Origin of the sequence: Amycolatopsis sp. WQ 127309, assembly GCF_023023025.1 — a bacterium.
Classification (GTDB): Bacteria; Actinomycetota; Actinomycetes; order Mycobacteriales; family Pseudonocardiaceae; genus Amycolatopsis.
Genome location: NZ_CP095481.1, coordinates 2,148,835 through 2,260,485, shown reverse-complemented (window position 1 = coordinate 2,260,485; position 111,651 = coordinate 2,148,835). Strand labels below are relative to the sequence as shown.

General features: G+C 70.9%; 115 protein-coding genes, 2 tRNA genes and 1 other RNA gene (2 of these 118 cut by a window edge). 71 read left to right on the top strand and 47 right to left on the bottom strand.

Going from position 1 to position 111,651, the window contains the following annotated elements; all coding sequences use genetic code 11:
- The 7 genes in view from MUY22_RS10220 to MUY22_RS10190 are tightly spaced (at most 32 nt apart) and all read right to left on the bottom strand, a layout consistent with a single transcriptional unit that may run on beyond the window.
- Window positions 1-2,716 carry the 5' portion of an NACHT domain-containing NTPase gene (locus MUY22_RS10220; protein WP_247059094.1) on the bottom strand. 455 nt of this gene lie to the left of the window's left edge, so 2,716 of the gene's 3,171 nt are visible here — the first part of the coding sequence; its start codon is at window positions 2,714-2,716; the stop codon falls past the left edge of the window.
- Between the two features lie 9 nt (window positions 2,717-2,725).
- Window positions 2,726-3,253 (bottom strand): cysteine hydrolase family protein, encoded by a 528-nt coding sequence (locus tag MUY22_RS10215; RefSeq protein WP_247059092.1) that lies wholly within the window; start codon window positions 3,251-3,253, stop codon window positions 2,726-2,728.
- Window positions 3,250-4,686 (bottom strand): cytosine permease, encoded by a 1,437-nt coding sequence (locus MUY22_RS10210; RefSeq protein ID WP_247059090.1) that lies wholly within the window; start codon window positions 4,684-4,686, stop codon window positions 3,250-3,252. The genes MUY22_RS10215 and MUY22_RS10210 overlap by 4 nt, the downstream gene beginning before the upstream one ends.
- The gene (locus MUY22_RS10205; RefSeq protein WP_247059088.1) at window positions 4,683-5,561 is read right to left on the bottom strand and encodes a PfkB family carbohydrate kinase; all 879 of its coding nucleotides are present in this window, start codon (window positions 5,559-5,561) and stop codon (window positions 4,683-4,685) included. The genes MUY22_RS10210 and MUY22_RS10205 overlap by 4 nt, the downstream gene beginning before the upstream one ends.
- Window positions 5,558-6,559 carry an ADP-ribosylglycohydrolase family protein gene (locus MUY22_RS10200; protein WP_247059086.1) on the bottom strand — a complete coding sequence of 334 codons (1,002 nt, stop codon included), beginning with the start codon at window positions 6,557-6,559 and terminating at the stop codon, window positions 5,558-5,560. The genes MUY22_RS10205 and MUY22_RS10200 overlap by 4 nt, the downstream gene beginning before the upstream one ends.
- Complete coding sequence (locus MUY22_RS10195; protein ID WP_247059084.1) at window positions 6,556-7,248, bottom strand: GntR family transcriptional regulator; 693 nt, start codon at window positions 7,246-7,248, stop codon at window positions 6,556-6,558. Before MUY22_RS10195 ends, MUY22_RS10200 begins: the two co-directional genes overlap by 4 nt.
- A 32-nt stretch (window positions 7,249-7,280) precedes the next feature.
- The gene (locus MUY22_RS10190) at window positions 7,281-7,940 is read right to left on the bottom strand and encodes a VC0807 family protein (RefSeq protein WP_247059082.1); all 660 of its coding nucleotides are present in this window, start codon (window positions 7,938-7,940) and stop codon (window positions 7,281-7,283) included.
- Between the two features lie 143 nt (window positions 7,941-8,083).
- Here MUY22_RS10190 and MUY22_RS10185 point away from each other — a divergent pair, with 143 nt between their 5' ends.
- A complete protein-coding gene (locus MUY22_RS10185) occupies window positions 8,084-8,416 on the top strand; it encodes a hypothetical protein (protein WP_247059080.1) in 333 nt (110 codons plus the stop codon).
- A gap of 5 nt (window positions 8,417-8,421) precedes the next feature.
- On the top strand, window positions 8,422-9,117 hold the full coding sequence (locus MUY22_RS10180) for a hypothetical protein (protein WP_247059079.1): 696 nt from the start codon (window positions 8,422-8,424) through the stop codon (window positions 9,115-9,117).
- Window positions 9,118-9,128: 11 nt separating this feature from the next.
- Here the strand turns inward: MUY22_RS10180 and dusB are convergent, their stop codons facing one another.
- On the bottom strand, window positions 9,129-10,268 hold the full coding sequence (gene dusB / locus MUY22_RS10175) for a tRNA dihydrouridine synthase DusB (RefSeq protein WP_247059076.1): 1,140 nt from the start codon (window positions 10,266-10,268) through the stop codon (window positions 9,129-9,131).
- A 111-nt stretch (window positions 10,269-10,379) separates the two neighbouring features.
- Here dusB and MUY22_RS10170 point away from each other — a divergent pair, with 111 nt between their 5' ends.
- A complete protein-coding gene (locus MUY22_RS10170; RefSeq protein WP_256475820.1) occupies window positions 10,380-11,210 on the top strand; it encodes an SAM-dependent methyltransferase in 831 nt (276 codons plus the stop codon).
- A 6-nt stretch (window positions 11,211-11,216) separates the two neighbouring features.
- Here the strand turns inward: MUY22_RS10170 and MUY22_RS10165 are convergent, their stop codons facing one another.
- Window positions 11,217-11,630, bottom strand: a complete 414-nt coding sequence (locus tag MUY22_RS10165) for a MarR family winged helix-turn-helix transcriptional regulator (RefSeq protein ID WP_247059072.1) — start codon at window positions 11,628-11,630, stop codon at window positions 11,217-11,219.
- Window positions 11,631-11,682: 52 nt separating this feature from the next.
- Here MUY22_RS10165 and MUY22_RS10160 point away from each other — a divergent pair, with 52 nt between their 5' ends.
- From MUY22_RS10160 to MUY22_RS10145, 4 genes are all read left to right on the top strand, one after another.
- Window positions 11,683-12,279: a TIGR03086 family metal-binding protein gene (locus tag MUY22_RS10160; protein WP_247059070.1), complete on the top strand. Its 597-nt coding sequence runs from the start codon at window positions 11,683-11,685 to the stop codon at window positions 12,277-12,279.
- Entirely contained in the window at window positions 12,276-13,241 is a 966-nt protein-coding gene (locus tag MUY22_RS10155) for a Gfo/Idh/MocA family protein (RefSeq protein ID WP_247059068.1), read from the top strand. Before MUY22_RS10160 ends, MUY22_RS10155 begins: the two co-directional genes overlap by 4 nt.
- 60 nt (window positions 13,242-13,301) lie before the next feature.
- Window positions 13,302-15,224, top strand: a complete 1,923-nt coding sequence (locus MUY22_RS10150) for a DUF2339 domain-containing protein (protein WP_247059065.1) — start codon at window positions 13,302-13,304, stop codon at window positions 15,222-15,224.
- A 73-nt stretch (window positions 15,225-15,297) separates the two neighbouring features.
- Window positions 15,298-15,690, top strand: a complete 393-nt coding sequence (locus MUY22_RS10145) for a TIGR03667 family PPOX class F420-dependent oxidoreductase (protein WP_247059063.1) — start codon at window positions 15,298-15,300, stop codon at window positions 15,688-15,690.
- 7 nt (window positions 15,691-15,697) lie between these two features.
- Here MUY22_RS10145 and MUY22_RS10140 read toward each other — a convergent pair whose 3' ends face one another.
- On the bottom strand, window positions 15,698-16,255 hold the full coding sequence (locus MUY22_RS10140; protein WP_247059061.1) for a superoxide dismutase: 558 nt from the start codon (window positions 16,253-16,255) through the stop codon (window positions 15,698-15,700).
- 106 nt (window positions 16,256-16,361) lie between these two features.
- Here MUY22_RS10140 and MUY22_RS10135 point away from each other — a divergent pair, with 106 nt between their 5' ends.
- Window positions 16,362-16,865, top strand: coding sequence for a DUF6328 family protein (locus tag MUY22_RS10135; RefSeq protein ID WP_247059059.1), 504 nt, complete (start codon window positions 16,362-16,364; stop codon window positions 16,863-16,865).
- On the opposite strand, the gene MUY22_RS10130 is transcribed toward MUY22_RS10135, so the two are convergent.
- Window positions 16,841-17,233 (bottom strand): glyoxalase/bleomycin resistance/extradiol dioxygenase family protein, encoded by a 393-nt coding sequence (locus tag MUY22_RS10130; protein ID WP_247059057.1) that lies wholly within the window; start codon window positions 17,231-17,233, stop codon window positions 16,841-16,843. The two genes, MUY22_RS10135 and MUY22_RS10130, sit on opposite strands and share 25 nt — an antisense overlap.
- Window positions 17,234-17,374: 141 nt before the next feature.
- Here MUY22_RS10130 and helR point away from each other — a divergent pair, with 141 nt between their 5' ends.
- Window positions 17,375-19,579, top strand: a complete 2,205-nt coding sequence (gene helR / locus MUY22_RS10125) for an RNA polymerase recycling motor ATPase HelR (RefSeq protein WP_247059055.1) — start codon at window positions 17,375-17,377, stop codon at window positions 19,577-19,579.
- 46 nt (window positions 19,580-19,625) lie between these two features.
- On the opposite strand, the gene MUY22_RS10120 is transcribed toward helR, so the two are convergent.
- The 6 genes from MUY22_RS10120 to MUY22_RS10095 form a co-directional block, all read right to left on the bottom strand.
- A complete protein-coding gene (locus MUY22_RS10120) occupies window positions 19,626-20,102 on the bottom strand; it encodes an Lrp/AsnC family transcriptional regulator (protein ID WP_247059053.1) in 477 nt (158 codons plus the stop codon).
- A gap of 291 nt (window positions 20,103-20,393) precedes the next feature.
- Complete coding sequence (gene lysA, locus MUY22_RS10115) at window positions 20,394-21,737, bottom strand: diaminopimelate decarboxylase (RefSeq protein WP_247059051.1); 1,344 nt, start codon at window positions 21,735-21,737, stop codon at window positions 20,394-20,396.
- Window positions 21,738-22,062: 325 nt separating this feature from the next.
- A complete protein-coding gene (locus tag MUY22_RS10110; RefSeq protein WP_247059049.1) occupies window positions 22,063-22,221 on the bottom strand; it encodes a DUF6307 family protein in 159 nt (52 codons plus the stop codon).
- Window positions 22,218-22,424: an RGCVC family protein gene (locus tag MUY22_RS10105; protein WP_247059047.1), complete on the bottom strand. Its 207-nt coding sequence runs from the start codon at window positions 22,422-22,424 to the stop codon at window positions 22,218-22,220. Before MUY22_RS10105 ends, MUY22_RS10110 begins: the two co-directional genes overlap by 4 nt.
- Window positions 22,421-23,458 carry an acyl-CoA desaturase gene (locus tag MUY22_RS10100; RefSeq protein ID WP_247059044.1) on the bottom strand — a complete coding sequence of 346 codons (1,038 nt, stop codon included), beginning with the start codon at window positions 23,456-23,458 and terminating at the stop codon, window positions 22,421-22,423. The genes MUY22_RS10105 and MUY22_RS10100 overlap by 4 nt, the downstream gene beginning before the upstream one ends.
- Before the next feature lie 479 nt (window positions 23,459-23,937).
- The gene (locus tag MUY22_RS10095; protein WP_247059042.1) at window positions 23,938-24,843 is read right to left on the bottom strand and encodes a dihydrodipicolinate synthase family protein; all 906 of its coding nucleotides are present in this window, start codon (window positions 24,841-24,843) and stop codon (window positions 23,938-23,940) included.
- A 130-nt stretch (window positions 24,844-24,973) separates the two neighbouring features.
- Between MUY22_RS10095 and MUY22_RS10090 the strand changes: the two genes are divergently transcribed.
- From MUY22_RS10090 to MUY22_RS10065, 6 genes are all read left to right on the top strand, one after another.
- A complete protein-coding gene (locus MUY22_RS10090; protein ID WP_247059040.1) occupies window positions 24,974-26,200 on the top strand; it encodes an extracellular solute-binding protein in 1,227 nt (408 codons plus the stop codon).
- Window positions 26,197-27,330 carry an ABC transporter ATP-binding protein gene (locus MUY22_RS10085; protein ID WP_247059039.1) on the top strand — a complete coding sequence of 378 codons (1,134 nt, stop codon included), beginning with the start codon at window positions 26,197-26,199 and terminating at the stop codon, window positions 27,328-27,330. The genes MUY22_RS10090 and MUY22_RS10085 overlap by 4 nt, the downstream gene beginning before the upstream one ends.
- Window positions 27,327-28,247 (top strand): ABC transporter permease, encoded by a 921-nt coding sequence (locus MUY22_RS10080; RefSeq protein ID WP_247059037.1) that lies wholly within the window; start codon window positions 27,327-27,329, stop codon window positions 28,245-28,247. The genes MUY22_RS10085 and MUY22_RS10080 overlap by 4 nt, the downstream gene beginning before the upstream one ends.
- Window positions 28,244-29,071 carry an ABC transporter permease gene (locus MUY22_RS10075; protein ID WP_247059035.1) on the top strand — a complete coding sequence of 276 codons (828 nt, stop codon included), beginning with the start codon at window positions 28,244-28,246 and terminating at the stop codon, window positions 29,069-29,071. Before MUY22_RS10080 ends, MUY22_RS10075 begins: the two co-directional genes overlap by 4 nt.
- Window positions 29,072-29,085: 14 nt before the next feature.
- Window positions 29,086-29,862, top strand: a complete 777-nt coding sequence (locus MUY22_RS10070; protein WP_247059033.1) for a tyrosine-protein phosphatase — start codon at window positions 29,086-29,088, stop codon at window positions 29,860-29,862.
- Between the two features lie 111 nt (window positions 29,863-29,973).
- Entirely contained in the window at window positions 29,974-30,813 is an 840-nt protein-coding gene (locus tag MUY22_RS10065) for a MerR family transcriptional regulator (protein WP_247059031.1), read from the top strand.
- Here the strand turns inward: MUY22_RS10065 and thrS are convergent.
- The 4 genes from thrS to MUY22_RS10045 all read right to left on the bottom strand — a co-directional run bounded on the left by thrS (window position 30,746) and on the right by MUY22_RS10045 (window position 33,724).
- A complete protein-coding gene (gene thrS, locus MUY22_RS10060) occupies window positions 30,746-32,020 on the bottom strand; it encodes a threonine--tRNA ligase (protein WP_256475816.1) in 1,275 nt (424 codons plus the stop codon). The two genes, MUY22_RS10065 and thrS, sit on opposite strands and share 68 nt — an antisense overlap.
- Before the next feature lie 130 nt (window positions 32,021-32,150).
- Window positions 32,151-32,774, bottom strand: a complete 624-nt coding sequence (locus tag MUY22_RS10055; RefSeq protein ID WP_247059026.1) for a dihydrofolate reductase family protein — start codon at window positions 32,772-32,774, stop codon at window positions 32,151-32,153.
- A 79-nt stretch (window positions 32,775-32,853) separates the two neighbouring features.
- Window positions 32,854-33,321, bottom strand: coding sequence for a heme-degrading domain-containing protein (locus tag MUY22_RS10050; RefSeq protein WP_247059024.1), 468 nt, complete (start codon window positions 33,319-33,321; stop codon window positions 32,854-32,856).
- A 25-nt stretch (window positions 33,322-33,346) separates the two neighbouring features.
- Window positions 33,347-33,724, bottom strand: coding sequence for a VOC family protein (locus tag MUY22_RS10045; RefSeq protein WP_247059022.1), 378 nt, complete (start codon window positions 33,722-33,724; stop codon window positions 33,347-33,349).
- A gap of 81 nt (window positions 33,725-33,805) precedes the next feature.
- Between MUY22_RS10045 and MUY22_RS10040 the strand changes: the two genes are divergently transcribed.
- Complete coding sequence (locus tag MUY22_RS10040) at window positions 33,806-35,764, top strand: phosphocholine-specific phospholipase C (protein ID WP_247059020.1); 1,959 nt, start codon at window positions 33,806-33,808, stop codon at window positions 35,762-35,764.
- Here the strand turns inward: MUY22_RS10040 and MUY22_RS10035 are convergent.
- Window positions 35,761-36,990: a M20 family metallopeptidase gene (locus MUY22_RS10035; protein WP_247059018.1), complete on the bottom strand. Its 1,230-nt coding sequence runs from the start codon at window positions 36,988-36,990 to the stop codon at window positions 35,761-35,763. The genes MUY22_RS10040 and MUY22_RS10035 overlap by 4 nt on opposite strands.
- A 77-nt stretch (window positions 36,991-37,067) precedes the next feature.
- Here MUY22_RS10035 and MUY22_RS10030 point away from each other — a divergent pair, with 77 nt between their 5' ends.
- The 8 genes from MUY22_RS10030 to MUY22_RS09995 all read left to right on the top strand — a co-directional run bounded on the left by MUY22_RS10030 (window position 37,068) and on the right by MUY22_RS09995 (window position 41,330).
- Complete coding sequence (locus MUY22_RS10030; protein WP_247059016.1) at window positions 37,068-37,550, top strand: tRNA adenosine deaminase-associated protein; 483 nt, start codon at window positions 37,068-37,070, stop codon at window positions 37,548-37,550.
- 23 nt (window positions 37,551-37,573) lie between these two features.
- Window positions 37,574-38,002, top strand: coding sequence for a nucleoside deaminase (locus MUY22_RS10025; protein ID WP_247059014.1), 429 nt, complete (start codon window positions 37,574-37,576; stop codon window positions 38,000-38,002).
- A gap of 57 nt (window positions 38,003-38,059) precedes the next feature.
- Entirely contained in the window at window positions 38,060-38,269 is a 210-nt protein-coding gene (locus MUY22_RS10020) for a CsbD family protein (RefSeq protein WP_247063786.1), read from the top strand.
- Window positions 38,270-38,302: 33 nt separating this feature from the next.
- Window positions 38,303-38,390 (top strand) — tRNA-Ser (locus MUY22_RS10015).
- Between the two features lie 163 nt (window positions 38,391-38,553).
- Window positions 38,554-38,874: a hypothetical protein gene (locus tag MUY22_RS10010; RefSeq protein WP_247059012.1), complete on the top strand. Its 321-nt coding sequence runs from the start codon at window positions 38,554-38,556 to the stop codon at window positions 38,872-38,874.
- Window positions 38,867-40,033, top strand: a complete 1,167-nt coding sequence (locus MUY22_RS10005; RefSeq protein WP_247059010.1) for a putative T7SS-secreted protein — start codon at window positions 38,867-38,869, stop codon at window positions 40,031-40,033. The genes MUY22_RS10010 and MUY22_RS10005 overlap by 8 nt, the downstream gene beginning before the upstream one ends.
- Window positions 40,034-40,073: 40 nt before the next feature.
- A complete protein-coding gene (locus tag MUY22_RS10000; protein ID WP_247059009.1) occupies window positions 40,074-40,490 on the top strand; it encodes a contact-dependent growth inhibition system immunity protein in 417 nt (138 codons plus the stop codon).
- A gap of 57 nt (window positions 40,491-40,547) precedes the next feature.
- A complete protein-coding gene (locus MUY22_RS09995) occupies window positions 40,548-41,330 on the top strand; it encodes an SDR family oxidoreductase (protein ID WP_247059007.1) in 783 nt (260 codons plus the stop codon).
- Here the strand turns inward: MUY22_RS09995 and MUY22_RS09990 are convergent.
- On the bottom strand, window positions 41,323-41,895 hold the full coding sequence (locus tag MUY22_RS09990; protein ID WP_247059005.1) for a hypothetical protein: 573 nt from the start codon (window positions 41,893-41,895) through the stop codon (window positions 41,323-41,325). The genes MUY22_RS09995 and MUY22_RS09990 overlap by 8 nt on opposite strands.
- Complete coding sequence (locus MUY22_RS09985; RefSeq protein ID WP_247059003.1) at window positions 41,892-42,293, bottom strand: hypothetical protein; 402 nt, start codon at window positions 42,291-42,293, stop codon at window positions 41,892-41,894. Before MUY22_RS09985 ends, MUY22_RS09990 begins: the two co-directional genes overlap by 4 nt.
- Before the next feature lie 324 nt (window positions 42,294-42,617).
- Between MUY22_RS09985 and MUY22_RS09980 the strand changes: the two genes are divergently transcribed.
- Window positions 42,618-43,538: a TauD/TfdA family dioxygenase gene (locus MUY22_RS09980; protein WP_247059001.1), complete on the top strand. Its 921-nt coding sequence runs from the start codon at window positions 42,618-42,620 to the stop codon at window positions 43,536-43,538.
- A gap of 16 nt (window positions 43,539-43,554) precedes the next feature.
- Window positions 43,555-44,001 (top strand): limonene-1,2-epoxide hydrolase family protein, encoded by a 447-nt coding sequence (locus MUY22_RS09975; protein ID WP_247058999.1) that lies wholly within the window; start codon window positions 43,555-43,557, stop codon window positions 43,999-44,001.
- A gap of 290 nt (window positions 44,002-44,291) precedes the next feature.
- Here the strand turns inward: MUY22_RS09975 and MUY22_RS09970 are convergent, their stop codons facing one another.
- Complete coding sequence (locus MUY22_RS09970) at window positions 44,292-45,326, bottom strand: CapA family protein (RefSeq protein WP_247058997.1); 1,035 nt, start codon at window positions 45,324-45,326, stop codon at window positions 44,292-44,294.
- 126 nt (window positions 45,327-45,452) lie between these two features.
- Between MUY22_RS09970 and MUY22_RS09965 the strand changes: the two genes are divergently transcribed.
- The 6 genes from MUY22_RS09965 to MUY22_RS09940 all read left to right on the top strand — a co-directional run bounded on the left by MUY22_RS09965 (window position 45,453) and on the right by MUY22_RS09940 (window position 51,044).
- The gene (locus MUY22_RS09965; RefSeq protein ID WP_247058995.1) at window positions 45,453-47,939 is read left to right on the top strand and encodes an endonuclease/exonuclease/phosphatase family protein; all 2,487 of its coding nucleotides are present in this window, start codon (window positions 45,453-45,455) and stop codon (window positions 47,937-47,939) included.
- A gap of 142 nt (window positions 47,940-48,081) precedes the next feature.
- Window positions 48,082-48,600 (top strand): hypothetical protein, encoded by a 519-nt coding sequence (locus MUY22_RS09960; RefSeq protein WP_247058992.1) that lies wholly within the window; start codon window positions 48,082-48,084, stop codon window positions 48,598-48,600.
- Entirely contained in the window at window positions 48,597-49,787 is a 1,191-nt protein-coding gene (locus MUY22_RS09955; protein ID WP_247058990.1) for a putative T7SS-secreted protein, read from the top strand. Before MUY22_RS09960 ends, MUY22_RS09955 begins: the two co-directional genes overlap by 4 nt.
- Complete coding sequence (locus MUY22_RS09950) at window positions 49,787-50,362, top strand: hypothetical protein (protein ID WP_247058988.1); 576 nt, start codon at window positions 49,787-49,789, stop codon at window positions 50,360-50,362. Before MUY22_RS09955 ends, MUY22_RS09950 begins: the two co-directional genes overlap by 1 nt.
- Window positions 50,359-50,679: a hypothetical protein gene (locus MUY22_RS09945; RefSeq protein ID WP_247058986.1), complete on the top strand. Its 321-nt coding sequence runs from the start codon at window positions 50,359-50,361 to the stop codon at window positions 50,677-50,679. The genes MUY22_RS09950 and MUY22_RS09945 overlap by 4 nt, the downstream gene beginning before the upstream one ends.
- Window positions 50,676-51,044, top strand: coding sequence for a YbaB/EbfC family DNA-binding protein (locus MUY22_RS09940; RefSeq protein ID WP_247058984.1), 369 nt, complete (start codon window positions 50,676-50,678; stop codon window positions 51,042-51,044). Before MUY22_RS09945 ends, MUY22_RS09940 begins: the two co-directional genes overlap by 4 nt.
- A 24-nt stretch (window positions 51,045-51,068) precedes the next feature.
- On the opposite strand, the gene MUY22_RS09935 is transcribed toward MUY22_RS09940, so the two are convergent.
- From MUY22_RS09935 to MUY22_RS09910, 6 genes are all read right to left on the bottom strand, one after another.
- Window positions 51,069-51,476: a hypothetical protein gene (locus MUY22_RS09935; protein WP_247058982.1), complete on the bottom strand. Its 408-nt coding sequence runs from the start codon at window positions 51,474-51,476 to the stop codon at window positions 51,069-51,071.
- The gene (locus tag MUY22_RS09930; RefSeq protein WP_247058980.1) at window positions 51,473-54,202 is read right to left on the bottom strand and encodes an FtsK/SpoIIIE domain-containing protein; all 2,730 of its coding nucleotides are present in this window, start codon (window positions 54,200-54,202) and stop codon (window positions 51,473-51,475) included. The genes MUY22_RS09935 and MUY22_RS09930 overlap by 4 nt, the downstream gene beginning before the upstream one ends.
- A gap of 35 nt (window positions 54,203-54,237) precedes the next feature.
- Window positions 54,238-54,483 (bottom strand): hypothetical protein, encoded by a 246-nt coding sequence (locus MUY22_RS09925; RefSeq protein ID WP_247058978.1) that lies wholly within the window; start codon window positions 54,481-54,483, stop codon window positions 54,238-54,240.
- 4 nt (window positions 54,484-54,487) lie between these two features.
- A complete protein-coding gene (locus MUY22_RS09920) occupies window positions 54,488-54,748 on the bottom strand; it encodes a hypothetical protein (protein WP_247058976.1) in 261 nt (86 codons plus the stop codon).
- 489 nt (window positions 54,749-55,237) lie between these two features.
- A tRNA-Ser gene (locus MUY22_RS09915) sits at window positions 55,238-55,322 on the bottom strand.
- A gap of 58 nt (window positions 55,323-55,380) precedes the next feature.
- Window positions 55,381-56,124 (bottom strand): PP2C family serine/threonine-protein phosphatase, encoded by a 744-nt coding sequence (locus MUY22_RS09910; RefSeq protein WP_247058975.1) that lies wholly within the window; start codon window positions 56,122-56,124, stop codon window positions 55,381-55,383.
- A gap of 77 nt (window positions 56,125-56,201) precedes the next feature.
- Here MUY22_RS09910 and MUY22_RS09905 point away from each other — a divergent pair, with 77 nt between their 5' ends.
- Window positions 56,202-57,896, top strand: a complete 1,695-nt coding sequence (locus tag MUY22_RS09905) for a class I SAM-dependent DNA methyltransferase (protein WP_247058974.1) — start codon at window positions 56,202-56,204, stop codon at window positions 57,894-57,896.
- A gap of 14 nt (window positions 57,897-57,910) precedes the next feature.
- Window positions 57,911-58,801 (top strand): serine/threonine-protein kinase, encoded by an 891-nt coding sequence (locus MUY22_RS09900; RefSeq protein WP_247058973.1) that lies wholly within the window; start codon window positions 57,911-57,913, stop codon window positions 58,799-58,801.
- Here the strand turns inward: MUY22_RS09900 and MUY22_RS09895 are convergent.
- Together MUY22_RS09895 and MUY22_RS09890 are read right to left on the bottom strand one after the other, a co-directional pair.
- Window positions 58,791-59,300, bottom strand: a complete 510-nt coding sequence (locus tag MUY22_RS09895) for a hypothetical protein (protein WP_247058972.1) — start codon at window positions 59,298-59,300, stop codon at window positions 58,791-58,793. The genes MUY22_RS09900 and MUY22_RS09895 overlap by 11 nt on opposite strands.
- A 112-nt stretch (window positions 59,301-59,412) precedes the next feature.
- Window positions 59,413-59,934 (bottom strand): GrpB family protein, encoded by a 522-nt coding sequence (locus MUY22_RS09890; protein WP_247058971.1) that lies wholly within the window; start codon window positions 59,932-59,934, stop codon window positions 59,413-59,415.
- 107 nt (window positions 59,935-60,041) lie between these two features.
- Between MUY22_RS09890 and MUY22_RS09885 the strand changes: the two genes are divergently transcribed.
- Entirely contained in the window at window positions 60,042-60,698 is a 657-nt protein-coding gene (locus MUY22_RS09885) for a L,D-transpeptidase (RefSeq protein ID WP_247058970.1), read from the top strand.
- A gap of 111 nt (window positions 60,699-60,809) precedes the next feature.
- Window positions 60,810-63,635, top strand: coding sequence for a PQQ-dependent sugar dehydrogenase (locus MUY22_RS09880; protein ID WP_247058969.1), 2,826 nt, complete (start codon window positions 60,810-60,812; stop codon window positions 63,633-63,635).
- A 171-nt stretch (window positions 63,636-63,806) separates the two neighbouring features.
- Here MUY22_RS09880 and MUY22_RS09875 read toward each other — a convergent pair whose 3' ends face one another.
- Complete coding sequence (locus tag MUY22_RS09875; RefSeq protein ID WP_247058968.1) at window positions 63,807-65,327, bottom strand: 3-hydroxyacyl-CoA dehydrogenase; 1,521 nt, start codon at window positions 65,325-65,327, stop codon at window positions 63,807-63,809.
- A 52-nt stretch (window positions 65,328-65,379) separates the two neighbouring features.
- Here MUY22_RS09875 and MUY22_RS09870 point away from each other — a divergent pair, with 52 nt between their 5' ends.
- On the top strand, window positions 65,380-65,970 hold the full coding sequence (locus tag MUY22_RS09870) for a TetR/AcrR family transcriptional regulator (protein WP_247058967.1): 591 nt from the start codon (window positions 65,380-65,382) through the stop codon (window positions 65,968-65,970).
- Here the strand turns inward: MUY22_RS09870 and MUY22_RS09865 are convergent.
- On the bottom strand, window positions 65,967-66,638 hold the full coding sequence (locus tag MUY22_RS09865) for a TetR/AcrR family transcriptional regulator (RefSeq protein WP_247058966.1): 672 nt from the start codon (window positions 66,636-66,638) through the stop codon (window positions 65,967-65,969). The genes MUY22_RS09870 and MUY22_RS09865 overlap by 4 nt on opposite strands.
- 127 nt (window positions 66,639-66,765) lie before the next feature.
- On the opposite strand from MUY22_RS09865, the gene MUY22_RS09860 reads away from it, so the two are divergent.
- Entirely contained in the window at window positions 66,766-67,212 is a 447-nt protein-coding gene (locus MUY22_RS09860) for a nitroreductase family deazaflavin-dependent oxidoreductase (protein ID WP_247058965.1), read from the top strand.
- On the opposite strand, the gene MUY22_RS09855 is transcribed toward MUY22_RS09860, so the two are convergent.
- From MUY22_RS09855 to MUY22_RS09840, 4 genes are all read right to left on the bottom strand, one after another.
- Window positions 67,202-67,402, bottom strand: a complete 201-nt coding sequence (locus MUY22_RS09855; RefSeq protein WP_247058964.1) for a hypothetical protein — start codon at window positions 67,400-67,402, stop codon at window positions 67,202-67,204. The two genes, MUY22_RS09860 and MUY22_RS09855, sit on opposite strands and share 11 nt — an antisense overlap.
- Before the next feature lie 24 nt (window positions 67,403-67,426).
- A complete protein-coding gene (locus MUY22_RS09850) occupies window positions 67,427-68,083 on the bottom strand; it encodes a response regulator transcription factor (protein ID WP_247058963.1) in 657 nt (218 codons plus the stop codon).
- Window positions 68,080-69,234: a sensor histidine kinase gene (locus MUY22_RS09845; RefSeq protein ID WP_247058962.1), complete on the bottom strand. Its 1,155-nt coding sequence runs from the start codon at window positions 69,232-69,234 to the stop codon at window positions 68,080-68,082. The genes MUY22_RS09850 and MUY22_RS09845 overlap by 4 nt, the downstream gene beginning before the upstream one ends.
- Window positions 69,235-69,353: 119 nt before the next feature.
- Window positions 69,354-70,001, bottom strand: coding sequence for a hypothetical protein (locus MUY22_RS09840; protein WP_247058961.1), 648 nt, complete (start codon window positions 69,999-70,001; stop codon window positions 69,354-69,356).
- Window positions 70,002-70,184: 183 nt separating this feature from the next.
- Between MUY22_RS09840 and MUY22_RS09835 the strand changes: the two genes are divergently transcribed.
- The 11 genes from MUY22_RS09835 (at window position 70,185) to ffs (ending at window position 82,182) form a co-directional block, all read left to right on the top strand.
- Window positions 70,185-70,925, top strand: coding sequence for a response regulator transcription factor (locus MUY22_RS09835; RefSeq protein WP_371827598.1), 741 nt, complete (start codon window positions 70,185-70,187; stop codon window positions 70,923-70,925).
- Window positions 70,903-72,414 carry a cell wall metabolism sensor histidine kinase WalK gene (locus MUY22_RS09830; protein WP_247058960.1) on the top strand — a complete coding sequence of 504 codons (1,512 nt, stop codon included), beginning with the start codon at window positions 70,903-70,905 and terminating at the stop codon, window positions 72,412-72,414. Before MUY22_RS09835 ends, MUY22_RS09830 begins: the two co-directional genes overlap by 23 nt.
- 189 nt (window positions 72,415-72,603) lie before the next feature.
- Entirely contained in the window at window positions 72,604-74,502 is a 1,899-nt protein-coding gene (locus MUY22_RS09825; RefSeq protein WP_247058959.1) for a glycosyltransferase family 39 protein, read from the top strand.
- Window positions 74,503-75,134: 632 nt separating this feature from the next.
- Entirely contained in the window at window positions 75,135-76,145 is a 1,011-nt protein-coding gene (locus MUY22_RS09820; RefSeq protein ID WP_247058958.1) for an ABC transporter substrate-binding protein, read from the top strand.
- Window positions 76,142-77,092, top strand: coding sequence for an ABC transporter permease (locus tag MUY22_RS09815; RefSeq protein WP_247058957.1), 951 nt, complete (start codon window positions 76,142-76,144; stop codon window positions 77,090-77,092). The genes MUY22_RS09820 and MUY22_RS09815 overlap by 4 nt, the downstream gene beginning before the upstream one ends.
- The gene (locus MUY22_RS09810) at window positions 77,089-77,877 is read left to right on the top strand and encodes an ABC transporter ATP-binding protein (RefSeq protein ID WP_247058956.1); all 789 of its coding nucleotides are present in this window, start codon (window positions 77,089-77,091) and stop codon (window positions 77,875-77,877) included. Before MUY22_RS09815 ends, MUY22_RS09810 begins: the two co-directional genes overlap by 4 nt.
- A 26-nt stretch (window positions 77,878-77,903) precedes the next feature.
- On the top strand, window positions 77,904-80,702 hold the full coding sequence (locus MUY22_RS09805; RefSeq protein ID WP_247058955.1) for a nitrate- and nitrite sensing domain-containing protein: 2,799 nt from the start codon (window positions 77,904-77,906) through the stop codon (window positions 80,700-80,702).
- Complete coding sequence (locus tag MUY22_RS09800; protein WP_247058954.1) at window positions 80,699-81,133, top strand: roadblock/LC7 domain-containing protein; 435 nt, start codon at window positions 80,699-80,701, stop codon at window positions 81,131-81,133. Before MUY22_RS09805 ends, MUY22_RS09800 begins: the two co-directional genes overlap by 4 nt.
- A complete protein-coding gene (locus MUY22_RS09795) occupies window positions 81,133-81,489 on the top strand; it encodes a DUF742 domain-containing protein (RefSeq protein ID WP_247063784.1) in 357 nt (118 codons plus the stop codon). The genes MUY22_RS09800 and MUY22_RS09795 overlap by 1 nt, the downstream gene beginning before the upstream one ends.
- The gene (locus MUY22_RS09790; protein ID WP_247058953.1) at window positions 81,467-82,066 is read left to right on the top strand and encodes an ATP/GTP-binding protein; all 600 of its coding nucleotides are present in this window, start codon (window positions 81,467-81,469) and stop codon (window positions 82,064-82,066) included. The genes MUY22_RS09795 and MUY22_RS09790 overlap by 23 nt, the downstream gene beginning before the upstream one ends.
- A 21-nt stretch (window positions 82,067-82,087) precedes the next feature.
- Window positions 82,088-82,182: signal recognition particle sRNA small type (gene ffs / locus MUY22_RS09785), an RNA gene on the top strand.
- A gap of 576 nt (window positions 82,183-82,758) precedes the next feature.
- On the opposite strand, the gene MUY22_RS09780 is transcribed toward ffs, so the two are convergent.
- On the bottom strand, window positions 82,759-83,610 hold the full coding sequence (locus MUY22_RS09780) for a spermidine synthase (protein WP_247058952.1): 852 nt from the start codon (window positions 83,608-83,610) through the stop codon (window positions 82,759-82,761).
- Between the two features lie 93 nt (window positions 83,611-83,703).
- On the opposite strand from MUY22_RS09780, the gene MUY22_RS09775 reads away from it, so the two are divergent.
- Window positions 83,704-85,257 carry an ALF repeat-containing protein gene (locus tag MUY22_RS09775; protein ID WP_247058951.1) on the top strand — a complete coding sequence of 518 codons (1,554 nt, stop codon included), beginning with the start codon at window positions 83,704-83,706 and terminating at the stop codon, window positions 85,255-85,257.
- Between the two features lie 44 nt (window positions 85,258-85,301).
- Window positions 85,302-87,650, top strand: coding sequence for a DNA polymerase III subunit gamma and tau (locus tag MUY22_RS09770; RefSeq protein ID WP_247058950.1), 2,349 nt, complete (start codon window positions 85,302-85,304; stop codon window positions 87,648-87,650).
- A gap of 82 nt (window positions 87,651-87,732) precedes the next feature.
- Here the strand turns inward: MUY22_RS09770 and MUY22_RS09765 are convergent, their stop codons facing one another.
- Entirely contained in the window at window positions 87,733-88,164 is a 432-nt protein-coding gene (locus MUY22_RS09765; RefSeq protein ID WP_247058949.1) for a TIGR03618 family F420-dependent PPOX class oxidoreductase, read from the bottom strand.
- Between the two features lie 49 nt (window positions 88,165-88,213).
- Here MUY22_RS09765 and MUY22_RS09760 point away from each other — a divergent pair, with 49 nt between their 5' ends.
- The gene (locus MUY22_RS09760; RefSeq protein ID WP_247058948.1) at window positions 88,214-88,567 is read left to right on the top strand and encodes a helix-turn-helix domain-containing protein; all 354 of its coding nucleotides are present in this window, start codon (window positions 88,214-88,216) and stop codon (window positions 88,565-88,567) included.
- Here MUY22_RS09760 and MUY22_RS09755 read toward each other — a convergent pair.
- Window positions 88,552-89,412 carry an N-acetylmuramoyl-L-alanine amidase gene (locus tag MUY22_RS09755; RefSeq protein ID WP_247058947.1) on the bottom strand — a complete coding sequence of 287 codons (861 nt, stop codon included), beginning with the start codon at window positions 89,410-89,412 and terminating at the stop codon, window positions 88,552-88,554. The two genes, MUY22_RS09760 and MUY22_RS09755, sit on opposite strands and share 16 nt — an antisense overlap.
- Window positions 89,413-89,490: 78 nt before the next feature.
- On the opposite strand from MUY22_RS09755, the gene MUY22_RS09750 reads away from it, so the two are divergent.
- Window positions 89,491-89,853, top strand: a complete 363-nt coding sequence (locus MUY22_RS09750; protein ID WP_247058946.1) for a YbaB/EbfC family nucleoid-associated protein — start codon at window positions 89,491-89,493, stop codon at window positions 89,851-89,853.
- A gap of 5 nt (window positions 89,854-89,858) precedes the next feature.
- Window positions 89,859-90,455 (top strand): recombination mediator RecR, encoded by a 597-nt coding sequence (recR, locus tag MUY22_RS09745; protein ID WP_247058945.1) that lies wholly within the window; start codon window positions 89,859-89,861, stop codon window positions 90,453-90,455.
- On the opposite strand, the gene MUY22_RS09740 is transcribed toward recR, so the two are convergent.
- A complete protein-coding gene (locus MUY22_RS09740) occupies window positions 90,452-91,009 on the bottom strand; it encodes a glucosaminidase domain-containing protein (RefSeq protein ID WP_247058944.1) in 558 nt (185 codons plus the stop codon). The two genes, recR and MUY22_RS09740, sit on opposite strands and share 4 nt — an antisense overlap.
- Before the next feature lie 57 nt (window positions 91,010-91,066).
- The gene (locus MUY22_RS09735; RefSeq protein WP_247058943.1) at window positions 91,067-92,164 is read right to left on the bottom strand and encodes a UDP-N-acetyl glucosamine 2-epimerase; all 1,098 of its coding nucleotides are present in this window, start codon (window positions 92,162-92,164) and stop codon (window positions 91,067-91,069) included.
- An 84-nt stretch (window positions 92,165-92,248) separates the two neighbouring features.
- Between MUY22_RS09735 and MUY22_RS09730 the strand changes: the two genes are divergently transcribed.
- The 11 genes from MUY22_RS09730 (at window position 92,249) to MUY22_RS09680 (ending at window position 104,497) form a co-directional block, all read left to right on the top strand.
- The gene (locus tag MUY22_RS09730) at window positions 92,249-93,268 is read left to right on the top strand and encodes a glycosyltransferase family 2 protein (protein WP_247058942.1); all 1,020 of its coding nucleotides are present in this window, start codon (window positions 92,249-92,251) and stop codon (window positions 93,266-93,268) included.
- Window positions 93,265-94,569 (top strand): hypothetical protein, encoded by a 1,305-nt coding sequence (locus MUY22_RS09725; RefSeq protein WP_247058941.1) that lies wholly within the window; start codon window positions 93,265-93,267, stop codon window positions 94,567-94,569. Before MUY22_RS09730 ends, MUY22_RS09725 begins: the two co-directional genes overlap by 4 nt.
- A gap of 81 nt (window positions 94,570-94,650) precedes the next feature.
- Window positions 94,651-96,618, top strand: coding sequence for a DUF6541 family protein (locus tag MUY22_RS09720; RefSeq protein WP_247058940.1), 1,968 nt, complete (start codon window positions 94,651-94,653; stop codon window positions 96,616-96,618).
- A 68-nt stretch (window positions 96,619-96,686) separates the two neighbouring features.
- A complete protein-coding gene (locus MUY22_RS09715) occupies window positions 96,687-97,388 on the top strand; it encodes a glycosyltransferase family 2 protein (protein ID WP_247063782.1) in 702 nt (233 codons plus the stop codon).
- A 13-nt stretch (window positions 97,389-97,401) separates the two neighbouring features.
- Window positions 97,402-97,836: a DUF2304 domain-containing protein gene (locus MUY22_RS09710; protein ID WP_247058939.1), complete on the top strand. Its 435-nt coding sequence runs from the start codon at window positions 97,402-97,404 to the stop codon at window positions 97,834-97,836.
- 4 nt (window positions 97,837-97,840) lie between these two features.
- Complete coding sequence (locus MUY22_RS09705) at window positions 97,841-98,431, top strand: uridine kinase (RefSeq protein ID WP_371827664.1); 591 nt, start codon at window positions 97,841-97,843, stop codon at window positions 98,429-98,431.
- Between the two features lie 274 nt (window positions 98,432-98,705).
- Window positions 98,706-100,376, top strand: a complete 1,671-nt coding sequence (locus MUY22_RS09700) for an ABC transporter substrate-binding protein (RefSeq protein WP_247058938.1) — start codon at window positions 98,706-98,708, stop codon at window positions 100,374-100,376.
- An 82-nt stretch (window positions 100,377-100,458) separates the two neighbouring features.
- Window positions 100,459-101,460: an ABC transporter permease gene (locus MUY22_RS09695; protein WP_247058937.1), complete on the top strand. Its 1,002-nt coding sequence runs from the start codon at window positions 100,459-100,461 to the stop codon at window positions 101,458-101,460.
- On the top strand, window positions 101,457-102,386 hold the full coding sequence (locus MUY22_RS09690; RefSeq protein WP_247058936.1) for an ABC transporter permease: 930 nt from the start codon (window positions 101,457-101,459) through the stop codon (window positions 102,384-102,386). Before MUY22_RS09695 ends, MUY22_RS09690 begins: the two co-directional genes overlap by 4 nt.
- A 6-nt stretch (window positions 102,387-102,392) precedes the next feature.
- A complete protein-coding gene (locus MUY22_RS09685; RefSeq protein WP_247058935.1) occupies window positions 102,393-103,388 on the top strand; it encodes an ABC transporter ATP-binding protein in 996 nt (331 codons plus the stop codon).
- Window positions 103,385-104,497, top strand: a complete 1,113-nt coding sequence (locus MUY22_RS09680; protein WP_247058934.1) for an ABC transporter ATP-binding protein — start codon at window positions 103,385-103,387, stop codon at window positions 104,495-104,497. The genes MUY22_RS09685 and MUY22_RS09680 overlap by 4 nt, the downstream gene beginning before the upstream one ends.
- Window positions 104,498-104,909: 412 nt before the next feature.
- On the opposite strand, the gene MUY22_RS09675 is transcribed toward MUY22_RS09680, so the two are convergent.
- The gene (locus MUY22_RS09675; RefSeq protein WP_247058933.1) at window positions 104,910-105,350 is read right to left on the bottom strand and encodes a nuclear transport factor 2 family protein; all 441 of its coding nucleotides are present in this window, start codon (window positions 105,348-105,350) and stop codon (window positions 104,910-104,912) included.
- An 84-nt stretch (window positions 105,351-105,434) separates the two neighbouring features.
- Between MUY22_RS09675 and MUY22_RS09670 the strand changes: the two genes are divergently transcribed.
- From MUY22_RS09670 to MUY22_RS09655, 4 genes are all read left to right on the top strand, one after another.
- Complete coding sequence (locus MUY22_RS09670; RefSeq protein WP_247058932.1) at window positions 105,435-105,806, top strand: YciI family protein; 372 nt, start codon at window positions 105,435-105,437, stop codon at window positions 105,804-105,806.
- Complete coding sequence (locus MUY22_RS09665; protein WP_247058931.1) at window positions 105,803-106,966, top strand: RNA polymerase sigma factor; 1,164 nt, start codon at window positions 105,803-105,805, stop codon at window positions 106,964-106,966. The genes MUY22_RS09670 and MUY22_RS09665 overlap by 4 nt, the downstream gene beginning before the upstream one ends.
- 80 nt (window positions 106,967-107,046) lie before the next feature.
- A complete protein-coding gene (locus MUY22_RS09660) occupies window positions 107,047-107,688 on the top strand; it encodes an SDR family oxidoreductase (protein ID WP_247058930.1) in 642 nt (213 codons plus the stop codon).
- Window positions 107,689-107,797: 109 nt separating this feature from the next.
- Entirely contained in the window at window positions 107,798-108,442 is a 645-nt protein-coding gene (locus tag MUY22_RS09655; protein WP_247058929.1) for a DedA family protein, read from the top strand.
- Here MUY22_RS09655 and MUY22_RS09650 read toward each other — a convergent pair.
- Window positions 108,439-109,347 carry an EamA family transporter gene (locus tag MUY22_RS09650; RefSeq protein ID WP_247058928.1) on the bottom strand — a complete coding sequence of 303 codons (909 nt, stop codon included), beginning with the start codon at window positions 109,345-109,347 and terminating at the stop codon, window positions 108,439-108,441. The two genes, MUY22_RS09655 and MUY22_RS09650, sit on opposite strands and share 4 nt — an antisense overlap.
- Before the next feature lie 86 nt (window positions 109,348-109,433).
- Between MUY22_RS09650 and MUY22_RS09645 the strand changes: the two genes are divergently transcribed.
- Entirely contained in the window at window positions 109,434-110,342 is a 909-nt protein-coding gene (locus tag MUY22_RS09645; RefSeq protein WP_247058927.1) for a LysR family transcriptional regulator, read from the top strand.
- A gap of 32 nt (window positions 110,343-110,374) precedes the next feature.
- On the opposite strand, the gene MUY22_RS09640 is transcribed toward MUY22_RS09645, so the two are convergent.
- The gene (locus MUY22_RS09640) at window positions 110,375-110,983 is read right to left on the bottom strand and encodes a TetR/AcrR family transcriptional regulator (RefSeq protein WP_247058926.1); all 609 of its coding nucleotides are present in this window, start codon (window positions 110,981-110,983) and stop codon (window positions 110,375-110,377) included.
- 58 nt (window positions 110,984-111,041) lie between these two features.
- Between MUY22_RS09640 and MUY22_RS09635 the strand changes: the two genes are divergently transcribed.
- Window positions 111,042-111,651 carry the 5' portion of a peroxiredoxin-like family protein gene (locus MUY22_RS09635; RefSeq protein WP_247058925.1) on the top strand. It continues 35 nt past the right edge of the window, so the window shows 610 of its 645 coding nt (coding positions 1-610); its start codon is at window positions 111,042-111,044; its stop codon lies off the right edge, out of view.

Sequence of the window (111,651 nt, the reverse complement as noted above, 5' to 3'; positions counted from 1 at the left end):
GGAACGCCAGCGGCGTCAGGTCGGTCAGCCGGAAGACGTTGCCGAGCGACAGCGACCGCAGGCCGGTCAGCGCCGTGAGGTCGGCCAGGCGCGCCGGGTCGTCGATCCAGCTCAGCTGGAGGTCCTTCAGCCGGGGCAGGCTCGCCAGCGCCGCCCAGCCGTGGGTTTCGATCCGGGCCTCGATCGAAGTCAGGCCGCGCACCTCGGCGAGCGGGGCGAGGTCGATCGACTGCGGGAGTGGCGGTCCGGTCAGCGCGAGCTGCTTCAGGCCCGTGCCGGCCAGCGCCGGCAGGTCGTACCCGGCGAGGTCCGAGACCCCGAGCACCTTCAGCCGGGGCAGGTCGCGAACGAAGTCCAGCCGGCCGTGACCGTCGCCGAACTCGCACCGCAGCCCCACGAGCCGGCGCAAGTGCTTCAGGTTCGCCGACATCGCCGGGTCGCGGACGCTGACAAAACCGTCCACCAGCGGGGACTCCGCGAGCACCCGCTCGGCGTACTCCTCGGGATCGAACTTGTCCCACGCCGCAATCAGCGTCGAGGCGACGTCCGGATCCTCGCTCCCGGCGTACCGGGCGAGGAGGTCGAGGGCCGCGGCGCCGCCGACGAGCGCGACCGCGTTCAGCAGGAACGGGACCTCGGCGGGCTCGGGTTCGCAGGTGGCGAGGAGGTCGAGGACGAACTCGCCGGCCGCCGCCAGCGCCGCCGCCTCCTCGGTGGACTTCGGCGGGATCAGGGTGCTCGCGCGGTCCTCGATCTCGTTGCGCAGCCGCTCGTTCAGCTCCGGCGACGTCTCCAGGCAAGCCAGCGCCACCAAGTCGAGCTTCAGCCGCTGCGCCTCGTCGGCGTCCCAGGTGAGCAACCCGTCCAGGAGGCTTTCGCGCTGCGCGGGATGCGCGTGGCCCGCCGCCATCACGACCACCTCGCGCCACTCGTCCCAGTACGCGTTGGCGATCAGGATGCCGATGTCGTCCTCTTCGACGGCCGCCTGGGCCGCCAGGTACTCCTGGAACGTCCGGTGCACGAAGTCGATCCGGCCCGGCACCGGCTCGCGCAGCACGCCGCCGCGGTCGAGGAGGTGGCGGAACACCGTGCGCGGGGTGACGTCGATCTGGCCCATCGACCGCAGCTTCGCCGCGATGCGCGCCTCGGCGTCGGCGATCGAGGTGTCCGTGTGACCGTTGCGCACCAGCCAATAAGCTATGTGCCGCAACAGAACCAGCTTCTCCGTCAACGAGAGCCGGATCGGCGACTCGATCCGCCGCTCGACGTCGCGGCTGTCGAGCAGCATGCGCAACGCGACCTCGTACAGCTCCATCCGGTTGTCCGGCAGCTGCCCGTTGCCCTCGTGGTGCAACGCGCAGAGCAGCGCGCACAGCAACGGGTTCTCGGCGAGCCGCCGCAACGCACTGCGCGCGCCGATGGCCGAGATCAGGGCGTCACGGCGGTCGTCGAGGGGGTCGCCGGGCATGGCCGCGTGCCAGCGGGTGACGAACGTCCGGACGTCGCGCGGGGTCATCGGCTGGAGCCGGACCTCGGTGAAACCCTCACCGTGCAGCCAGTCGGGAGCCACGGCGGCCGGGCGGGTGGTCACGACGTACCGGGCCCGCGGGAACGCCACGACGAGTTCGCGGAGCCAGTCCCGCACCTCGCGGCGCCGGTCGTCCGGCAGCTCGTCGAGGCCGTCGACGAGCAGCACGGCCCGGCCGCGGCGCAGCCGCTCCTGCACCCAGCCGCGGGGCATCTCGTCGGCGATGTGGCGGCCGACCTCGTCGAGGAACTGCTCCGGTGCCGGCAGCCGGGACCGGCTGAACCGCCGCAGCCGCACCAGGAACGGCTCCAGGCCGGCCCAGCCCTCGACGTCCTGCAGGCTCCGGCTCGCGCACTGGACGGCCAGCCACTGCAGCAGCGTCGTCTTCCCGGAACCGGCCTCGCCGCGCAGCAGGATCCGCGACGTGTGCGGCAGGACGTGCTCGATCCGGTCGCCGGACACGCCGTCCTGGTCGGCGCTGACACTCAGGCTCAGGTAGGCGACCGACAGCGGGTACAGGCGCGTCGCGTCGGCCAGGCCCGCGCCGAACAACGCCATCCGGTCGAGCGCCGTCACGACCTGGCGGCGGAAGTCCGCGGCGAAGTCGTCCGGGTGCCGGCGTTCGGGGAGCGCGGCCAGCACGTTGCGGACCGTCTCGAGGATCTCCGTCTCCCGCTGGAGGATCTCGACGAGCGCGCCCGGCTGGAACCGGGGCAGCGTGCTCGTGACCTGCACCAGGTACGCGCAGCACTCCCGGAGGACGCGCTGGTACAGCTCCACCGTGTCGGCCGACAGCAGGAACTCGCGCGGGACGCCGGGGACGGTCCGGAGCAGCGAGCGGTACAGGAACGCGGCGTCGAGGTCGGTCGCGAACAGGTCGTCGTCGGTCAGCGCGGCCCGGTCGAACGTCTCGCGCGCGGCGTCCACCGCGGCGGCCCGCTCGTGCTCCGGCAGCGCGCGGAACTCGACGTCGAGGAACGGCAGGAGGCGGTCGGCCACCCGCGACTCGAGGTTGGTGAACAGCAGCCGGAGCTTGCGGCGGTCGTTGAGCCCGGTGACCTGCTTCTCCAGCAGGTCGAAGACCTTGGCCGTGGCGTCGGCGGCGATCGGGCGGTCGCCGAGCCAGATCTTCGCCGCGGCCTTTACGACCGCCGTGGTCAACGCGATCGCCGAGGCTTCGAGGCTCACCGGTCGAGCCTAGCCGAGCACCTCCTCCGAAGTGGCCACCTTCACCAGCGGCCCGTACAGGCGCAGGATATCCAGCGTCTTCGCGTGGCTCTCGTCGTCGACCCCCGCGCACGCGTCCGAGACGACCGTGACCGCGACGCCCGCGTCCGCCGCCGCCAAGGCTGTCGACAACACGCAGCAGTCCGTCGACACGCCCGCCAGCACCAGGCGCGCGCCGCCCACCCGGGTCGCCAGGCGTGGATTCCACTTGCCGAACGTCGTCGCGTCCACAGTGGACGCCGGTTGGAACTCGGGGATCACTTGGTACAACGGCGACTCCGGTGGTTGCAAGGCGAACGGCCACTGCGCGTAGTACTGCCTCCACGCACCTTCCGGGCGAGCCGGCGCGATGAACCGGGTGAACACGACGTCGTCGCCGAACGCCTTCACCAGGCGGTGGATTCGCGGTACCACCTCCGCGAAGCGCGGGGTGAACCACTCGCTCGCCGGGTCGGCGAAGATGTTCTGCAGGTCGATGACCGCCAGGATCGACTTCACACTGCCTCCTGAGCGCGGATCCGCCGTTTTGTCGCCAGCGTGACGGCGAACCCGAGCACCAGCGCCACCAGCACACCGAGGTTGGCGAACGCCCACGAGCCGTCGCGGCCGCCGAGGCCGAACGGTTCCAGCAGGTAACCCTGCCAGTTCAGCCAGCCCGCGGACGTGTTCGTCACCAGGCCCCAGCCGAGCGCGGTCGCGACCACGATCAGCGCGATCGGGCCGACCCGGACGTCTCCGTAGCGACCCGACCGGTCGAACAGGTCCTGCTCGGCGTAGTCGCGACGGCGCAGCAGGACGTCCGCCAGCATCACGCCGCACCAGGCCGCGACCGGGACACCCAGCGTGACCAGGAAACCCTGGAACTGCCCGAGGAAGCCGTCGCTGAAGAAGACGATGTAGACCGTGCCGAGCACCATGAGCACGCCGTCGACGAGCGCCGCGATCGGCCGCGGCACGCGCACGCCGGCCGAGAGCAGCGCCAGCCCGGACGAGTAGATGTCCAGCACCGCGCCGCCGACCAGGCCCAGCACCGCGACGATCGCGAACGGCACCAGGAACCACAGCGGCAGCAACGTCGTCAGCGCGCCGATCGGGTCGAGGCCGATCGCTTTGCTCAGGTCGGTCGACGACCCGGCCAGCAGCAGCCCGAACACCAGCAGCACCAGCGGCGCGACCGACGCGCCGAACGTCGTCCAGCCGATCACGCCACGTCCGGACGCCGAGCGTGGCAGGTACCGCGAGTAGTCCGCAGCCGCGTTGACCCAGCCGAGGCCGAAGCCGGTCATCAGGAACACCAGGGCGCCGATCCACTGCTGCGCGGAGCCGGACGGCAGCGCGCTGACCGCGTCCCAGTGGACGTCACCCGCCACCAAGATCACGTAGACGATCGTGAGCACGCCGGTGATCCAGGTGATCCACGTCTGCAGCTTCATGATGGCGTCGAACCCGAGCACGCCGGCGCCGACGATCAGCACCGCGACCACGACCAGCGCGATCACGCTCGCCGCCGTGCCGTCACCCCAGCCGAGCCGCTTGACCACGGTCCCGGTGGCCAGCGTCGCCAGCGCCGTGAGCACGGTTTCCCAGCCCACGGTGAGGATCCACGAGATCGCCGACGGCAACCGGTTGCCGCGGACGCCGAAGGCCGCACGCGAGAGCAGCATCGTCGGCGCGGACCCGCGTTTGCCCGCGATCGCGACGAACCCGCACAGCAGGAACGAGAAGACGATCCCGACGACGCCGGCGACCAGCGCCTGCCAGAACGAGATGCCGAACGCGAGCGTGAACGAGCCGTAACTCAGCCCGAGCACCGAGACGTTCGCGCCGAACCACGGCCAGAACAGCCCGCGCGGGCTGCCGCGGCGCTCGGCGTCGTCGATCACGTCGAGGCCGTTGGTCTCCATCTTGAGCTTGCGTTCGGTCGTGGTCATGGCTCGTTCCTGGTCAGTAGGCGGTCGATCGCCGCCCGGTCCGGTGCGGTGGCCGGACCCCGGCGGGTCACCGAAAGCGCGGCCGCCGCGTTGGCACGCACGGCGGCGTCGAGGAGGGTACTGCCGCGCAACAGCTCCGCGGCCAGCACGCCGCAATGCGTGTCGCCCGCGCCGTTGGTGTCCACGGCGTCCACGGGGAAGCCCGGGACCTCCGCGGTCCGGCCGTTTTCGTGGACGCGGCAACCCTTCGCGCCGTCGCGGACGACGGCAACCGAGGGCAGCTCGCCGAGGACCTCGGCTTCGCACGCGTTGCAGCTGAGAATGTCTACTATGGACAGTGTGTCACGGAGGGCTCCAAGATCAAGCTCGGCGATGAGTGGGCCGGGGTCGAACAGAATCCTCGAGCCGGGCAGATGGGGCAGCCAAGCGAAGAGAGCAGTTCGATTGATCTCGTGCAACAGACTGTACCCGGTGACGTAGACGACGTCGTCACTCTTTGGGTGGACATGATCGAGAAGTGCGGGGTACAGCCGTCCTTCGGCGCCGGTGCCGGTTGCGAAGGTGCGCTCGCCGGTCGCGTCGACGAGCGCGACGACGACGCCGGTGTCCAGGTCCGGCGTCGGTTCGTGGGCCACCTGGATGCCTTCGTGCGCAAGGGCTTCGCGGGCGAGGTCGCCGAAGGCGCCGGTGCCGTGGCTGCCCGCGTACAGCACCCGGGCGCCGGAGCGCGCGGCCGCGGACATGACGTTGAAACCGCCACCAGGCAGCAAGTTCGTCGAAGACGCCAGGACGTCGCCGCCCGGCGGTGGCAGCGTGGGCACCGCCATGACCAGGTCGATCACGACCTGTCCGGTGTGCACCAGCCGCCCGGTCACCGCGCGCGCCGTCTCAGGGTGAGGAGCTCGTCCACCAGCGGCCCGAGGTCGAGGTGGTTCACGGTGCGGACGGTCTCGGCGAGGTCCGCCGGGATGGCGTCGACGCCGTGCGCGGCGCCGAGCATGGCCCCGCAGATCGCCGCGACGGTGTCGGTGTCGCCGCCCAGCCCGGCGGCCAGGCGCAGCGCCGCGGCCGGGTCGTCGCCCATGGCTTCGGCCAGCGCGAAAGCGGCCACGACGGACTCCTGCGACGCCACGGACGTCCCGATCACCTCGGCGACCGCGTCGGCGACGGCGTCGTGCGTCATGCCCCGCACCCAGCCGCGCGCCCAGTGGATCCGGGCGGCGATCTCGCCGCCGGCCGCCCAGTGCCCGCGTTCCCCGCCGACGACGGCCGCGCGCTCGCCGGCGTCGAGCGCTTCGGGCAGGCTCGCGCCGTCGACCCCGGCGGAGACGGCGGCCGCGACCGCCGCCGCGGCGGCGATGCCGAGGCTGGTGTTGTGGGTGACGCGCGCGGTCGCGACGACCGCGTCGACCAGGGCGTGCAGGTTCCCCGACGGCGTCGCGATGCCGACCGGCGTGACGCGCATGGCGGCGCCGTTGGTGGTCCCGGTGCGGCCGGCTTCGTCGGCCGGGACGCCGTCCTGGAGGCGGGAGAGCGCGCGTTTCGTCGACGGGCCGAGCAGGTCCGCGGAGCCGCGGCGGACCATGTCCGCCTCCCAGATGAGCAGGGCGTCGGCGAAGACCCGCGGGTCGACGGTGCCGCGGCCGTCGATGAGCAGCCGGGCCAGCAGGATGGCCTGCTCGGTGTCGTCGGTGATCGAGCCGGCGGGCATCGACGGCGCGACCGGCTGCTCGGCGACGGCGGTGAGCAGCCCGGTGACCGGCCCGTAGGCGGCGGCGATGGCGGCGCGGGACATGGACTGCGTCGGCATCCCGAGTGCGTCGCCGACGGCGAGCCCGGTGAACGCGCCGAGCGCCCGGTCCCGCGCGGTCACCGGTGTCCGAAGGTGAGGTGGAACTGGAACCGGTCGGGGTCCAGGAGGCTGACGACGCGTTCGACGAGCCGGCCCTCGACGTCGACCGAGGTGCGCTCGGCGCGGAGGAAGAGCTCACCGATGGCGCGGCCGAGGAGCCCGGCGGCGCAGGCGTCGAGCCGTTCGGTGCTGATCCACTGGTCCCCGCCGGTGGAGACCAGTCCGGCGGCTTCGAGCGTCTTGGTCAGGGAGTCGTCCCGGAGACCGGTTCCGGGGAGTTCGGCCAGCGGCCCGATCGCGGGCACGGTCGCCGTCTCGAGGGAGATCCCGCGCCCGTGTTCCCGCCGCACCCGCCGGACGGCGACGTAGCTGTCCAGCCCGAATTCCTCTTGCAGGCCTTGGTCTTCGACGGCTTCGATGCCGAGCAGCTCGGTGGTGACGGGCGCCCCGGCGTCGGCCAGGGCGCGGGCCCAGCCGAGCCGCTGGTCGAGCTGGACGCCGTCGAAGGTGACGAACGAGCCGACGCCGGCCTGGGTGGAGATGAGCTCGAGCTGCTGCAGTTCGGAGAGCGCGCTGCGGACGGTGCCGCGGCTGACCTGGTACTGCAGCGCGAGCTGGTTCTCGCCGGGCAGCCGATCGCCGTGGGCCAGCCGCCCGGACCGGATCAGGTCGGAGAGATCGCCGACCAGCTGCTCCCGCTTGGTGTACATGTACACACCTGTACACCCGTGGTTTCCGCAGGTCAAGCGGCGACGAGCGTGCGGTCGTCCGTCTTGGCCTCGTTCGCGACCATCTCGCCGGCCTCGGCGCTCATCGCCCCGGCCACGACCATGATCACGGCGAAGGAGCCGATGAACAGGACGGTGCTCAGCCACACCATGGTCTCGACGGGCAGCGTGAAGGCACCGACGACCCGAGCCGCGCTCTCCAGCATGAAGCCGATGCCCCAGACGAAGCTGGCGCGACGCAGGACGGTCTCGAACCGGCGGTTGCCGGTGAGGCGTTCCCAGGCGCTTTCGTGGTCGGCCTTGCCGTGGGTGAGGAACGGGCGCAGCGCCTTGGTCATGATCGGCTGCGCGCCGAACGCGGAGATCAGGATGACGAGCCCGGTGATCCCACTGCCGATCGAGTCCTTGGCGATCATCATCCGCGCGTCCCCGGCGACGAAGGTCAGCAGCATCCCGACGACGTTGGTCACCAGCACGACGAGCGCGAGACCGTTGAGCGTCCGGTCCTTGGCGAACTGGTAGAGCGTCCGCGCCAGGGGAACGACCCCGCTGAGGGCGAGCGACAGGAAGACGCTGGCCCCGAGCGAGTGGAGCCCGTAGTAGACCCCGGTCGGCAGGGCGATCTCGACGGCGAGCGTCTTGAGGAGCGAGGCGGGAGCGCTGGAGTTCGTCATGGCAAGAGCTTGTCGCGGCGGAGGACCAGGCAAGGATGCCGTCCGCCACGACTTCGGGCTGACAGATGTCATGGTCGCCGGTGTCTCCGAAGCCGTTGACTCGCTAGCATTCGAGGCCACGGCTTCGACGACGGCAGGTGACAGTGAATCCCTGGGTACAGGCCGGCCTGTCCCTGCTCGCCGGTGTGCTGACCGCAGGCGCGGCCGTGGTGGGAGTCCGCTTCTCGGTCCGCGGCAACGACCGGGCCACCGAGCAGCGTGAGCTCGCCGCTCGCCGCGAAGAGTGGTGGCGGCGCTTCGTGTGGGCGTCGGAACTCGCGCTCGACGACCTGCCGGCCAAACGGGTCGTCGGCTTGAAGCTGCTGGCCAAGCTCGCGCAGTCCGAGCTCGCTCAGCGCGACGAGTGCCTGTTGCTCGACGTCTTCCAGGGGCGTGTACTGGACAAGCTGCTCGACGATCTCGCTGAGCCGGAGTGAATCCGATGGACATCACGGAGGAGCACATCGCGGCCGCCCAGCTGCGCGTGGTGCTGGACGAAAAGCTGGGGCGAACCACTCCGGAGTGGGTGCGCCAGGTTGCCTCGGCGGCGCCGGATCACGCACCCGCCGCGAGATCGATCGTCATGGGTGCGGGGGGCGGTGGCGTGAGGTTCCCGTCGTTGCTCCGAATACCGGAGGGGTTTCTTCGCGCGATCGTCGAGCTTGAAGATGCGGGAGTGGCCCCAACCCGCGCTCGCGTGGCGGCGCGGGTCGGGAGCAGCGGCCCGACCACGAGCGGAGTCGTCGATCAACTGGTGCGAGACGGACTCGTGGCGGAAACGGAAACCGGGTTGCAGGTGACTGAGGGCGGCCGCGCGGCGCTCGGTTCCCCGCTCGCCGGACCCGACATCGAGATCGTTGCCTTGGCTGGAACGGACAGCAGTGACCTGTTCGGACTGATGATCGAACTCGGTGACAAAGCACCTGAGCGATGGCGCGCCTCACGGGTGGGAACGCGGCTCCGCATCGCCGACCTGCCGGATCCCGACCTCGAAGTTCTGGTTCAGCTGGTGACGAGCTGGCTGGCACGGACTCGCCACGCCGCGTTGCAACTGCGCCGAGGGGACCAGGTCGTGGAGATCCGGGCCGGCCAGAACCTCGACGTGGCGGCGCTGCTTTCCGCGCTCGTCAGGAGCTGAGAGCTTCTGATTCAGCCGCCGGAGTGCATGTCTTCCGTTTCCGGGACGCAGTCGTCGTCCGGGTCGTTCAGCCAGCCGTGGGGGAGCGTGACCTTGCCCGGGGAGCCCTGGCGCCCACGCGGGCCGTCGGCGTTCGCTGGGAACGGGGCGTCGTGGTCCAGCCTGCCGATCAGGTCGTCCAGTTCCGGCAGGCCCGACACCATCGCGAACCCGCGGCGCAGCTCGGCGCCGACCGGGAAGTTCATGAAGTACCAGGCCATGTGCTTGCGCAGGTCGCGCAGGGCCTTGGTCTCGCCGTCGTGCTGGATGAGCAGCTCGGCGTGGCGGCGCAGGACTCGCGACACCTCGCCCAGCGTCGGCGGGGTCGGCAGCGGGCGGCCCGCGAACGCCGCTTCCAGCTCGCCGAACAGCCACGGGCGGCCCAGGCAGCCGCGGCCGACGACGACGCCGTCGCAACCCGTCTCCGAGACCATGCGCAGGGCGTCGGCGGCGGAGAAGATGTCGCCGTTGCCCAGCACCGGGATGGTGGTGACGGCTTCCTTCAGCGCCGTGATCTTCGTCCAGTCGGCCTGGCCCGAGTAGCGCTGCGCCGCCGTGCGCGCGTGCAGGCTGACGGCCGCCGCGCCTTCGGCTTCCGCGATGCGGCCGGCGTCGAGGTAGGTCAGGTGGTCGTCGTCGATGCCGACGCGGAACTTCACGGTGAAGGGGACGTCGCCGGCCGCGGCCGCGGACTCGCGCACGATGTCGGCGAACAGCTTCCGCTTGAACGGCAGCGCCGCCCCGCCGCCCTTGCGCGTCACCTTCGCGACCGGGCAGCCGAAGTTGGAGTCGATGTGGTCGGCGAGACCCTCGCCGACGATGATCCGGACGGCTTCGGCCATGGTCTTCGGGTCGACGCCGTAGAGCTGCATGGACCGGGGCTTTTCGTGCTCGCCGAAGGTCATCATGTGCATGGTCCCGGGGTGCCGTTCGACGACGGCCCGCGCGGTGATCATCTCGCACACGTAGATCCCCGCGCCGTACTCGGCACAGAGCTGCCGGAAGGCGACGTTGGTGATCCCGGCCATGGGTGCGAGCACGACCGGCGGATCGACCTCGTACGGGCCGATCTTCAGGGCGGGCTTGCTCAGGGTGGCGGTCACGTCCTCCATTGTCGCTTGTGGTGTCGGTCACGTCGACCAGGGGCCGGAAGCGCCGCGCGCCTTCACGCGGCAGACCGGTTCCACTACTCTGGGTGCGATCTTCGTCACCGGAACAGGGAGATGGTCGTGGCTGCCGGACTCAATGCGCCGGTCGGGGTGGATCCGAGCCGGGCGAGCATTGCCCGGATGTACGACTTCGTCCTCGGTGGGAAGGACAACTACCAGGTCGACCGGGACGAGCTCGCGCGGCTGCAGCAAGTGATGCCCGAAGTCGCGGACCTCGCGCTGGAGAACCGGCGGTACCTGATCCGCGTCTGCCGGTTCCTCGCCGAACGCGCCGGGATCGAGCAGTACCTCGACTGCGGCTCCGGCCTGCCGACCACCGAGAACGTGCACCAGGTCGTGCAGCGCGTCGAGAAGCTGTCGAAGGTCGTCTACGTCGACAACGACCCGGTCGTCGTCGCGCACGGGCGGGCGCTGCTCGAAGAGAACGACCGGACGCGGTTCATCGCCGGCGACATCTTCGAGCCCGAGACGATCCTGAGCCACGACCTCGTGCGCGAGCACCTCGACTGGTCGCGGCCGATCGCGTTGATGTTCGTGGCCACGCTGCACCACCACAAGGGCGATCGGCACCGCCCCGCCGAGATCATGCGCGAGTACGTCGACGCGCTGCCCTCGGGTTCCTACGTCGCCCTTTCGCACCTGTTCGACCCCGGCGAGGGCGGCGACCACGAGACGATGGCGGCCTTCCAGCAGGCCGTCGCCGGCGGTTCCCTTGGCGGCGCCACCGCGCGCACCGAGCAGGAGATCAAGGACCTGTTGCCCGGCCTGGAGATCGTCGACCCGGGGATCACGCTGCTCGCGAACTGGTGGCCGGACGGCCCGAGCCTCAAGCCGCTCAACTCCGCCCAGCGGCTCATCGCCGGCGTCGTCGCCCGCAAGCCCTGACGCGGGCTACTCCGCGGCGAGCGCCTGTGCCGCGCGGAGGAACGCCGCCCGGTCGGCCGCGGGCAACCGCGCCAGCAACCGTTCTTCCTTGGCCTGGATCCGGTCCTGCGCGGCCCGTCGCCGCTCCCGGCCCGTCTCGGTGATCGCCAGCAGGCGGACGCGGCGGTCGGCCGGGTCCGGCTCGCGGCTGATCAGCCCCGCGTCCTGCAGCTCGTCGAGCGTGCCGATGATCCGCGTCTTGTCCGCGCCGATCGCCTGGGCGAGCGCCGCCTGGGTGCGCACCGGGCTGTCGTCGAGCGCGCTGAGCACGACGTAACCCCACATGCTCAGCCGGTGCTCCTCGAGCACCGGCGTCTCCAGCGCGACCAGGCTGCGCACCAGTCCGCCGAGCATCGCCGCGAGATCCGGTCGCTCCGCCATGAGCTGACCCTAGCCGCTTGACAGATAATAAGCGTGCGTAGACGATAGGCGAATGCTTATCAATGAACTCGACGCCGTCGCCACCCGGACCAGCCTCGATCTCGTCGCCCGCAGCACGCCGGCCGACTTCGCCAAGCCGACACCGTGCGCGGCCTGGACCCTCTACGGCCTCGTCGCCCACATGACCACCCAGAACCTCGGGTTCGCCGCCGCGGCGGGCGGTGACGGCGACCTCGGCCGCTGGAAGCTCGTCTCCCTCGGCGACGACCCGATCGCCACCTACCGCGACTCCGTGGAGCAGGTCCTGGACGCCTTCGCGGCCATCGACCGCGAGGAGATCCCGCTGCCGGAGTTCAGCACCGAGGTCACCTTCCGCCCGGAGCAGGCGCTCGGCTTCCACTTCGTCGACTACGTCGTGCACTCCTGGGACGTCGCGCGCACGCTCGGCCTGCCGGTCCGCTTCGACCAGGACGTCCTCGACGCCGCGCTGCGCATCACCGCGTCCGTCCCGGGTGGACAGTCCCGGCTCGCGCCCGGTGCGGCCTTCGGACCGGCCGTCGACGCGGGCGAGCTGTCCGGGTTGGACCGCGTCGTCGCGCTGCTCGGCCGTTCGCCGAGGTGGCCGGAGGACCTAGAGTCGGTGGCATGACGACCACACCCCTGCGCTGGGGAATCATGGGCACCGGCGGGATCGCGAGCGCTTTCGCGGAAGACCTGGAGCTGACCGGCTCCGGCGTCGTCGCCGCCGTCGGGTCGCGCACGGCCGAGAGCGCGGCCGCCTTCGCCGACCGGCTCGGCGTCGAAACCCGGCACAGCAGCTACGAAGCCCTCGCTAACGATCCTGACGTCGATGTCGTCTACGTCGCGACGCCGCACCCGCTGCACCACGGCAACGCGCGGCTCGCGCTCGAAGCCGGCAAGCCCGTGCTCGTCGAGAAGCCGTTCACGATGAACGCCGAGGAGGCGCGGGACCTCGTCGCGCTGGCCCGGGAGCGCGGCCTCTTCCTGATGGAGGCGATGTGGACGCGCTTCCTGCCGCACATCCGGCACGTCCGGGAGCTGCTGCCGCGGCTCGGCGACGTCGTCACGGTCACCGCCGACCACGGCCAGTGGTTCGCCGAGGACCCGGCTTTCCGGCTGTTCGCGCCGGAACTGGGCGGCGGCGCCCTGCTGGACCTGGGGATCTACCCGGTTTCGTTCGCGTCGATGATCCTCGGCGCGCCCGATCGCGTCCTCAGCATGGTCGCGCCCGCGTTCACCGGCGTCGATGCGCAGACGTCGATGCTGTTCGGCTACGCCGGTGGCGCGCAGGCCGTGCTGAGCTGCACGTTGCGCGCGGTCTCGCCGACCTCGGCGACGATCGTCGGCACGGACGCGCGGATCGAGATCGAGGGCCCGTTCTACGCGCCCGCGTCGTTCACGCTCATCCCGCGCGAAGGCGACCGGAGCCGCTTCGAGTACGTCGACGAGGGCCGCGGCCTGCGGCACCAGGCCGACGAGGTGGCGCTGCGGCTGGCCGCCGGGGAGACCGAGAGCCCGCACATGCCGCTCGACGAGACGGTCTCGATCATGACCACGATGGACCGGGTGGTGGCCGCGACCAGGACGTGACCGGGGTTTGAGTAGTGCTACGGATCCGCAGGTGGGGGCCGGTGCGTGACGCTGTCCGGTATGACCACCGAAGCGAATGTGCTCCTCCGGCTCGCCGGCGAGATCGACGACCTGGGGCGTCGGCTCGCAGTGGTGGGTTCCGAACTGCGGACCGCGCAGGGCGAGCCGGTGCCGCCGAAGCAGGCTGAAGCGCCGAAGCCGACCGAAGCGCCGAAGCAGGCCGAAGCGCAGAAGCAGGCCGAAGCGCAGAAGCCTGCTGAGCAGCCGAAACCGCAGCCGCAGGCCGCGCCGCAGCAGCCGCCGCGGCAGGCCGTGCCGCCGCAGCCCCAACCGCAGCCCCAGCCCCAGCCCCAGATGCCGCCGCCGTGGCCGCCGCAGTACCAGTGGCAGCCGCCCCAGCCGCCGCCGCAGCAGCGGTACTTCACGCCGCAGCCGCCGTACCAGCCCGTGCCGCGTCAGACGCTGGGCGAGAAGCTCGGCAAGGAGGGCGCGGGCAGCCGGGTGCTGGCCTGGGTCGGCGGCGGCGTCACGCTGCTCGGCGTCGTCCTGCTGCTGGTCCTGGCCGTGCAGCGGGGCTGGCTCGGGCCGCTGCCGCGGGTGCTCATCGGCGCCGCCTTCGGGCTGGCGCTGACCGGCACCGGCGTGTGGCTGCACCGCAAGCCCGCCGGCCGCACCGGCGCGTTCGCGCTGGCCGCCACCGGCATCGCGACGCTCTACCTGGACGCCGTCGCGGCGACGTCGCTGTACGAGTACCTGCCGGTGCTCGCCGGGCTCGCGATCGGGCTGGCCATCACCGTCGGCGGGCTGCTCGTGGCCGTGCGCTGGGAGTCGCCGCTGCTGGCTTCCGCCGTCGTCATCGGCTGTGTCGTCTGCGCGCCGATGATCACCGGCGGCTTCACCGCGGAACTGGTCACCTTCCTGCTGATGGTCCAGCTAGCGACGACGCCGGTGCGGCTGCGCCGTGACTGGTCGTCGCTGACGCTGGCCGCCGGGATCCCGCCGCTGCTCGCGTCCGTGATCGCCACCGCGGTCGCGGGTTCGGGCGGCAGCTGGGCCACCACGGCCGCGGCGGCCGGCACCTCGGTCGTCGGGATCGCGCTCGCGCTGATCGTCCTGCGCCGCCGGGAAAACGACCCCGCCGCGCTCGCGGTGCTGGCGACGGCGGTCGTGCCGACGCTGGTCGCCGCGCTGCTGCTGCCGAAGGTCCAGGCCGTGCCGGTCGCGGCCGGGGCGGGCGTCGTGCTGCTCGCCGTGTGGGCCACGCGCAAGTTCTGGCACGGGCTCGCCGGGCAGCTGGCCGGGCTCGCCGGCCTGCTGGCGATCCTGCAGGCGACGGTCACGCAGTTCGACGGCCCGGCCCGCGCCGGGGTGCTGCTGGGCGAGGCGCTGCTGCTCGTCGTGGCCGCGCTGGGCGGGCGCAACCGCCTCGCGCTCGGTGCCGCGCTCGGCTTCGCGACCCTCGGCGGCCTGATCGGCGTGTTCTTCGACGTGACGCCGGCGCTGCTGATCGTCTCGCGCCCGCGGTCGGCCGCCGACCTGGCCGGCGCGCTCGTGGTGTCGCTGCTGATCCTCGCCGTGTCGATCGCGCTGCCGTGGGTGGCGGCGCGGCTGGAGATCTTCAAGGGCCCGTCCGACGACCTGCCCATCTGGCTGCTGGCCGGGATCGCGGCGCTGTACGGCGCCGGCGGGCTCGTGCTGAGCGGGTCGATGCTGGCGCTGCCCGGGCGCGCCGGGTTCCTGCTGGGCCACGCGCTGATCACGGTGTCGTGGACGGTCGCCGCGCTCGTCCTGCTGCTGCGCGGCATCGAGCTGGTCGCGCTGCGCGTGATCGGCTTGATCCTGGTCGGCGCCGCGGTGCTGAAGCTGGTGCTGTTCGACCTCTCGGCGCTGGACGGCCTCGCCCGCGTCGGCGCGTTCCTCGGTGCCGGGCTGGTGCTCCTGGCGGCCGGGTCGCGGTACGCGCGGCGCGTCGCCTCGCGCTGAGCGGGAAGAAATTGTCGGTGCCCCGTGGTTACCTGGATCACAAGTCCGACCGACCTCAGGGGAGCACGAAGCCATGGCCGCACCGAAACTCGCCGACCGCGCCGGGGAACCGATCGGCTGGCTGACCACTGTGACGCCGAAGGGGCGGCCCGCGCCACGGCCGGTGTGGTTCGTGCTCGACGGCGACGACATCCTGGTGTTCAGCCGGCCGGACACCGCGAAGCTGCGGCACATCGAGGCGAACCCCGAAGTCACGCTGAACCTCAACAGCGACGACCACGGCGGTTCGATCCTCGTGGTGAACGGGAAAGCGCAGATCGAGGCGGGCAAGGCCTCGGAAGCGCCCGGGTACCTCGACAAGTACGGCTCCCGCTACAGCGCCATCGGCTTCGAGACGCCGGAAGCGTTCGACGCCGCGTACTCCGTCCGCATCCGCGTGGTGCCCGAGCGGTCCTGGGGGTTCTAGCGGAGGTCTAGAAGGCGACGTCCAGGCAGGCGAGGCGGGCGCCGGCGGTGCCCGCGTGGCCCGGGTCGGTGTGCGTGTGGGTTTCGTGGACCACCACGGAGCCCGCCCGCCGCGCGCCGAACGTCCAGTCCACAGTGGACCGCGCGAAGCCGGTGCCCAGCCGGTCGGTGCTGAAGTCGAGCCAGATCTCGTTGCGGGGGTTCGCGTACGCGGGGTCGGCGGACGGCTTCACCGGGTCCGGCACGTGCTGGAAGTGCGGCCCGGCGGCGTCACCGGTGGCGCCGCACCGCTGTGCGTGCGCGTGGGCGCCGTAGGAGTGGCCCGGCAGCAGCCCGGTGACGACGAAGGAGGTCGTCGTGCCCGCGTGGGCGGTCGAGAGGCTGAACACGTGGGCCCGGGCGCCGAGCGGGACGAGGTCGGGGCGGTAGGTCACCGCGTGCGCGCCGGGGGCGTACGCGGTGAACGTGCCGCCCGCGGTCACGGCGGGCACGGGTGACGCGGCGGCGACGCCGGGAACCAGGACAGCGAGAGCGGCGGCCAGGACGACGGAGGGGAGAAGGCGCATGGTGCTTCTTTAGCGGGCCTGCTCAGGGCGCCGCCATGATCATCACGCCAACGAGTGATGCTCTTCTCAGAGAGTGGGCGTTGCCGGGGCCGCGTATCGTCCCCCTGTGCCCGAACACACCGGTGAAACCCGCAACCAGCAGCTGACGCGCAACGTCGGCGAGCTGCTGCAGGAGCTGCGGGTGGCGCAGGCCGGCGTGCAGATCCTCTTCGGCTTCCTGCTGTCGGTCGTGTTCACCGACCGGTTCCACAACGCCAGCGGCTTCGAGAAGTCGCTGCACCTGACCGCGGTGATGCTCTCGGTCGCGGCGACGGCGTTGCTGACCGCGCCCGCGGCGTGGCACCGGCTGCTGTTCCGCACGGGCAGCCGTGAGCGGATCCTGACCGTCGGCAACCGGTTCGTGCTGGTGGGGCTCGTCTGCCTGGCCCTGGCGATCACGTCGACCGTCGCGCTCATCGCGAAGGTGGTCTACGGCGAACCCGCGATGATCGTCGTCGCGGTGCTCACGCTGCTGATCTTCGGCGTGCTGTGGTTCGCCATCCCGTTCCGGCTGCACCCGGCCGACGACGATCCGCTGGAGGACGCTCAGCCGACGGGCCCGCCCACGTAGAGCGTGTCCTCCTGGACGAAGCAGAGCGGGTTGCCGAACGGATCGTCGGCGTAGAAGGAGCGTTCGCCCCAGAACTGCGTCGCGATGCTGTCGTCGAGCCACCGCGGCCCGGCGGCCCGCACCCGCTCGAAGACCGCGTCGACGTCGTCGACCGCGAGGTAGACGATCCGCGGGTCCCTGGCGGGCCGGGCTTCCCGGTGTTCGAGCGGCGCTTCGACGCAGGCGAGCACCACGCCGCCGCAGGTGAAGTAGTGCCGGTTGAGCGCGACCCGCTCGCCGGGGTCGCCGATGACCCGCGCGTAGAACGCGACCGCCGCCTCGATGTCGTCGACGGGCTGGATCAACCGGAACACCCGTGGACCGCTCATGCGTTGAGACAGTACCGGTGCTCACCGGTCGTCCGGCTGAAGCCCTTGACAGCGGGTGGACAATAAAAAATCGACGTGTTCTCCATAAAGAATGAGAGAACCCGCCGAATGTGTTGTCAGTCTAACCGCTGTGAGGGGAACTTGTCAAATCTGGGGTACGACGAGGAATTGCGGGCCGAACGCGCGTACACGGCCGAGCTGTACGCGCGTCTCGACCGTGAACGCGCGCAGGCGGCGGCCCGCTTTCGGGCCGCACTGGGGGAAACCGGGATCGCGCTGGTCGAGCGCGACGCCGACGTGCGCGTCCGGGCGCGCGAGACGGCACGGCTGAACGTCGTCGACAACGGGCTCTGCTTCGGCAGGCTCGACGCCGTTTCGGGAGAACGGAGTTACATCGGCCGGATCGGCATCTTCGACAGCGAAAACGACTACGAACCGCTGCTGCTCGATTGGCGGGCGCCGGCGTCGCGCGCGTTCTACGTCGCGACGGCGGCGTCGCCGGAAGACATGCGGCGACGGCGTCAGTTCCACACGATGGGCCGCCGGATCGACGACTTCACCGACGAGGTGTTCGGCCGTCCCGGCGATCACGAGCGCGGTGACGCGGCCCTGCTGGCGGCCGTCAACGCGCCGCGGGGTGCGGGGATGCGCGACATCGTCGCGACGATCCAGGCCGAGCAGGACGAGATCATCCGGCTCGGCCACGCGGGCGTGCTGGTCGTCGAAGGCGGGCCCGGCACCGGCAAGACCGCGGTCGCGCTGCACCGGGTGGCCTACCTGCTCTACACCCAGCGCGAGCGGATGTCGCGCAGCGGCGTGCTGGTGGTCGGGCCGAGCCCGGTGTTCCTGGACCACATCGGCCGCGTGCTGCCGTCGCTCGGCGAGTCGGACGTCGTGTTCCTGACCACCGGCGGCCTCGTGCCGGGCCTGCGCGTCACCGCCGAGGACGCACCGGAGGTGGCCAAGCTCAAGGGCTCGCTGAAGATCCTCGACGTGCTCGCGGCGGCGGTCGCCGACCGGCAGAAGGTGCCCGACGAGCCGGTGCCGGTCGAGCTGGCCGACGTCACGGTCGACCTCGACGAGGACGTCGCCGACGAGGCGCGGACCGAGGCGCGGCGGACGGGGCTGCCGCACAACGAGGCCCGCGCGGTGTTCCGCGAGACCGTCGCCCGGATCCTCACCGAGCGGGCGGTGGCGGAGATCGGCGAAGGCTGGCTGAGCCGGGAGGACGAAGGCGCGTGGGAGAACCTGCGCGCCGACGTCCGCGAAGAGCTGGCGGAGCACGAAGAACTCGCCTCGGTGGTCGACGCGCTGTGGCCGTCGCTGACGCCGGAGACGTTGCTGGCGCCGTTGTACCTGTCCCCGCGCCGGCTCCGGGCCGCCGGGGCCGACCCGTCGCTGGCCCGCGCGGACGGCATGGCCTGGACGGTGTCGGACGTCCCGCTGCTCGACGAGCTGGCCGACCTGCTCGGCCGCGACGACGCCGCCGAACGCGCCGCCGCGAAGCGGCAGGCGGAGGAGGACGCCGAGTACGCCGGCGGCGTCATGGACCTCCTCGAGCTGGACCGCGAGGAGCTGGACGAAGACGTCCAGCTGGTCGCCACGGACCTGCTCTACGCCGAGGACCTCGCCGGCCGGTTCGCCGAGCGCGACACCCGTGACCTCGCCGAACGCGCGGTCGAGGACCGCGACTGGACGTACGGGCACGTCGTCGTCGACGAGGCGCAGGAACTGTCCGAAATGGACTGGCGGGTGCTGATGCGGCGGTGCCCGAGCCGGTCGTTCACGATCGTCGGCGACCTCGCGCAGCGGCGGTCGGCGGCCGGGGCGACGGCCTGGGCGCCGGTGCTCGCGCCGTACGTCCGCGACCGCTGGCTGTACCGGGAGCTGACCGTGAACTACCGCACGCCGGCGGAGATCATGACCGTCGCCGGCAAGCTGCTCGCGGAGTTCGCGCCGGACGCGCGGCTGCCGGAGTCGGTGCGCGCGAGCGGGGTCCGGCCGTGGTCCAGACAAGTTGCGGAGGGCGACTTGCAAGGCGCCATCGACGAATTCGACCGCGACGAAGGCGGCCGGGAAGGCACGAGTGTCGTGATCGGCCCGGCGGGGGTGCCGGGCACGGTCCCGCCGTCGGCGACCAAGGGCCTCGAGTTCGACGCCGTTCTCGTCGTCGAGCCCGAGCGGATCCTGGCCGAAGGGCCGCGTGGCGCGGCCGAGCTGTACGTCGCCCTCACCCGCGCCACGCAGCGCCTCGGTGTCCTCCACCGGGACGCGCTGCCGTCGTCGCTGACCGGGCTCGCGGAGGCCGGGGTGCCGGTTTCCGCGGGGTACCGCCGGTTCCTGTAGCCGGACGGGGGTGGCGGGCTGGGTCTCGGCCCGTCATCCCCGGCCGTCACGCGGTGAGCCGGCCCCAGGCGTAGTTCTGCTTGGCCAGCTTCAGGTACACGAACAGCTCGGTGCCGGAGACACCCGGGATCTGCCGGATCTCCTCGCCGAGCACTTCGAGCATGTGGTCGTCGTCCCGGCAGACGAGTTCCGCCAGCAGGTCGTAGCGTCCGGCGCACAGCACGACGTAGTGGACGTGCGGCAGTTCGGACAGCTTGTCCGCCACCGCACGGGGATCCGCGCCGTCGACGCTGATCCCGACCATCGCCTGCCGCGTCAGATCGACGTTGGCGGGGTCCGTCACCGCGACGATCTGCATCAGGTCGTCGCGCAGCAATCGCTGCACCCGCTGGCGGACGGCACCCTCGGAAAGTCCGACCGCCTTGGCGAGCGCGGTGAACGAGGCCCGGCCGTCCTGCTGGAGCAGAGCGATCAGCGATCTGTCCGTATTGTCAAGTCCTCGCGCACGTGATTCGTCACCCATGCCGTCCCTCCCTGTGTTTCGGCATGTGATTTGTCAAGTGCGCAGCGTATCGAGACCTGACCAGAAAGCGAGAGCCCCAGGCCAGCTTCACGTGATCCGGCGTGCGCGCGGCGATCAGCCGAGGAATCGGTGGCCCGGGAGGAAAATCACAAGCCAATCCGAGGCTCTTCCGCGCGCCCGCGCACGGCCGGGGGCGCCTCTGGGGCGCTCCCGGGTCCCGTTCGGTGGCTCGTCGTCACCGAACCGGAACTCCAGGAGCACAAACGCATGCCGCGCGGGGCGGCGTCGTCCTCACCCGAGATCCCGCCGGCCGAGGTCTTCCTCGGTCTCGCGGCGCACCAGCAGCGTCGCGACGCCGTCCTTCACGCCGACCAGCGGCGGGCGGCCCACCTGGTTGTAGTTCGAGGCCAGCGAGTGGTGGTAGGCGCCGGTGCACGGCACGGCCAGCAGGTCACCGGCGTGCAGGTCGCCGGGCAGGAGGATGCCGTCGGCGAGGACGTCACCGGACTCGCAGTGCCGGCCGACGACGGTCACCGGGGCGCGCTTTTCCTTCGACCGGCGGCCGACCAGGCGCGTCGTGTAGCGCGCGCCGTAGAGCGACGGCCGCGCGTTGTCGCTCATGCCGCCGTCGACCGCGACGAACGTGCGGCTGCCGCGCTTGACCGCGCACACGCGGTACACCGTGATCCCGGCCGGCCCGACGATCGCCCGGCCGGGCTCGATCGTCAAGCGCGGCAACGGAAAACCGTGGGCCGCGCACTCGTACCCGAGCGCCACGCGCAGGCGTCGTGAGTAGCCGCCGAGGTCGAACGCGGGCTCGCCCCCGAAGTACGGGACGGCGTGGCCGCCGCCGAGGTCGAGCTCCCGCAGCGTGACGCCGTGGACGTCCCGGATCCGGACGAGCACCTCGGCCATCCGGCGCGCGGCGGCCTCGTACCGGTCGACGCGGGAGACCTGCGAGCCGATGTGGCAGTGCAGCCCGGCCAGCCGCAGCCCGGGCTGGGCGAGGACGGCCTTCACTGCGGCGTCGACGTTGTCCGGGACGCCGTCGAGCAGCGAAAAGCCGAACTTCTGGCCTTCGGTGCCGGTGCTGATCGACGCGTGCGCGCCGGCCGCGACACCCGGCGTCACGCGGATCATCACCTGCTGCGCGCCGTGGGCGAGCGCGCCGAGCTGCTCGATCTCGTCGAGCGAGTCGACGACGATCCGGCGGACGCCGTACTCGAGCGCGGCCTTCAGGTCTTCAGGCGTCTTCGCGTTGCCGTGCAACAGCATCCGCTCCGCGGGGAAGCCGACTCCGCGGGCGACCGCGATTTCGCCCGCGGAGCAGGTGTCGAGCGACAGCCCCTCTTCCGCGACCCAGCGCAGCACCGAGCGCGTGCACAGCGCCTTGCTCGCGTACGCGACTTCGACGTCCGGCAGCACGCGCCGGTACTCACGCGCGGTGTCGCGGACCTGCTGCTCGTCGATGAGGTAGGACGGCGTCCCGAAGCGAGCGGCGAGGTGGCTGACCTTCGCGCCGGCGAGGAGCAGCTCGCCGTCCTCGCCGAGTCGGGTGCTGCGCGGCCAGAGTCCTGGCTCGAGGTGATCGGCGGCCTCGCAGCCGAGGCTGGGAAGAAGCTCGCTGAGCGTCACGGTGTGCCTCCGGGCATCACGGCGGATCGGACTCCGTCAGGACACCTCTGCTTCGTTGCTCGCGGAGTACCTCCGAATGCCGTCCTGACGGGTTTCCGACGCCCGCTGACGTGTCCTTAACGCGCGAGTAACGTCGGCCACACCCTTGTTGACCTGCGAAGAGGTGACTTCCGGTGGCGGTGGTCGTCACGTGGGCTTCAGCGGGCGGGCCATCGCGGCGGTCCCGCGGATGCGGTTCGTGCGGGCCGACGGTGGCCCCGCCGTGGCGACGTACCTCCGCCACGACGGCGCGTTCACGCGTCCGGCCGTACTGCCGGACCGAGCGTCAGCGGACGGGCTCGGGCACGGTGTCGAGCTCGTGCACCATCCGCACGGCCAGCGCCAGTGCCTTGGTGTCGTTGAGCTTCGTGTCTTCCATGACGATGTTCTTGACGCGCTCGACGCGCAGGTCGTAGCGGCTGTGGTAGGAGGTCGACGCGGTCATCGTGATCCTTGTCCGGTGCTCTGTTTCTTCTGGTGGTCCTGTGCGGTACCGCAGACGCAGCCGCGGTCGACGCCCTGGCCGGCCGCGGTGGCGGCGCAGTAGCGGCGCGCGATGGCGTCGTGCGCGTCGAGGGGGTGCGGGCAGTTGGGGCACTGCGGACCTGTGGCGGACGTTTCGAGGGCGTCCGGGGCGGGGGCGGTCACGCCATCACCTTCTTCGCTCGTAGCGGTTCACCCGCTTCATGGAGGTGTTGCAGTACATAGCCGTAGGAGCGGGCCCAGCCGCACTCCGCGTAGGAAATCCCGTGCCGGTCGCAGAAGTCCCGGACGATGACCTGCGCGTGCTTGAGGTTCGGCCGGGGCATGCTCGGGAACAGGTGGTGCTCGATCTGGTAGTTCAGGCCGCCGAGGGCGAAGTCGACGACCGGGCCGCCGCGGACGTTGCGGGAGGTGAGCACCTGCTTGCGCAGGAAGTCCAGGGTGTGCCCGGCGGTCAGCATCTCCATGCCCTTGTGATTGGGCGCGAAGGAACAGCCCATGTACAGCCCCCAGAGGAACTGGTGCACGAGGACGAAGATGATCCCGGTGAGCGGGGAGAGCACGATGAACACGGCCGCGAGGTAGGCGGCGAGGTGCGCGATCAGCAGCGCGGACTCCAGCTTGCGCTTGCGGATGTCCTTGTTCAGCACCGCTTTCACGCTGGAGACGTGCAGGTTGAGGCCTTCGAGCAGCAGCAGCGGGAAGAACAGGAACGCCTGGTACTTCGCCATCCAGCGCAGGAAACCGCGTTTGCGCGCGCTCTGCGCCTTGCTGAACGCGAGCGCGGCGATGTCGACGTCCGGGTCTTCGTCCTCGTGGTTCGGGTTGGCGTGGTGGCGGGTGTGGGTGCCCATCCACCAGCCGTAGCTCAGCCCGGTGAGTCCACCGTGGACGAACCCGGTCGCGTCATTCGCCTTGCGGGTGCGGAAGATCTGCTTGTGGCCGGCGTCGTGCCCGATGAACGACAGCTGCGCGAACATCATCGCGAAGAACGCGGCGAGGAACAGCTGCCACCAGGAGTCGCCGAGGTAGACGAACGCGACCCAGCCGCCACCGAAGGCGGCGAGGTTCAACCCGATCCGCAGCACGTAGTAGCGCCGGCGCCGCTGGAGGAGGCCGGCGGCCTTGACGAGCCGGGAGAGTTCGGCGAAGTCGCTGCCGGTGGACACAGGGGTATCCGGGACTTGGGTGGCACTCATCGGCACAACCGCTCTGGTAAGTCGTAAAGGCTTGACCAGCAACGGTTTCCGGCCCCGACAGGGTCCGGGTCCGGTCCGGGAAAAGGGCACTGGGGCCTGGTCGCGGTGGTACCGCGTCCTCGGTCAAGCCTCTCACTCCGCCGCCGTATTGGCAATTCCCGCAGGTGGACGCCGAGGTGTACAGTCGGCCACATCGGGATGGCGGTGACGTACCGCACACCCGGAGCCTTCCGGCCGGGAGAAGTTCCGGCCGGGGACGGGAGCCGCGCCGGGCACGAGCCCGCGTGTATCGCAACCATGTCAGCCGTTCGGCTGGCGAGCAGCCGCCCGTGGTCGCGTAGAGCGACACCCGAGGCGCCCAGTGGGGTTGCTACCGCGAGGATCGCGCCCGGTGGACCCCTGTCGCAGGGTGGTTCGCCGGCGAGTCGTGGTTCGGCGTCATCGCACTTCCGGCCCGCCGGCGGGCCGCCATTCGCGCGTCACGAGAGCCCCCAGGACGAGAGCAGGCCGAAGAGCCGTTCCCGCTCGCCCGCCGTCAGCAGCCGGCTGGGCGGCCGGACGTCCGGGCGGCACAAGCCGAGCTGGGCGAGCGCGTCCTTCACGACGCTGACGTTGTTGGCGTTCCCGTTGGCCGCACGGAGTTCTTCGAACGGCCGGATGCGTTCCCAGACGGCCATCGCCGCCGGGTAGTCCCCTGTGGACAGTGCGTGGAACATGCCGAGCGAGATCGCCGGGTCGACGTTCACCAGCCCGGACGTGAACCCGGTCGCGCCCACGGCGAAGTAGCCGGGGGCGGAGAGCTCGGCCAGCCCGGCGATCCACACGAACCGTTCGAAGCCGGCGTCCCGCGCGACCGAACCGAAACGCACCGGGTCGGGCACCGCGTACTTCACGCCGATGACGTTCGGTGCCGCGACACCCAGCGCGTGCAGCTGGTCGCCGCCGATCGCGGGGTTGCGCACGTAGAGCACCACGCCGAGCTCCGGCACCGCGCCGGCGATCGCGGCGTGGTAGTCGACCCAGCCGTCGCCGGAGACGTACGGGTGCACCGGCTGGTGGATCATGATCATGTCCGCGCCGGAGTCCCGCGCGTGCCGCGCGGCCCGCGTCGCCGACGCGACGTCGTGCCCGATCCCGGCGAGCACACCGGCTCGCCCGGCTACGGCTTCGACGGTGACTTCGAGGCACTGCCGGGCCTCACCGGCGTCGAGCGCGTAGAACTCGCCGGTGTTCCCGTTGGGTGTCACGACCTCGATGCCGCCGGTGACCAGCCGGTCCACGAGCTTCGCGTAGGTCGGGCCGTCGACGGCGCCCTCGGCGTCGAACGGCGTGACCGGGATGGCCACCACCCCGGAAAGCCGCTGCCTCTGCTGCTCGAACGTCATCGGGCCCCTTCCGGATCACGGTCACCATGGTCGTCGCGGCCGGCCGGAAAGGCGCGAAAGTCCTCGCCAAGGCCCTGTCCGATCTGATATATGATGCGACATACAACATTATCACGGGCAAGGAGCAGCCATGCAGGGTCGCAGCGGCTTCCGATTCCGACGGGTGGTGCTGGCGGTGAGCCTCGCCACCGGCCTCACGGCGTGCGGCGCCCCCGGCGGCGACGGCGGCCAGGCAGCGGCCCCGCAGGCCGTGCCGGACAAGCCGAGCAAGCCGGTCGTGCTCAACATCCTCGACATCGCGGGCAACCTGCAGCTCACCAAGCAGATGATCGAGAACTTCAAGGCTGCGCACCCTGAAGTGCTGTCGAAGGTCACCTATTCGACGGCCCCCGCCCCGAGCATGGCGGGCAAGCTCAAGGCCGAGCAGGACGGCGGCGTCGCCCAGACCCACCTGGTCCTCAGCGGCACCGACGGCCTCTCCGCCGGTATCGCGAACGGCACGCTCGCGAAGGTCCTCCCGGACTTCGCTGGCCGGTTCCCGAACTTGATGCAGAACTACCTCGAGCCCGCGGCCAAGATGCAGGACTTGGCCAACGGCTACGGCGTCGAGGTCGTCTACTACCCGTCGGGCCCGCTGCTGGAGTTCAACCCGGCCGCGGCCGGCACGCCACCGGCGTCACCGCAGGAGCTGCTCGACTGGGCGAAGGCGCACCCGGACAAGTTCCAGTACGCCCAGCCGGCGAACTCCGGCCCGGGCCGGACGTTCCTGATGGGCCTGCCCTACCTCCTCGGGGACAAGGATCCGAAGGACCCGGACAAAGGATGGGACAAGACCTGGGCGTTCCTGCAGGAGCTGGGCAAGTACGTGAAGTACTACCCGTCCGGCACCACCGAGGCGATGAAGAACCTCGCCTCCGGCGCGGTCGACATGGTCATGTCCACCACGGGCTGGGACATCAACCCGCGCAAGCTCGGCACGGTGCCGAACACGGTCAAGACCGCGATCATGCAGCCGATGCACTGGGTCACCGACGCCCAGTACGTGCTCATTCCCAAGGGCCTCTCCGGTGACCAGACGTCGGCGATCCTGCAGCTGATCGCGTGGATGCTCAAGCCCGACCAGCAGGCCATCGCCTACGACGACGGCTACTTCTACCCCGGCCCGGCCGTCAAGGACGTCACCCTCCAGATGGCGCCGCAGAAGAGCCAGGACACGATCAAGCAGTTCGGCCGCCCGGAGTACGAGCAGTGGATCGCCCAGTACCCCAAGGAGACGTCGCTGCCGGCCGAGCAGCAGGTCAAGGCGTACGACAAGTGGAACCAGCTGGTCGGCGGCTCGAAGGTCGGCAAGAAGTGACGTTCGAGCAGCTGCGGCTGGACGGTGTCTCGCGCAGCTTCGGCACCGCGCACGCCCTGCAGGGCCTGGACCTCGCCATCACGCGTGGCGAGTTCGTGGCTCTGCTGGGCCCGTCCGGCTGCGGCAAGTCGACGGCCCTCAACTGCCTCGCCGGCCTCCTGCCCTTGACGGGCGGCAGCATCTGGCTCGACGACACCCGCATCGACGGCCGCCCACCGGAGCAACGCGGGTTCGGGATGGTCTTCCAGAACTACGCGCTGTTCCCGCACCTGTCCGTCCGCGCGAACGTCGGCTTCGGCCTCCAGATGCGCAAGGTCGCCCGCGCCGAGCTCCGCCGACGCGTCGACGAGGCGCTCCGGCTCGTCCAGCTCACCGAGCACGCGGCGAAGTTCCCCGCCCAGCTCTCCGGCGGCCAGCAGCAACGCGTCGCGATCGCGCGGGCCGTGGTGCTCGAGCCGGCGGTCGTCCTGATGGACGAGCCGCTGTCCAACCTGGACGCCAAGCTCCGCCTCGAGATGCGGATGGAGATCCGCCGCCTCCACCAGACCCTCGGCCTCACCACCGTCTACGTCACCCACGACCAGGAGGAGGCGCTCTCGCTCGCCGACCGCCTGGTCGTGCTGCGCGAGGGCACGGTCCAGCAGATCGGCACCCCCGAGGAGGTCTACGCCCAGCCGGTGAACAGCTACGTCGCCTCCTTCATGGGCTACCGCAACCTCCTGGACCTGACGCTCACGAGCGCCACCGGCACCGCCGGCTCACCACCCGCCGGTTCAGCGGCCCTCGGCTCGTCGGCCGCGGGCTCGTCCGTCACCGGTTCGGCGGCCACTGGTTCGCCGGTCACCGTCGAGGGCGACGGCGTCCGCCTGACCGGCACCAACCGCGACGCCCTCACGGACGGCCCGGCCAAGGTCGCCATCCGCCCCGAGGACTTCGTCGTGGGCGAAGGCGCCGAGAACGCCCTCGACGTCACGGTGGAAATCGTCGAGTACCACGGCCGCGAGCTGTCGGTCTCGGCCCGCTTGGCGAACGGGGTCCCGGTCTACTTCCGCACGGACAAGCGCCTCGCCCCCGGCGACCCGGTGAAGATCGGCGTCCCGGCCGAGCGGGTCCTGGTGTTCGCGCCGTGACCGCCACGACCTCCGCGAACTCCACGACCGCCGTGACCGCTGCCCGCCCGGCCCTGCGCCACCGCCTGGCCGAACGCGGCATCGACCGCGTGCTGCTGCTCCTGGTGCCCGGGTTGCTGGTCACCGCGTGCCTGTTCCTGTATCCGTTCCTCTACGGCCTCCAGTTGTCGTTCGCCCCGCGCCAGGGCGGCGTCTTCGCCAATTACGCCAGGTTCTTCGGCGATCCGTACCTGCGCGACACGATCTGGACGACGCTGGGCATCGCGCTGCCCGCGACGTTCATCAACGTCCTCGCCAGCATCCCGATCGCCTACGTGCTGCGCGGCCGCGTGCGCGGCAAGCGCCTCCTGACGACGATCCTGGTCGTCCCGATCACGCTCGGCACGGTGCTCACCGCGCAGGGCCTGATCATGTACGGCGGCCAGTCGGGCTGGCTGAACAAGGTGCTCACGGTCCTCGGGATCACCGACGAGCCGCTGCCGCTGATCCACAACTACACGGGTGTGCTCCTGTCGCTGGTCATCACCGGCTTCCCTTTCTCGTTCCTGCTGACGTTGTCCTATCTCTCGGGCATCGACCCCTCCTTGGAGAAGGCGGCCGCGACGCTCGGCGCCAGCTGGACGCAGCGCTTCCGGCGGATCACGCTGCCCCTGCTCGCACCCGGCCTGGCGATCACCTTCTGCCTCTCGTTCGTGATGGCGTTCTCGGTGTTCCCGTCGGCCCAGCTCGTCGGCGACCCGGCGAACGAGACCCGCGTCATCTCGATCGCGGCCTACCACGCCGCGTTCGAGGAGTACGACTACTCGATGGGCTCGGCCGTCGCGATGATCATGGCGGTGCTCATGCTGATCGTGATCGGCCTGGTCATGGCGTGGCGCGGCACGCTGTACCGCGGAGCGACCGGAGGCAAGGGATGACCGGTTGGGTCGCGCGTCCCGGACGTTGGGTCGTCTGGGCCGTCGTCGCGTTCTTCTTCGTCAACCTCGCTGGTGTGGTCCTTTCGGTCGTCGTCGATTCGTTCGGTGTGCAGTGGTTCGGCACCTGGCTCCCGGACGGCTTCACCACCCACTGGTACGCCGACGCCTGGCGCGAGTTCGGCCTCTCGGACGTCCTCCTCACGACGGCGATCGTCGCTCTTGTGGTGATCACCGTGTCGGTGGCGGTCGGTGTCCCGGCCGCGTACGCACTGGCTCGCCGGAAGTTCCCCGGCAAGCGCCTGGTGATGCTGCTGTTCGTGCTGCCGATCCTGATCCCGCCGATCACCTACGGCATCCCGCTGGCGACGGTGCTCTACAAGTTCCACCTGGCCGGCTCGATCACCGGAGTCATCCTGGCGAACCTGGTGCCGTCGGTGCCGTTCGTGGTGCTCACGATGACGCCGTTCATCGAGCAGATCGACCCGAAGATCGAAGCCGCCGCGCGCATGTCGGGCGCGCGGACGCTGTCGGTGTTCACCCGGATCCTCGGGCCGTTGCTGCTGCCGGGCATCCTGGCCGCGTCGATCCTGGTGCTGGTGCGCACGGTCGGCATGTTCGAGCTGACGTTCCTGACCGCCGGCCCGGACTCGACGACCCTCGTCGTGGCCCTCTACAACTCCGTGTTCGCCGCGGGCATCCGCGCCAACCAGTCGGTCGACGCGATGGCGACGATCTACACCGGTTCCATGCTGTTGCTCCTCGTCGTGGCGTTACGGTTCGTGAATCCGACGCAGTTGGTGACCCGGATCCGCGAAGAAACCTGAGGTGGTGCGAAACCATGAGCAGGGCGGTGGCCTGGGACGGCTTCTTCAACACCAGGGACCTCGGCGGCCTGCCGACCAAGTCCGGGGAGACGACCGGCTACGGCGCCTTCTTCAGGTCGGCGGACCTGCGTTTCGTCACCGACGCGGGCTGGGCCCAAGCTCGTGAAGCCGGTGTCCGCACCATTGTCGACCTGCGCAACGACGACGAGATCCGGCCTACGGCCGAATCGCGAACAGCGCAGGCGGGTTCGGCGCGGTTCACCGCACCCTCCGCGACCTCGGCTACGCCGGGCATCGACCGGCTCGAAGTGCCGCTCGACGACATCGACGACGTCGAGCTCTGGCAGCAGGTCAACCGCGAACAGCTCAACGGCAGCCCGCTCTACTACCCCCTCTTCCTCCAGCGGAAAGCCGGCCGCTGCGCCGCCGTCATCAAGGCGATCGCGCACGCCGCTCCCGGCGGTGTCCTGTTCCACTGCGGTGCCGGTCGGGACCGGACCGGGCTGATCACGCTCCTGTTGCTCGCGCTGGCCGGTGTCGAACCCCGGGCGATCGCCGCGGACTACGACATGTCGGCCGAGGCCCTCAAGGCACTGTTCGCCGCGATGGGCCTCGACGACCAAGAGCCGGTCATCGAGGCCATTCTCGCGAAGCGAGGCACCACGACCGAAGGAGCCGTCTTGGCGGCCCTCGACGGTTTCGACGTCGAGCACTATCTGCTCGATGCCGGTGTCTCCCGCGAAGAACTCCGCGACGTTCGCCATCGGCTTTCGGGATCACGCGCTCACTGACTGTTGCTTCCACGTGATCGACTTTACCGCCATTCATCGAACATGTGATCGACACGATGAGGTGAAACGACCCTTGCGCCTCCCCTCGGGGGAGGTGTCACGCTGACCGGCATGCGGTACTCGATCGGCGAACTGGCCCGGCTGACCGGCCTCACGGTCAAGGCCGTTCGCTTCTACTCCGACCGCGGTCTCGTGCCGCCGGACGAGCGCAATTCCGCAGGTCACCGCCTCTACGACGCGACCGCACTCGCGCGGCTCGACCTGATCCGCACCCTTCGCGGACTGGGTGTCGACGTCGCCACGATCCGGCGGATCGTCGACGGCGAAGTCACCGTCGCCGACGTCGCGGCGCGGCACGTCGGAGCCCTGGACGTCCAGATCCGGGTGCTGCGGTTGCGTCGCGCTGTCCTGACCGCCGTCGCGGAGCGTGGTTCGTCACCCGAGGAGACAAGTCTCATGAACCAGTTGGCCCACCTGACGGACACCGAGCGTCGCCGGCTGATCGACGACTTCCTCCGTGCCGCGCTCGGCGACCGTCCCGAACTCGCGGGCATCGCGCGCACGCTGACGCCCGAACTGCCCGACGACCCGGCGTCCGCGCAGGTCGAGGCGTGGATCGAGCTGGCCGAGCTGGCCCAGGACCCGGAGTTCCGCGCGGTCCTGCGCCGGCTCGTCGACCAGCACGAAGGCGGCCTGCGCCGTGACCTGGCCGCCGAAGTCCGCGTCGCCGTCACACCGGCTCTCGACGCCGGAGTGCCGCCGGATTCGCCCGAGGCCGCCGCGATCGTCGACGGCCTCGGGCGCGAACCCGGCCGGCTGCGGGAATGGCTCGTCGTCGTCAACGACCCACGTCGCGAGCGCTACCTGGAGCTGCTCGCCGTCATCAACGGCTGGTCGGCTCCGGAAAGCCTGACGCCGGCGCTGGATTGGCTCGCCGCAGCGGTTTCCTGATCTCGTCGGCCAGCGCGGCCAGCGCTTCCGCCGCCGGTCGCGCCGCCACCTGGCTTCCGTCGCGCAGCCGGAAGGAAAGCGACTCCGACGAAACCTCCCGAGGCCCGATCACGGCCTGGTACGGCACCAGCCGCCCGTCGCGGATGCGCGCGCCCAGGCTGCCGCGGGACGCGTCGACGACCTCGATGCGCAGGTCGTCGTTCTGAATCCGTTGCGCGTAAGGCAATTCCGCGTCGGACAACGGCAGCAACCGCAGCTGCACCGGCGCCAGCCAGGCCGGGAACGCGCCGCCGTGGACCTCGATCAGCTGCGCCATCGCCCGCTCGATGCTGCCGATGATGCTGCGGTGGACCATCACCGGACGGTGTTTCGCACCGTCCGCGCCGACGTACTCCAGGCCGAACTGCGCCGGCTGGTGGAAGTCGACCTGGACGGTGGACAAGGTCGCTTCGCGGCCGGCGCTGTCGGCGACCTGGACGTCGATCTTCGGTCCGTAGAAGGCCGCTTCGCCCTCGACGGCGTCGTACTCGAGCCCGCTGCGGTCGAGGACCGAACGGAGGATTCGCGCCGCCCGCGCCCACATTTCCCCGTCGCCGACGTACTTCCCGGTGTCCCCGGCGAGTGAGAGCCGGTAGCGCGCCGGGCGGATGCCGAGAGCGTCGTAAGCCTGCCTTATCAGGGCCAGCGCGGCCGCGGCTTCGTCCTCGACCTGGTCGAGGGTGCAGAAGACGTGCGCGTCGTTGAGCTGGATCGCGCGCACCCGGCTCAGGCCGCCGAGCACCCCGGACAGCTCGGCGCGGTACATCCCGCCGAGCTCGGCCAGGCGCAGTGGCAGCTCGCGGTAACTGCGGCCGCGCGACCGGTAGATCAGCGCGTGGTGCGGGCAGAGGCTCGGCCGCAGCACGACCTGCTCGCCGCCGAGATCCATGGGCGGGAACATGTCGTCGCGGTAGTGCGACCAGTGCCCGGAGATCTCGTACAGCTCGCGTTTGCCGAGCACGGGCGAATGGACGTGCCGGTACCCCGCGCGACGCTCGACGTCGCGGACGTACTCCTCCAGGCTGTGGCGGACGATGGCGCCGTCGGGCAGCCAGTACGGCAGGCCGGCGCCGATCAGCGGGTCGGAGCCGAACAGCTCCAGCTCGCGGCCGAGCTTGCGGTGATCGTGCATTGTGGACTCCTCGTGGACGGCGAGGCGGGTGACCACAAGACGAAGCCCGGGGCAACCGCCCCGGGCTGGAAACGTCGTTCAGCGCGCCGGGACACTCTCCGGCGTCGTCGTCATGGCGCGCATCATGCGTCCACGGTAGCCAGCGGCGTCCGGCGCCGCGACGGAATTACTCCGTCACCAGCCGGAACGTGTCGTGGCGGGGCTTCCCGGCCGGGCGCAGGACCAGCACGTTCGCGCCCGACGACGTCCGGCGCGTCTCGACGTGCTCGAACGACTTCGGCGCCACGCCCTCCGGGAACAGCTTGCGGCCTTGGCCCAGGACGACCGGGTAGAGCCACAGCCGGTACTCGTCGACGAGGTCGTGCGCGATGAGCGTCTGCAGCAGGTCGCCGCTGCCGTGGACCTGGATCTCGCCGCCCGGCCGCGCCTTCAGCTCGCGGACGAATTCGACGACGTCGCCGTCGACGACGGACACGCCGGACCAGTCCGAACCCGGCAGCGTGCGGGACACGACGTACTTCGGCAGGGTGTTCATCGCGACCGCGACCGGGTCGTCCTGGTCGGTCGCTTTCGGCCAGTACTGCACGAAGATGTCGTACGTCCGGCGGCCGATCAGGAGCGAGCCGGCCTGGCCGAGCCACTCGGCGGCGTAGGCGGCCATGTCGTCCTCGTAGAACGGCGTCACCCAGCCGCCCTGGTCGAAGCCGCCCGACGGGTCTTCCTCGACGCCGCCGGGACCCTGGTAGACGCCGTCCAGGGACAGGAACGTCGTGACGATCAGTTCGGCCATGGTGCCTCCTCGAATCGGGGATCTCGGAAGACGCGTCGTCCGAGGCGGACCCCGGATCGACAAACCCGCTCGAAGAATTTCAGGACGCCAGGAACAGCTCCAGCTGCTCGACGACGAACGCGTGGTCGTCGGCCTGCGGGAGGCCGGACACGCCGACCGTGCCGACCGGTCCGACGCCCCGGACCAGCACCGGGAACACGCCGCCGTGGGCCGCGTAGACGTCCGGGTCGAGGCGGGAGTCCTCCTCGAACGTGCTGCCCTTCGCGCGGAACTGCGTGCCGACCAGGAAGGAGCTGTGGCCGTAGCGGTCGACGACGCGGCTCTTGCGCTCGATCCAGGCGTCGTTGTCGGCCGACGTCCCGGGCAGCGCCGCGTGGAAGAGGCGCTGGCCGTTGCGGCGGACGGAGATCGTCACGGCCAGCCCGCGCTCCCGCGCGGCGGCCAGCAGCTGGGCGCCGAGGGCGAGCGCGGTCTCGTTGTCGAACTTCGTGAACTGGAGGCGTTCCTCCTGGTCAGCGAGCTGGGCGAGGCGTTCGGCATCGGTCATGGACCTATTAAATCAACACTGTTGTTTAATTACCAGTGAACTCGGTCAGGGACAGCACGTTGCCGTCGGGATCGCGGAACCAGGCGATCCGGCCGCCGGGCGTGGTCCAGATTTTGTCGGTGTCCTGTGGCAGCGTGTCGAAGGTCAGGAACTCGACGCCCCGGGCACGCAGCTCGGCGACGGCCGCGTGGATGTCGGCCACCGCCCAGCCGAGCACGGTGAACGGGTGCGGCGTGAACTCCTGCACAGCGGTGACGCGCAGCATGGTGCCACCGCTGCGGAACACACAGGCGAAGGGAGATTGCTCGATGAACTCGAGCCCGGCGACATCCGTGTAGAAGGCACGTGAGCGTTCGAGGTCGGTCGACGGTGCGAAGGCGACCAGATCCGCTGAGTCGAGCATGGCTCCACCTTTCTCCCGGCGGCGACGGTACTCCTTGCCCGGCGTGCTGACGTGCGGAAAGCTCGCGCCGAGGAGGTGGGCATGGGCCGGATCCGGCGGCGGACGGTGCTCGGTGGCGCCGCGGCGGTGACGGTGGCCGGTGCGCTGCCCGTGGCGTGCGCGCTGCCGGCGTCGCGCACGGGCACGATCGACGACGTCCGTCACGTCGTGGTGCTGATGCAGGAGAACCGGTCTTTCGACCACTACTACGGGACGATGGCCGGGGTGCGCGGGTTCGGTGACCGCGCGGCCCTGCGTGACGTCTTCCGGCAACGCGGCAGCGGTGGCGGCGACCCGGTGCTGCCGTTCCGGATCGACACGTCCGTGGTGGACGGTCAGGACCTCGGCGAGCTGCCGCACGACTGGAACAGCACGCACCGCGCGTGGAACGGCGGCGCGTACGACGGCTGGATCGCCGCGAAGAGCCCGATGACGATGGGCCACTTCGCGCGTGAGGACATCCCGTTCCAGCGGGCGCTGGCCGGCGCGTTCACCCTGTGCGACCACTACTTCTGCTCGATCCAAGGGCCGACACAGCCGAACCGGCTGTTCCACTGGACCGGCACGATCGACCCGGACGGGGTCGCGGGCGGTCCGGTCACCCACAACTTCCCGGACTACGAGCCGTCGTTCCGCTGGACGACGTACCCGGAGCGCCTGGAAGCCGCCGGGGTCTCGTGGCGGATCTACGCGAACGACGAGGAGCGCGGCGTCCCGGAGCACTTCGTCGGGGACTACGGCGACAACCCGTTGTGGCTGTTCCGGAACTACCACGACGCGTTGTACTCGATGGACCCCGTGAAGCAACGGCTGGCCGAGCGCGCGAACCTGCGCACGAAGCTCAAGCCGGACTCCGGCCGGGGCCAGGACCTCGACCACGTGCTGGCCGAGTTCCTCGCGGACTGCGACGCCGGGACCCTGCCCGCGGTGTCGTGGGTCGTGGCGCCCTACGGCTACTGCGAGCACCCCGCGGCCCGGCCGGTCGACGGTGCCGCGTACGTCCAGCGAATGCTGAAAGCGTTGTGGGACAAGCCGGAACTGTGGGAATCCACCGTCGTGTTCATCAACTACGACGAAAACGATGGGTTCTTCGACCACGTCCTCCCGCCGACCCCGCCACCCGGGACGCCCGGCGAGTTCCTGCCGGCGAACCGGCCCGCGAGGGGCGCGCCGTCCGGGCCGCCGGCGCCGATCGGGCTGGGGCCGCGGGTGCCGATGACCGTGATCTCGCCGTGGAGCCGCGGCGGCTGGGTGAACTCGCAGGTCTTCGACCATACGTCGGTGCTGCGGTTCCTCGAGACCTGGACGGGTGTGAAGGAGCCGAACATCTCGGCGTGGCGCCGGGCGATCTGCGGCGACCTGACCAGCTGTTTCGACTTCCGGACGCACGACACGACGATCCCGCTGCTGCCGGACGTCGCCGCGCTGCGCGCAGAAGTGGACCGGACGCAGGCACGGCTGCCGAAGCCGGGGGTGCGGCCCGGTGCGTTGACGCAGGAGTCCGGCACCGCGAAGGCGCGTCCGCTGCCGTACCAGCCGGTCGCCTGGGCCACTGTGGAGCCGGGCGAGCTCAAGCTGCACCTGGCGAACCACGGCACCCAGGCGCTGCAGCTCTCCGCGCACGCCTACCACGCGGGCGCGACGGTGCAACGCTTCGACGTCCCGCCGAGCGGCGTCGTGACGGGCGACGTCGCGTACGGCGCGTCCTACGACGTCGCGATCCACGGCCCGAACGGCTTCCTGGTGGAAGCGTCGGGTAGTGGGCCCGGCCTCGACGCCGCCGTCACGTTCGAGGCGACACCGGCGTTGCGCGTGACGGTGACCAACGCCGGAGCGACGCCGGTCGCGCTCAACGGCGTCACGATCCCGCCGAGCGACGAGCACGACTTCCCGGTGGTGACGGCGAACGGCTGGTACGACGTCACGTTCGAAACGCCGGGGTGGCGCCGGCGCTTCGCCGGGCACCTGGAGGACGGCCGCCCGTCGCGCTCCGGGCCCTAGCGGAGGGCGTCCAGGGCGAAGGCGGCCAGCATCGCGACCCCGTTCGGCATCGCGTCTTCGTCGAAGAGCACGCGGTTCGAGTGGTTCGCCGCGGCTTCGGCAGGATCGATGCCGGGCGGGCACGCGCCGAGGAACGCGAACGCACCTTGAACGCGTTGCAGGACATAGGAAAAGTCCTCGGCGCCCATGATCGGGTCGGCCATCAGCTCGACGTTCTCCGGGCCGAGCACGGCTTCGCCGATCGTCAGGACCTCGGCGGCGACGCGGTCGTCGTTGACGGTCACCGGGTAGCCCGGCCCGACGTCGGCGACGACGCGGCAGCCGTACGCTGCGCCGACCTGCTCGCACACCTTCGGCACCTCGGCGCGGACCAGCGCGCGCGTGTGCTCGGACAGGGCACGGATCGTGCCCTCCAGCTCGGCGGTCTCCGGGATGATGTTCGACGTCGTGCCGGCCTGGATCCGCGTGACCGAGAGCACGGCCGGGTCGAACACGCTGACCCGGCGCGTGATCATCGTGTGCAGCGCGCCGACCATCGCCGCGGCCGCGGGCACCGGGTCGATCGTGTGCTGCGGCGCCGAACCGTGCCCGCCCTTGCCGGTGACGCGCACGAAGAACGAGTCCGCCGACGCCATCTGCGTGCCCGGCCGGACCGCCAGCAGCCCGCTGCGCAGGTTGGCGAGGATGTGGACGCCGAACGCGCGCTCGACCCGCGTCCCGGCGGCGTCGAGCACGCCTTCGTGGATCATGAACCGGGCGCCGTGGTGGCCCTCTTCGCCCGGCTGGAACATGAACACGACCGATCCGGCCAGCTGGTCCTTCCGCGCGGCGAGCAGCCGGGCGGCGGAGGCGAGCATCGCCACGTGCGTGTCGTGCCCGCACGCGTGCATCGACTCCTCGTCCTCGGACGCGAAGTCCAGCCCGGTCGCCTCGGTCAGCGGCAGCGCGTCCATGTCGCCGCGCAGCAGCACCGCCGGGCCGGGCCGGGAGCCGCGCAGGACGGCCGTCAGTGACGTCGCGGCCTTGCCCTCGGTGATCTCCAACGGCAGGTCGGCGAGGGCTTCGCGGATGGCCGCCTGGGTGATCGGGAGGTGGAGGCCCTGTTCCGGGTGCCGGTGCACGGCGCGTCGCAAGGCGACGGTGCGCTCCTGCAGCGCCCGCGCGTCGTCGAGGAGGCCGGCGAACGGCGTGCCGGGCAAGGTGGGCAGGTCAGTGGGGCCGGTCATGCTCCCGATAGTGCCCCATGCGGCGCTTCGGGCGCACCGTGCGTGCGCTCGGTCGAGCGGCGGAATACGGTGTGCGCATGGCGGTGGATGAGCCGGTCACGGGCTTCGCGGTAGCCGTGGTCCGGGAGGACGGTCGGTGGCGGTGCAGTGCGCTCGACCCGGGGGCGTTGACAGAGCTGGACGCGGCGATCACTGAACTGGGCAAACTACGTTCCACCGGCGCGGCCTTCGGGCTACTGGCGGTCGACGACGAGTTCTTCGTCCTCGTCCGGCCGAGCCCGCGGGGACCGGCGTTGCTGCTTTCGGACGCGGCGGCGGCACTCGACTACGACATCGCGGCGGACGTCCTCGACGTCCTGCGCGTCGAACCGCCGGACGAGGAAGACGACTCCGTCTGGCCCGAAGGCGACCTCGAGATCCTCGCGGACCTCGGGCTGCCGGCGCCGGAGCTGGAGGTCATCGTCGGCGAGGTCGACCTGTACCCGGACGAACAGCTGCAGATGATCGCGCAGCGCGTCGGGTTCGGTAGCGAGTTCGCCAAGCTCCTGGACGAGCTCTGAGACGCCCGTCCGACACCGAGGCCGTGGAGGCGGCGCTGGAGGCCGCGCGCGCCCCCGGTGCGGACGTCCCGATCGGCGCGGTCGTGTTCAGCCCCGAAGGCCTCCCGTTGGCCGCGGCGCGCAACGCGCGCACGGAGCTGGGTGACCCGACGGCGCACGCGGAGGTCCTGGCGCTGCGCGCGGCCGCCAAGGTGGTGGGCGACGGCTGGCGCCTCGAGGGCTGCACGCTGGCGGTGACGCTGGAGCCGTGCACGATGTGCGCGGGCGCGCTGGTGCTGGCGCGGATCTCGCGGCTGGTGTTCGGCGCGTGGGAGCCCAAGACGGGCGCGGTGGGGTCCCTGTGGGACGTCGTCCGCGATCGTCGGCTGAACCACCGCCCGGAAGTCCACGGCGGGGTGCTCGTCGCGGAGTGCGCGTCCCTGCTGGAGACGTACTTCGCGACGCGTCGCTGAGTTCTCCTCTGGGTACCCCCTTGGTGAGGTCCCCGTCGAAGGAGGAACGTCGTGACGATGAAGGACAAGGTCCAGCAGGCAGTCGGCGGCGCTCGCGAGAAGCTCGGAGACGTGACCGGCAACGATCGTCTCAAGGCTTCGGGTCGAGCCCAGCGAAGGACGGCCCAGGTCCGCGAAGTGGCTCATGACCTGCGAGACAAGGCACGAGGCGTGATCCGCGACGTCCAGACCCGACGTCGCCCCGGCCGCCCCGCTGACCCCATGTGAGGCCGGGGAAGGCCCTCCGGTATATTTCTCGGCGGTGGCGTGTCCGAGCGGCCGAAGGAGCACGACTCGAAATCGTGTGACGGCTAATCCCCGTCCGTGGGTTCAAATCCCACCGCCACCGCGCACCCGGACCCCCGGTCGGCTCAGCCGACCGGGGGTTTCGGCTTTCGCGGGAGAAATGTTTTCCTTACCCTTGTTGACGCTGCGCGCAGGTACCGTGGCGGAGCGCGCTTGTCGGGAGCGAGTGCGAGAAGGGCACCACCGGAACGGCCTGGGGAGGCGCCGTGGATGGTCCAGGTTTTCATGTCGACGTCGAAAAGGTGGAAGAAGCGGCGTCAGGCATTCAGCGAAGCGTGTCCGATCAGGAGAGCTTCGCCCTCCGAGGCTTGTGTGGGGACACTGCCTTGTATGGCCACGGCGGTCTGCACGACGCCTTGATGAACTTCTGCGTCCGCTGGAGTGACGGCCTCGACACGTTGACCGACGATGCCGGGGTCATCTCGGACGTCTTGGGGCGCGCGGCCGGCGCGTACCGGGCGGTTGACGCCGCTGCTGCCGGTTCGCTCAAAGCCGATCCGGCGGAGCAGGCGGTGGACGGTGGCTGAACTCGGCGAGTCCGCGGACCCGAAAGCGCTCGTTCCGGGAAATCCTGAAGCCATCGAAGAAAATATCCGCGTACTGCGTGGTCGCGGTGACGAAACCGAGCAGGCCGCGGAGGGTCTGCGTGCGATCGACACCGGGTCCTGGGAAGGGCCGGCGGCTCACGCCTTTCACGACAAGTTCAGCTACGAACCCAACAAGTGGTACGACGCCGCGGACGCGCTTCACCGCGGTGCTTCGCTGCTGGAGGACTACGCCACCACCTTGCGCTGGGCTCAAGGGCAAGCCGTCCAGGCCGTTGCCCTGTGGGACAAGGGGCAAGCCGCGACCGAGCAAGCCAAGACAGCGCACGATGCCGCGGCAGCCGACGCGGCCGCCCATGGTCAGGAGCCGCCGCCCTTCACCGATGCCGGTGAGCCGGCGCGCCAGGCTGCCCGTGACCTTCTCGACGGGGCGCGGGCGCAACTGACCGAGGCGGGCGACTCCATCGCGGGCCTGCTCGACAGCGAGGCGGACGCCGCGCCGCAGCAGTCCGGCTGGCTGGACGACGTCGGGAACTTCGCCGCCGACTTCGGCGGTCACCTCCTCAACGGCTTGGCCTCCTTCGGCAACGCCATGCTCAACCACCCGGTCGACACCGCGACCATGGTGGCCGGTGCGGCCCTGACCTCGATCAGCTCGGCGGGTGAAGTCGGCGGGTTGGTGCTCGACGCCACCGGTGTCGGAGCGATCGTCGGCGTGCCCGCCAACGTCGTCTCCGCCGCGGGGATCGCCGTCGGCGGCACGATGATGGCGTCCGCCGCCGGTGATTTGGCCCGGGACGCCGCGGGGGAAGACCACGTCGAGGTCGTGAAGCCCCGGGCGAATCCCCAGCAGCCGACCAAGACCGACCGGTTGAAGGAACACCTGACGGAACGGGACCTCGACGCGGCCCGGCGTGAGCTCGATGGCGAGGTGGTAGCCCGCAAGGGTGACGGGACGCCGTGGGACCACGTCAAAGAGGTTCGCGAAGCGCAGAACGGCTTGGTCAACCAGGTCAACAAACTCAAACGGATGCTCGCCGACTCGCGGTTGTCGCCGGCGGACCGTCCGGCTCTCGAAGGTGAGTTGTCCGAGGCGAGTAAACTTTTGGATCACAGCGAACAATGGGTGCCGCGAGGGTGATCCTCCTGCCGGAGTCGGGACCACGAAGAGGAATCACTTGATGGCGAACAACGAGACCCTGACGTTGGAGCAGCTCGAAGGGCACACCTGGGGCGACGCGCCGTCCGACGCTTCGCGGTTGGTCAAGACCGTGCACGAGCTTCGCCGAAAGCCGGTCGGTCAGCTGACTGCCGAGGAGCTTCGTGTCCTGCTTGGACAGCGAGTAGGTGTCGACGCGCTGGTTCCGTTCGCCTTGGCCACGCTGGAACGCGATCCGCTCGCCGAGGGCGATTTCTACCCCGGCGATCTGCTGGTCGCCGTCCTTGACCTTCCTGCGGACCACTGGACGCGGAACGCCGAGGAAGCCGAGCGGTTGACGCGGATCGTCGCTACGGCCGAGGCGATGGACTTGTCCGCCCACTTCGCACCGGCTGACGTCATTTCGGCCGCTGTCGAAAGCTTTCGCACCGGTTCTTGACTTGAAGGGCTCTTGAAGTGTGACCGTGGTGGGTAGCCGATCACGAGGGAGCACACCATGACCGTTCTCGTCACCGGGGCCACGGGCCACACCGGACGTCATGTCGTCAGTGGCCTGTTGGAAGCCGGGGCCGACGTGCGCGTTTTGGTGCGCGACGCGGCGAAGGCCCCGGCGGACGTCGAGGTCGTTCAGGGGGACATCGCCGATCTCACCGAAGCCGCCGAAGGCGTTGACGCTGTCTATCTGCTCTGGCCTTCCTTTGACTCCGAAGGCATCGAGAAGGCCCTGAAACCGTTGGAGGGTAAGAAGGTCGTCTATCTTTCCGCGATGAGTGCGGAGCACGGCGGTGTCTGGGGCGACGTCGAGAAAGCCGTCCAACGGATCACCGACGACTGGACCTTTCTGAGGGTCACCGGCCTCGCCACCAATGCCCTCGGCTGGTCGGATCAAGCTGCGACCGGCGTCGTTCGGGGACCCTATGGGCAAGCCCGGAGGTCGCTCGTTCACGAGCGCGATGTTGCCGACATGGCGGTCAAGGCGATAACCGGCGACCACGCCAAGCAGACCTACCTCGTCACCGGACCGGAAGCGCTCACCCAAGCCGAGCAGGTGAAACTCATCGGGGATGCGATGGGAAAGCCGGCCGTGTGGGAAGAACAGCCGGTCGCGGAAGCGAAAACTCAACTGAGTCAACAGATGGGTGCGGAATTCGTTACCACTGCCTTGGGATACTGGGCGTCGCTCGTTACGGAACCGGAGCCCGTCTCGCTGGACGTCGCTCGGGTCACCGGGCATCCCGCGCGGCCCTTCGACGACTGGGCTCGGGAGCACTTCAGCTGAGGTCGACCGCGGGGTTCGTCAGCGGTTCCAGTTCCGCGGCAAGGGAAGTCAGCGATGACGCCTTCTCCTGGACCGTCCGGACCACCGACGCGCACGCGCGGCTGACTGTGCTCACCACCTCGGCCGACCGGTCGTCCGACAGGACCGCTGACGCCGCTGCCTCGGCCGCGTCGGCGATCGCGGTGACCTCGGCCGACGTCGACCGGGCCAAGGCGTCCAGTTCCGACGCGATCCGGAGGCCCAGCGCCGCCGTCGTGGCCGCCGCGCGGGCGGCCTCCGCGTACTGACCGTCCACTGTGTCCGCCCAGGTCGCGAACGTTTCCGCGCTGCCGCCGGTTTCCGCCAGGTCGACGCCGGTGCGGAACTCCGCGGACGCCGACGTCACCACCGATGAACCCGCGTCCACCTCCGTGGCGGACGCGCGGATCGCCGCGGGGGAACAGTCGACGTGGCGCAGGGCCGCGACCGGGTCGGCCGCGCCGATCCGGCCGGCCGCCGCCCGGAGCGTGGCCAGCCGGGTCGCGGCCGAGGTCAGTGCCGGGTGTTCGAACAGCTCGAGCGTCACGGTGCCACCGCGATCCGCCTCCGGAAGCCCGAGCCGCTCGTGGTCCCGGCGGCCATGCGCAGCCGGCCGGCCAGGTCCGACGTCGCGTCGCCGAGGACGCGCGCGTCCGCTTCGCGCGCGGCGAGCGCGGCCGACCAGCGCGCCGCGAGCTCGCGGGCCTGGGCCGAGATGCCGAACGGCGTCGAGTCGACGCGGGCCTCGGCGAACCGGCCGGCGGCCTTGTCGTCGGCGGCCGCGGCCTGGTCCAGCTGGTCGGCCGCCCGGCGCAGCCGGTCGGGCTTCTTCCGGGTGGCGGAGCCCCCGGCGCGAAGCTCCGAGAGGGGGTTCCGGGCAACGGAGCCCCCAGCGCGAAGCTCCGGGGCACCACTGTCGATCCGCGAGCCTCTGCCTTTCGGCATGGGGAGACCTCCGTCGTCAAGGGCGCTCACTCGATCGGGGAAGATCTTGCCTCATCGGCCCGCGTGACCCGCATCGCGGTGACCTGCGGCGTTGGGAGTGTTCCACCAAGTGGACGTCTTGACCGCAGGGCGGGACTAGGTTGACCATGGGCGCATGCCCGCCACCTCGGAAAGCACGCCAATCCGGTGGCACGACCGCGCCTCCAAGCGGTCGATCGGGGAAGGCACCGTGGAGCTGCTCCTGCGCCGCGGCCGCCTGGGCTCGCCCCCTGCCTGACGCGAGCCCGGCGTCCGAATTCTCCCGAAAACCCTTGGAGCACAGTCATGTCCGTAGACCTGCCTGCCCGGATTCAGCTGCGTGAGGCCGTGACGCCCACGGACGGCATCGTCGAGGGCCCGCGCGCCCTCCGCGACAACCCGGGCGAACCGTACGAACTGTTCCGGATCCGCCCGCTCGGCCGGGTGATCGGCGCCGAGATCGACGGCGTCGACCTCGCCCGGCCCGTCACGCCCGAACTGCGGGCCGAGCTCAACCGCGCCCTGCTCGAGTGGAAGGTTGTTTTCTTCCGCGACCAGCGGATCACGCCGGCGCAGCAGCGCGCGTTCGCCTCGAACTGGGGCGAGCTGGAGACCAACCCGTTCATCCCGCGGGGCGAGAACGACGAGGTCACGCGCTTCGAGCGCACCGCGTCCATGCCCGGCTTCGAGAACATCTGGCACACCGACGTCACCTGGCGGCCCAACCCGGCGCTCGGGTCGGTGCTGCGGCTGATCGAGGTGCCGCCGGTCGGTGGCGACACGATGTGGGCCGACATGGCCGCTGCCTACGACAACCTGCCCGAAGACGTCCGCGCCCGCATCGACGGGCTGACCGCGGTGCACGACTACCTCCCCGGCTTCGACCGGTTCGCCGATCCGGCGTTGCTCGCGCAGTGGCAGGAGCGGTTCCCGCCGGTCGAGCACCCGGTGGTCCGCACGCACCCGGAGACCGGGCGGCGCACCCTGTTCGTCAACCAGGCGTTCACGACGCACGTCGTCGGCCTCGACCGGGCCGAGAGCGACCGGCTGCTGCGGTACCTGTTCCTGCAGGCCCACACGCCCGAGTTCCAGGTGCGCTTCAGCTGGCGGCCGGACTCGGTGGCCTTCTGGGACAACCGCGCGACGCAGCACTACGCCGTGAACGACTACCACCCGCACGTCCGGATCGCGGAGCGCGTCGCCATCGCGGGCGACCGGCCGTTCTGAGCCTTAGCCTGAGGGCATGACCGAAGACCCCCAGGCAGTGGTGACCGGTTTCCTCAAGGCTCTCGAAGACCTCGACATCGACCGCGCGCTGACGTTCGCGGCGAGCGACATCGTGTACCAGAACGTGCCGTTGCCGCCCGCTCGCGGCGTCGCCGCGGTCGAGAAGCAGTTGCGGCTGATGGCCCGGTTCGGTTCCGGTTTCGAAGCGCGCACGCACCACATCGCCGCGGACGGCAACATCGTCCTCACCGAACGCACCGACGTCCTGCGCCGCGGCGCGTGGGAAGCGGAGTTCTGGGTGTGCGGCACGTTCGAGGTCGAAGGCGGCCGGATCGTGCTGTGGCGCGACTACTTCGACTGGACGACGGTGCTCGCAGCGAGCGCGAAGGGCGCCGGGCGGGTCGCGCTGGCCGGCGCGCGGACGCTCATCGGCCGTTATCGGGCGAGGTCCGCCGTCCGCTGACCCGGGTACTGCCGCGATCGTGGGCCCGAAGGTCCACGACCGCGGCTGTCCCCAGTACCAGCACGAACACGCAGCTGAGAACGATCAGCCCCCACATGATCATTCTCCCTCCCCCCGTGTCGCGCTGACTCTTGTGCCTCCAGGAAGTGGTCTACGCCACTTTTCGGCGGCTCTCGCAGACCGTACCTCCGCTTCACAGCGGTGACTCCGGTCCTTGACCTGCATTTAAGGCAGATGCGCCGGATGGGTGACAGGCGTAACGCGAGCTGTAACTCCTCGCGCGCGATCCGTTACGCCCCAACGCCTAAGCCCGCCACCGACGCGATCCCGTCCCGCACGGTCACCGCGGTGGCGCGCTGCGCGGAGACGTCCGTGACGTAGCGCAGCACCCGGTCCGCTTCCTCGCCCGCGAGCGGTTCGCACTCGTTGGCGGCGTTGCGCCGCACCGGGATGAGCTCGAGCCGGGGCTCGTCGCCGAAGATGCAGCCGGCCAGCAGCCCGTCGAGGTGCCGGCCGCGCATCGCGGGCCAGTCGAACACGAGGTTGCCGAGGCTGTAGAGGATCGCTCGGCCGCGGTACACCTCGACGGCCTGGATCGTGTGCGGGCCGTGCCCGGCGACCAGGTCGGCGCAGGCGTCGATCGCCGCCCGGCCGTAGGTCACCTGGTACTCCGCGAGGTCCGCGCCGGGCAGGCCCCAGTGCATCGAGACGACGACGTGGTCGTTGGCCGCCTTCGCCCGGCGCACGTCGGCGGCGAGCCGCTCCAGGTGTTCGGGCACCGGCGCCGTGCGCACCAGCGGCGGCAGTCCCGGGACGTCGGCGACGCGCGGGTCCGGCTGGTAGGACGTGGTCGCAAGCGCTTGCGCGACGCCCGGAGCCGTCACCTGCGCCGCCTGGCCGAACGGCCAGCAGAGCGACGTGTACGCGAGGAAGGCGACCTTCTGCCCGGCGCGTTCGAGCACGGCGGGCGCGTGCGCGGCGGCGAGGCCCGTGCCGGCGCCGCAGTGCGCGATCCCGGCTTCGTCGAGCACGGCGAGGCTCGTCATCGCGGCGGCCGGCGGGTAGGTGACGTCGTTCGCGCACGAGACGACGTCGACGTCGGCGGCCGTCAACGCCTCGACCATCTGCTGCGCGGAATGGCGCCAGTTCGGTTTGTGCGGGATGTCCGCGCCGCCGGAGTTCCCGGCGGTGCCCGAGAGCGGTCCTTCGAGGTTCACGAACCGGATGTCGGCGCCCTGGAGCAGGGGATGCAGGTGTTCGAAGGCCTTCGACGGTGTCGCACGGCCCTGAACGTTGACGTCTCCGCCAAGTACCAACGTGATCACGAAGCCTGCTCTGCCGATCGAGTGACGACGAAAGTAGTTGTTACGAATCGTTGCATCTTTGTCTTCCTGCTCCTCATCTGTTCGGGGGACTATGCCACGACTGTTCAAGCACAAAGGGGACTCAGGGTGACCAAGACCCACAGATCCAAGGCCGCGCTGACGGTGGCCGTCGCGTCGGGCCTGGTGCTCGGCGGGGTGGCCGCACCGGCCGCGCTCGCGACGCCCAGCGCCGACGCGGTCATCGCCGAGGTCTACGGCGGTGGCGGCAACTCCGGCGCCACGCTGACCAACGACTTCGTCGAACTCGCTAACCACGGTACTGCGGCCGCGAGCTTGGTTGGCTTCAGCGTCCAGTACCTGCCCGGTTCGCCGAGCGCGTCGAGCACCTGGCAGGTGACGCAGCTGGCCGGCAGCGTCGCGCCGAGCGGGCGCTACCTGGTGGCCGAGGGCAAGGGGGCCGGGGGCACCGTCGCGCTGCCCGCACCGGACGCGACCGGCGCGATCGCGATGTCGGCGACCGCGGGCACGATCGCCCTCGTCTCCGGGACCACCGCGCTGACCTGCAAGACCGTCGCGGACTGCGCGGCCGACACCCGGGTCAAGGACCTCGTCGGGTTCGGCGCCGCCACCGTGCGCGAGGGCAACCCGACGGCGGCGCCGGCCAACGCGACGTCCGTCGCGCGCGGCACGACCCTGGCCGACACCGACGACAACGCCGCGGACTTCACCGTCGGCGACCCGACGCCGACCAACGCCGCGGGCGAGACGACCGGCGGCGGCACCGGGCCCGGCGAGCCGGGGACCCCGGCGAAGATCCACGACATCCAGGGCACCACGCGGCTTTCCCCGCTGAAGGACCAGAAGGTCAGCGGCGTGACCGGCGTCGTCACCGCGACGCGGACCTTCGGCTCGTCCCGCGGCTTCTGGCTCACCGACCCGGCCCCGGACAACGACCCGCGCACCAGCGAGGGCCTGTTCGTGTTCACCGGCTCGACCAGCCCGGCCGTCGCGGTCGGCGACGCCGTGACCGCGACCGGCACCGTCCGCGAGTTCTACCCGGACACCCCGTCGACGTCGGTCTACCAGTCGCTCACCGAGCTGGGCACGGCGCAGTGGACGGTCGACTCGCACGACAACGCGCTGCCCGCGCCGACCGTCCTGAGCCCCACGACGGTGCCGGAGACGTACGCGCCGTCGCCCGGCGGCAACATCGAGGCGCTGCCCCTGGAGCCGGCGAAGTACGCGCTGGACTTCTGGGAGGCGCACGAGAGCGAGGTCGTGAGCGTCAGCGACGCCCGCGTCGTCGGCCCGTCGAACTCGTTCAACGAGCTGTACGTGACGACCAAGCCGGACCAGCACCGCTCCGTCCGCGGCGGCAGCGTCTACCTGGGCTACGACAAGCTCAACAGCGGCGTCCTCAAGGTGCAGTCGCTGATCTCGTTCGACCAGCGGCCGTTCCCGAAGCTCAACGTCGGTGACGCGCTGACCGGCGTCACGTCCGGCCCGGTCGAGTACAGCACCTTCGGTGGCTACACGCTGTTCGCCAGCGTGCTCGGCGCCGACAAGGACAACGGGCTGCAGGCCGAGACCACGCGCAAGCAGCGCACCGGCGAGCTGGCCGTGGCCACCTACAACGTCGAGAACCTGGCGCCCAGCGACCCGCAGGCGAAGTACGACCGCCTCGGCGAGGCGATCGTGACCCACCTGGCGACGCCGGACATCGTGAACCTGGAAGAGATCCAGGACAACACGGGCGCGACCGACGACGGCGTCGTCGTCGCGGACCAGACGCTGCAGAAGTTCACCGACGCCATCGTCGCCAAGGGTGGCCCGCGCTACCAGTGGCGCTCGATCGACCCGGTGAACGACCAGGACGGCGGCCAGCCGGGCGGCAACATCCGCGTGGCGTTCCTGTTCAACCCGGCTCGGGTGTCCTTTGTGGACCGCCCGGGTGGCACGTCGACCACGCCGGTCAGCGTGACGAAGGACCACGGCAAGGCGCACCTGTCGGCGTCCCCGGGGCGCGTCGACCCGGCCAACGAGGCCTGGACGGCCAGCCGCAAGCCGCTGGCCGGCGAGTTCGTCTTCCAGGGCCGCACGGTGTTCGTCATCGCCAACCACTTCAACTCGAAGGGCGGCGACCAGCCGACGCACGGCCGCAACCAGCCGCCGGTGCGCAGTTCCGAGGTGCAGCGGGCCAAGCAGGCGACGGTGCTGCGCGGGTTCGTCGACTCCCTGCTGGCGGCCGACAAGAACGCCAACATCGTGGTCGCGGGCGACCTGAACGACTACCCGTTCTCGCCGGCCGTCCAGACGCTCACCGCCGGTGGCGCGCTGAAGGACCTGATCGCGACGGTGCCGGAGGCGGAGCGCTACAGCTACGTCTTCGAGGGCCAGTCGCAGGTGCTGGACCACATCCTGGCGTCGAAGGCGCCGCGCGGGGTGGACTACGACGTCGTCCACATCAACGCGGAGTTCGCGGACCAGGCCAGTGACCACGACCCGCAGGTGATCCGGTTCCGGCCGAGCACCGGCAACGCGATCCAGGACGCGCTGTACGACCTGCTCGACTACCTGGAGCAGGTGCTCGGGAAGTACTTCCCGCAGCCGTAGGTTTCGTTCGGAAGGCCGTCATCGGGTGTTGCCCGGTGGCGGCCTTCTTCGTGCCCACACCTTCGAGTGACATCGAGTGACTTCGAAACCGCTCTGCGTGTTCGGTCGTCTTACTGGGCGACGGGACCACAGGGAGGGTGGCGTGGACGGATACGCGGTGAAGGTCGACGAGCTGGGCAAGCTCATCGCCGACCTGGATACGGCGGCGGACCGGATGGCCGACGCGAACCGGAAACTCGGCGGCGGCGGGGTGTTCGGCTCGCTCGGCAATGCCGAGCTGGGCCGGGCGGGAGCGGAGTTCGAGGAGGCGTGGGGGTACGGGATCGAGCGGCTCGGCGACGCGGCTGTCGGGATCACGGAGCGGCTGAAGCAGGCGAAGGGGAAGTACGAGCAGATCGAGGCCCAGTTCGGTGGGGAGCTGGGGAAGTTCGGGTCTGACGTGTTCGGTTCGGGTGATGGCCCGGTGGGCGGCGGGATCACGGGCGGGATGCCGGGCGTGGGTGAGCTGGCGGACCGGGGTGAGCGGTCGGTCGGTGGTGGTTACACGGGTGGCGTGGCCGGGATCGACGACCTGGCCGAGCGTGCGGCGGCGGACGAGCGGCCGGTCGGTGGAGGTGCGACCGGTGGCATCACCGATCTCCTGAACGGCCTCGGCCGATGAGCGCGCGCGACTTCCCGGCGCTGGGCTTCGACCCGGCGCCCGGTGATCTCGACGGCGTCGCCGACCTGGCCGGCAAGTACCGCGTGGTGAGCCGTGATCTGGCGGAGGCGAACGTCTCGCTGCGCGAGATCGTCACCAAGCAGGGCGTCTGGCAGGGTGAGGCGAGCGAAGCCTTCACACGGCGCGTAGGCCCGCTGCCCGACTACCTCGACGGCGCCGCCAAGTCGATGGGCCAGGCCGCCGACGCGCTGGACGCGTGGTCCCACGACCTCGGCGACCTGCAGAAGCGCGCGGCGGACCTGGAAGCCCGTGCGGAGGCGGCCGCCCGTGCGGCCGAGCAGGCGCGGGCGAACCCGGACCTCGCGCTGGCGAACCGGACGTTCCCGGACCAGCCGTCCCTGCAGATCGCCCAGCGCCTGCTGGACAACGCGGGTGAGCAGCTCGAGACCGCGATCGACGGCTGCCAGAACGTCCAGGACGCGGCGAAGCAACTGCTGACCGAGCACACCGACGCCGCGGGCCGGGTCGCCGAACTGCTGCGCAAGGCGAAGGAACTGGCCCCTGACGAGCCGGACCTGCTGGACGAGCTGTCCGACGCGGTGGGCGGGGCGCTGGCCGACCTGTCGAGCACCCTGGCCGACTCGGTGGACGAGGTGTGGAACTTCGTCCAGGACCACGCCGAGGTGATCTCGAAGTGCTCCGACGTGACGGGGGACATCGGCAACGTTCTCGGGTTCGTCGGCGAGTTCCTCCCGCCACCGGTCAACGTGGTGGTCGGCGGGGTCGCGACCGGGATGGGGGTCGCCGCGCTGGCCGGCCACGCCACCGCGGCGGCAGCGGGCGCCGATGTCGCCACGGAGACCCTGCTCTTCGACGGGATCGGTGCCGGGACGTCCTTGATCGGCACCTTCGCGCCACCGGGCGTCGAGGGCGTGATGAAAGGCCTCGGCTACGGCGCGTTCGGGGCTCAGTTCCAGATCGACGCCTCGAGCCAGGCGCTCGGTGGGAGCTTCGAAGGGCCGATCAGCGACTTCAAGAGCTATTGGCTGCCGAAGGACGCCGACGACTGGGCCGCGGTCGTTTCGCCGGGGGTGAGCGCCTACACGCACGCGGCGGAAGCCGGCACCCGAGCCGACAACGCGCCCGATCGTCGTCGCGAGCGGGCGGAAGACGAGGTGTGGAACTGATGCCGCTGCAGATCGACCTGCCGCCCGGGTTCGCCGGGATGCCGGTGGGCGGGGACGACAAGCTGAACCGCGGGCACGCCTGGACCGTCGCCGGGAACCTGGCGGCCGGAGCGGGTACGAGCGTCGAAGAGTTCGGCAGCTACCTGATGGCGCTGGTGCCGGCCATGCAGGCCAACGGTATCCGCGTGTTCGGCAAGTTCGCGGTCGGCCCGCGGCAGCCGGACGTCGCGACCCTGACGCTGGGCGTGGTGCAGTGGCCCGAAACCGCGCCCGCCAACCCGGACGCCGTCGTCGCGGCGATGGCCGAGCAGTACCGGAGCAGTCACCCCCGCGCGGTCGTCCACCCGGTGCGGTTGCCGATCGGCCCGGCTGTCGTCGCGATCAGCGGCGGCGAGTTCCACCTGCCGGCGGGGGACGTACGCGCGCAGATCAAGGCCGAGTACCAGATTCCGCTGCCGGACGGCCGGTCCGTGGTGGTGCTCTCGGTCGCCACAGCGTCGGAGGACGCCTGGCCGGCGGTCGCCGAGGCGACAGCCAGGGTGGCTTGGAGCTTGCGCAGCCAGGAGAACGCGTGACGGCCTGGACGTCGGCGGCGGACGCCTCATCGTTCCCGCTGGCGTACGTGCTCGGTTTCATCGTGCTCGGCGGCCTCGCGGCCGGCGCCCTGGCGATGACCATCATCCGGATCGCGCGGTCCAGGAAGCCCCGGGACGAGCAGATGATGCTCCTGGCCGCGCAGCTCGATGGTCGGTATCAGGTGTGCGTCCGGATGATGGAGATCGGCCTGACGCGGGAGGATCTCCGCCGAGTCGCGCACGGCCGCGGCTACGCGCTGATCGAGCACCGGTTCGCCAAGTACTACGAATTCGTGCGGTATCCGGGGAGACCATGAACAATCCGCAGCTGATCGATGAGATGCGCTGGCAGCTCAAGCAGATCGAGGACCGCAAGGCCGAGAACCGGCGGCTGCTCGCGGGGATCGCGGGGAGCGGACACACGACCGTCGTCTCGGCGGATCGGAGCGTCACCGTGCTCGCCGGGCCCGGCGGGGTCGTCAGTGAGGTGCGGCTGGCGCCCGAGGCCATGCGGTGCGACGCCGTCAGTCTCGGCCGGACCATCACCGCCGCTGTCCGGGAAGCCGTTGCCGCCGGTGGCCGGCTCGCGAGTCCGCCGGAACGGCAACAACAGCCGGTGGTGCGGCCGCGCAGGCAGGTTCCGGAGGAAGACGAGCCCTACGACACCGTCTACGACGTCTGAGACCGGCTGGACCGGCTGGAACGGCTAGGCCGGCGGTGGCTGCTCGCCCCGCTTCGCCGCCGCGCGCTTGGCCCGCCAGCCCAGGCTCAGGACCGCCTGCACGAGTTCCTGGTAGCTCGGCTTGACCTCCTCGAGGTACCGCTCGAGGTAGGCCGCGCGAGCCGTCGGGACCGGGCGGGGGTGGTCGCCCGGGGGGAGCCACGTGAGGCCCTGGATGTTGTGCAGCGCCATCTTCCACCAGCGCGTCGCGCGCTCGGCCGCGCGTTCCTCGCGTTCGGTCGCGACGGCGATCGCGTTCGACGCTTCCTCGATCTCCGCCTCGATCGACTCCGCGCGCTGGAGCTCCCAGGCGCGGAGGTTGTCCGCCGAGCCACGGGACAGGGCGATGATTTCCTTGTACCGCATGGCCGCGGTGGCGCCGTCGTCGGTCATTGCGCGTTCTCCGGACGCTGGAACGGGATGATCACTTCGGGGGCGCCGTGCGTGGTGCGGTCGAAGAACAACGCCCGGCCCGGGCGCGGCGACCAGTGCACCACCTGCCCCGCGGCGAACGGCGCGAGCTCGTTGCCCTGGACGTCCAGGGCCGCCCACGCGCCGATGTCGTCGGTGCCGGCGAACCCCAGCGTGTCCTTGAGCCGGGCGATGCTGCGCCACCAGCCGATCGTGTGGATGCCGTGGCTCGGTCCTTGTTTCAGGATCACGCGCAGGTGGTCGAGGCCGCTCTTCAGCTGCCCGACCGCCTTCGCCTCGAGCGTCGGCAGGGCCGCGTCGACGCCGTACAGCAGCATGATCTTCGCACCGCCGGTCATCGAGCCCGTCATCGACTCGAGCACGCCCGTGAGGTCGTCGACGAGGGTCGCCGCGTGGCCGTCGACGCGCAGGTGCTCGGTCAGCTCCAGTGCGGCCGAGGCGCACGCTTCGATCGGGCAGCTCAAGATGAACTCGACTTCGCCGGCTTCGTACTGCCGGGACAGCGACCGCGCCGCGGAGTCCATGATGGACAGCGCCTCGGCGGTGGCGGACCCGAGCACCGCGACGTTGCGGCCCGGCGCCCGGGGCAGCTCGACGCCGCACGCCGCCTCGGTGACGTCGATCGACTGGCCCAGCAGCGCCCGCGGCTTGGACGTCGGCTTGAGGTCGAGGAACGCCGGGAACCGTTCCAGCACCGGCGAATGCGCTCCGTCGAACAAGCGCGGGCGCGGGAACCGGCCCTGGTACTCCTCCCACAACCGGTGCTGCAGCCGGACGAACACGTTCTTGCTGCTCGCGTCCGGCACGTGGGACAGCTGGTTGCCGTGCGCGATGCCGGAGTCGTGGTTGATCACCGCGTGCCACTTCGGCGCCGACACCGCCGCGTTGTTCGTCTCGGCCAGCACGCGGCGCGCCTTCGGCATCGCGATCCGCAGCGTGCACTGCTCGAACACCGCCGGCTTGCCCCAGAACGCCTCGATACCGGCGACGTCCTGGCTGGCCAGCACCATGTGGATGCCCTGCGACCGGCCGCGGCGGGCGATGTCCTCGAGCAGCTGCGTCGCCGTCGCGGTGACCTGGTCGCGCCCGGCGAACAGGTACTGGAACTCGTCGATCACCGCGACGATCCGCGGCCAGTGCCCGCCGGGGTCGGCTTCGCGCAGGTCGGCGAGGTTGGTGACTTCGTGCTCCTTAGCCGCCGACGACCGCCTTCGCAGCTCGTCGGTGAGGAAGCGCAGCAGCGCCAGGCCGAACTCGCGGTCGGTGTTGACGTTGACGCCGACGAGCCGCGCGTGCGGCAGCCAGCTCGCGTCCTTGCGTCCCGGCGCCAGCCCGGCGAACGAGACGCCTTCCTTGAAGTCCAGCAGGTACAGCGCCAGCTCGTCCGGGGTGTAGCGCGCCGAAAGGCTGCCGAGCAGCGCGTACAGGAAGTTCGTCTTGCCGGACCCGGACGGCCCGCCGATCAGCGCGTGCGGGCTCGCGTCGCCGATCACGACCTCGACCGGTTCGCCCTCGAAGAACCCCACCGGGGCCCGGAGCTCGCGCGCGGAGCTGTGGTGCCCGAGCTCGGGCGGGAGCAGGTCGTCGAACGACCGCGGCCCGCCCTGTTTGGCGATCAGCGCGTCCGCGATCTTGCCCGCCGCGCGGATGACCTGGCCGGACGGCATCGGCGGATCGAGGTCGACGAGCAGGTCGGTGCCGGTCATGCTGCTGATCGCGTGCCGGTCGTCGGTCAGGCTCAGCGTCTCGACCGACGCGCTGACCACCGTCGGCACGTCGATCATGATCAGGCAGATCCCCGCGGCCAGCGCCCCGCTCGCGACGCGCTTGAGGTCGCGCGCGCGTTCCGGTTCGAGCGTTTCGCCGTTGCCGTAGAGCACGGCGATGCGGAACGGCTCGATCCGTTGCTGCTGCGCCTTCCGCAGTTCCCGCAACGACGTGTGGCCCGCCTGCATGCCGGTGGCGTGGATGCGGCGGATGTGCCCGGCCAGCTCGTCGAGGAGGTCCTCCAGCCGGCCCGGGTCGTACAGCGAGAGCGCACTGGTGCGGCTCAGCGGGTAGAGGTCCGGCAGGATCGCGGTCAGCTGCCCGATGTCCCACAGGTGCACGCGCACCGCGCCGGGTTCGAACGTCGAAAGCACGCGGATCAGCAGGTTCTGGACGATGCCGTCGATCGTGGGCCGGGTCTTGGGCGCCGACGTGATCGCCAGGTGCGACTCGTCGAGCAGCGGGACGGCGACGTCGAACGCGCGGGTGGGGTCACCGCCGGCGGCCGTGGCGGAACCGACGCGCCACAGCCCGGGCGCGGTGATGCCGGCGTTGTGGCCGACGCGGCCGAGCCACTCGCCCGCCGGCAGCCCGGCCGGGCCGGGTGCGTTCTGCGCCACCACTTCGCGCAGGGTCGCGGGGCCTTGGCTCCAGTCCGTGTAGTGGGTGCCGCGGATCGCGCCGAGCGCGCCGAAGACCTCGTGCGCGGCGGGGTGGCGGGACCAGTCGTTCTGCTGCTCGGTGCTGGCGTGGTTCATGCCGACGCGGACGATGTCGCGCTCCAGCTCGAGTTTGGCCAGGTCGGCTTCGGCCGCTTGACGGGCTCCGGCCGCCGCGCCCAGTACCAGCCCGATCTGGTGGCGGACCCGGTCGAGTGCGGTCTCGACGCGGTTGCGTTGCTCGGCTGACTTGTTGGCCATCGGCGTCCCCAAGAAAAAAGGTGTCCCGGAAAGGATTACAGGCGCGATCGGTATCCGCTCACCAGATCCTCGGCGGAGGCCAGGCGGCCGAGGAGCTGATCCAGCCCCTCGCCGGCCTGCGCGTACTGCGAAGGGAGCCAGGGATCGGCCTTGGCCTGGGCGTCCACCAGCGCTTGCCGGGCTTCCCCGAGCAGGCTTGTGGCCCGCTCGGTTTGGGCGCGCGCGTCGGCGAGCCCGGCCACGACGGCGGTGAGCAGCTGGTGAAGTTCGGCGAGTGTCATCCGGCTAGAGACGCGCCGAGTACGAGTCGGCGGACGAAATGCTGGCCTGGATGGTGCTCTGCATACCGCTGATGTCGTGCAGCGCCTGGGCCAGCAGGCCGTGGGCCTGGCTCACTTCGTGCTGGCTGCTTCCCTGCGTCGCCTGCGAGAGCGACTGCTGGGCTTCTTCGAGAGACTGCGCTGCTTGCTGGAGGGCGGCGATGCCTGCGGACGCCTTTTCGTTGGCGAGCGCGATGCCAGCGCGGATCTCTTCGACTCCGGCCATCGGGCCTCTACTCCTCGAGTCTGGTTGGTCTTGCGGGGACGGATTTCTATTGAAACAGATCCAGCGACGCACCGTGATCATCAGATGATGCCCAGTGATCGCGGGTCCGGAATCAGCAAGGCCCCGGACGCAGGAACGTCCGGGGCCTGGCCGATCACGGTGCGTGCGGGGGTCATCCCGGCACGAATGCCGCACACTGGCGTCGGTGGCCTGCACTACCCCAGGTCAGAGCGATTTTCGTGCCACTTCGGGCCTCTCTGAACGGGGGCGGTCGAGGTGTTCCGAAGACTATCGCGCGCTGATCGACGGGCTTCGATCAGCCCTGCTCGTAACTCCCTGCTACCGCGCAGAAAACTTCAGTTCGTTTTTGAAGACGTCTCACGTTAGGCCTGCTGGCCGAACGTGCTGGGCCGGTGCGATTCCGGGCCCGCAAACGACAAAACGCCGAGCGGCCCGTGAAGGCTGCTCGGCGTCTCGCCTGATCAAGTGCGGAGGATACAGGATTCGAACCTGCGAGGGCGTGAACCCAACACGCTTTCCAAGCGTGCGCCTTAGGCCGCTCGGCCAATCCTCCGCAGGAGACGATACCGGACGCCCTTCCGTGCCTGCGAAGGCGGGTCAGGCCGACGCGGTCAGGGTGCGACGTCGGCGACCACGCACGTGATGTTGTCGGGGCCGCCCGCTTCGTTGGCCAGGCGGATCAGCTCCGCGACCAGCTCCGCGGGGTCCGAGACGCCCGCGAGGGTGTCGCGCAACGTGGGTTCGCTGACCGGGCCGCTGAGGCCGTCCGAGCAGAGCAGGTAACGGTCGCCCGGCTTCGCGGTGAACGTCCAGACGTCCGCCTCGCTCGAGCCTGACGTCTGCAGGGCGCGCATCAGCAGGGACCGACGCGGGTGGGAGTCGGCGTCTTCGGCGGCGACGCGGCCGTCTTCGACCAGGGCCTGGACGAGCGTGTGGTCGCGGGTCAGCCGGCGCAGGTCGCCGTCGCGCAGGAGGTAGCCGCGGGAGTCGCCGATGTGGGCCGCGGCGAACGTGCCGCCGTCGAAGAGCAGTGCGGTGAGGGTGGTGCCCATGCCTTCGGTGGTGGGCTCCTGCGACGCGACCTCGGTCAGCCGCTCGTCGATCGACTTGACGACACCCGTCAGCGTCGGGATCAGATCGATGGTCGTGAGGTCGATCCGGCGCAGGTCGACGTCGAGCTCGCGCAGCACGTCGACAGCGGTCGCGCTGGCCACTTCGCCGTGCGGCTGACCGCCGATGCCGTCGGCGACGGCGATCAGGCGGGAACTCGCGTACATCGAGTCCTCGTTGATCCGGCGCCGCCTGCCGACGTCCGACCCCGCGGCGTACCGCAGGACGTACCGATCGTGTGTCATGCTCCCATGAAAGCATTGGTTGACTGAGTTCACAAGCAAGACGGCTGAACGGACCATCCTCCGTTAGAGTCCTCGCCATGGACGACGACGCCACGGTCAGCGCGGCAGACATCGCGCGCCTCGGCGGGGTCGGCCGGGCCGCGGTGAGCAACTGGCGCCGCCGGTACCCCGACTTCCCGCAGCCGGTCGGCGGCACGGCGTCGAGCCCGCTGTTCGGCCTCTCCGACGTCGCCGGCTGGTTCCACGCCCGCGGCAAGAAGTTCGAGCTGTCCGCGGCCGAACGCGCCTGGCAGCGCCTGCGCGCCCTCGGTGACGACCTCGACCTCGCCGAGCGGGTGAACCGCGCGGGCGTCTTCTTCGCTTTCCAGGCCGGGATCTTCGACACCTTCGACCACAAGCTCGCCGACGCCGAACTGCTCACGCTGCTCAGCGAGATGACCCACCGGACCGGGCCCGTCGACGCGTTCGAACTGTTGTGCCGCAGATACTTCGAGGCGCACTCGCGGCGGCTGTCGACGACGCCGGAGCCGGTCGCCGAGCTGATGGCCCGGCTCGTCGGGCCGGTGTCGGCCATCCTCGACCCGGCGTGCGGCTTCGGCGCGCTCGCCCTCGCGAGCGGCGCGAAGACCGTGCTGGGGCAGGACAGTGACCCGATGACGGCGTCGATCGCGTCGCTGCGGCTGCGGTTGCGCGGTGTCGAGGCCGACGTCCACGCGGTCGACGCGCTGCGCGAAGACGCCTTCGCCGGCCGGACCGCCGAAGCCGTGCTGTGCGACCCGCCGTTCAACGAACGGGCCTGGGGCCACGACGAACTGGTCGGCGACGTGCGCTGGGAGTACGGCCTGCCGCCGCGCGGCGAGCCCGAGCTCGCCTGGGTGCAGCACTGCCTGGCGCACGTCGAACCCGGTGGCACGGTGGCGATCCTGATGCCGGGCGCGGCGGCCGGGCGGCGCAGCGGGAAGCGCATCCGCGGCAACCTCCTGCGCGCGGGCGCGGTCCGCGCGGTCGTCACGCTGACGTCGGTGGGCCCGGACCTCTGGCTGCTGCGGCGGCCGGTGGCCGGCGAACGCCCGCCGTCCACCGTGCTGCTCGGCGAAGCGGGCGACGATCTGTCCACAGTGGAGGCCGACTGGCTGGAGTTCCTGGCCCGGCCGGAATCCGGCGTCCGGATCATCGACCTGCTCGACGACGACGTCGACCTCTCGCCCGCCCGGTGGCGGGCCCGGGACGAGGACCCGGGGCAGGCGTTCCAGGCCGTGCGGGAGCGGTTCGACGAGCTGGCGCCGCACCTGCCGCCGCTCGGGACGGCGGAGGTCGAGCAGACGTTCACGACCATCGGCGAGCTGGTGAAGGCCGGCGTCGTCGAGGTCCGGCACGCCGCGCGGGCGGACGCCGAGCCGCCGGTCGCGGAGGCGGGTGACGTCGTGGCGTCGGTGACCGGCACCGCGTACGTCCACAGTGGACTGTCGCAGCCGGTGGGGGCCGGGCTGACCGTCTACCGCGTCGACCCGGAGCGGCTGGACGCGGACTTCCTCGCCGGCTGCCTGCGCGCGGCCGACCTCCCGGCCACCTCGGCGTCGACCCGGATCGACAGCAGGCGCGTGCGGATCCCGCGTTGCCCGCTCGACGTCCAGTACCGGTACGGCCTGGTCTTCCAGCAACTCGCCGAGTTCGACGACGTTCTGCGCGAGGCGGCCGAAACGGGCCGTGAGCTGGTCCGGCTAGGCTTCGCGGGACTCGTCGAAGGACGGCTCCGCCCCGGAGGCGGCTAGCCGAAGGGGAACGGATGCTGATCGCCGACCGCTACGAGCTCGACGAACTGCCGCTCGGACGCGGCGGGATGGGCGCGGTGCACGGCGGGCACGACCGCAGGCTGGGCCGGCGCGTCGCGATCAAGCTGCTCAGGCTCCCGGGCCGTGACGAAGAGCTCGAAGCCCGCTTCGCCCGCGAAGCACGGATTCTGGCGACGCTCGACCACCCCGGCGTCCCGGCGCTGTACGACTACGGCACGCACGACGACCGGTTGTTCCAGGTCATGCAGTTCGTCGAGGGCGTGACGATCGCCGATCTGCTCGCCGAGCACGGGCCGCTGCCGGTGCCGTGGGCCGCGGCGATCGCGGCGCAGGCGTGCGCGGTGCTGACCGCCGCTCACGCGCTCGCGGTGTGCCACCGCGACCTCAAGCCGTCCAACCTGATGCTCGGCCCGGACGGCGGGGTGAAGGTGATGGACTTCGGCCTCGCGGTACTGCGCGAAGCCGACGCCGCGCAGTTCACGCGGGCCGGGCAGCTGCTGGGTACGCCGTCGTACATGGCACCCGAGCAGATCCAGCGCGGGGGCGCCGAACCGCGCAGTGACCTCTACGCGCTCGGCTGCGTGCTCCACGAGATGCTCACCGGGCAACGGCTCTTCGACGGCCCCACCGCGTACGCGGTCTTCGAGCGGCAGGTCAAGGAGCTGCCGCCACCGGTCGCGGGGATTCCCCCGCACCTCAACGCGTTGCTCGCCGAGATGCTGGCGAAGGACCCCGAAGACCGGCCGGCCGGCGCGGCGGTGCTGTACGACCGGCTCGGGCCGTTCGTCAGCGGACTGCCGCCGCTGCCGGGGTTCCTGGCGCCGCCGTCGGTGGCCAGCCCGGGCCGGATGTACGCGCGGATGCTGGGCCGCGTCACCGGCTGACGCGTGCCGCGCCGCGCTCGGCCAACGGCAGGCCCGCCAGCTGGATGCGGCGGTAGGTCGTCGCGTTCTGCACCGCGATGCTGACGCCGACGGTGAACGCGATCGACGCCGACGACAGCGGACCCGCGACGCCGAGCGCGGTGGCCAGCGCGACCAGTCCGATCCGGACGCCGATCGTCAGCACCCAGAGGACGAGGGTGACGGCCGAGCCCTTCTGGAACGTCGTGCCGCCGCGCGCGGTCAACGTCGTCGTGGTGCTGCGGAGCACCCCGAGCCCGGCGAGCAGGACCAGGTCGACGCCGAGGAAGCCGAGTTCGGCGGCGGACGCGCCCGGCAGCGCCTTCAGCGTCAGGTAACCGCCCACCACGACGAGGAGCAGCGGCAGCGTCACCAGCGACTTGCGGTCGAGCAGCGTGCCGCGGAGCTGCTTGTAGACGACCCGGTAGAGGACGAGGCCGGCGACGGCGACGTAGAGGAGGACGGTGGCGAAGCTGGACATCGGAGGCTCCCGGTTTCGAAGGTGCCTCCAGCTTCGGCGTCCGGCCGCCTGATCACGTCGGCGTGCGGATCGGTCCCGGGTGGAACCCGGCCTCAACCCCCGGGTTGACGCGCTACTCCTCCCAGACCGGCTCGGGCGGCAGGCCGCGCTCGGCGCGGGCCGCGTCGGACAGTTCCTGGATGAGGCCGGTCTTCGCCCGCGTGTAGGCGTCACCGGTCATCCCGGACGCGGCCAGCTTCTGCTTCAGCTCGCCGTACCGGCGCGCGGCTTCCGGGTACTTCCGCAGGTGAGCGGCCATGACCCGCTCCTTGTTGTGCTCCCAGTTCGTCGGCGGGAAGACGTGCAGGTGGTGCGTGCGGACGTCGCCGGTGCGCCGGACGAACAGCAGCCGTCCTGGGGCGCCGAAGTCCTCGGCGCGGTAGCCGAGGCCGTCGAACAGGTCGGGCGGAACGGCGTCGAGATCGGGCGCGAGCGCGGCGATGTCGATGATGGGCTTGGCCGCGAGGCCGGGTACCGATGTGCTGCCGACGTGCTCGACCTGGGAGAACCGGTCGCCCGCCACGGCGAGGAGCTCGGCGCGGGCCTCGGCGAAGCGCTGCGGCCACGCCTGGTCGTAGGGAGAAACGATCACCATCGGGTCATCATCTACCCAATCGTGACCTTCGTGGACGAACCTCTGGCGGGGGACTCCCGTCTTTAGAGGTGTCCGACGGAGATCGAGTCTTCTGGGGGTACGGGATCGTGAAGAGGCTTCTGGCGGGAGCGGCCGCGCTGGCCACGGCGTTGGTGCTGACCGCGTGCTCGGGCGGGGCGTCCGGTGCGGGCGAGCCGAACGCCGGCGGCGGGGCCGTCGCGGCGGGCACCGGCGGCGGCGCGCCGACGACGTCCGCGAGCACGTCCACGGCTCCCCCCACCACGTCGGCCAGCGCGACGCCGACGCCGACGCCGTCGACGACCAAGCCCGCGCCGACCAGCACCACCCCCAAGCCGAAGCCGAAGCCCAAGCCGGCCCCGAAGCCCGCCGCCGACCCGAGCGTGCCGTGCGCGGCCGCCGCCGCGTCCGCGGGCACGGCCGCCTGCGTCGACCTCTCGGCGCACAAGACCTGGATCCTGCAGGGCGGCAAGGTCATCTACGGGCCGGTCTCGATGCTGCCGGGCCGCAAGGGCTACGCGACGCCGACCGGCACGTTCCACGTGCTGTCGAAGGAGAAGGTGCACCTGTCGAAGGAGTTCGACAACGCGCCGATGCCGAACTCGGTCTTCTTCTACCCGGGTGACGCGTTCCACACCGGCAGCCTGTCGGTGTACTCGCACGGCTGCATCCACCTGTCGGCGAGCTCGTCGCTGAAGTACTTCAACACGCTGCACGTCGGCGACGTGGTGCAGGTTGTTCCGTAACGAGTCATCAATCAATACGGACAGTAGATCACGGTAGAGTAACTTCACTCGTAAGAGTGCAACTGGCCCCCCTGTTCAGGCGATAAGAAATCGCTTGGGAAGGGGGGCCAAATGGCCTTGGGAAAGCTTCGAGCACTACGCCACGCTCTCGTGGCGGTCGTGCTGACGGGGGCATTGCTGCCGGCCGTGACCACTGGGGTGGCCACGGCGGCGGCGGCACTCCCGCAGGGATTCGTCCTGCGGGACACGGACACCGGACTCGGTGTGGGGGAACTGACCGACTTCGCTTACCTGCCGGACAACTCGATGCTCGCCATCGGGAAGAGCGGCGGCGTGCGATGGGTCTCGGCGACGGGTGGCGCGCCGAAAACCGTCACCAACCTGACCGTTCGCACGATCGGTGACCTCGGCCTGGTGGGCATCGCCGTGGCGCCGGACTACGCGACCACGCACAACGTCTACCTGACGCGTTCGATCGACAGCGGAGCCGGCTACGTCATGCGGCTCTCGCGGTTCACCGTCACGCTCGACGGCACGGGGACGCCGTCCGGGCTGACCGGCGAGCAGGTCGTCTTCGAGACGCCGGGCATCCACAACGTCCACGGCATCAACACCGTCCTCGCGCCGGCGGACGGCACGCTCTGGGTGTCGATCGGCGACAGCGGCGACTTCACGCAGGTGGACCCGGGTGCGCTGCGGGCGCAGGACATCAACCAGCCCTACGGCAAGATCCTGCACCTGACCGCGGACGGCAAGGGCGTCCCGGGCAACCCGTACTACGACGCGGCGAACCCGGCGTCGACCGCGAGCAAGGTGTTCGCCCGCGGCTTCCGCAACCCGTTCCGGCTCAGCATCGACCCGAACCTCGGCCTGCCGGTCGCCGGTGACGTCGGCTGGAACAGCTACGAAGAGATCGACGTCGTGCAGCGCGGCGCCAACCAGGGCTGGCCGTGCTGGGAGGGCAACCACCCCAGCCCCGGCTACACCGCCCTCGCCGAGTGCGCCGCGGTGGTGAACCAGCCGCCGATCACCGAGTACCAGCACGGTGACGGGATCAACAACGGCAACAGCGTCAGCGGCGGGATCCTCTACAACGGCTCCAGCTACCCGCCGGCCTACCGCGGTTCCTACTTCTTCGGCGACTACGCGACGCAGAAGATCTGGACCCTGCGCTACGACGACCAGGGCAAGCTCACGCAGGCGCCGGAAACACCGCCCGTCTTCACCGGCGTCGGCGGCCCGGTCAAGTTCGCCCCCGCGCCGAACGGCGACATCGTGTTCGCCGACATCCTCAGCGGCAAGATCCGGCGGCTGACCTACACCTCCGGCAACACCGTGCCGATCGCGGCAGCGACGTCGACCACCAACCCGGACACCCGGACGGTTTCCTTTGACGGCTCGACGTCGGTCGACTACGACAACGACCCGCTGAAGTACGACTGGAACTTCGGCGACGGCACGACCGCTCTCGACGCCGGCCCCCAGGTGAACCACACCTACGCGGCGGGCACCGACGCGTTCACCGCGACGCTGACGGTCCGGGACCCGCTGGGGGCGACCGGGACGACCACCGTCGCGGTCGCGCCGGGCAACCACAGCCCGCAGCTCACCCTGACCACGCCGGGCGACACCGCGACGTTCGCGGTGGGCCAGCAGGTCGGCCTGAGCGGCACCGCGACGGACGCCGAGGACGGCACGCTGCCGATCACCTGGACGTCCACGGTGCGCCACTGCCCGAGCGAGGCGACGTGCCACTCGCACCCGGGCGTCGGCGGGACGGGGGCGAGCTTCGCGCAGCCGTTCACCGACCACCCGGACTCCCGGATGGAGTTCACCGCGACGGTGACCGACAGCGCCGGCGTCAAGGCGTCCCAGACCTACGTGGCCCGGCCGCGCGAACACCGGATCACCTTGGTCAGCACGCAGCCCGCGGCGCTGAGCATCCCGGTCGAGGGCGGCGTCACCACGGCGCTGGTCGCCGAAGGCGCGTCCTTCGACGTCGAGGCTCCGGCACTGGGCATCGACGGCGTCTCGAAGTTCACCGGCTGGCAGGGCGGGCCCACGACCACCACGTGGGTCGTCACCGTCGGCACGAGCGACATGACGCTGACGGCGAACTACGACACCCCGATCGACCAGCGCTACAACGCCGACGCGGCGTTGCGGACCAAGCTCGGGGCGCCGGCCGCCGCCGAGGTCACCGACGGTGCGGTCCACTACCGGGCCTACGCCAACGGCAACCTCTACTGGAGCGCGGCGACCGGCGCGAAGTACGTCACCGCGCCGATCCTGGCCAAGTACCTCGCGCTCGGGGGCATCAACGCGCTCGGGGCCCCGGAGAACGACACCACGGTCGCGCCGGACGGCGTCGGCACGTACAACCACTTCACGGCCTGGTCCTCGATCTACTCCACCCCGGCCACCGGGGCGCACCTGATCAAGGGCATGATCCGCGACAAGTGGCAGGCGCTGGGCTGGGAACGCGGCATCGGCTACCCGACGACCGACGAACTGTCCACTCCGGACGGTGTCGGCCGGTACAACCACTTCCTCAACGGCGGGAACATCGGTTCGATCTACTACACGGTCAACACCGGTGCCCACGCCCTCTACGGGGAGATCCGCAAGAAGTTCGCGGCGCTCGACTACGAGCGCGGCCTCGGCTACCCGACGACCGACGAGCTCGGCACGCCGGACGGCCGTGGCCGGTACAACCACTTCAGCCTCGGCCACTCGATCTACTACACGGTGGCGACGGGTGCGCACGCGGTGAAGGGTGAGATCCGCAAGCGCTGGGCGGCGCTCGGGTGGGAGAACTCCTACCTGCACTACCCGAAGACCGACGAGTACGTGGTGAACGGGGTGTACCGCAGCGACTTCGAAGGCGGCTACATCACGTTCACGCTCGCCGGCGGGGCGGTCGACCGACCCTGGTGAGCTGGTAACTGAAGCACGACGAGGGCCGTCTCCGGAATTCTCCGGGGGCGGCCTTCGTCGTTTCACTCAACCTTTTCGGGGCTTCCGCAAGGCTTGGTGGCAGTAAGAGGGAACACGGATTGCCGGGGGAGTTCTTCTCCTCGCTGAGCAAGGGTGACGAGGTCCAGGTCGTCAGGTGAGCAGGTCCGCGGGGGTCGTGCCGGTCGACGTCAGCGGCAGGCCGAGGGTGACGCGTTCGGTGAGCCACGGGCTCGGCCGGTAGCGGGGGTCGCCGGTGGCCCCCTCCAGGCCGCGCAGGATGCGCAGCACGACGTCGCCGCCGACCAGGTCGCCCCAGGCCAGCGGGCCGCGCGGGTAGCCGAGGCCGAGGTGGACCGCCGTGTCGATGTCCGCCGGGGTGGCCAGGTGGTGGCCCGCGATGAAGCACGCCGTGTTGACGATCGAGGCCAGCAGGCGCTGGGCGATCGGGGCCGGGCCGTCGCGGACCACCGTCACCGGGTTCCCGGTGGCGGCCAGTGCGCCCCACGCCGCGCGGCCCACGTCCGGGTCGAGGCCCGGGTGCACCGACAGCGTCAGCCGGCGCTCGTAACCGCCTAGCGGGTCGACGCCGGCGACACGCGCCAGCGGCAGGCCGCCGCGGGTGGCGGCGTCCACTGTGGACTCGCCGTAGAGCGGGACGAGCAGGACGGCGTCCGGGTAGGCGTCCGACACCACGTGCACGCCGGCCGCCGACAGCACGCGCGCGAGGTGCTCGTCGGCGGTGAACACCGGGCCCGTCGGCTTCGGCGGCGCGGCCGGCTCGGCCGGGTTCTGCTGCTTGCCCTCGACGTGCCGGTAGAAGCCCTCGCCGTTCTTGCGGCCGAACAGGCCCGCGGCGACACGCGGGCGCGTCAGCCACGACGGCCGCAGCCGCGGGTCGCCGTGGAAGCCGCTCCAGATGCTCTCCAGCACGGCGTGCGAAACGTCGAGGCCGGTGAGGTCGAGCAGCTCGAACGGGCCGAGCTTCAGGCCGAGCACGTCCCGCGCGACGCGGTCGACGTCGGCCGGCTCGGCCAGCGCCTCGCCGAGGATCTGCAGCGCCTCGGTGCCGAGCCCGCGCCCGGCGTGGTTGACCAGGAAGCCCGGCGCGTCCTTCGCGAGCACCGGCTCGTGGCCCCAGCCGCGGACCAGCTCGAGCGCCTCGGCGGCCAGCCAGTCGTGCGTCCGGGTGCCCGGGACGACCTCGACCAGGCGCATCAGCGGCACCGGGTTGAAGAAGTGCAGGCCGACGAGCCGGCCGGGGTCGGTCAGCTCGGCGGCGATCTCGGTGACCGACAGCGAGCTGGTGTTCGTCGCGAAGATCGTCTCCTGTGGACAGACGCGCTCCAGGCCGGCGAACAGCGCCCGCTTGGTCGCGAGGTCCTCGCGCACGGCTTCGACGACCAGGTCGACGCCGTCGGCGGGCGCGTCCGGCGAATCGACCGGGACGAGCCGGTCCTTCACCGCCTGCGGGTCTTCGGTCAGCTTGCCCTTGGCGGCGAGCTTGTCCACCATCCCGCCGACGAATTCGATCGCCTTCGCGACGGCCTCGGGCCGGACGTCGGCCAGCTCGACGGTCACCCCCGCGGTCGCGGCGAGCTGGACGATCCCGCGGCCCATCACCCCGGTCCCGATCACCCGGATCCTGCCGACCTTCCCGGCCCACCCCGTCACGTCGTGCCCGCCTTCCGCAGTTTGCCGTCCGGGCGACGGTACCGTCTCGGCCGTGGCAGGGAAGCGCCTGACGCGGGCGGAAAGCCGCGAACGGACCAAGGAGCGGCTGCTCGACGCGGCGGCCGCGCTGTTCGCCGAGCGCGGTGTCAACGGCACGTCCGTCGAGCAGATCGCCGAACGCGCCGGTTACACGCGCGGCGCGTTCTACGGCAACTTCGAGGACAAGCACGAGCTGGTCGTCGCGCTGCTGGACCAGCGCCGTTCGCAGGAGGCGTCCGAGGTCGGGGCCCTGAGCGGTGACGTCATGGCCCGGCTCAAGGAGTGGCACGGCGAGCGCGCCGAACACCTGCCGGAGTGGTTCGCACTGCGCACCGAACTGACCCTGTACGCGCTGCGCAACCCCGGGGCCCGGCCGTCGATCGGGGAGAACGAACGCGCCGCGCGTGAGCTGATCGAGGCGGGGGTGCGGGCGACGTTCGCCGCGCGCGGGGTCGAGCCGCCGGCGGAACCGGCGTTCCTCGCGCTGATCATCCACGCGCTGGAGGACGGCCTGCTCCGGCAGCGCTACCTGAGCCCGGAGGGCACGAGCGACACCGTGATCGCCGACGCCGTCGAGCTGCTGCTGCGGACCTGGCTGCGTTAGAGCCCGACGAACTCCGCCATCCGCTTCGCCGTGTGGGCGAAGAACTCGTCGGCCGGGTCGACGCTGCCGACGTACTGGCCGAACAGGTCGAAGTTGATCGCCCCGAACAGCTGGGTCCACGCCATGAGCAGCCGGGCCACCGTCTCGGGTCCGGCGACGATCCCGAGGACCTTCGTCAGCGTCTCGGCCTGGGCCCGCAGCCCGGGCGCGACGTCGCCGTCGACGGCCCGCAGCTCGGTGTGCGTGAGCACCTTGACCAGGGCCAGCGCGACGCGGGCCGCCGGCGCGACGGTGTCCTGCGGGGCCTGGTAGCCGGGGATCGGCGAACCGTAGATCAGCGCGTACTCGTGCGGGTGCGCCTTCGCCCACTCGCGCGTCGCCAGCCAGATCGACAGCCAGCGCTCGCGTGGTTCGCCCTTACCCGGGTCGGCGCCCTCGGCCGCCTCGCCGATCGCGTTGTAGGCGTCGACGATCAGGTCGGTCAGCAGCCGGTCGCGGCTGGGGAAGTAGCGGTACAGCGCGGACGAGACCATGCCCAGCTCACGCGCCACCGCGCGCAGCGAAAGCCCGTTCGCGCCGACCTCGGCGAGCTGGCGGCGGGCCTCGTCCTTGATCTCCTGGGTGAGTTCGGCGCGGGCACGTTCGCGCGCGGTCCGGGTCGCGGTCATGCCCCCCAGTCTGCCATGCACGAGAGCGGCGCACAAAATCGAGAGCACCGCTCTTGACTCGACGTGGCAAAGGGTGTTCACTGCTCTTAACCGAGAGCACTGCTCTCCCAGAACTCCGGAGGACACCATGGCCGAGACCCGCTACCTGAAGCCCGCCAAGTCCACCAACGTCTTCAACGAGCTGGTCGCGAAGCTGACCAAGATGGGCGTGAGCATCCTCGGCAGCCGGGTGCTGACCGTCGTCGGCCGCAAGAGCGGCGAGCCGCGCTCGACCCCGGTCAACCTGCTGACCATCGACGGCGTCGACTACCTCGTCGCCGCCCGCGGCGAGACGCAGTGGGTGCGCAACCTGCGCGTGGCCGGCCAGGGGCAGCTGCGCGTCGGACGGCGCGACGAGACCTTCACCTACCGCGAGCTGGCCGACGACGAGAAGCCCGTGATCCTGCGCGCCTACCTCAAGCGCTGGAAGTTCGAGGTCAGCGCGTTCTTCGAGGGCGTCGACGCCAAGGCGTCGGACGAGCAGCTGCGCGAGATCGCGCCCGGCTACCCGGTCTTCGAGATCTTCACGAAGTAGGTTTGCGCCGCCGGGTCACGTTCGCCGCGACCAGGACGATGCCGGCCAGGAACGCGACGAGCCCGATCAGGAACCACAGCTTCTGGCCCGTCATGAAACTTCCGGTGATGACGCCGAGGCCCTGCAGCACCCAGACGGCGCCGACGAGCAAGAGCACGACCCCGACCGCGAACGTGATCCACCGCTTCATCGCGCCAGTCTCGCACGAACGGCGTCAGTCGCCGGGGACGAGTTTGTGCTTGTAGGCGTAGACGACGGCGTGCACGCGGTCGGGCAGCCCGAGCTTCGAGAGCACCCGTGACACGTGGGTCTTCACCGTCTCCTCGCCGACGTGCAGCTGCCGCGCGATCTCGGCGTTGCTGCAGGCGTCGGCGAGCAGGAGCAGCACCTCCCGCTCCCGGGACGTCAGCCGGGCGACCTCGGGCGGTTCGGCGGCGGTCGGCTCGAGCACCGACGTGAACTTCGCGACCAGCCGCCGGGTCACCGACGGGTCGATCAGCGCGTCACCCCGGGCCGCCACCCGCATCGCCGCGACCAGCTCCTCCGGCGCCAGGCTCTTCAGCAGGAACCCGCTCGCCCCGGCCCGCAGCGCGCGGTAGACGTACTCGTCGGCGTCGTAGGTGGTGAGCACGAGGACGCGGGTGTCGTTGCCCGGCGCGGAGAGGATCGCCTCGGTCGCGGCGAGGCCGTCGAGGCGGGGCATGCGGACGTCGAGGACCGCGACGTCCGGGCGCAGGCGAGCCGTTTCGGCCACCGCCTCGCGGCCGTCGGACGCCTCGCCGACGCAGGTGAAGTCGGGCTGGGTGTCGAGCAGCGCGCGCATCCCGGAGCGGAACATCGCGTGGTCGTCGGCCAGCAGGACGCGGATCATGTGCTCTCCACCGGGAAGGTCGTGCGCAGCTGCCACTGCGTGCCGTTTTCGCCGTAGGCGACCTGGCCGCCGAACAGCGTGACGCGCTGCCGGATCCCCGCCAGGCCGCGGTGCGCGTGGTCGCCACGGGAGGTGCGGCCGGGTCGCAGGCCGTTGGTCACCGTGAGCACGATTTCGGTGCGGCCGTGGTTCAGTTCGACCTCGACCGGGCCCACGCCGTGGCGCAGCGCGTTGGTCAGGCCCTCCTGCGCGATCCGGTACAGCGCGACGTCGAGCGAGCCGGCCAGCTCGCGTGGTTCGCCGAGCAGCGTCAGCCGGGTCGGCAGACCGGCCGCGCGGACGGTCTCGACCAGCTCGTCGAGGTTGTCCAGACCGGGCTGGGCGGCGCCGGTTTCGGCGTGCAGGAGGTCGAGCAGGCGGCGCAGGTCGGCCATCGCCGAGCGGCTCGCGGATTCGACCGCGCCGAGCGACTTGCGCACCGGCGAGTCGCCCTCGGGCAGCCCGAGCCGGGCCGCGCCGGCGTGCACGCCGATGGCGCTGACGTGGTGGGAGATGACGTCGTGCAGGTCGCGCGCGATCGTCGTGCGCTCCTCGGTGACGGCTCTTCGCACGGCCGCTTCTTCGTGCTGGCGGCGTTCGTCCGCCTCGCGCTCGAGGTCGGCGATGTAGGCGCGCCGCGCCGTCGTGTACCGGCCGACCAGCCACGGCAGCAGCGCGCTCACGCTGACGCTGACCGCCATCAGCCGCAGGTCGCTCGCGGTCCGGCCGCCGCCTTCGACGCAGCCCGCGGTGACGCCGGCGACCATCGCGAGGAGCGCGAGCACCGCCGGTTTCGGGCGCAGCCAGGCGCCCGCGCGGTAGCCCGCGATCAGGACGCCCGCGTTGTTGCCGACGACGTACCCCGCGGTGGTGCTGATCAGCAGCGGCGAGGCGGCGAAGAGCAGGGCGTGCGCCAGCGACACCCAGCCCGAGTAGCGGGCCGGCCCGGCGAGCGCCGCGTTGACGGCGACGCCGCCGATCAGCACGGCCCACGGCTGCCAGTGGCCGTTGCCGAGCGGTCCGCGCACGCTGAAGAGGACGGCGTCGCAACCGACGCAGACCACCGCGACGAGCAGCGACTGCCGCCGCAGCGACCCCCTGATGTCGTACACGCCCGCAACTGTGCCCTAACCGGGCCGCCGGGGTCCGCAAAAGCCGTGAAGGCCTCCTTACCGGCTCTTACGGCCGGTAAGGAGGCCTTCACGGCTTTCGGTGTGGTGGAGCGGGAGCGTCAGTTCGAGGGGCGGGCCGGGTAGCCGCCGCGGCGCTGGCCCGGCTGGCGCTGGCCCTGGCCCGCCGGCGCCTGGCCGAGGGACGTCGCCGTCGCGGTCTGGCCGTCGACCTTCGCCACTACCGTCACGTTGGTGTCGCCGGTCTTGACGTCGCCCGTCTTCTGGGTCGAGCCGTCCAGCGCGTACGTCTGCTTGTAGCCGTCCTTGCTGGTCAGCGTCACGGACGTGGCGCTCAGCTCGGTGACGTCGCCGGTCTGCAGCCGCTCGGTCGTGTAACCGCCGTTCGGGTTCGCGACGACGAAGTCGCCGTGCAGCGCGTCCCGCAGCGCGGCCGCGCCGCCGCCGAAGTTCCCGCCGGGCACGCCCTGGCCGCGGAACTGGCCGCCGCCGGGACCGCCCGGGCCGCCGAAGCCGCCGGGGCCGCCCTGCTGCGCGGAGTTGTCGGCGCTGCTGGTGCCCGCCCAGATCGCCGCGCCGCCACCGGCCGCGATCACCACGGCGATGCCGGCGGCGATCGCCGTCTTCTTGCCGGACCAGCCCTTCTTCGGCGCGGCCGCCGCGGGGTCGCCCCAGTTCGCCGCGGCCGGTTGGCTCGCGGGTGCCGGCTCGCCCTGGGGCGGAGTGTTCGGCGTCGGCTCGGTCGTCATCGTGTCCTCCGGTCGTACCCACACTGGTCCAGCCCAGGCTCGCCGCCCCGGCTGTGTTTGAGCTGTGCGAGCCGTCAGCGGGTCCTGTGGCTCCCTTACCCAGGCGAAGGACCTCACAGGCAACGCACAGCGCGCCCACAGCGAACCCGGTGGGCGCGTGGCGAAGATGGCACTATGACCGCTATGAACACCACGTCACCCGGCCCCGGCAAGGCCGACCTGCGCCGCGCCGACGGGAGCCCCGTGCGGGTCCTCGTCGTCGACGACGAGGCGACGCTGGCCGAGCTCGTCTCGATGGCCCTGCGGATGGAGGGCTGGGAGGTGCGCAGCGCGGGTGACGGCACGGAGGCCGTCCGGATCGCGCGCGACTTCCGGCCCGACGCGGTCGTCCTGGACGTCATGCTCCCCGACTTCAGCGGCCTGGAAGTGCTGCGGCGCATGCGTTCCGAGGCCCCGCACCTGCCGGTGCTGTTCCTGACGGCGAAGGACGCGGTCGAGGACCGCATCGCCGGGCTCACCGCGGGCGGCGACGACTACGTCACCAAGCCGTTCAGCCTCGAAGAGGTCGCGCTGCGCCTGCGCGCGCTGCTGCGCCGGGCAGGCGGCGTCACCGGCGCGAGCGGGTCGACGCTGGTCGTCGGCGACCTCACCCTGGACGAGGACAGCCGCGAGGTGCACCGCGGCGGCGACCTGGTGCCGTTGACGGCGACCGAGTTCGAGCTGCTGCGCTACCTCATGCGCAACCCGAAGCGGGTGCTGTCGAAGGCCCAGATCCTGGATCGCGTGTGGAGCTACGACTTCGGCGGCCAGGCCAACATCGTCGAGCTCTACATCTCCTACCTGCGCAAGAAGATCGACGCCGACCGCGAGCCGATGATCCACACCATGCGGGGCGCCGGGTATGTCCTCAAGCCAGCGGGCTGAGCGGCGGCGGTTCGGGACGCAGCGGCCGTGGTCGTTGCGTCGCCGGCTGATCGTCCAGCTCGCCGCGCTGCTCGCGCTCGTCTGCGTCGTCGTCGGCGTGGTCACGGAGTTCGCGCTGAGCGAGTTCCTGGTGCGCCAGCAGGACGACCGGCTCGCCGCGGCCACCGACCGCGCCAAGCACGGCGGTGAACGGCCGCCCTGGACGTACGGCGACGCGCCGCCGCCGGACCCGCTGCGGGCACTGGGCCAGGGTGAGGGCACGCTCGCCGCCGTCCAGGTCGGCTCGCGGGGCACCGGGGCCGTGCTCGACTCCAGCGTGGGCTCGCCGACCAAGCGGCGGGCGCCGTACCGGCAGCTCGACGAGGGCCAGGTGCGGACGCTGCTGGCGTTGCCGTCCGACGGGAAGCCGCACAGCATCGTCCTGAGCGGCAGCCTCGGGGCCTACCGCGTCGTCTCGACGGCGTCGCCCGGCGGCGACAAGACCGTCATCGGCCTGCCGTTGAAGGACGTCAACGAGACGCTCTGGCGGCTGGGCTTCATCCTCGGCGGCGTCGCGCTCGCCGGGATCCTGGTGGCCGGCGCGGTCGGCGCGGCGACGATCCGCCGCACGATGCTCCCGCTGGACCGGCTGGCCGCGACCGCCACGCGCGTCTCGGAACTGCCGCTGGACCGCGGCGAAGTCGCGCTGTCCGAACGCGTCCCGGAGGCCGACACCAACCCGAACACCGAGGTCGGCAAGGTCGGCTCGGCGCTGAACCGGATGCTGCAGCACATCGCGAACGCGCTGACCGCGCGGCAGGCGAGCGAAAGCCGCGTGCGCCAGTTCGTCGCGGACGCGAGCCACGAGCTGCGGACGCCGCTGGCCGCGATCCGCGGGTACGCGGAGCTGACCCGGCGCAGCGGCGAGCAGGTGCCGCCGGACATCGCGTTCGCGATGAGCCGCGTCGAGTCGGAGTCGCGCCGGATGACGACGCTGGTGGAGGACCTGCTGCTGCTCGCCCGGCTGGACTCGGGCCGCGCGGTGGTGCCGGAGTGGGTCGACCTGTGCCGGCTGGTGGCCGACGCGGTCGCGGACGCGCACGTCGCGGGCCCGGACCACAAGTGGCTGATGGACGTCCCCGGCGAGCCGATCGGCGTCCTCGGCGACGCGGGCCAGCTGCACCAGGTGGTGATCAACGTGCTGGCCAACGCCCGCACGCACACCCCGGCGGGCACCACGGTGACGACCACACTGTCCACTTCGGACGGCTTCGTGCGGTTGCGGGTGGCCGACGACGGCCCGGGCATCCCGCCGGAAATCCTCCCGGACATCTTCGAACGCTTCGCCCGCGGCGACAACTCACGCTCACGGGCGGCGGGCAGCACGGGCCTCGGGCTGGCGATCGTGGCCGCGGTGGCCGGTGCGCACGGCGCCCGCGTCGGCGTGCAGAGCCGGCCGGGACGCACGGAGTTCGAGATCGTCTTCGCGGCGGCCCCGGCCCCGGAGTAGCCCCGCCTACTTGTCCACATCCCCCGGAATCCCTCCACAACCCCGCATCTTTCGTAGTGAAAGTGGCGCTTCGGGCCACCCGCGGTAAGGCGCGGTGGGCAGGGTGCGTCACTCGATCGGGGTGGATGCACAGCGGGTCCACAGGTTCGGCACAAGTTCACCACATGCGCCACCGCGACGGTGGGGCTCATGACGACCACCCTGTCGGCGCCCGAACTCGCCCAGCCCGCGCCCCAGGCTGCCCCGGAACCGCGGTGGGTCAAGCCTTCCGTGGCCGCGCTGTTGCTCGGGACCGGGCTGCTCTACCTGTGGGACCTGGCGAAAACGGGCTGGGCCAACGACTTCTACGCGATGGCCGCGCAGGCCGGGACGTGGAGCTGGAAAGCACTCTTCTTCGGCTCGCTCGACCCGGGCAACGTCGTCACGGTCGACAAACCGCCGTTCTCCCTGTGGGCCATGGGGTTGTCCGGCCGGATCTTCGGGTTCTCCAGCTGGAGCCTGCTGGTGCCGAACGCGCTGGCCGGCGTCGCGTCCGTCGGCCTGCTGTACCTCGCCGTGCGCCGGCTCTCCGGACCCGGTGCGGGGCTGCTGGCCGGGGCCGCGCTCGCGCTGACGCCGGTCGCCGCGCTGATGTTCCGCTACGACAACCCGGACGCCTTCCTCGTCCTGCTGCTCGTCGCCGGCGCGTACTGCGTCGTGCGCGCGCTCGACAAGGCGAGCACCTGGTGGCTGGTGCTCGCCGGGGTGGCGATCGGCTTCGGCTTCCTCGACAAGATGCTGCAGGCGTTCCTCGTGCTGCCCGCGTTCGTGCTGGTGTACGCCGTCGCGGCGCCGACGTCGCTCGGCCGCCGGGTCGGCCAGCTGTTCGCGGCCGCCGGCGCGGTGCTCGTCTCCGCCGGCTGGTGGGTCGCGGCCGTCGCGCTGTGGCCCGTCGCGGACCGGCCCTACATCAGCGGTTCGACCGACAACACCGTGCTGGAACTGGCTTTCGGCTACAACGGCCTCGGCCGGATCTTCGGCGAGGGCCGCGGTGGCGGCGGTGGCGGCTTCACGCCGCCGACCGGGGCGGCAGCAGGCGGCTTCGGTGGCGGCGCGTTCGGCGGCCAGACCGGGTTGACGCGGTTGTTCAGCGGCGAGTTCGGCGCGGAAGCGTCGTGGCTGCTGCCCGCCGCGCTGGTCGGCCTGGTCGCGGGGCTGTGGTTCACCCGCCGCGCGCCGCGCACCGACGGGACCCGCGCGGCCCTGCTGCTGTGGGGCGGCTGGACGGTCGTCACGGTGCTGGTGTTCAGCTACATGAGCGGCATCATCCACCCGTACTACACGGTCGCGCTGGCGCCCGGGATCGCCGGCACGCTGGGGATCTCCGCGCGTGAGCTGTGGCGTGGCCGGGCCAACTTCGCGGCCCGCGCGGTGCTGGCCGTCATGCTCGCGGTGTCCGCGGTGTGGGGCTTCGTGCTGCTCGCCCGGACGCCGGAGTGGCAGCCGTGGCTGCGCTACGCGCTGCTGGTGCTGAGCGCGCTCGCGGCGTTCGCCCTGCTCTTCGGCGCGGACCGGGTCCGGCGGCTCGGCCCGGTCGTGGCCGCGGCCGGCCTGTGCGGCGCGTTGCTCGGGACGGCGTCCTTCACCTTCGCGACGGCGGCGACGGCGCACTCGGGCGGCACGCCGTCGTCCGGCCCGGCGGTCGCGAGTGGACGCGGCTTCGGCGGTTTCGGTGGCGGCCGCGGTGGGGCCGGCGGGTTCGGCGGGGGACAGGCCGACACCGCCGTGATCGACCTGCTGAAGGGCACGACGACGAAGTGGGCCGCGGCGCAGAGCGGCGCGATGCAGGCGGCCGGGCTGGCGCTCGACAGCGGCCGGCCGGTGCTCGCGATCGGCGGTTTCAGTGGCAGCGACCCGGCGCCGACCCTGCAGCAGTTCGAGAAGTACGTCGCCGACGGCGACATCCACTACTACGTCGCGGGCGGGCGCGGCGGTTTCGGCGGGGGCCGCGGCACCTCGGGCGAAATCCAGACGTGGGTGGAGCAGAACTTCGCGTCTTCGACCGTCGGGAGCACGACGGTTTACGACCTCACAAAATCGATCGCTTGACAGAAACATTGAATGTTTCAGCCGTGTAAACAGTTGCGGAATCATTCGACGGCCTTGACGTCCGTGCGGTATTCGCGGATGCGGACACCTGTTCGAACGGGACGCCGATCAGTGGCACATTCCGAACGACTGTTCGCTTGTCCGGCGAGACCTCGCTGCTGATCTCGACATCTCCTTGTCGACGTGTGACAACGCGGCCTTGCTGCCCGTGCGCCTGCACGAGCGGACCTCTTCAGGCGTGCGGAGATCTTGACCGGGCGGCCGACAGAAACACCCGCGTACTTGATCTTGCCGACCCGCGAAGACGCTGGTTGACCTGGTTGAGTGTCACCCTTTTGGAGGCACTGGGATGGCGTTGTGGGGATCTTGTGTCACTCGCTAGAGTCTCCGCCGGGAGAGGGACAAGGGGTGAGTGGTCCGGTGCGTGCGGCGCCGGTTTTCACTGGGTGTAGGTACTTCTTGTCCGCGTTCTCTCGCCTTGACCCGATCAGGTGCGTCTGGAAGAGAGCAGCGATGACCGTGCGCGGTGGCGCAGCCTTGCCCGAACCATCTCCTCGTCGTCACGGCAGGTAGGCCTCGTTCCCTCTTCGGTGTCGCTCTACTCCACTTCCCCCGCCTTCTGGAGTTTCGCTGTGACTTCCCGCCCTCGTCGTCTGCTGACGGCGCTCCTGACGCTGCTGACCCTCTTCGGGGTCACCGCCCTGTCCGGCTGCAGTGACAGTTCCGCCTCCGGCGACGGCGGCAAGATCACGCTCGGGTTCAGCGCCTGGCCGGGGTGGTTCCCCTGGCAGGTGGCGCAGGAACAGGGCCTGTTCGCCAAGAACGGCGTCAACGTCGACCTCAAGTGGTTCGACAACTACACCGACAGCATCAACGCGCTCTCCAGCGGCGCGATCGACGCCAACAGCCAGACCCTCAACGACACGCTTTCGTCCGCCTCGGGCGGCGCGAAGCTCTCGATCGTGCTGGTGAACGACAACTCGACCGGCAACGACAAGATCATCGCGCGGGACGGCATCACCGCCGTCGCCGACCTCCGGGGCAAGAAGGTCGCCGTCGAGCAGGGCACCGTCGACCACTACCTCCTGCTGCTCGCGCTGCAGGAAGCGAAGCTGACCGAAAAGGACATCCAGCTGGTCAACCTGCCGACCGACGCCGCGGCCGCCGCGTTCGTCGGCGGTCAGGTCGACGCGGTGGGCGCGTTCGCGCCGTTCACCACCAAGGCCCTCGAGCTCCCGGGCAGCCGCGCGATCTCGTCGTCGACGGAGTTCCCCGGCGCCATCCCGGACCACCTGGTCACCTCGCAGAAGCTGGTCAAGGAGCACCCGAAGGACGTGCAGGCGCTCGTCAACACCTGGTTCGAGACGCTGACCTGGATCAAGAACAACAAGGACGCGGCGGTCAAGATCATGGCCGAGCGCGGCGGGGTGTCCGACGCGGACTACAAGACCTACGACGCCGGCACCACGATCTTCACGCGCCAGCAGAACCTCGACGCGTTCACCCCGGGGGTCACCGCGCAGCACCTCGACTTCCAGGCGAACAAGATCATCGACTTCATCGTGAGCACCGGGCTCGCCCAGCAGCGACCTTCGCTCGACGGCCTGTTCGACGACCAGTTCGTGAAGGCCGCGCCGCAGTGACCGGTCCCACCCAGCGCACTGCGGCCTCCCACTCCCCGGCGGACGCATACGCGGCCTCGGAGGCTGATGCGCTGGAGGCCGAGCAGGGGCTCGCCGAGCGCGTCCAGGCGGGCCGGGGCCGGCCGGCCTGGACGCCGCTGCCGCGCCGGGCCGCGCCGAAACCCGCGTCGCCCCTGTTCTCCTTGCGGACGCCGATTTCGGCGTCCGCGCGGTGGACGCTGGCGGTGCTCTCGTTCGCGATCCCGTTCGTCGCCTGGGTGCTGCTCAGCGTCAGCGGCGCCGTCGACTCGACGTTCCTGCCGTCCCCGGTGGCGGTGCTCAAGGCCGGGGCCGACATGGCGGGCAGCGGCGAGCTGTTCGACGACCTCTGGGCGACGACGCAGCGGGTGCTCGAAGGCTTCGGCCTGGCGGTGCTCGTCTCGGTGCCGCTCGGTTTGCTGATGGGCACGTTCACCGCGGGCCAGGCCTTCTTCGAGCCGTTGATCGGGCTGCTGCGCTACCTGCCGGCGAGCGCGTTCATCCCGCTGCTCATCATCTGGCTCGGCCTCGGCGAGCCGTCGAAGATCGCGATCCTGTTCATCGGGACGGTCTTCTTCAACACCCTGATGACCGCGGACGTCGTGCGCGCGGTGCCGAACGCGCTCCTCGACGTCTCCTACACCCTCGGCGCGCGCCGGGGCGAGGTGCTGCGCAAGATCGTCGTGCCGCACTCGCTGCCGGGCATGATCGACGCGGTCCGGGTCAACGCCGCCGCGGCGTGGAACTTCGTGGTCGTCGCCGAGCTGATCAACTCCCAGGCCGGCCTGGGTTACCGGATCGTCCGCGCGCAGCGGTTCCTGCAGACGGACAAGATCTTCGCGGTGCTCATCGTGATCGGCGTCGCCGGGCTGACCATCGACGTCGTGCTGCGCCTGGTGCGCACCCAGGTCGGGAAGTGGGCGGCATGACGCTGGAACTGCGGAACGTCGCCAAGGACTACACCGTCCGCGGCAAGGTGACGCGCGCCCTCGACGGCGTCGACCTCGAAGTGCCGCGCGGCGAGTTCGTCTGCGTCGTCGGTGCCAGCGGCTCGGGCAAGTCGACGCTGTTGTCGCTGGTGGCCGGGCTGAGCGGGCCGACCGAGGGCGAGATCCTGCTCGACGGCGTCCCGGTGACGGGCCCCGGCCCCGACCGCGGGCTGGTGTTCCAGGCGGGCGCGCTCTACCCGTGGCGCAGCGTCGAGAAGAACGTCGCGTTCGGCCTCGAGCTGCTCCCGATCGACGCGGCCGAGCGCGCCGAGCGCGTCGACTGGTACCTCGCCGAGACCGGGCTCGACGCGGTGCGCCGCTCGCTGCCGAAACAGCTTTCCGGCGGCCAGAAGCAGCGCGTCGCGATCGCGCGGGCGCTGGCCTGCGAGCCGGAAGTGCTGCTGCTGGACGAACCCTTCGGCGCCTTGGACGTCCAGACCAAAGAGGACATGCAGGTGCTGATCCGCCGGATCTGGGCCGACACCGGCACCACGGTGCTGATGGTCACCCACGACGTCGAAGAAGCGGTCTTCCTGGGCGGGCGGGTCGTGGTGCTCGCCTCCGACCCGGGGCGGATCGCCGCCGACGTCGAGGTGACGCTGCCGGCCGAACGGGATCTCGCGGTGAAGCGCGAACCGCGGTTCCTCGCGCTGCGCGCCCGGATCGAGGACCTCGTCCGGGAGCAGCACCGCGGCCACGTGAACCGGGTGGCCGCGGGCGAGTGAGAACGTCGGACGGGAAAGGTGGCGGGATGAGGCACGGCAGGTCGACCGCGAAACGGGCGGGCGGCGGGGGATTCCTCGCGCGGCTCGGCATTCGCGGCAAGCTGAACCTGCTGCTCCTGCCGCCGCTGGTCGCGGTGGTCCTGGTTTCGGTGCCGTTCGTGCTGACCCAGGTGAACAGCGCGACGGCGGCCACGCAGTCGGCGACCGTGGCGCGGCACACCCAGCAGCTCGGCGGCCTGGTCTGGCAGCTGCAGCGGGAGCGGCTGCTGACCGGCGCGTTCGTCGCGACGCCGTCGATGTCCCCGGACGAGATGACGAAGCAGCGCCGGATGGTCGACGCCGCGGTCGAGGACGTGCGGTCCTCGCTCGGTGCCGACGCGCCGGACGAGCTGTCGGCGGCGCTGACCCGGATCGGCTCGCTGAACGAGCTGCGGCAGAACGCCGAACGCCGCGGGGTCGCGCTCGACAGCGTCGCCCGCACCTACCACGCCGTGATCGGCGCGGTCATCGACTCGCTGCGGCTGGTGCCGCAGCTGACCAGTGACGCCGAGGGCACCCGGGAGCTGACCGCCCTCGAAGCGCTGCTGCGCGCGAACGAGGAGAACTCGTTGCGCGGCATGGCGTTGATCGTGACGGCGGTCGCGCCGGACGCCGGCAAGTCCATCCTGGACGACGCGACCCAGCAGGCGCCGATCTTCACCGACCGGTTCGTCCAGCAGGCCGACAACGCGTCCGACAACCAGCAGGCGTCGCTGGTCGTCAACGTCGAGCAGAGCGACGCCGGCCGCCGGATCGAAGACCTCGCCGCCCAGATCGACAACCCGCGTGACGCGGCGGCCACCGGCCAGTACGTCACCGACGTCCTCGCCGCGGCGGAAACCCAGGCGGGACAACGGAAGCTCGTCCAGGAACGGGTCACCGGCGAGATCGCCGACGGCGCGACCGGCCGGGCCGGCGACGCGACCCGGCTGGCCTGGACCGTCGGCGTCGGCGCCGCCGCGCTGTTCCTGCTGGTCGCCTTCCTCGCCGTCGCGGTGTCCCGCTCGATCGCCCAGCCGCTGCGGCGGCTGACCACGGCGGCGACGTCGGTCGCCGACCTCGCCGGCACCGAGCTCGTCCGCGTGACCGACACCGAGGAGGCCGAGGAGCAGGTCCCGCGGCTGGCCACCATCGACGTCACCTCCGACGACGAGCTCGGCAAGCTCGCCGCGGCGTTCAACCGGGTCCAGACGACCGCCGCCGAGCTGGTCGAGCGGCAGGCGCTCACCCGGCGCAACACCAGTCTCATGTTCGCGAACGTCGCGAAGCGCACGCAGAACCTCGTCGGCCGCCAGCTCGCGCTGATCGACGAGGTCGAGCGCAACGAGCAGGACACCCGCCTGCTGGCCAGCCTCTACCGGCTCGACCACCTCTCCACCCGCCTGCGCCGCAACGCCGACAACCTGCTCGTCGTCTCCGGCACCCGCGACGAGGCCCGCATCGCCGGTCCGATCGAGCTGGCCACCGCCCTGCGGTCCGCGCTGGCCGAGATCGAGGACTACCAGCGCGTCAAGCTCGGCGTCGTCGCGGAGATCCTGCTGTCCTCGGCGCTGGGCGCCGACCTGGTGCTGGTCTTCGCCGAGCTGCTGGAGAACGCGACGTCGTTCTCGCCGCCGGGCTCGATGGTCGAGGTGGACACGATGTTCCTCACCGACGGCTCGTGCCTGGTGAGCATCGTCGACCACGGCATCGGCATGACCGCCGAAAAAATGGCGCAGGAGAACAAGCGGCTCGTCGAGCGCGAACGCCTCGAGCTCGCGCCGACCAGTGTGCTCGGCCTGTTCGTGGTCGGCCGCCTCGCGCGGCGCCACGAGCTGGGCGTCGAACTGCTCGCGACGCCGACGACCGGCGGCGTGACCGCGCGGCTGACGGTCCCGCCGTCGCTGTTCGACCACCGCACCGGGCTGCTCCCGAAGGCCGACCGCGCGCCGGCGATCCCGGCGCAGGCGGCACCCCCGGTGGCCACGCCGAAACCCCGGCACGCCGCCCCGGCGCCGGCGCCGCGCTCGAAGTCCACTTTGGACATGTTCCGGCCCGCGGAGCCGGAGCGCCAGAAGGAACTGCCGTCGCCGGCGATCCCGGCCCTGCTCGGCACCCTCCACGCCAACGGGTTCCGCTGGTTCAACCAGCTGGCTCCGGTGTGGCCGGACGACGAACCCGCCGATCCCGCCGTCGCCGCCCCCGACGTCGCTCCCGACGTCGCCGAAGAGCCGAAGTCGGAGTCCCGTGGCGGCCTGCGCCGTCGCGTCCGCGGTGCGCAGCTGCCCAGCCCGGGCACGACCGCCGCGGTCGTCGACGACAAGCCGCGCCACGACCCGGAGGCCACCAGGGTCGCCATGGACGGCTTCCAGGAGGCGTTCGCCAAGGCCGCCGTGGACGTCGAGGCCGGTACGCCGGCCGAGCCGCCGCCCGCGCCGCCCACCGTCGTGACCGACCCCGTCGCGGCGACGCCGCCGCTCCCGGTGCGCGTCCCCGGAACCGACCGGATCGGGCTCTCGGCCGCCGTCGCCCCGCCGCCGGCCACCGCCCCGATCTCGCGGGACGGCCTGACCCGGCGCGTGCCCGGCGCCCAGCTCGCCCCCGGCCTCCGCAAGCAGGAGGCCGCGGGCCGGCCGATCGCCCGGCCCGTCGTGAACCGCGCCAAGCGGGACCCGGCGGCCGAGCGCGCGGCGTTCGACTCGTTCGCCGCCGGCCTGGCCAAGGCGGACGAGCTTACGGCAGACACCCCGCCGCCGGGCGTGGTCGCCGGTCGTGTGATGGAACGAGAAGAAGAGAGCAGGAAATGAGCATCCCCGCACCTGGTGTCAGCGTCGAAGCCCAGAACTTCAACTGGCTGGTGAGCCGCTTCGCGCAGCACACCGCGGGCGCGATCGCCGCCATCGCGGTCTCGGCCGACGGCTTGCTGATCGCGGTGTCCTCGGAGCTCGAGCGCTCCAACGCCGACCGCCTCGCCGCGATCTCGTCCGCCATGCTCGGCCTCGCCCACGGCGTCTCCGAAAGCCACCCGCTCGGCGCGCCCGACAAGGTGATCATCGAGCTGGAGCACGGTTACCTGCTGGTCTGCACCATCAGCATCGGCTGCTCGCTCGGCGTCCTCGCCAACAAGCAGGCGAGCCTCGGCACGATCGCCTACGAGATGGCGATGTTCGCCAACCGCGCCACCGAAGTCCTCACGCCCGGGCTCATCGAGGAGCTGAAGAACAGCGTCGGTTCGTGATGGCCGACGACGACCCGGACACCTCGCTGCTGCGGCCCTACCTGATGACCTCGGGACGGGCGCAGCCGGTCGACCAGAGCCTCGAGATCGAGGCGCAGGTCATGACGTCACGGCTCGGCGCGGCGTCGCACCCGAAGCTCACCTTCGAACGCCAGGAAATCGTTTCCCTCTGCCGCAGCACGGTGTCGGTCGCCGAAGTGGCCGCCCTGCTCGGCCTGCACATCGGCGTCGCGCGCGTGCTGGTGGCCGACCTCGCCGAGCAGGGCTACGTCGTCGTCCGCCGGCCGGGGAACCACAACTCGCACGACCTCGGCATGATCGAAAGGGTCATTCGTGGACTCGAAGCCATTCACTGAGCAGGCAGCCCGGCCGCCGGCACCGGTCAAGATCGTCATCGCGGGCGGCTTCGGCGTCGGCAAGACGACGGCGGTGTCGTCCATCTCCGAGATCAAGCCCCTGACGACCGAGGCGGCGATCACGTCGGTCGCGGCGAACGTCGACCGCACGGGCCACGTCCCGGCGAAGACCACGACGACGGTCGCCCTCGACTTCGGCTGCATCACGATCGACGACGAGGTCAAGCTGTACCTGTTCGGCACGCCCGGCCAGGACCGCTTCGGCTTCATGTGGCAGGACCTGGTCCACGGCGCCCTGGGCGCGCTGGTCATCGTGGACACCCGCCGGATGGACGACTGCTACCCCGCGGTCGACTACTTCGAGAACGCCGGGCTCCCGTTCGTGGTCGCGGTCAACATGTTCGACGGCGCACTGGGCCACAACCTGGACGACATCCGCTGGGCACTGGCGGTGAGCGAGGACGTCCCGCTGATCACGTTCGACGCACGCCAGAAGCTGTCGGTGCGCGACGCGCTGCTGGCGGTCCTGCACAACACGTTCAAACGGGCCCGAGCGCAGGCTGGTGCGGGGGCCTGAGCGGGACCCGCTACACTTGACCACGGACCCCGCGCGGCGTCCACCCTGTGAACTTCCCCAGGGCCGGAAGGCAGCAAGGATAAGCAGGCTCTGACGGGTGCGCGGGGTCCCCTTCGTTTCGGCCTCCCTGCTCTCGGGGCTTCGCCCCTTCGCCGGGGGCCTTCACTTCGTTCTTTTACCCGGGGGCCGAGCCCCCGGACCCCCACGGTGCCTCCCTCGTGGTCTGGCAGCGCTGCCGTGGCCCCCTCGTGACCTGCGTGTGCTGCCGGGCCCTCCTCGCGGCTTGCGTGTGCTGCCGGGCCTCCTCGTGGCCTGCGTGTGCTGCCGGGCCTCCTCGTGGCCTGCGTGTGCTGCCGGGGCCCCCTCGCGGCCTGCGTGTGCTGCTGGGCCCCCTCGTGGCCTGCGTGTGCTGCTGGGCCCTCCTTGCGGCCTGCGTGTGCTGCCGGGCCTGCATTGCTGCTTGGGTGCGCCGCCGGGCCGTTCTCGTCCCCCACGGTGCCACTCTCGCGACCTGGGAGCGCTGCCGTGGTCTTCCTCGCAGCCTGAGCGCGCTGCCGGGCACTTCTCGTAACTTGAGCTCCCCCGCCCCCTGTGCCTCTATTGCGGCCTGAGTGCGCTGCCGAGCACTCCTCGTTACCTGCGTGCGCTGCCCGGCCTCTCTTGTAGCCCGCGTGTGCTGCGCCCTTCTTGGCCTAGAACACGCCCAGGATGTCTTTTGGTGGCTTTGGGGGTGGGGGTTTGTCGTTGTCTGTTATCGGCTTTGCTTTTCCTGCCAGTTTTGTTAGTTCTGTGCCCTCTACGCATCTTGCCGGGAAGGCTGCCGAGGCTGTTCGGGCTGCCAATGCCGCTGTGGGGATTCCTGTTGCCGATGCTGCGAACACCAGGTTTCCGAAGCGGCGTCCTCTCAGTACTCCTGGGTCCGCCAGTAGTACTACCTGGGGGAATACCTCTTTCAGGGTGGCCAGGAAGCGGCGGGCGAAGGGGAGGCCTGCTCCGTCTGTGATGTTGGCCAGGTAGGTGCCGGTGGGGCGGAGGATTTGCTCTATCGAGCTTACTGATTCCAGGGTTGCCAGGCCGCCTGCCAGGGTTGCCTGTTCGAATGCGTCTACCACTACCAGGTCTGCTGTGTTTTCCCTGCGGGTCGCCAGGCCTTCTCGGCCGTCCGTTATTCGGACTCTCAGGCCTGGGATTTTCAGGCCCAGCTGGGTGCGTACTACGTCTACCAGTTCCGGGTCTGCGTCGAAGACCAGCTGGCGGGAGCCCGGGCGCTTTGCCGCTATGTAGCGCGGGAGGGTGCAGGCCGCTCCGCCTATGTGTAGCGCGTCTACCGGGCCTGGCGGTAGTAGGTCCACTACGTCGCCGAAGCGGCGGACGTAGTCGAACTCCAGGTGGGTCGGGTCGTCCAGGTCCACGTACGACTGGGCCACTCCGCCCACTGACAGCAGCCATGCGTTGCCGCGGTCGGCGAAGCGCTGGAGCTCCGCTGCCCCGAACCGCACCGGGTACTGGCCCGGGATCGGTGCCGGCTTGCTCGTTCGACTCACGGAACCGGAGCCTAGCCGGGGTCGGAAACATTCTTGCTTCACCGGCGATAGGGGAGTGGAAGATCGACCGATCCGAGGGGGATCACCTTGCGTGTGAACGCAGTTCTCGTTGCCGCGGCCTTGGCCGTCGGCGTACTCGCGACGCCCGCTTCGGCGGACGTCCTGCCCGACCGGGCCCAGGCCGTCTCGCTGCTGGAGACCGGCGGCCCCGGCGTGGCCCGGGGCGCCGAAACGGCGTTGCTCGGCTCGCCGGCCGACCTGCAGGCCTTCCTGGCCACCGGCCGCTACCAGGCCAAGGACGACGACGACCGGGTCCTGGTCACCCAGGCCCTGACCACCGGCGGCCCGGCCACCAAGCGCGCCGCCCAGCAGGCGCTCAGCGGCACCGTCGACGACGTCCGCGCGTTCCTGGCCACCGGCCTGGCCCGGGCCCGGGTGGCCGACGACCGGATCGCCGTCGGCCAGGCCATGAGCACCGGCGGCCCGACCGTGAACGCGCGTGCCCAGCAGGCGCTCGACGGCACGCCCGCCGACGTCCGCGCGTTCCTCGAAACCGGCCTGCAGCAGGCCAGGGACACCGACGACCGGATCACCGCGAACCAGGCGCTCGCCGCCGGCGGGCCCGAGGTCAAGGCCGCCGCGCAGACGGCTCTCGACGGCGACCCGGCCGACGTCCGGTACTTCCTGGCCCTCTGGAAGCAGGTCGCCGCGGCCGGTGACGCCGAGCTCACCGCCGTCCAGGGCCAGGTCGACGGCGCGAAGGCGGCCAAGGCCCGGCACAACGGCGTCGCGGTCCAGATCGCGGCTGCCCAGGCCGCGAAGCTCGCGTCGGACGCGCGGAAGGCGAACGCCGAACGGCTCGCCGCCCAGCAGAGCAAGAACCAGCAGGACGGCCAGGCCGCGGCGGGCGCCGAGGCCACCGCGCAGCAGCAGGCCAAGGAGGCCGCGGTCCGCGCCGCGCAGGCCAAGGCCGACAACGACGAGCTGCTGGCCGACGCGGCCGACCCGGCCCTGACGGTGCCGAACGGCCGGCGCGCGTCGGTCTACCTGCTGCGCAACGGCGGGGCCGCGGTCAAGGACGCCGCCCGCGCCGCGCTCAGCGGCTCGGACGACGACGTCGTCACCTTCGTGCACAGCGGCCTGGCCGTCGCGCAGGAGTCCGACGACCGGGTGGCCGTCGCGGCGATCGCGGCGGACCCGAAGGCCCGTCCGGGCCTGCGCCAGGCCGCTCGGGACGCGCTCGCGGGCCCGTACGCCGGCGTCGCCGCGCTGCTGCGCACCGGCGACTACCCGGGCCGCGACACCGACGACCGCGTCGAGGTCAACCAGATCCTGGCGGCCGGCGGCCCGTCGACGAAGCCGGCGGCCCAGAAGGCCCTCGACGGCACCGTCGCCGACGTCCGCGAGTTCCTGGCGCACGGCCAGTACGTCACGCACCTGATCGACCTGTCGGTGTACGCGACCCGGACGCTGTCGGAAGGGCCCGAGGTCGTCGCCGTCGCGCAGGGTGTGCTCGACGGTCCCGACTCGGCCCTGCAGGCGTACCTGGACGGTGAGCTGCTCAAGGCGCGGGCGCGTGACGCCTTCACGGCGCAGCACGTCGCGAAGGTGAACGCCCTGGTCGCCGAGGCCGCTGCCCTGGCCTGACCCGCACGGCGAAGGTTGTCGGACGGTCCCGGTACTCTCGCGGCGTGGCTCTCGCGCTGTACCGCAAGTACCGTCCGGCAACCTTCGCCGAGGTCGTCGGGCAGGAGCATGTGACCGAACCCCTCCGCACGGCGTTGTCCGCCGGGCGGATCAACCACGCCTACCTCTTCTCCGGCCCGCGCGGCTGCGGAAAGACGTCGAGCGCGCGCATCATGGCGCGCTCGCTGAACTGCGTGAAGGGCCCGACACCGGACCCGTGCGGCGAGTGCAGCTCCTGCAAGGCGCTCGCGCCGGAGGGTTCGGGCAGCGTCGACGTCACGGAGCTCGACGCGGCCAGCCACGGTGGTGTCGACGACGCCCGTGAGCTGCGGGACAAGGCGTTCTACGCCCCCGCCGAGTCGCGCTACCGCGTGTTCATCATCGACGAGGCGCACATGGTCACCACGCAGGGCTTCAACGCCCTGCTGAAGATCGTGGAAGAGCCGCCAGAGCACGTCATCTTCATCTTCGCGACCACCGAGCCGGACAAGGTGCTCACCACCATCCGCTCGCGCACGCACCACTACCCGTTCCGGCTGATCCCGCCCGGCGCGATGCGCACGCTGCTGGAAAGCAACGTCGCATCCGAGGGCGTCGAGGTCGAGCCCGCGGTCTACCCGCTGGTCATCCGGGCCGGTGGCGGTTCGGCGCGCGACACGCAGTCGGTGCTCGACCAGCTGCTCGCCGGCGCCGGGCCCGACGGGATCAACTACAGCCGCGCGGTGTCGCTGCTGGGCGTCACCGACGTCGCGCTGATCGACGACATGGTCGACGCGCTCTCGACCGACGACGCCGGCACGGTGTTCGGCACCGTCGAGAAGGTCGCCGAAGCCGGGCACGACCCGCGCCGGTTCGCGACCGACTTGCTCGACCGGCTGCGCGACCTGGTGCTGCTGCGCGCGGTGCCGGAGTCCGCGGGTGGCCTGGTGTCCGCGCCCGAAGACGAACTGGCGCGGATGGTCGGCCAGGCCGAACGCCTCGGCCTGGGCACGCTTTCGCGCTACGCCGACATCGTCCACAATGGACTCCTGGAGATGCGCGGCGCGACGTCCGCCCGGCTCGTGCTCGAGCTGCTGTGCGCGCGGATGCTGCTGCCGTCGGTCACCGACGCGGAAAAGGCGCTGCTGGCGCGGATCGAGCGGCTGGAACGCCGCGCGACGGTGGTCGCCGGCGGTGGCGCGCCCGCCGAAGGTGGCGTCGAGCCGCCGATGCGGGCCGCGCCGGAGAAGGAGTTCTCACGGCCGTCGCAGCGCCCGGCATCGGCCGGCCCGGCGCCGGTGGCGATCCCGGAACCGCCTGCGGCCGAACCGAACCCGCCGGCCAGTCCCGCTTCCGCGGCCGCCTCGGCTCAACCCGCTCCGGCGGTGGCTCGTCCCGCGCAGTCCGCAGCTGCGCCGGGCGGTCCTGCGCAGCCTGCTGCTGGCTCGGCTCAGCCCGCTCCTGCGGCTGCCGCCGCGCAGTCTGCTGCTGCGCCGGGCGGTCCTGTGCAGCCTGCTGCCGCACCAGCCGGTTCGGCCCAGCTTGCTGCCGCATCGGCCGGTGCCGGCGCGCCGGTCGCCACTTCGGCGTCCGCGGACGGTGGCTGGGGCACACCTCGCACCCCGGGCGGCGGGATCCCCGCGCAGCCGGCGGCGGCCGCACCCAGCGACGCCAGCGGCTGGGGCGCGACCCGGACGCCGGGCGGGGACCCACCCGCCCCGGCCGTCGAGCCCGAGCCGGTGGCCGCCGCCGCACCCGCGGCGCCCGGCGCGCTGGACGCGGCCGGGCTCCGGAACATCTGGCCGCAGCTGATGACGGCGCTGCGCAAGTTCACCGGCGGCCGCAGCCTCGAGGCGATGCTCACGCAGGCCACGGTGGCGACCGTCGAGGGCAGCGCCGTCACGCTGACGCACAAGTCCGAGCCGCTGGCCCGCCGGCTGTCCGACCAGGACAACGCCCGCAAGATCGCCGGCGCGCTGACCGAGGTCCTCGGCGGTGACTGGCAGGTCCGCTGCGTCCACGGCAACGCCCCGTCAGCCGCCCCCGCGGCCCGCGCCCAGCAGGCGGCGCCCGCGCCGAAGCAGTCGTTCACCCGCCAGTCGGCGGCCGCCCCCGCGGCGCCCCCGGCCCCGCCCGCCGCACCTGCCCGCCCAGCGGCCCCGCCCGCCCCGGCCCAGCCGGTGCGCCCCAAGGTCACGACGGCCGAGCCGGACATCCCGCTACCCCCGGAACCCTCCGACGAGGACGACGACGACCTCTACAACGAGGACGCCAGCCCGGCCCCACCGCCACCGCCGCCCCCGCCGGACCAGGACCCGGACGAGCTGGCCCGCAGGCTGATCTCGGACCAGCTGGGCGCCCGCCCCCTGGACTGACCAAGGTCCGTGAAGGCCTCCTTACCGGCCATAAGAGCCGGTAAGGAGGCCTTCACGGCTTTCGGCCCTGGGGGTACGGGGGTCAGGAGGCCCAGGGGCCGATGCCCGTGACCCGGTCCGCCTTGATCCGGACGATCACCGCGGTCGGCGAGCCCTGGTTGCCCAGCAGGTACTTCGGGACGCCGAGGTAGCGCTGGGCCTGGCGGTCCATCAGCGCCGTGAACTCGTCGGCGATGTCCGGGCCCACGATCGACGCCGTGCCGCGGACCAGCAGGTACTGCGGCAACCCACGCGCGTCGTGGCCGTCGTGGTCCTCGATCAGGACCGTCACGCGCGGGTCGTTGCGGATGTTGCGCACCTTCGGCCGGCGGCCTTCCATGCCCATCACGATCTCGTCGCCCTCGCGGCTGGCCCAGACCATCGACGTCTGCGGGGAGCCGTCCGGGTTGATCGTGGTCAGTACGGCGTTGAAGGGCCGCTCGAACAGCCGGTGGCTGCTTTCGGGGAGTTCCATACCCCCGAGACTAGGAAGCCGACAGGTACTCCTCGGTACCTTGGTTCCCATGGGTGACTTCCCCGGTGACGTCTTCCTCGCGGACTGCCCGGCCCGGCTGGCGATCGAGATCATCGCCGACAAGTGGGCCGTCGTCGTGGTGTTCGCGCTCAGCCGCGGCCCGCGGCGGCACGGCGAGCTCGTCGACCTCATCGGCGGCATCTCCCGCAAGGTCCTCACCCAGACGCTGCGCAAGCTCCAGGGTTACGGCCTGGTCGACCGCCGCGGTTACGCCGAGGCGCCACCGCGCGTCGACTACAGCCTCACGGACCTCGGGCAGACGCTCGTCGAGCCGATCGGCGTCCTCACGAAGTGGGCGACCCTGCACGGCGAGGCCGTCACCGCGGCTCACGAGGCCAGGTAGGCCTCGATCGCCGCCGCGATGGCGGACGCGAACTGCTGCCGCCCCTCGGCGCTCGACATCCGGGCCGCTTCGGCGGCGTTGCGCATGTTCCCGCACTCGACGAGCGCGATCGGCCGCGTCGAGAGGTTCAGGCCACCGAGGTCCGCGCGCGCCGAAAGGCCGTTGCCGCCGATGTAGTTCGACACGCTGAAGCCGCCCGTGCGCATCGTGTCGCGCAACGTCTGGGCCAGCCGCGTCGACGGCGCGCCCTGCGCCGCGTTCAGCGGCGGCGACGAGTAGGCGACGTGGAAGCCGGTCGCCCCGGGCGCGTTCGAGCCGTCGGCGTGGATCGAGACGACGGCGTCGGCGTTCGCGTCGTTGCCGGCCGCGGCCCGCTTGTCGACGCACGGGCCGACGCCGGTGTCGTTCTGTCGCGTGTAGACGACGCGGATCCCCTTGGCCGACAACGCTTCCCCGACCCGCTGGGAGACGTCCCAGGTGAACGCGTGCTCGGGGTAACCGGCGTTGGTCGACGTGCCGGTGGTGTTGCACGGCTTGGTCTGCCCGCGCCCCGCGGGCACGAGCCGGTTGATCTCCGCGCTGTGCGAGCCGTTGCCGCCGTTGTGCCCCGGGTCGAGCACGACGACCTTGCCCGAAGCGACCGGGGCGACCGGTGGCGCGGCCGCCGAAGAGGGCGGCGCGGGCGGCACGACCGGCGAAGGCGTGACGGTCGTCGGCGTGGGCGTGACCGTCCGGGTGACGACGGGGGCGGGCGCGGGAGCCGCCGGGGTGTCTTCTTCGCAGCCGGTGAGCAGCAGGGCACCGGCCAGCAGGAGGGGAGCAATCGCGCGTCGCACGGCGACCACGGTGCCACAACCGGGGCCCGCCCGTGGCGCGACTACCCTGGTGGTGACACAGGCGTGCAGAGAGGACCGAGTGCGATCATGGTGCAACCCGGCGGCAGCTTCGACATTTCCCAGCTGATGCAGCAGGCCCAGCAGATGCAGCAGAAGCTCGTCGAGGCGCAGGAGGAGCTCGCCAACACCGAGGTCACCGGCAGTGCCGGCGGCGGGCTGGTCACCGCGACCGTGTCCGGTGACAGCCAGCTCAAGAGCCTCCAGATCGACCCGAAGGTCGTCGACCCGGACGACGTCGAGACCCTGTCCGACCTGATCGTGGCGGCGGTCCGCGACGCGTCGGCGAGCGCGCAGAAGCTCACCGAGCAGAAGCTCGGCCCGCTGGCCGGCGGCCTCGGTGGCGGCGGTGGCGGCATGCCGGACCTCGGCGCCCTCGGCTTCGGCGGCTGACGAACTTGTACGAAGGTGTCGTCCAGGACCTGATCGACGAGCTCGGGCGGTTGCCGGGGGTCGGGCCGAAGAGCGCCCAGCGGATCGCGTTCCACTTGCTGGCCGCGGACCCGGTGGACATCTCCCGGCTGCAGGACGTCCTCGGCAAGGTCAAGGAGGGCGTGCAGTTCTGCGAGGTCTGCGGCAACGTCTCCGAGCAGCAGCGGTGCCGCATCTGCCGCGACGAGCGCCGCGACCTCACGGTGATCTGCGTGGTCGAGGAGCCGAAGGACGTCCTGGCGGTCGAGCGCACGCGCGAGTTCAAGGGCCGCTACCACGTCCTGGGCGGCGCGCTGGACCCGTTGTCGGGCATCGGCCCGGAGCAGCTGCGGATGCGTGAGCTGCTCAAGCGCATCGGCGAGGCGGACATCACCGAGATCATCATCGCGACGGACCCCAACACCGAGGGCGAAGCGACGGCGACGTACCTGGTCCGCATGCTGCGCGACTTCCCGGGGCTGAGCGTGACGCGGCTGGCGTCGGGGCTGCCGATGGGCGGTGACCTGGAGTTCGCGGACGAGCTGACCCTGGGCCGCGCGCTCTCGGGCCGCCGGGTGCTCTAGCGGGCGTCGAAGCGGCGCAGGTCGTAGAGGTCCATCAGCCGGATCACCTTGTTCGCGTACTCCGGGTCGGTGGCGTACTTCCGCGCCACCGCCCGGATGAACGCGTCCGGATCGGCGCGCACCGGCAACGCCACCGCGTAGTTCGGTGACGTCGTCAGCAGCCGGCCGTAGTCGCGGAACGAGTCGTCGGCCGAGGCGTACGAGCGGAAGAACGCGTCCACCGGGTGGCACGGCGACGGCACGCACTCGGACGTCTGGTAGCGCGCGCAGCGCACCGCGATCGGCCCCGGGCTCGCCGGCCGGACGCACTTGAAGCCGAAGTAGTTCAGCTCGGCCGTCGACAGCTTGCTGCGGCCCCAGTTCGACTCCAGGATCGACTGGGCCACCGTGACCGACGCCGGGATGTCGTACGCGGCGCGGATCCGCAGGGCGATCGGGGCCGCCGCGCCGACGTACGCCTGCTGGTACCCCGCGCTCAGCGCCGCGTCACGCGTGGCGGCCTGGTCGATCGGCGGGACGGCCAGCAGGACCGCCGCGAGTCCGAAGTGGATCATGGCGGCAAAGCTGCCCGATCCCCGCGGCCGCGGCGACCCGCGTCACCCCAACGGGCGTCAGCAGTAGCCGAGCTGCGCCAGGGTGTCCACGATGATCTCGGACGGGTGGTACTTGTCCATCCAGGACTCACCGCGGCGGTTCTGGTAGGTGTCGAGGAAGTTCTGCAGCTTGTCGCCGCGCATCTCCGTCAGCACCACCGTCTCGCCGAGGTGCTGCGGCGTCTCGGTGCGCTCGCGGTGCACCGCGCACGGCAGGCCGAGGTAGTAGCACTCCGCCGAGAGACCACCCGAGTCGGTGACGACGTACTCGGCGCGCGCGACCAGCGGCAGGAACTTCAGGTACCGCATCTTCGGCTGCGCGATGAACTTGTCGTCGAACAGGTTGTCCAGGCCCAGCGAGCGGATCTTCTCGCGCTCGGGCGCGCCGGCCATGTACAGGATCGGCATCTTGCGGCTCTGTTCGCGCAGGATCTCCAGCACCTCGCGGTACTTGTCCGCGCGCGAGACCAGCTCGAAGCGGTGCAGCGTGGCCAGGCCGAACTTCTCCGGCAGGTTCGGCACGTCCAGCGGCTGGTTGATGGCCAGGCGCATGGCGTCGATCGCGGTGTTCGCCTCGGTGTCGACGACGACGCCGCGGGCGTTGCGCAGGTTGTTCACCTCGCGGATGCTCGGCGCGAAGTGCATGTCGACGATCTTCGCCGCGATCTTGCGGTTGAGCTCCTCGGGCAGCGGCGACAGGATGCTGCCCGACCGCGCCCCGGCCTCGACGTGCCCGACGCGGGACTTCAGGATCCGCTTCCCGATCAGCGAGCCGTACGGCGTGGTGAACGTGTCGCCGTGCACCAGCACCAGCGGTGGCCGGCCGTCCTCGTTCAGGGCGGCGCGCAGCTCGTGGCGGCGGCTCCAGGCGGTGCGCATGACCTGCGCGGCCCAGCCCGGCACCTGCGACGGCGACTCGAGGTTGTGCGCCTTCTCCTCCGGCACCAGCCAGACGTCGGGCGCCGGCATGTCCAGGTCGGCCAGTACGTCGGCCACCTCGTCGACGTGCTGCGCGGTGAACCAGATCTTGGGCCGCATCCCGCGCTCGCGGATCCCGTGGTAGACGGGCGCGATCTTGATCAGTTCCGCGGTGGTGCCGAGAATGAAGGAAATCACCGTGAAGGCCCATTTCTGGTCGGGTGCGGTGGCGCAAGGATACTGGCCGACCCGGCGCAGAGGCCGCCGGGTAGCCTCGGCCCGGTGAGTGCGAACCCGCTCCTCCCCTCGCTCAGCGTCGTGATCCCGGTCTACAACGAGCAGGACTGGATCGAACGCAGTGTCGGCGCGCTGCTCGCCTCGGCCGAGGCGGCCAACTGGCCGATCGAGGTCGTCGTGGTCGACGACGGCAGCACCGACGCCACGCCGACCCGGCTGGACGCACTGCGCGAACGCCACGGCATCACCGTGCTCAGCCAGGCCAACGGCGGCCGGTTCGAGGCCCGCAGCGCGGGCATCGCGAAGTCGTCCGGCGAGTGGATCGCGCTGCTCGACAGCCGCGTCATCCTCGACGAGCCGACCCTCACGTTCCTGCGCGACCAGCTCGTGGACCACCCCGAGCGCGCGGTCTGGAACGGGCACATCAACGTCGCCTCCGAGCACAACCCGTACGCGGGGTTCATGGCCGGGCTGGTCAAGGTCCCGTGGCGCAAGTACTGCGCGAACCCGCGGCTGATGTCCTACGGCATCGAGGAATTCGACGTCTACCCGAAGGGGACGACGTTCTTCTGCGCCCGCCGCGCCCTCCTCGAAGGCTCGGTCACGGCGTTCGCGTCGCTGTTCGACGACATCCGCTTCGCCAGCGACGACACCCGCATGCTGCGCTGGATCGCCGAGCGCGAGCGGATCTGGCTGGCCCCGGAGCTGTCCGCGACCTACAACGGGCGCGACTCCTTCAAGAAGTTCACGCAGCAGGCCTACTTCCGCGGCACGACCTATGTGGACTCCTACATCGGCTCGCCCGGCCCGGCCCGCAACGCGCTGTTCGGCGCGCTCGCCGTCGGCGTCCTCGGGCTGGCCTTCGCCGCGAAGAAGCCGAAGACGACGCTGGCCGCCGGGGTGCTCGGCGCGGTCGCGGCCGGCGAGGTCGTGAAGAAGTGCGGCGCGACCGGGCCGGAGGCCCGCGCGGTCACCAAGCTGCTGCCGGTGTTCGCCGGCGGCTTCGGCGCGGGTGTCGTGCGCGGGCTGGCGATGGCCGTGCGGACCTCGCTCCGGCGCCGATGAGCACCGAGGTGGAGACTCCGGCCGCCGCCCGCAGCGGCCGCACGACCGCGGGCAGCCTCGGCGGCTCGCTGATCGTGTCGATCGGCCTCGGTTACGTCCTCACCGTCGCCTGCCAGCGGCTGCTGCCGCCGCAGGAGTACGCCATCTTCGTCACCTTCTGGGGCCTGGTGATGGGCCTCGGCAGCACGCTCTCGCCGCTGGAGCAGGAGCTCTCCCGCCAGTCGGCGGTGGCCGCGCTCGGCGGCGGCAAGGCGGGCCGCCCGGCGCTGCGCGCGGTGGCCGTCGGCGTGCTGGTCGCGGCGGTCTTCTCCCTCGCCCTGCTGATCCCGCCGGTCAACGAAAAGCTCTTCCACGGCGACTGGTCGCTGGCCCTGATCGTGCTGGCCGGCGGCGTCGCGTTCGCTTGCCAGTTCGGCACCCGCGGGCTGCTGATCGGGCAGCACAAGGTGAAGGCGTTCTCGCTGCTCGTGGTGGCCGAACCGGCGATCCGGGCACTCGTGCTCGGCGTGCTGGTCGTCTCGGTCGCCTACAACATCGTCTCGCTGGCCGTCGCGGTCGCCGCGGGGTCGTTCGCCTGGCTGCTGTTCGCCCGGCCGGCCCGGCGGCTGCTCGACCCGCACGTGGAGGGCGACGGCTGGGGCGTCACGTCCCGCCGGATGGGCATGCTGCTGGTCGGCGCGGCCCTGACGGCCGCGGTCATCACCGGCTACCCGGCGCTGGTCGGCCTGCTGGCCCCGGGCGGCGACGGCGACCGCGTCGGCGCCCTGTTCGCCGCGCTGGTCATCGCCCGGCTGCCGCTGACGCTGATCGGGCCGGTGCAGTCGCTGGCCGTCCCGTTCGTCGTGCGGCTCTCGGTCACCGCCGAAGGCCGCCACAAGCTGCGTCGCGTGCTCGCGCTCGGCGCGGCCGCGTCCCTGGTCCTCGCCGCTCTCGGCGCCCTGGTCGGGATGTGGCTCGGGCCGTGGGCGGTGCGGTTCATCAGCGGCCCCCGCTACGACATCGACGGCTGGTCGGTCGCGGGGCTGGTGTGGTCGTCGGTGCTGCTGGTGCCGATGCAGCTGCTCACGGCCGTGCTCGTGGCCCGCACCCAGGCCAAGCTCGTGCTGCTCACGTGGGCCGTGGTCACCGGCACGGCGTCCCTGCTGCTGGTGCTCCTACCAGGCGACACCGTGTTCCGCGCGGTCGTCGCACTGGCCGTGGCGCCGACGCTGGGCCTGGCCGTGGTGCTCGCGTTCGTTCTCCGGCGCGCACCGGAACCGACGGCCGTGACAACCTCGGACACCGGTGAAACGTCTTCATAGCGGCCCAGTAAGGTGCGTTGGGCCCGCCGGTGGGGACGGGAAACGGCGTGAAGTGCCGGTAAGGTTTGGACTGCGAATTCGATGAACGTACTGCTCGTTTTGCTCGCGTTCTGGCTGCCGGGTCTGGTGTTCGGTGCCGCGATCCAGCTGCGCGGCTGGACGCTGGCCGCCGCCGCGCCGATGCTGACGTTCGGCCTGGTCGCGCTCGGCATCCCGGTGCTCGGCCGGTTCGGCATCCGCTGGACGACGCTCAACGTCGCGTTGTGGACGCTGGTGCTCTCCGCGGCCGGCTTCGGCCTGGCCTTCGCCGTGACCCGGTTCACGCGCCGCCGCCACCCGGACTGGGAAGAGCCGGAGCGGCCCGCGCGCAGCGTCCGCGACCACGTGCTCATCGGCCTCGGCGTCGCCGCCGGCATGGGCATCGGCACCGTGACGATCCTGCGCGGCTTCCGGAGCATCGACAACGTCCAGCAGGGCTGGGACGCGCCGTTCCACGCCAACCTGGTGCGCTGGATCGCCGAGCACGGCGACGCGCGCCCGTCGACCGTCGGCACGATCGCGAACCTGCCGAACGAGACGCACTACTTCTACCCGGACACCTACCACGCGCTGCTCGCCCTGGTCTTCGGCAAGGGCGGCCTGACGATCATGCCGACGCTGAACCTCGCGGCGCTCGCGGTGGTCCTCACCGTGCCGCTCGGCGTCGCCGCGATGTGCCACGCCTGGCGGATGCCGGCCGTCGGCGTCGCCGCGGCCGCCACGGTGTCGGCGTGCTTCACGGTGTTCCCGTACGACTCGCTGTGGCGCGGCCCGCTGTGGCCGTTCGTCGCCGGGGTCGCGCTCATCCCGGCGATGCTCGCGGTGGCGCGCCACCTGCTGGAGCCCCGCTCGATCGCCGGGCCGGTCGCCATCGGCGTCGGCGTCGCCGGGCTGGCCGGGCTGCACACGAGTGTCGTGTTCGTCGTCATCGTGTACTTCCTGCTGATCCTGCTCGCGGTGGTCTTCCGCTTCGAGATGATCGTCTGGCGGCGGTCGCTGACCTCGCTGGTCGCGAGCGTCGTGCTGGCGGCCGCGTTCGGCATCCCGGTCGTGCTGCCGTCGCTGTACAACGCGGGTGGCGTGACGAGCGCCTTCTGGGCGTCCGAGGCCACCGTGTCCGGCGCGTTCGGCGAGACGATCACGTTCTCGCCGATGGCCGCGTTCCCGCAGTGGTGGATCGGCATCCCGGCCATCATCGGTGTGTTCCTGCTGGTCAAGCACCGCCGGATGCTGTGGATGGTCGGCGCGTACGTCGTGCTGGGCACGCTCTTCGCCGCGACGGTGTCGATGGAGAGCAACCTGATCCACACGCTGAGCAGCCCGTTCTACAACGACAACTGGCGCGTCGCGGCCCTGGTGCCGCTCGCCGGCTGCGTCGCGTTCGGCGAGTTCGCGCACACCGCGTCCGGCTGGTTCGCCGAGAAGGTCGCACCCCGGCTGCCGAACCTCAAGCCGGCGACGCTCACCCTGGCCGGCGTCGTCGTGGTGGCCCTGGTGGTCGGCGGGCTGAGCCGCGGCGGTTACATCGGCCGCAACGCCGCCCGCCTGCAGCTCAACTACAGCGACGGCCCGACGGTCAGCAAGGACGAGGAGACCGCGTTCGCCTGGCTCGCGCAGCACACCGCGCCGGGCGAGCGGGTGCTGAACGACAAGGCCGACGGCTCGGTCTGGATGTACGCGCTGGCCGGCGTGATGCCGACGCAGTGGAACTTCTACGGCGCCGAGCTGAACACGGACGCGGGCTACCTGAGCGTCTACGCCAACGAGGTCGAGAAGTACCCGGAAGTGCGCCGGCTGCTCACCAACCTGAAGGTGCGCTACGCCTTCGTCGGGGAGGGGAAGGTCACCAAGACGACCCCCAACGACGTCGGCCTCCTGGGCCTGGACAAGAGCCCCGGGTTCAAGCTGGTCTACCACAACGCCGGGGCCTCGATCTACGAGATCGAGGGGCAGCAGGGCGTCGTCGCTTCCGGGGCCGCGCCTGGGTCTCCGGCCGGTAACGGGCAGTGAAAGGCTAAAGTGATCGCGTGTCCGCGTCTTCTCTGACCTCCGTGACCCACCGCCGAGTGCTGATCGTGATGCCCGCGCTGAACGAGCAGGCGAGCGTCGCTTCGGTCATCGAGCAGGTGAAGAAGGCGCTCCCGGGCGGCGACCTGCTGGTGGTCGACGACGGTTCGGTCGACGACACCGCCCGCTTGGCCCGCGCGGCCGGCGCCGAGGTGGCCCGGCTCGCCGTGAACCTCGGGGTCGGCGGGGCCATGCGCACCGGTTTCCGCTACGCCGCCGCGCGCGGGTACGACGTCGTCGTGCAGGTGGACGCGGACGGCCAGCACGACCCGGACGAGCTCGAGGCCCTCCTGCGCGGCTTGGACGACGCGGACATCGTGATCGGCTCGCGGTTCGCCGGCAAGGGCTCGTACAAGGCCAGTGGCCCGCGCAAGTACGCCATGGTCGCGCTGTCGCTGGTGTTCTCGCGGCTGGGCAAGACCAAGCTCACCGACGTCACGTCGGGGTTCAAGGCGATGGGCCCGCGCGCGATCCGGCTGTTCGCCGGCTACTACCCGGCCGAGTACCTCGGCGACACGGTGGAGTCGCTGGTGATGGCGATCCGCGCGAAGCTGGTCATCAAGGAGATCCCGGTCGTCATGCGTGAGCGCGCGGGCGGCACCCCCAGTCACTCGCCCGTCAAGTCCGCTGTCTACCTGGGCCGGGCCGGGCTCGCGCTGCTGCTGGCGCTGGTGCGCCGCCGCCCCGCGGTCGACTCGTCCGACTCGGCATAAGGAGCTCGCGAAGATGGCCGGTTGGCGCATCCTCAGCATCGTCATCGCCTGCTTGGTGCTGTTCGTCGTCCTCGAGATGATGCGACGCCGCAAGCTCCGCGAGAAGTACGCGGGCGTGTGGCTGGTCGTCGCCGTCGGCGTGGTGGTGCTGGCCGTGATCCCGTCGGCCGCGCAGTTCCTGGCCAACCTGAGCGGGGTCGAGACCCCGTCGAACTTCGTCTTCCTGCTCGCCGGTGTCGTGCTGGCGCTGGTGTCACTGCACCTGTCCACTGAGGTCGGGCACCTGGAGGAAGAAGTGCGCACGTCGGTCGAGGAGACCGCGTTGCTGCGCTGCGAGCTCGAAGACGCCAAGCGTGAGCTGGAACGCCGGATCGTCGAGCTGGAAGCCCGGGTGTCGGCCCCGGACGACGTCAAAGGGCTTCCCGCGGTCGAGCGCGTCGGCAAGTGACGCGCTGATCGAAGCCCTGCTGGCCGCGCCCGCGCGGCTCGGCAGGGTGCGGCTGCTGGCCGTCGACGGCCCCTCGGGGGCCGGGAAGTCCACGCTGGCCTCGGAAGTCGTCGCCGGGCTGCGGGCCCGCGGGTGCCGCACCGAGCTCGTGAGCACGGACGCGTTCGCGACCTGGGACGACCCGGTCGGGTGGTGGCCACGGCTCGTCGACGGCGTTCTGAAGCCCCTCGCGGCCGGCGTCGACGGCGCCTATCGGCAGCTGGGCTGGTCCACTGGAGTCCCGCAGCCGGGGGAACTCGTTCGAGTGATGCTGCCGGACGTCCTGGTGCTGGAAGGTGTTTCGAGCGGCCGGGCTTCGGCAAGACCCCTGCTTTCCCACCTCTGCTGGATCTCCGGCGGCACGGAGGCCGAGCGGCTGGCCCGGTCCGTGGCGCGCGACGGAGTGGCGTCGAGGGCGGAACTGGGCCGCTGGCAACGGTTCGAGCGCGGCTGGTTCGCCGTCGACGGCACCCCCGATGCGGCCGGAACCCGACTTTCGTCGGGGTTGGATCACTCACGCTCCGTGTCCGAAGCACTCCGTATCGATCAAGGGTGACTTCGCGCAAAACCCTGCTGGGCTAACGCGGGTACCGCCATCTGAGTCAGGGTTCGGGCACTCGGCGCACTCGTAGCCCACAAATGGTCACATTCTGTCGTGATTTACGGACACATTGCGGTCAAATCGACGCCCACGTAGCGCGATCGTAACCTCACGTGCTTAAGTGCGAGCCGAGTTCCCGCTAGTGTCGGCGAGCACACCGATCGTCCGGGGTGTTCCTGACCGACCGGACGGTGACTTAAAAACCCGAACATCTCCCAAGGGGTGCCAGATGCAGCAATTGCGGCTGACCCGAACACGCCGCGTGGCCCTGATCGGGCTCACCGGCGCGCTCGCGGTTTCGCTGTCCGCCTGTGCGGATTCGAAGCGTGACGAGGGCGCTGGAGGTGGTACCGGAGGCACGCTGATCTTCGGCGCCGCCGGAAACCCGAAGATGTTCGACCCGGCGTTCAACGACGAGGGCGAGACCTTCCGGATCACCCGCCAGATCTACGACACGCTGATCCAGAACAAGCCGGGCACCGCCGACCTCGAGCCGTCTCTCGCCGAGAAGTGGGAGCCGAGCAACGACGGCAAGACCTGGACGTTCACCCTGAAGTCGGGCGTCAAGTTCTCCGACGGCACCCCGATGGACGCCGCCTCGGTCTGCTTCAACTTCGACCGCTGGTTCAACATGAAGGGCGCCGCCGCCCAGAGCCAGATGATCTACTACGGCGACGTCTTCGAGGGCTTCGCCAAGAACGAGGGCGACGCGACGGGTGACCCCGTCTACAAGAGCTGCGAGGCGAAGGACCCGGCGACCGCGGTCCTGAACCTGAACAAGCCCAAGGGCGCGTTCCCGTCGGCGTTCACGCTGCCGTCGTTCGCCATCCAGAGCCCGACCGCGCTCAAGGCGCACAACGCCGACACGGTCACCCAGAGCGGCGACTCGTTCACCTACAGCGAGTACGCGAACAAGTTCCCGGTCGGCACCGGCCCGTTCAAGTTCGAGAGCTGGGACCAGGCCAAGGGCGAGATCACGCTGGTCAAGAACGACAGCAGCCCGACGCCGCCGAAGCTCGACAAGCTGATCTTCAAGGTGATCCCGGACGAGAACGCCCGCAAGCAGGCGCTCAAGGCCGGCGACATCAACGGCTACGACTACCCGAACCCGGCGGACTACGGCCTGCTGCGCAACGACGGTGAGCAGGTTCTCATCCGCCCGTCGTTCAACGTGCTGTACCTGGGCATCAACCAGGCCAACAACCCGAAGCTCAAGGACGTCAAGGTCCGCCAGGCGCTGGCCTACGGCGTCAACCGCGAGCAGTTCGTGAAGTCGAAGCTGGCCGAGGGTTCCGAGGTCGCGACCGAGTTCGTCCCGAAGGTCATCTCGGGTTACACCGACGACGTCACCAAGTACCCGTACGACCCGGAGAAGGCCAAGCAGCTGCTGCAGGAGGCCGGGGCGACGGATCTGACGCTGAAGTTCTACTACCCGACCGAGGTCACCCGGCCGTACATGCCGAACCCGGCGGACACCTTCACGGCGATCTCCGAGGACCTGAAGAAGATCGGCATCAAGATCGAGACCCACGCCGAGCCGTGGAACGGTGGTTACAAGGACGACGTCCAGAAGGCCGGCAAGCAGGACCTCCACCTGCTCGGCTGGACCGGTGACTACAACGACGCCGGCAACTTCGTGGGCACGTTCTTCGGCCGTGAGAAGAAGGAGTTCGGGTTCAACAACCCGCAGCTCTTCTCGGCCCTGAGCGCGGCGGACGCTTCGGCGGCCGGTGACGCCCACGCCAAGGCGTACCAGGAAGTCAACAAGCAGATCATGGACTTCCTGCCGGCGATCCCGATCGCCTACCCGACCCCGGCGATCGTGGTCGGCCCGAAGGTCAAGGGTCTGGTGGCGAGCCCGCTCACCGACGAGCGCTTCAACACCGTGACTGTCAGCTGATCTGATTTCGGCCAAGCAAGGGGTGGGCGCTACCGCGCCCACCCCTTGCGCCTAATCCCGGGCTGGCTACGAAGGACTGCACGTGCTCCGTTTTCTCGTGCGTCGGTTGCTACAAGCGATTCCGACGCTCTTCATCCTGTCCATCCTGATCTTCGCCTGGCTCCGGTCCCTGCCCGGCGGCCCCGCCGCCGCGCTGTTGGGTGACAAGGCGACGCCGGAGAAGATCGCCAACCTCAACCACGTCCTCGGGCTCGACCAGCCGATCATCCTGCAGTACTTCGGGTTCCTCGGCCGGGCGTTCACCGGCGACTTCGGCAACTCCCTGGTGTCGACCCAGCCCGTCATGGGCGAGATCGTCACCTTCCTGCCGGCGACCATCGAGCTCGGTCTCACCGCGATGATCATCGCGATCGTCGTCGGCATCCCCGCCGGTTACCTGGCCGCGCGGTTCCGCGGCGGGCCGGTCGACAACCTGGTCATCGTGCTCAGCCTCATCGGCGTCGCGGTGCCGGTGTTCTTCCTCGGCTACATGATGCAGGACCTGCTGGCCTCCCCGCTCGGCTTGCCGTCGCAGGGCCGCCAGGCCGCGGGTCTCGACGCCACCGCGATCACGAACTTCGCCATCCTCGACGGCATCATGACCGGTGAGTGGGACGCCGTCTGGGACGCGATCAAGCACCTGGTCCTGCCCGCGTTCGCGCTCGCCACCATCCCGCTCGCGGTGATCACCCGGATCACCCGCGCGTCGGTGCTGGACGTCCTCAACGAGGACTTCGTCCGCACGGCCAACTCCAAGGGCCTGACGCAGCAGGTGGTGCGCACCCGGCACGTCCTGCGCAACGGCCTGCTGCCGGTGGTCACGACGATCGGCCTCCAGACCGGCGCCCTGCTCGGCGGCGCGGTGCTGACCGAGCGGGTGTTCAACTTCCGCGGCCTCGGGTTCCTGCTGGCCGAGGGGATCGAACGGCGTGACTACCCCCGGCTGCAGGCCCTCCTGCTGTTCGGGGCGGTGGTGTACGTGCTGGTGAACATGCTGGTCGACGTCTCTTACGGGATCATCGACCCGAGGGTGCGTGTGCGATGAACACTCTGCTGAACAAGAAGAAGGAACCGATCGACAAGCTCGCCGCGGCGAGCGGGCGCAGCCTCGGCGGTGAAGCCCTGCGCCGGATGCTGCGCAGCCCGGTCGCGCTCACCGGCGGTGGCATCACCGGCCTGTTCCTGCTCCTGGCGATCTTCGCGCCGCTGCTGGCCCCCAAGGACCCGCAGGACCGCGCGTTGCAGGACCAGGTCCAGCTGGGCCGGGGCATCATCCCCGGTTCGATGCCCGGTTACCCGCTCGGCGTGGACGACTTCGGCCGCGACTTCCTGTCCCGGCTCATCGTCGGCGCCCAGCAGACGCTGCTCGTCGGCGTGCTGGCCACGGTGATCGGCGTGCTCATCGGCGTCATCATCGGCGGGATCGCGGGCGCGTTCGGCGGCTGGGTCGACACCGTCCTCATGCGACTCGTCGACGTCATGCTGTCGTTCCCCTCGCTGCTGCTGGCCATCTCGATCGCGGCGCTGTTCGCGAACCCGAGCCAGTGGACGGTCATCCTGGCCGTGTCGATGGTCGGCGTGCCGATCTTCGCCCGGCTGCTGCGCGGTTCCATGCTGGTGCAGCGCGACGCCGACCACGTGCTGGCGGCGACGTCCCTCGGCGTGAAGCGCGGGGCGATCGTGTTCCGGCACATGCTTCCGAACTCGCTCGGCCCGGTCATCGTGCAGGCCACGCTCACGTTGGCCACGTCGATCCTCGAGGCCGCGGCGCTGTCGTTCCTCGGCCTGGGCGACCCGGACCCCTCGCGCGCGGAGTGGGGGCTGATGCTGGGCAAGGCCTCGCGCCAGTTCCTCGACATCCGTCCGGAGCTCGCGTACTACCCGGCGATCGCGATCATCATCGTGGCGCTCGGGTTCACGCTGCTCGGCGAGTCCCTCCGCGAAGCCCTCGACCCGAAGAACAGGCGGTGAGAACCCATGGCACTCCTTGAAGTCCGTGACCTGACGGTCGACTTCGTCCGCCGTGGCGAGCGGCCGTTCACCGCGGTGGACAGCGTCAGCTTCGACGTCGAGCCGGGCCAGACCGTCGGCCTGGTCGGCGAATCCGGCTGCGGCAAGTCCGTGACGTCGCTGGCGATCATGCGGCTGCTGGCGCGGCGCGGCAACAAGGTCAGCGGTTCGGTGAGCTACGAAGGCACCGACCTGCTGAAGCTGTCGGACCGCGAAATGCGCGACCGGCGCGGCCGCGACCTCGGCATGGTGTTCCAGGACCCGCTGTCCTCGCTGAACCCGGTCATCCCGATCGGGCTGCAGATCACCGAGGTCCTGGAGCGGCACCGCGGGATGTCGCGCAAGGCGGCGTCCGTCGAAGCGACGGACCTGCTGGACAAGGTCGGCATCCCCGACCCGTCGCGGCGGCTTTCCGAGTACCCGCACCAGCTTTCCGGCGGCATGCGGCAGCGCGCGCTGATCGCGATCGCGCTGGCGTGCCGGCCGCGGCTGCTCATCGCCGACGAGCCGACCACAGCCCTGGACGTCACCATCCAGGCGCAGATCCTGGCGTTGCTGCGGGAACTGGTGCAGGACACCGGAACCGCGCTGATCATGATCACGCACGACCTCGGCGTCGTCGCCGGGCTGTGCGACGAGGTCAACGTGCTCTACGGCGGCCGGATCGTCGAGCGGGCGAAGCGGCACCAGCTGTTCGCCGAGCCGCGTCACCCGTACACCCACGGCCTGCTCGCCTCGATCCCGCGCCTTGACGCGGGCCGCGGCGAGAAACTGGTCCCCATCAAGGGATCCGTGGCCGACAACATCCCGTGGGACGGCGGCTGCGCGTTCGCGCCCCGCTGCCCCAACGCGCTGCCGGTCTGCCGCGAGGTCTCGCCGCAGCTGGTGCCCGACCACGGCGGGCTGCTGCGCTGCCACAACCCCGTGCGGCCGGCGGTCGTGGCGGGAGGAGGAGCCCGATGAACCAGCCTGCTGGTGACGTGCTGCTCGAGGTCAACGACCTCAAGGTGCACTTCCCGATCAAGAGCGGCGTCGTGTTCGACCGGACGGTCGGGCACGTCTACGCGGTCGACGGCGTCGACCTGGCCATCCGCCGCGGGGAGACCTACGGCCTGGTGGGCGAGTCCGGCTGCGGCAAGTCCACGCTGGGCCGGGCGATCCTGCGGCTCAACGAACCGACGTCGGGTTCGGTGAAGTTCGACGGCACCGACGTCGCGAAGCTCAAGGGAGAGGATCTGCGGAAGGCCCGGCGCCGGATGCAGATGATCTTCCAGGACCCGATGTCCAGCCTGGACCCGCGGCAGTCGGTCGAGTCGATCCTCGTCGAGGGCATGCACGCGCACGGCCTCGACAAGGACAAGGAAACCACCCAGCGGCGGCTGCGTCAGCTGCTGTCCGCCGTCGGCCTCCCGGAGTCGTCGCTGCGGAAGTACCCGCACGAGTTCTCCGGCGGGCAGCGCCAGCGCATCGGCATCGCGCGGGCGTTGGCGGTGGAGCCGGACCTGATCGTCGCGGACGAGCCGGTGTCCGCGTTGGACGTCTCGGTGCAGGCCCAGGTGGTGAACCTGCTGGAGGATCTGCAGGACCAGCTCGGCCTGACGTACGTGGTGATCGCGCACGACCTCGCGGTGGTGCGGCACATCTCCGACCGCATCGGCGTGATGTACCTGGGCGCGCTGGTGGAGGAGACGGACGCGGACTCGCTCTACCGCGACCCGCTGCACCCGTACACCCGGGCGCTGCTGTCGGCGATCCCGGTGCCGGACCCGCAGGTGGAGGACACGCGCGAGCAGATCCTGCTCGCGGGCGACCTCCCGTCACCGGCCAACCCGCCGTCGGGCTGCCGCTTCCACACGCGCTGCCCCTGGCGCCAGGCGAGCTTGTGCGACACGGACCGCCCCCAGCTCCGCGAAATCGGCGGCGGCCACCGGGTGGCGTGCCACTACGCGGAGGACATCCGCGACGGCCGCATCCAGCCGCACGAGGTGAAGCCGGAACTGGTGGAACTGACCGGGGCGCTGAACCCCGACCTGGGTCCGCCGGACATCGGCACTTCAGCCGAGATCCTGTGATCTCTTAGTCTGGTGACCTTGTGATCCGAAGACCGGCCGGGCAGATTGCTGCCCGGCCGGTCTTTTGCTCGGGGCCCGCTTCCGGTTTCGCCGGGTTGCTTCCGGAATTGCCTCGCCGATGGACGTTTCGGGACGTTCACCGTCCCAAACCGCCGTTGCCCACCGCTGGGCATGGCCGCCCGCTTCTCTGGCCTGCCCCAAGACTTTCTCGGTTCGTTCGGCCTGGCTGCGCCAGCTGAGCGGGCCCCTTCCGCATCTCCATCGCCCGTTCACAACCGGTTGTCCACAGGCCTGCTCCAATGTGGACAACTCCGGCGACCGAAGCCTGATCAGCCTTTCCCGTCGGTGGGCGCCGATAGACTGGACAAGGGCACGCCCCCCAGGAGGAGGGCGGGGGGCGGGCTTCTGCGGATCAGGGCTTCAGGTCCAGCGCCGCGCTCATCGTGGCGTCCATGTAGAACGGCGTCGAGTCGTGGACGTGCGTGATCCGCCATTCCCCGATGTCCTCGCGGAAGCAGATCGTCGAGCGGAACCACAGCTCGAAGCTCGCCGGCGCGCCCTTCGGCGTTGTCGAGAGGCAGGTCAGCGAGTGGCAGTACGCGATGGCGCCGCCCACCGTGATCTCGAGGTCGCGGACCTCGTACTCGATCGGGCCCTCGAAGCCGTCGAACCACGCTTTGCGGGCGTCGACGTCGATGACGTCCGCGCCGCGGTGGGCGAGGGGTGGCGCGAGGGTGAACGCGATGACGTCCGGCGTGTACTGCGAAGCCAGCGTTTCGGCGTCACGGCTGGTCATCGCGTCCGTGCGCACCGCCAGCAGCTTGCGAATCCGGGTCTCGTCGTGCTCGGTCATGACATTCTCCTGGGGTGTCGGTGGCGCTTCCGATGGGGACGTAGGCGCCGCCGGGCGGATTTCGACACAGCTGCGGAGGCGCTCGTGAAATACGTGGTCCTGATCTACGGCAACCCCGAGTCCCGCCGGGCGTGGGAGGGGATGACCGCTGAGCAGCGGGCTGCCGGGCTGGCCTACTACCAGCGGCTCAACGACGATCTCGACGCCTCCGGGGAGCGGCTCGTCTCCGAGCGGCTCGCCCTTCCCGAACTCACCAAGCAGGTCAGCGTCGGCGACAGCGGGCCGTTGACCACCGATGGGCCCTTCGCGGAGGCCAAGGAGTTCCTCGCCGGCTTCTACCTGCTCGACTGCGAAAGCGAAGAGCGCGCGCTCGAGATCGCCGGGCGGATCCCGGAGGCGGCCTTCGGGGTGGTGGAGGTGCGGCCGGTGATGGGCCTGCACGGGACCGAGCTGTGATCGAAGGCCTGCTCCGCGAGCTCGCGCCGCAGGTCCTCGCCGCGCTCGTGCGGCGGTACGGCGGCTTCGACACCTGCGAGGACGCCGTCCAGGAGGCGCTGCTGGCGGCGTCGCTGCAGTGGCCCGTCGACGGGTTGCCCGATCACCCGAAGGGGTGGCTGATCACGACCGCGTCCCGGCGCCGGATCGAGCAGTGGCGCAGCGAGACCGCGCGGCAGCGGCGCGAGGAGACGGTCGCGCTGGCGGAGCCGCCGGATCCGGAGCCGGTCGCCGGCGTCGACGACACGCTGACATTGCTGCTGCTGTGCTGCCACCCGTCGCTGACCCGGCCGTCCCAGGTCGCGCTGACGCTCCGGGCGGTCGGCGGCCTGACGACCGCGGAGATCGCGCGCGCGTTCCTCGTCCCGGAGGCGACGATCGGCCAGCGCATCAGCCGCGCGAAGCAGAAACTGCGCGGCGAGCGGTTCACGCCGTCGCCGGACCCCGGCCGCCTGGCCGCGGTGCTGCAGGTCCTGTACCTGATCTTCACCGAGGGGCACACGGCCAGCTCGGGTGACGCCCTGAACCGCGTCGAGCTGACGACGGAGGCGATCCGCCTGACCCGCCAGCTCCCGCCCGGCGGCGAGGTCACGGGCCTGCTGGCCTTGATGCTCCTGACCGAAGCCCGCCGTCCGGCCCGGGTCGACGCGACCGGCGCGCTGGTCCCGCTCGCGGCGCAGGACCGGTCCCGCTGGAACGCGGAGCTCATCGCCGAGGGCGTCTCGCTGATCACGACCGCGTTGTCGACGTCGCCGGTCGGCCCGTACCAGCTCCAGGCGGCGATCGCGGCCGTCCACGCCGAGGCCCCGACGGCCGCGGACACCGACTGGGCCGAGATCCTCACCCTCTACGACCTGCTGCGCGTGGTCGCGCCGGGCCCGATGGTCACGCTCAACCGCGTCGTGGCGTTCGCCCAGGTCCACGGGCCGGAAGCGGGCTTGGCCGAGCTGGCCGGCGCCGATCTGGAGGCCCACCATCGGGTGGACGCGGTCCGGGCGCACCTGCTGGAGCTGGCGGGCGACGTCGTCGGGGCGCGAGAGGCGTACCTGACGGCGTCGCGGCGGACGTTGAGCCTGCCGGAGCAGGCCTACCTGCAGTCACGGGCGTCCCGGCTGGCGTGAGTTGTCCACATGGGGGCACACCTGTGGACAACCTGGGGAAGGACGAGCGCGGCCGCCGTTCTTGCGGGAGGATCGACCGCATGCAGGTCACCGTGCTGGGCGCGTCGGGGCGAACCGGGTTCCACATCGCACGGCTTCTGGCGGCCAAAGGACACACCGTCCGGGCCGGGCTCCGCAGCCGGCAGCGGGCCGAAGTCCTCCGAGACCTCGACGTCGAACCCGTGGTCGCCGACGTCACGGCGGATCCCGAGGACCTCGTCGAAGCCTTCCTCGGCTCGGACGTCGTCATCGCGGCCATTGGAGCGCCCGATCCGGAACCCGCGTCGGTGAACCTCGTGGACCGGGACGGCTCCGTCACGGCCGTCCACGCCGCCGAGAAGGCCGGCGTCGCGCGGTACATCCAGGTCTCCGCGCAGTTCGCCGACTCCCCGGACCAGGGTGACCGGCTCGTGCGGTCGATCCTGCTCGCCAAGCAGCTGTCCGACCTCGCGCTGCAGAAGTCCGCGCTGACCTGGACCATCGTCCGGCCCGGCACGCTCACCGACGGCCCCGCCACCGGGCGCGTCAAGGTCGCCGGGCACCTCGAACCCGGGCGGGTGACGCGGCTGGACGTCGCCGCCGTGGTCGTCGGGGTGCTCGGGGAGCCGCTCACCGAAAACCGCGGGTTCGACGTCGTTTCCGGCGACTTCCCGGTCGGGCCGGCCCTTGCCGCGTTGGGGTGAAAAACGCGACTTAAGTCGTACACGGAGGGATACCTGAGTGGGGCCCCCGGTGCGGACCGGCCCCGGTACCCTGCGGTGACAGACGACCGATTTCCAGGGGGTACCCGCAGTGCACATCGATCAATGGCTGGAGGCGATCCCGCCGATCTCGGTGTACCTGATCGTCGCCGCGGTGATCATGATCGAGAGCCTCGGCATTCCGCTGCCCGGCGAGATCGTGCTGGTCAGCGCCGCGTTGCTGGCGTCGCAGCACAGCAACCTGAACCCGCTCTGGATCGGTGCGCTGGCCAGCGCCGGCGCCATCGTCGGCGACAGCATCGGTTACCTGATCGGGAAGACCGGCGGGCAACGGCTGTTCGCCTGGGCGGGCCGGAAATTCCCGAAGCATTTCGGGCCGACGCACATCGCCAACGCGGAACGCATCTTCAACAAACGCGGCATGTGGGCCGTGTTCCTCGGCCGGTTCATCGCGTTCCTGCGCATCCTCGCCGGCCCGCTCGCCGGGTCGCTGAAGATGCACTACCCGAAGTTCCTGATCGCCAACGCGCTCGGCGGCATCGTCTGGGCGGGCGGCACCACCGCGCTCGTCTACTACCTCGGCGTCGTCGCCGAGAAGTGGCTCGGCAACTTCTCCAAGTACGGCCTGGTCGCCGCGATCGTCATCGGCGTCGTCGTCTTCTTCGTCATGAAGAAGCGCCTCGGCAAGAACCACGAAGACGAAGAGACGCCCAAGCAGGAAGAACCGGCCGCCTAAACCGGCACTTCCTCCGGCAGCAGCTCGGGATCGGGCTTGCGCGCGGACTTGAGCGAGCCCAGGAGAACGCCGCCGATCACGACCCCGGCGGCGGCGATCTCCAGGCCGCTCGGCCGCTCGCCCAGCAGCAGGAACGACGCCGTCAGCCCGACCACCGGCACCAGCAGTGAAAACGGCGAGACGACGCCGGCCGGGTTGCGGCGCATCAGCGTCGTCCAGATGCCGGAGCCGACGATCGTGCCGAACAGCACGACGTAGGCCAGCCCGCCGAGCGCGGTCAGCCCGGTCGGCGTGCCCAGCGTCGCCAGCGAGTGCCACTGCGCCGCCGGCCCCTCCATGACCAGCGACAACGCGAACATCGGCAGCGGCGGGACCACGGACATCCACAGCGTGAAGTGCAGCGGGTTGTCCGGCTCCGCCCGCCGCGTGCTCAGGTTGCCGAACGCCCAGCTCAGCGCGGCCAGCACGGTGAGCACCATCGGCAGCAGCGCCGCGTGCCCGGACTGCTGCCACGCGATCGCCGTCATCCCCGCGACGGCCAGCAGGATCCCGGCCAGCTGCCGCGCGGTGACGCGTTCCCGCAGGAAGACGGCACCGAGCAGCACCGTGAACGGCGCCGACGCCTGCAGCACCAGCGACGCGAGCCCGGTCGGCATCCCGGTGTCCATCGCGATGAACAGGAACGCGAACTGCCCGGTGCCGAAGCCGAGCCCGTAACCGAGCAGGTGCCGCACCTTCACCTTCGGCCACGGCACGAACAGGATCGTCGGAACGGCGATCACGGCGAACCGCAGCGCGCCCGCGAACACCGGCGGGAACTGCCCGAGCGTGGCGTGGATGGCGAGGAAGTTGAGGCCCCACAGGACGGCGACGAACATGGCCAGCAGACGGTCACGGGTGGGCATGCCTCCACTCTGACAAGACCGACCGTGAAGGACCAGCGAGAATATCTGCAGGAATCGTGTAGCCGTGCTTCACGTACGCTGACGCCGTGGATCTGGGTCGCCTGCGCACGCTGCGGGAGTTCGCCGACCGCGGGAGCGTGACGGCGGCCGCTCGCGCGCTGCACTGCACGCCGTCCGCGGTGTCGCAGCAACTACGCGCGTTGCAAGGCGAAGTCGGCCTGCCGCTCACCGAACCGGCGGGCCGCGGCCTGCGGCTGACCGACGCCGGCCGCGCGCTGGTCGCCCGGGCCGACGAGGTGCTGGCCGCGCTGGAGCGCGCCGAGTCCGAACTGGACACCTACCGCAGCGCGCCGCGCGGGCGCGTGCGGGTCGCGATCTTCCAGTCAGCCGGGCTGATGCTGCTGCCGGGCCTGCTCACCCGCGTCGCCGGGTACGAGGGCCTCGAGATCGACGTCCGGGACGTCGACATGACGCCACCGGAGGTGCCGGGCCTGGTCGCGGACTACGACGTCGTCGTGGCGCACCGCGACGAGCACGCGCCGGAGTTCGACGCCGGCCGCCTCGACGTCGTCCCGCTGCTGCGCGAACCCCTCGACGTCGCGCTCCCGGCCGGGCACCGGCTGGCGAACCGGCGCCGCGTCGAGCTGCCGGAGCTGGCCGACGAACGCTGGATCAGCGTCGACTTCGGCTTCCCGGTGGACGACGTGCTGCGCTCGCTGACCGTCCGCACCGGCGTCCGGCCGGTGGTGGTGCAGCGGATCAACGACTTCCGGATCACCGAACGGCTGGTCGCGGCCGGGCACGGCATCGCGCTGCTGCCGCGGTACACGATGGACACCCGCCGCGGCAGCGGCCTGATCGGCCGGCCGCTGGCCGGGATCCGCGCGGCCCGCCTGGTGGAAGTGGTCTGCCGCACCGGCGCGCTGCAGCGTCCGGCCGTGGCCCAGGTGATCGAAGAGCTGCGCGCGGAGGTCGCTCAGCTCACCGGCTCGTGAGTGGTCAGGGCGGCTAGAACCGCCCTAACCACTCACGACGTGCGGTGAGCGCGGAGGTGGGCGACGGCGATGTGCAGCGCGTCCTCCAAGGCCGTCAGGTCGCCGCGGATGTGGGCCAGCAGCAGGCCGCCCTGTACACACGCCATCGCGGCCTGGGCGAGCCGCGCCGGGTCGGCGTCGGCCGGGAGTTCGCCCTGGTCGCGTAGCCGTTCGAGGCCGCGCGTCAGGTGGGACTCCCAGGTCCGGTAGGCCTGGTCGAGCAGCGGCCTCACCTTCGGGTCGTCGCCGAGTTCGCCGGCCAGGTTGCCGAGCGGGCACGGGATCGGCGCCGCGGCGCGGCGCTGGACGTCGAGCAGCTGCTCGGTCCACGTGTCGAAATCAGCCCACGACGCCAGCGTGAAGATCGCCGGCTGGTTGCCGAGGATCTGCGCCAGGTAGCGGTCGATCACGGCCTCGACCAGCTGATCCTTGTTCTTGAAGTAGTGGTACATCTGCGATTTCCCGGCCCCGCTCGCGGCGAGCACCTTGTCGACGCTCGTGCCCGCGACGCCGTGGACGTACATCAGCTCCGCCGCCGCGTCGACGATCGCGTCGCGGGTCCGCTGGCCACGCGCGGTCGTGGCCGCTGCTTGCGTCTCCATGTACCGAACAGTACAGTCAGCCGCACTGTACCGATCAGTACAACGAACGGGGACCCAAGTGGGGAACGACCTGAAGAGCGGGCTGGACGGCGTCAAGGACCACGGCCGGAGCGCGCTGCCGCCGGAGGTGTTCACGGTCTTCGAGGCCGACATGGCCCGCGCGGCCGACGAGACGAAGTTCGCCGAAGCCGGGGTCACGATCGAGGACTTCACGCTGCCGGGCGCGGATGGCGAGCCCGTCAGCCTGGGGCAGCTCGTCGCGGACGGGCCCGCGGTGCTCGTGTTCTACCGCGGCGAGTGGTGCCCGTTCTGCAACCTGACGCTGCGCACCTACCAGCAGGAAGTCGTTCCCGAGCTGGCGAAGCTCGGCGCGACGCTGGCCGCGATCAGCCCGCAGACCGCGGACGGCTCACTGTCCACGCAGGAGAAGAACGAGCTCGATTTCGCCGTGCTGTCGGACGTCGGGAACGTCGTCTCGCGGCAGCTCGGGCTGACGTTCCGGGTCTCGGACGCCGTGCGGGTGGCGATGAGCTCGATCGGCACGGACCTGGGCCAGGTCAACGGCACCGGCGAATGGGAGCTGGCGTACCCGGCGGTCGTCGTGGTCGACCGGGACCGCACGATCCGGTACGTCGACGTCCACCCGGACTACACGACGCGCACGGAGC

Coding starts and splice junctions, on each gene's coding strand:
- MUY22_RS10210 (WP_247059090.1), bottom strand. CDS start 4,686: ATGACCACGACCGAACGCAAGCTCAAGATGGAGACCAACGGCCTCGAC.
- MUY22_RS10195 (WP_247059084.1), bottom strand. CDS start 7,248: ATGTACACCAAGCGGGAGCAGCTGGTCGGCGATCTCTCCGACCTGATC.
- MUY22_RS10190 (WP_247059082.1), bottom strand. CDS start 7,940: ATGACGAACTCCAGCGCTCCCGCCTCGCTCCTCAAGACGCTCGCCGTC.
- MUY22_RS10180 (WP_247059079.1), top strand. CDS start 8,422: ATGGACATCACGGAGGAGCACATCGCGGCCGCCCAGCTGCGCGTGGTG.
- dusB (WP_247059076.1), bottom strand. CDS start 10,268: ATGGAGGACGTGACCGCCACCCTGAGCAAGCCCGCCCTGAAGATCGGC.
- MUY22_RS10170 (WP_256475820.1), top strand. CDS start 10,380: ATGGTCGTGGCTGCCGGACTCAATGCGCCGGTCGGGGTGGATCCGAGC.
- MUY22_RS10165 (WP_247059072.1), bottom strand. CDS start 11,630: ATGGCGGAGCGACCGGATCTCGCGGCGATGCTCGGCGGACTGGTGCGC.
- MUY22_RS10160 (WP_247059070.1), top strand. CDS start 11,683: ATGCTTATCAATGAACTCGACGCCGTCGCCACCCGGACCAGCCTCGAT.
- MUY22_RS10155 (WP_247059068.1), top strand. CDS start 12,276: ATGACGACCACACCCCTGCGCTGGGGAATCATGGGCACCGGCGGGATC.
- MUY22_RS10150 (WP_247059065.1), top strand. CDS start 13,302: ATGACCACCGAAGCGAATGTGCTCCTCCGGCTCGCCGGCGAGATCGAC.
- MUY22_RS10145 (WP_247059063.1), top strand. CDS start 15,298: ATGGCCGCACCGAAACTCGCCGACCGCGCCGGGGAACCGATCGGCTGG.
- MUY22_RS10140 (WP_247059061.1), bottom strand. CDS start 16,255: ATGCGCCTTCTCCCCTCCGTCGTCCTGGCCGCCGCTCTCGCTGTCCTG.
- MUY22_RS10130 (WP_247059057.1), bottom strand. CDS start 17,233: ATGAGCGGTCCACGGGTGTTCCGGTTGATCCAGCCCGTCGACGACATC.
- MUY22_RS10120 (WP_247059053.1), bottom strand. CDS start 20,102: ATGGGTGACGAATCACGTGCGCGAGGACTTGACAATACGGACAGATCG.
- MUY22_RS10110 (WP_247059049.1), bottom strand. CDS start 22,221: ATGACCGCGTCGACCTCCTACCACAGCCGCTACGACCTGCGCGTCGAG.
- MUY22_RS10100 (WP_247059044.1), bottom strand. CDS start 23,458: ATGAGTGCCACCCAAGTCCCGGATACCCCTGTGTCCACCGGCAGCGAC.
- MUY22_RS10095 (WP_247059042.1), bottom strand. CDS start 24,843: ATGACGTTCGAGCAGCAGAGGCAGCGGCTTTCCGGGGTGGTGGCCATC.
- MUY22_RS10090 (WP_247059040.1), top strand. CDS start 24,974: ATGCAGGGTCGCAGCGGCTTCCGATTCCGACGGGTGGTGCTGGCGGTG.
- MUY22_RS10075 (WP_247059035.1), top strand. CDS start 28,244: ATGACCGGTTGGGTCGCGCGTCCCGGACGTTGGGTCGTCTGGGCCGTC.
- MUY22_RS10070 (WP_247059033.1), top strand. CDS start 29,086: ATGAGCAGGGCGGTGGCCTGGGACGGCTTCTTCAACACCAGGGACCTC.
- MUY22_RS10065 (WP_247059031.1), top strand. CDS start 29,974: ATGCGGTACTCGATCGGCGAACTGGCCCGGCTGACCGGCCTCACGGTC.
- MUY22_RS10055 (WP_247059026.1), bottom strand. CDS start 32,774: ATGGCCGAACTGATCGTCACGACGTTCCTGTCCCTGGACGGCGTCTAC.
- MUY22_RS10050 (WP_247059024.1), bottom strand. CDS start 33,321: ATGACCGATGCCGAACGCCTCGCCCAGCTCGCTGACCAGGAGGAACGC.
- MUY22_RS10045 (WP_247059022.1), bottom strand. CDS start 33,724: ATGCTCGACTCAGCGGATCTGGTCGCCTTCGCACCGTCGACCGACCTC.
- MUY22_RS10040 (WP_247059020.1), top strand. CDS start 33,806: ATGGGCCGGATCCGGCGGCGGACGGTGCTCGGTGGCGCCGCGGCGGTG.
- MUY22_RS10035 (WP_247059018.1), bottom strand. CDS start 36,990: ATGACCGGCCCCACTGACCTGCCCACCTTGCCCGGCACGCCGTTCGCC.
- MUY22_RS10030 (WP_247059016.1), top strand. CDS start 37,068: ATGGCGGTGGATGAGCCGGTCACGGGCTTCGCGGTAGCCGTGGTCCGG.
- MUY22_RS10020 (WP_247063786.1), top strand. CDS start 38,060: ATGAAGGACAAGGTCCAGCAGGCAGTCGGCGGCGCTCGCGAGAAGCTC.
- MUY22_RS10000 (WP_247059009.1), top strand. CDS start 40,074: ATGGCGAACAACGAGACCCTGACGTTGGAGCAGCTCGAAGGGCACACC.
- MUY22_RS09995 (WP_247059007.1), top strand. CDS start 40,548: ATGACCGTTCTCGTCACCGGGGCCACGGGCCACACCGGACGTCATGTC.
- MUY22_RS09985 (WP_247059003.1), bottom strand. CDS start 42,293: ATGCCGAAAGGCAGAGGCTCGCGGATCGACAGTGGTGCCCCGGAGCTT.
- MUY22_RS09980 (WP_247059001.1), top strand. CDS start 42,618: ATGTCCGTAGACCTGCCTGCCCGGATTCAGCTGCGTGAGGCCGTGACG.
- MUY22_RS09975 (WP_247058999.1), top strand. CDS start 43,555: ATGACCGAAGACCCCCAGGCAGTGGTGACCGGTTTCCTCAAGGCTCTC.
- MUY22_RS09955 (WP_247058990.1), top strand. CDS start 48,597: ATGAGCGCGCGCGACTTCCCGGCGCTGGGCTTCGACCCGGCGCCCGGT.
- MUY22_RS09950 (WP_247058988.1), top strand. CDS start 49,787: ATGCCGCTGCAGATCGACCTGCCGCCCGGGTTCGCCGGGATGCCGGTG.
- MUY22_RS09940 (WP_247058984.1), top strand. CDS start 50,676: ATGAACAATCCGCAGCTGATCGATGAGATGCGCTGGCAGCTCAAGCAG.
- MUY22_RS09935 (WP_247058982.1), bottom strand. CDS start 51,476: ATGACCGACGACGGCGCCACCGCGGCCATGCGGTACAAGGAAATCATC.
- MUY22_RS09930 (WP_247058980.1), bottom strand. CDS start 54,202: ATGGCCAACAAGTCAGCCGAGCAACGCAACCGCGTCGAGACCGCACTC.
- MUY22_RS09925 (WP_247058978.1), bottom strand. CDS start 54,483: ATGACACTCGCCGAACTTCACCAGCTGCTCACCGCCGTCGTGGCCGGG.
- MUY22_RS09920 (WP_247058976.1), bottom strand. CDS start 54,748: ATGGCCGGAGTCGAAGAGATCCGCGCTGGCATCGCGCTCGCCAACGAA.
- MUY22_RS09910 (WP_247058975.1), bottom strand. CDS start 56,124: ATGACACACGATCGGTACGTCCTGCGGTACGCCGCGGGGTCGGACGTC.
- MUY22_RS09905 (WP_247058974.1), top strand. CDS start 56,202: ATGGACGACGACGCCACGGTCAGCGCGGCAGACATCGCGCGCCTCGGC.
- MUY22_RS09900 (WP_247058973.1), top strand. CDS start 57,911: ATGCTGATCGCCGACCGCTACGAGCTCGACGAACTGCCGCTCGGACGC.
- MUY22_RS09895 (WP_247058972.1), bottom strand. CDS start 59,300: ATGTCCAGCTTCGCCACCGTCCTCCTCTACGTCGCCGTCGCCGGCCTC.
- MUY22_RS09890 (WP_247058971.1), bottom strand. CDS start 59,934: ATGGTGATCGTTTCTCCCTACGACCAGGCGTGGCCGCAGCGCTTCGCC.
- MUY22_RS09880 (WP_247058969.1), top strand. CDS start 60,810: ATGGCCTTGGGAAAGCTTCGAGCACTACGCCACGCTCTCGTGGCGGTC.
- MUY22_RS09865 (WP_247058966.1), bottom strand. CDS start 66,638: ATGACCGCGACCCGGACCGCGCGCGAACGTGCCCGCGCCGAACTCACC.
- MUY22_RS09860 (WP_247058965.1), top strand. CDS start 66,766: ATGGCCGAGACCCGCTACCTGAAGCCCGCCAAGTCCACCAACGTCTTC.
- MUY22_RS09855 (WP_247058964.1), bottom strand. CDS start 67,402: ATGAAGCGGTGGATCACGTTCGCGGTCGGGGTCGTGCTCTTGCTCGTC.
- MUY22_RS09850 (WP_247058963.1), bottom strand. CDS start 68,083: ATGATCCGCGTCCTGCTGGCCGACGACCACGCGATGTTCCGCTCCGGG.
- MUY22_RS09840 (WP_247058961.1), bottom strand. CDS start 70,001: ATGACGACCGAGCCGACGCCGAACACTCCGCCCCAGGGCGAGCCGGCA.
- MUY22_RS09835 (WP_371827598.1), top strand. CDS start 70,185: ATGAACACCACGTCACCCGGCCCCGGCAAGGCCGACCTGCGCCGCGCC.
- MUY22_RS09830 (WP_247058960.1), top strand. CDS start 70,903: ATGTCCTCAAGCCAGCGGGCTGAGCGGCGGCGGTTCGGGACGCAGCGG.
- MUY22_RS09825 (WP_247058959.1), top strand. CDS start 72,604: ATGACGACCACCCTGTCGGCGCCCGAACTCGCCCAGCCCGCGCCCCAG.
- MUY22_RS09810 (WP_247058956.1), top strand. CDS start 77,089: ATGACGCTGGAACTGCGGAACGTCGCCAAGGACTACACCGTCCGCGGC.
- MUY22_RS09805 (WP_247058955.1), top strand. CDS start 77,904: ATGAGGCACGGCAGGTCGACCGCGAAACGGGCGGGCGGCGGGGGATTC.
- MUY22_RS09800 (WP_247058954.1), top strand. CDS start 80,699: ATGAGCATCCCCGCACCTGGTGTCAGCGTCGAAGCCCAGAACTTCAAC.
- MUY22_RS09795 (WP_247063784.1), top strand. CDS start 81,133: ATGGCCGACGACGACCCGGACACCTCGCTGCTGCGGCCCTACCTGATG.
- MUY22_RS09765 (WP_247058949.1), bottom strand. CDS start 88,164: ATGGAACTCCCCGAAAGCAGCCACCGGCTGTTCGAGCGGCCCTTCAAC.
- MUY22_RS09760 (WP_247058948.1), top strand. CDS start 88,214: ATGGGTGACTTCCCCGGTGACGTCTTCCTCGCGGACTGCCCGGCCCGG.
- MUY22_RS09750 (WP_247058946.1), top strand. CDS start 89,491: ATGGTGCAACCCGGCGGCAGCTTCGACATTTCCCAGCTGATGCAGCAG.
- MUY22_RS09740 (WP_247058944.1), bottom strand. CDS start 91,009: ATGATCCACTTCGGACTCGCGGCGGTCCTGCTGGCCGTCCCGCCGATC.
- MUY22_RS09725 (WP_247058941.1), top strand. CDS start 93,265: ATGAGCACCGAGGTGGAGACTCCGGCCGCCGCCCGCAGCGGCCGCACG.
- MUY22_RS09720 (WP_247058940.1), top strand. CDS start 94,651: ATGAACGTACTGCTCGTTTTGCTCGCGTTCTGGCTGCCGGGTCTGGTG.
- MUY22_RS09715 (WP_247063782.1), top strand. CDS start 96,687: ATGCCCGCGCTGAACGAGCAGGCGAGCGTCGCTTCGGTCATCGAGCAG.
- MUY22_RS09710 (WP_247058939.1), top strand. CDS start 97,402: ATGGCCGGTTGGCGCATCCTCAGCATCGTCATCGCCTGCTTGGTGCTG.
- MUY22_RS09700 (WP_247058938.1), top strand. CDS start 98,706: ATGCAGCAATTGCGGCTGACCCGAACACGCCGCGTGGCCCTGATCGGG.
- MUY22_RS09690 (WP_247058936.1), top strand. CDS start 101,457: ATGAACACTCTGCTGAACAAGAAGAAGGAACCGATCGACAAGCTCGCC.
- MUY22_RS09685 (WP_247058935.1), top strand. CDS start 102,393: ATGGCACTCCTTGAAGTCCGTGACCTGACGGTCGACTTCGTCCGCCGT.
- MUY22_RS09680 (WP_247058934.1), top strand. CDS start 103,385: ATGAACCAGCCTGCTGGTGACGTGCTGCTCGAGGTCAACGACCTCAAG.
- MUY22_RS09675 (WP_247058933.1), bottom strand. CDS start 105,350: ATGACCGAGCACGACGAGACCCGGATTCGCAAGCTGCTGGCGGTGCGC.
- MUY22_RS09660 (WP_247058930.1), top strand. CDS start 107,047: ATGCAGGTCACCGTGCTGGGCGCGTCGGGGCGAACCGGGTTCCACATC.
- MUY22_RS09650 (WP_247058928.1), bottom strand. CDS start 109,347: ATGCCCACCCGTGACCGTCTGCTGGCCATGTTCGTCGCCGTCCTGTGG.
- MUY22_RS09640 (WP_247058926.1), bottom strand. CDS start 110,983: ATGGAGACGCAAGCAGCGGCCACGACCGCGCGTGGCCAGCGGACCCGC.